Origin of the sequence: Staphylococcus shinii, assembly GCF_017583065.1 — a bacterium.
Taxonomy (GTDB): domain Bacteria; phylum Bacillota; class Bacilli; order Staphylococcales; family Staphylococcaceae; genus Staphylococcus; species Staphylococcus shinii.
In genome coordinates, this window is sequence record NZ_JAGEVL010000007.1 from 401,492 (window position 1) to 516,834 (window position 115,343).

Consider the following 115,343-nt stretch of genomic DNA (forward strand, 5'->3'; position numbering starts at 1 on the left):
AAATAATGGCTATTATTGAAATGACTGAAGCTGCTGCATACGAAGTTAAAGATATGTTACAGCAAAATGATATGGCAGATGGTTATTTAAAAGTTAAGGTAAACGGCGGTGGTTGTACTGGTTTAACTTATGGTATGTCTGCTGAAGCTGAACCTGCTGAAAATGATGAAATCTTTGAGTTTCATGGTTTAAAAGTTTTAATAGATAAATACGATAAACCAGTTTTAGATGGCACAACGATTGATTTTAAACAATCATTAATGGGCGGTGGCTTCCAAATAGACAACCCTAATGCAATTGCTTCATGCGGTTGTGGTAGTTCATTTAGAACTGCAAAAGTTGCTGGATCACCAGAAGATTGCTAAATTATAATATTTAAATGTAAAGGCTATAGTTCACTTAAAATAAGTGTAAACTATAGTCTTTTAATCGTTTATGTGAAATAATAAACAATATGGTCGTTGGTGCTTGAAAATCAGCAGTAAAAACTATAAAATTAGTATTGGATGAAAAATGTCTTTTTTGTGAATTACTATATTGTGAATGGGGTATAGAAAAAGACTATAGCAACAAAAAAATTAAGAAAGCTTAGGTGAATGAAATGGCTCAAGATCGTAAGAAAGTATTAGTTCTAGGCGCTGGTTATGCCGGTTTACAAACTATTACAAAATTACAAAAGCAAATTTCAGCAGATGAAGCTGAAATTACATTAATTAATAAAAATGATTACCACTACGAAGCAACGTGGTTACACGAGGCTTCAGCGGGTACTCTTAGCTATGAAGATTTACTATATCCAGTTGAAAGTGTTGTAGACAAAAACAAAGTTAACTTTGTTAAGGCAGAAGTTACTAAAATTGATCGCAACGCGAAAAAAGTTGAAACAGATGCTGGAATCTTTGACTTTGATATCTTAGTTGTAGGTTTAGGTTTTGAAAGTGAAACATTTGGTATCAAAGGTATGAAAGATCATGCTTTCCAAATTGAAAACATATTAACTGCTCGTCAATTATCTCGTCATATCGAAGATAAATTTGCTAACTATGCGTCTTCAAAACAAAAAAATGATAAAGATTTAGCAATCATTGTTGGTGGCGCTGGATTTACAGGTGTTGAATTCTTAGGTGAATTAACTGATAGAATTCCAGAATTATGTAATAAATATGGTGTTGAGCAAAGCAAAGTGAAAATCACTTGCGTTGAAGCTGCACCTAAAATGTTACCAATGTTCTCTGACGAATTAGTTAACTACGCGGTAAGTTACTTAGAAGATAAAGGTGTAGAATTCAAAATTGGTACACCAATTGTTGCAGCTAACGAAAAAGGTTTTGTGGTAAAAGTTAACGATAAAGAAGAACAATTAGAAGCTAATACAGTTGTATGGGCGGCTGGTGTTCGTGGTAGTAAATTGATGGAAGAATCATTCGAAGGCGTAAAACGTGGACGTATTGTAACTAAACAAGATTTAACTATCGAAGGTTATGACGATATCTTTGTTATTGGTGACTGTTCTGCATTTATCCCTTCTGGAGAAGAACGTCCATTACCAACAACAGCACAAATCGCTATGCAACAAGGTGAACACACTGCTAAAAACATTAAAAATGTTTTAGAAGGTCAACCAACTCAAGAATTTGATTACGTTGATCGTGGTACTGTATGTTCATTAGGTGCACATGATGGCGTTGGTGTTGTTTATGGTAAAGATATCCAAGGTAAAAAAGCAGCATTCATGAAGAAAGTTATTGATACACGTGCAGTATTTAAACTTGGCGGTATCGGTTTAGCATTCAAAAAAGGTAAATTTTAATATATAATTTAATTATGTAATTCATACACTTAACAGTGATGAAAAATTTTAAAGGAGCGGGATAGAAAAACATATTCTATAATGATTTCACTGTCCCGCCAATACTTAGATGATAAGGGGACAAGGAGTAAGATATTTTATTCCGGTCACTATTGTCTAAACATACCTGAGGCCGAGACATGGTTTATGTCCGGCCTTTTTTGTTAAACTTTTCGAGGGTATCATATTAAAATGTATTAAAAGCACTTAAAACTAATAAAGGAGAGATGTTCTATGTTAGTTAAGCATAAAAATAGCAATGAAATAGCAACAAACACGTTAATTATTGGTTTGCCTGAACATTTAAATCAACTAGGGGACATCATTATTAACGGAGACAATATCAATGAGCAATTAAAGCTATTAAAACAAAATCAAATTGTCAGTACAAATGTTGGTACAGTTTCTAGTACAATGCTTACAATTCGTGACGAATACACAAAACTAATCACTGTCGGTATAGGTAATGTTAAAATAGCGACATATAGTGATTATTTGAAAGCGTTTGGCAACCTGTTTCAATATTTACAACAATATCGTATTACACAAGCCTCATTCATATTAGAAACATTTAACACACAAGCTTTATCTAGGAAGATGGTTGCAGAGATATTAGGGCAACAAAGTAATCGTGCGATTTATCAATTTGATAATTATAAAACAGATAAACTTGCGCCTTATGAACTAATATTAGATATACATACAAACGATGATGACATACTGAAATCTATTGATGAAGGTCAAATCATTGGTAGTTCAATAAACTTAGCACGTGATTATAGTAATATTCCACCAAACATTTTAACGCCTGAGTATTATGCACACTCTATTTACGATCATTTTAAAGAGACAGAAGTAGATGTCGATATTAAAGATCATGAGACGTTACAAAATGAAGGATTTGGTCTAATCCATGCAGTAGGTAAAGGTTCTAAACATGGGTCAAGAGTCATTACATTAACATATAATGGTGGGGAAACAGATGAAGCACCTATTGCCTTAGTAGGTAAAGGTATTACTTATGATTCAGGTGGTTATTCTATAAAAGGAAAAGTAGGCATGCAAACGATGAAATTCGATATGTGTGGCTCTGCTAACGTCGTAGGAATGATAGAAGTTGCTCGCAAACTTAAATTGAAAATAAATATTGTCGGTGTTATTGCTGCAGCAGAAAATATGATAAATGAAGCTGCAATGAAACCTGATGATGTATATACCGCTTTAAGTGGTGAATCGGTTGAAGTATTAAATACAGATGCAGAAGGCCGCTTAGTACTAGGTGATGCAGTATTCTACGCAAATCAATTCCAACCACAAGTGATTTTAGATTTTGCAACATTAACAGGTGCAGCCATTGTAGCTTTAGGAGATGACAAGGCTGCTGTATTTAGTCAAAATGCAACAAAGCACTTACAAACAATACTTAAGTATGCACAGACTAAAGATGAATTTGTATTTGAATTACCTATGACAACGACTGAACGTAACTTAATTAAAAATAGTGATGTTGCAGACTTAGTTAATCATACTAATGGCCAAGGGAAAGCTTTATTTGCAGCAACTTTTATTAATCATTTTGCAGGAGAAACACCTCATATGCATTTTGACATAGCTGGCCCCGCAACTACCAATAAAAATACGTATAAAGGTCCAAAAGGTCCAACAGGATACTTAATTCCAACTATAGTAGAATGGTTACGTAATTTAAAATAATTATGAAAATGTTAACACAAATATTTTTTTAGAGTGGAAGTAAGAAATCAATATTACAAAGTTGATTTCTTACTTCCGCTTTTTTGAATTTTCAAGTCACAAATAGTGATAAAATGAAAGTGCTATAAATCGTGCGTTTATTAGTGTTTAGAGTTATAAAAATTAAATATCTACCATTTTAAAAAGAAAAATATGAGATGCATGGACAAATTATTTGTGGTGTTTGACAAGTGCTCATGTTATTGATATTATAGTTCTCATAATGCTTTAGTTCGATAACGTGGTAAAGGAGTTGTGCTTTGTGATAAATGCAGTAGTAATAGCAGTGATACTGATGATTATTTTATGTTTATGTAGATTAAATGTAGTGATCAGTTTGTTTATCAGTGCCTTAGTAGGTGGATTAATTGCAGGTATGAGTGTTTCAGATATCGTGTCTGTTTTTGGTAAGAATATTGTAGATGGTGCAGAAGTAGCACTAAGTTATGCATTGCTTGGTGGTTTTGCAGCGCTTATTTCTTATAGTGGAATTACCGATTATTTAGTGAATAAAATTATAAATGGTATCCATGCTGAAAATAGCAAGATGTCACGTATTAAAGTGAAAGTGATAATCATATTAGCTTTATTAGTGATGAGTATTATGAGTCAGAACTTAATACCAGTCCATATTGCGTTTATTCCTATTGTAATACCACCGTTAATTAGTTTGTTTAATGAACTAAATATAGACAGAAGACAGATAGCAATTATTATAGGATTTGGTTTATGTTGGCCTTATGTCTTATTACCTTTTGGTTTTGGTCAAATATTTCACCAAATTATTCAGAATGGTTTTACCAAAGCAAATCACCCAATTGAAATGGACATGATTTGGAAAGCGATGATTATACCTTCATTAGGTTATGTATTTGGATTGATTGCTGGTATTTTTTATTATAGAAAGCCAAGAAAATACATACAGCATGAAGAAGCGAAAGATAATAGTCAAATAGAAATTAAACCATACGTTCTTGTAGTTACTATTATTTCAATTATAGCTACATTCTTAGTGCAATTACTAACGGATTCTATGATTTTTGGTGCGTTAGCAGGTGTGCTTGTATTCTTTATTTCAAGAGCTTATAAATGGACAGAATTAGATAAACAATTTGTTGAAGGTATAAAAATTATGTCTTTTATTGGTGTAGTTATTTTATCTGCTAACGGCTTTGCGGGAGTAATGAATGAAACAGGTGACATTAATAGACTTGTAGAGGGGTTAAGTGGAGTTATAGGTAATAATAAACTAGTAAGCATTATAGTGATGTACATTATTGGTTTAGTAGTTACATTAGGTATTGGTTCATCGTTTGCTACAATTCCAATCATCGCCACGTTATTTGTGCCATTAGGAGAATCGTTAGGATTAAGCACAATGGCATTAATTGCTTTAATAGGTACAGCCAGTGCATTAGGGGATTCAGGTTCGCCAGCAAGTGATTCTACTCTTGGTCCTACTGCAGGCTTGGATGTTGATGGACAACATGACCACATTAGAGATACTTGTATACCTAACTTCCTATTTTACAATATTCCATTAATTATTTTTGGAACAATTGCTGCTATGGTACTATAAAAGGTATATAAAGAAAATGAGGTGACACAATGGCTAATATGTTAGACGCGTTAGATATTAAAGTTGTGAAACAAGAACGTGGTTTAATGGTGATGTCAATGCCTGTGACTGATAAAGTAAAACAGCCATTTGGCTATCTGCATGGAGGTGCGAGTCTAGCACTTGGTGAAACGGCATGTTCGATGGGAGCTGCTTATTTAATTGATACTGAACAGTATGTACCACTTGGTTTAGAAATGAATGGTAACCATATAGGTTCAACTACAGAAGGAACTATATATGCAACTGCTACAATTATTCATGAAGGAAAAACAACACAGGTATGGTCTATTGATATTAAAGATGATAAAGATAGATTAATTTGTGTAATGCGAGGAACTATTGCTATAAAACCATTAAAACGTTAATCCATAACAATAAAGGCAAGAATCATCTGTTGAGACGATTCTTGCCTTTATTTTTGTCTTATTAGCAGTGACATCTTTAATTATAATGAAATGCTTTATCTAGAATAGAAAGATAAAAAATTCGTTATTGTGTTTATACTTTATTGTCCTATGCTTTGTTTGATATTTAAGGATTCACAATTATAATAGTACTGCTGTGATTTGTTGTACTGTTTGTGTTCAAAAGCTTCACCAATTCTTAATGAGGCTTCACGTCCTCCCATAATATTGCGTGCAAATGGTCCAAGCTCCAAATCAGCCAATCCACCGCTTACATAAAGATTAGGGAGCCATTCTAAAGATGGAGTGATAGAAGGCAGTCCACAAGCGCTTACTGACGCTTGGTTTTCCATTATTAATTGCTGGATTAAAGGTTGTTGCATAATCGTTTCTTTAAAACCTGTAGCTAATAATATACGGTCGTAATGTATACAACACGTGTCAGTGCAAATATGGTGATTAACTATATCTGTTATTTCGTTAATATGTACTTTAAGACGACCATCTTTAATATACTTTTTAAGTCTTAATTCTAGTTCTTTTGGCATAGATCCTTTATGTCTCTCATTTTTAATTGTGTTTAAACGATCAATAGAAGATTGCATAGCACTAAATTTTTTCATATTTTTAGGTCCTAGCCATCCAGTATCTGCATCAAAGTCATGGACATCTATAGTTTTATTCATCCATAAATGAATCTGGTTATTACTGTTTTCCTTTAAAAGCCTTAAAGTGAGATGGGCTGCAGAAATACCGCTACCAACGACATGCGATGTACTTGTATAACTATTTTGTTCATTTTCAAAAATGTGAGAAATGTCAGGTTGATTTTGAAATAGTTTAGGAACATATATTTCATGATTACAACCAAATGCAACTACTACATGGTCTGAACTAATCCAGCTTTGATTGTTCAATTGCAAGTGCCATTGTTGTTTACTTTTCTTAATGCCATTGACATATCCTTGAATATGACATGAATTTAAATGATATAAGTGAATTAAATCATGTGTATGGTTCATAAACATATTTCGGTTAGGTCGTTTGTATTGTCCATATGCAGCGTTAGTATAATGCATTTTTTTAGCATATTGATTTAAATGAAAAGGGTTAGGGTGCACATGGTGTACACATGGTGAACGTAAATAGGGCATATCAATACGTTGTGAAAAATTATCAAATTGAGCACATAAATTAGGGTTTGGGTCAATAATTGATAATTGTGATGCCTTTAAACCTAAAGATCTTAATTTAATAGCGATAGTTACTGCATGTAATCCACCACCAATAATAGTCCATGTTGTCATAAAAACACTCCTGTTTATATTAAATCGTAATTATTACGATTTAATATATCATGTAATGTTCTTTATAACAACTGATTTTGCAAATAAATTATGAGTGGGAAAGAAACATGAAATACTTAATAAGCAAAAAATGTGGGAGAGACATGGTTCATGTCTCTCCCACAAGTGTTTTATACACATTATTAGGAAAATAGGAAATATGTTTAATCAAATCCCAATTTACTACTTTTATAATTTTGTATCTTTTAAATCTTCTTTAATTTCATCATGCTTCGTTCTTTCAGAAGCAGGTGTTTGTAAATTATAAGCTGATTTGATAATTAGATGGCTTGCTAACGGTCCAGTTATTAAAATAAACAAAATACCCACAAGTAATTGCATATTTACATAACCTTCACGACCAATAAAGTATAAAAAGACGCCACTAATTAATAGCATTGAACCTAGTGTTGCTGCTTTTCCTGCTGCGTGCGCTCTGGCGTATACATCGTCTAAACGTAATAGGCCAATCGCGGCTAGGGCACTAATAAGTGAGCCCAATATGACTAAGATAAGTGCAATACTAATGACGATCGTCGTTATCATTTTCAATCACCTTACCTTTATCCATATATTTTGCAAACACTGCTGTACCAAGAAAAGCTAAAATACCTATTAATAAAATGGCTACAATCATATATTTTGTACCTAAGAAAATACTAAATAAAGCAACAATAGCCATAAGTTGAATGCCCATGGCGTCAAGTGCAACGACCCTATCAGCGAGAGAAGGGCCGATAATTACACGAACAAGCATACCTAACATTGATAAAGCAACAATAACCAACGCAATAATCAATATAATGTTATAGTCCATTAATTTTCGCCTACCTCTCTGACCACTTTTTCAAGGGATGTTTTTATACTTTCTATTTCTTCTTCTTTAGTAGTGAAATCGATACTGTGTATATATATTTTAGTACGGTCGTCACTAATACCTAGCACAATTGTACCTGGTGTTAGTGTGATTAAATTAGATAATAATGCGATTTGCCAGTCATTTTTTAAATCTGTATGGTACGTAAAGAATGCTGGTTCGTTATCAATTTTTGGCTTAATAACAATACGAATAACATCTATATTTGCTTTTACTAATTCAATTAAAAATACTAAGAACAGTTTTATAATTTTATAGACAGTGATGATATAGAATCTACCTGGTAATACACCACGCATTAAGTAAACTAATAAAAGTGCGAATAAGTAACCTAAAATAAAGTTATTAAATGTATAACTGCCAGTGACAAATAACCAAAATACAGAAAGCATCAAATTCACTAATATTTGAACTGCCATATTACTTACCTCCCAATACTGCGTCCCTATAGACACTAGGATTGTAGAATGTCTCAGCAGCATCTTTAATAATTGGTTGTAACCAATCTGCAGAAAGTCCGAAAGCAACTGAGATAACGACTGAAATGATTGCTATTGTTAGTATCCCTTTATACTGCAGCTTAGGATTTACTTGGTAACCTTCAGATTTTCCGAAAAAGCCTAATAAGAAAATACGAATAACAGAATAAAGTACTACTAAACTTGAAAGTAAGACAACGATACCACTTAGGTAAAATCCTTTTTCAAATGTAGCTTGTACAATATAAAACTTACCATAAAAACCACTAAGTGGCGGGATGCCTGCTAAACTTAATGCAGCAATAAAGAACGTCCATCCTAAAACTGGGTAATCTTTAATCAGTCCACCATATTTACGCAAATCATGTGTTTTAGTAATTTTATACATAACACCAATTAGGAAAAATAGGGCAGCTTTTACTAACATATCATGTAGCGTGTAATAAATCGCACCCATCATACCTGCTTGATTCATCATCGCTATACCAACTAGGATAACGCCTACAGCAATTACGATGTTATAAAGTATGATTTTTTTAGTATCGAAATAGCTGACTGCACCGACACACCCGAAAATAATCGTAAGTAACGCCAAGAATAATATTGTATAAAACGAGAAATCAGATGAATCATTAAAGAATAGGCTAGCTGTTCTTGCAATGGCATACACGCCTACTTTTGTTAATAAAGCACCAAAGAATGCAATAATTGCAATCGGTGGGGCATAGTATGCACCTGGCAACCAAATGTACATTGGGAATGCACCAGCTTTAGTTGCGAAAACAAAGATAAACATAATAAATATGATTGTTATTATGCCACTATCTTCAGCAGGTAATTGACTGATCTTTTCGCTAATATCAGCTAAATTCAAAGTGCCAACTACAGAGTAGAGCATAGCTACGGCTATAACAAAGAACGCTGATGAAGTTACGTTGATAAGTACATATTTAATGGTTTCGCTTAATTGTATTTTAGTCCCACCTATAACTAACAAAATATAAGAAGATAATAGGAAGACTTCAAAGAATACAAATAAGTTGAAAATATCTCCAGTAATAAATGACCCGATTATACCTGTAACCATAAACATTACTGCGAAATAATAGTAGTATGTTTCGCGCTCGATGCCTACGGATTGATAGGAATAAAGGATGATTAACATCGTTATAATTAAGCTGGTGATGACGAGTAAAGCGCTAAATATATCGAGAACAAAGACAATACTATAAGGCGCGTCCCATGAACCTAATTCTAATGTGATTGGACCATCTTTAAGTACATTTTGGAAATTAATAATTGCAAAGATTAATGTGATAGCTGTACCAGATAAGGCAACGTAGCGCTTTATCCTAGGGCGCTTACCAATGAATATGAGTGCGATAATAGTAATCATTGGTATGACGAGTAATGAAATAATGAGATTACTCTCTATCATTGTCTAGCACTCCTTTCATACTTTCTACGTTGTCTGTGCCTAATTCTTTATAACTTCTAAAAGCTAACACTAAGAAAAATGCTGTTACAGAAAACGAAATTACTATAGCTGTAAGTATTAGTGCCTGTGGAATTGGATCTACATATGAAGTGATTCCTTTTTCATAAATAGGCACTTCACCTTTTTTAAGACCACCCATAGTAATTAAAAATAAATTGGCTGTATGAGTTTGTAAAGTAGTCCCAATAATAATGCGTATCAAACTTTTAGAAAGAATGAGATAGACGCTCATTGCAGTGAGAATACCACAAACAAAAATCATAACTATTTCCATTACTCATTCTCTCCAATCGCTAATATTATAGTCATTATTGTACCTACAACAGCGCATAATACGCCTAAATCAAAAAATGTAGCAGTATGCATTTCCACTGGTTTTAAAATTACTAATGGAATTTCAAATGGTGTATGCGTGAAAAAGTTTTTATGATAAAACCAACTCGCAATCGGCGTAGCTAGACAAAAGAAAAAGCCAATACCGATTAATTTTTTAAAGTCCCAAGGGAAAATTTTGCGCATCGTTTTTATATCAAAAGCTACTGTAATAATCACGAGTGCACTAGAAAGTAATAAACCTCCTACGAAACCGCCACCTGGCGTATAATGTCCAGCTAAGAATAAATATAAACCAAACATCACGATGAGAAAGAAGATAACAACAGCTGAATATTGAAAGATTAAATTATTTTTCTGTCTGTTCAACGTTTTTACCTCCTTCATCATTTTTATTGTTATTTGTACGTAATTTAATCATTGTATAAACACCTAAACCAGCAATACCAAGTACCGCAGATTCAAATAACGTATCGGTACCACGGAAGTCAACAAGAATAACGTTAACCATGTTGGTACCATGAGCTAAGTCATAAACATTGGATTTGTAAAATTCAGCGATAGAGCCGAAATGTCTATTACCATAAGCAATTAAACCAAGCACCGTAACGACAATACCTGCACCGACTGCAATAACAATATTTACTAATTTAAAAGAACGTGATTCTTTATGTCTGTTTAAATTAGGTAAATGATAGAAACATAATAAGAATAATGCTGTTGAGATAGATTCAACTACAAATTGTGTAAGGGCTAAATCTGGTGCACTAAAGAAAATGAAGAATATAGCAACAGAATAACCTACAGCACTTGCCATGATAATACTAAATAATCTAGATTTAGCAAATATAATCATAGAAGCAGCAGTGATAATTAATACTACAATGATTAATTCAAATGGACGTACTTCACTTACATCTTTAAAGTCGATATTAAACGGAGTAACTAAAAGTGTTACTAACGTAATTACTATTAATGAAGCAAATATAATGATTAAGTTATTCCGCGTAAAACCAGTCACATAAGCGTCAGTAAATTTACCTGAATAACCTGGCGTAACTTCGCCAAATTTATCATACCAGTAATTTAATGTGAGCTTGGTAGGTTGTAAATGCAATAAACGAATCCAATATCCAAAAGTTAAAATGAGCAAAATACCTACAACATAAATACCTATTGTAGAGAAAAAGGCTGGTGTAAAGCCATGGAACATATGGAATTCTGCTGTTGTACCTGTAGTTTGGCTAATTGCACTTACTGCTGGTTCAATAATTGAGCCAGTTAATATTGATGGGAAGAAACCAAATACAATAACTAAAATAGCTAAAATCGCTGGTGAAATAAGCATAAGTATAGACACTTCATGAGCTTTTTTAGGTAATTCATGAGCTTTGTGACTACCTAAAAAGATTTGACCAATAAATCTGACAGAATAAACAAATGTAAATACACTACCGATAATTGCGATTATCGGTATTAATATGCCAAGCGTATTTAAACTAAACATATTAACGTTTGTAATTTCAATCATGCTTTCTAAAAATGACTCTTTAGATAAAAAACCATTAAATGGCGGTATACCAGCCATACTTAATGAAGTAATGATTGTAATCGTAAACGAGATAGGCATGATAGTTAATAAACCGCCTAATTTATTTACATCACGTGTACCTGTAGAGTGGTCGATTGCACCAGTCACCATAAATAATGCACCTTTAAAAGTTGCATGGTTAATTAAATGGAAAACAGCAGCAGTAAATGCAGCAATATAAAGTTGGCTTTCAGAACCTTCAAAATGGTAGCTAACTGCTCCGATACCTAGCATAGACATAATCATACCTAATTGTGAAACTGTAGAAAATGCTAAGATACCTTTTAAATCTTGCTGTTTTGTAGCATTAAACGATGCCCATAATAACGTAATTAGACCGATCAAAGTTACCGACCAAATCCATCCTTGTGAAACAGCAAAAATTGGCGTTACTCGTGCAACTAAATAAAGACCAGCTTTAACCATTGTTGCTGAGTGTAAGTAAGCACTTACTGGTGTTGGTGCTTCCATAGCATCTGGTAACCATATGTAAAATGGAAATTGCGCCGATTTGGTAATAGCCCCAATTAAAACTAAAATCATTGAAAGAATAAAGAATGGGCTAGTTTGAATTTCAGAAACATTTTGAATCAATTCTTGAATACTTGTTGTCCCGCCAGCTATGGAAAGCAAGATAATGCCACCTAAAAGAGACAATCCTCCAAACACTGTAACGAGCATGGATTTTTGAGCTCCATATATAGATGCTTGCTTATCACGCCAAAATGAGATGAGCAGGAAACTAGAAAATGAAGTTAATTCCCAAAATAAATATAAGATAATTAAATTATCTGATAATACGACACCTAACATAGCACCCATAAAGAGCAATAGATAACAGTAAAAATTTCCCAGTTGCTCTTGTCGACTTAAATAACTTATAGAATAAAGTACAATTAAACTGCCTATACCAGTTATTAATAAACTGAATAATAAGCCTAAACCATCAACGTATAAATTGAAATTCATACCGAAGTGAGGCATCCAATTAGCTTTTTGCATTATGTTATTTCCTGACATGGTTGCCGAAATATATGATAGGAAATATATAAATAAGACGACGGGGATAGGTAACACAAACCATCCTAAATGTACGCGTTTATAAAAACGATATACAATTGGAATAATGAGTGCGAATATTAACGGCAAAAGCACCGATATATGTAACAAACTCATTATTTTATCCTCCTTTAAAAATGTATTATAAAACCATTATACATGAAGTGGACTATTCTGAAAAACGTCAGGAAGCCTTGAAACACTTGTGTTAGATGTTTTATTAAATAAGAAGAAACACGGTATTTTTATTCAAAATTTTGTTTATATTGAATGGAATAATCATGTTTTAAACGCTGTAAACTGTTGAGCGACATAGTTGCATGCAATGTATCTTGAGCTTTTAATTTAGTTTCTAATTTAGATATTGCATTCTGTAAAGATTCTATGTAAGACATAGGTTCTACATTGAATTCTCTAAGATGTGATTTTGTCGTATAGCGCTTCTCGTAATGACTAAGTGCTTTACGTTCATGGAAAAATACATTTTCAGTTTCTGTAGGATTGTGTAAATCACCTTGTTTAGGGTGATTAATCACTTGTTCAACTTGAACAAGTACTTTATTTTCATCCTCTTCTTTAATTGTTACGCCATAACTGCCAGTTTTATGTGAAAAACGGTATAACATAATTCAATACATCCCTTCTTTTGTGTTAGAATACATATATCATCTTAACATGAAATGGAGAATAAAAATGACGAACTATCCTCAGTTAAACAAAGAAATAAATGACAATGAAATTAAAATGGTAATGCATACAAACAAGGGCGATATGACGTTTAAATTGTTACCAGAAGTTGCACCAAAAACAGTAGAAAACTTTGTTACGCATGCTAAAAATGGCTATTACAACGGCGTTACTTTCCACCGTGTAATTAACGACTTTATGGTACAAGGTGGAGATCCAACTGCTACAGGCATGGGTGGCGAAAGTATTTACGGTGGACCTTTTGAAGATGAATTTTCAAAAGAAGCGTTTAATATCTACGGTGCACTTTCAATGGCAAATGCAGGACCAAATACAAATGGTTCTCAATTCTTCATTGTTCAAATGAATGAAGTGCCGGAATCAATGCTTAGTCAATTAGCAGACGGAGGTTGGCCAGAACCAATTGTAAAAGCTTATGGTGAAACTGGTGGAACACCTTGGTTAGACCAAAAGCATACTGTATTTGGTCAGTTAATTGAAGGTAAAGATACATTAGAAGATATCGCTAATACAAAAGTAGGTCCACAAGACAAACCATTATATGACATTACAATTGATTCAATCGAAATCGTTGAATAATTAATGGTTTACATGAATTAGTAGATAAATGACCATTTTTAATTTAAACAAGCTGATTTAATACTTAATTGACACTGTAGGAGAAGAGATTAGAAATCAATTTTGATGTTGGTTTCTACTCTTCTCCTTTTTTATAAGTGTCTTAAAATGGCGAGGGAGGAATCGGCAAGTAAAAATGATGAGAGATTTTAATCGAAACAAACTTTTAATAATAAATAGTAAAAAAATTAAAAAGAATTAAAATGTTTAATTTACAAAATAAATTAATGAGAAAATACCCAGTATTAGTAAAACAAGGAATAACGATTTAATCGAAATTTTTATAAAATACAAATAAAAATGCAATATCTCAACATCTAAGTACCTTCTTAAATAATTGTTTTAACAATATAAAATTGTAAAATGTGAAATTTTTCTATGTTTATGTTAGTGCCTTCCTATAATGTATGCTATTATAATAGTGTTAAGTAAAACGAATTAAGGGGTTATCACGTTGAATAATCACTATAAAGTAGGTCAACATATTAAAGTTCGTGTGACTGGTATTCAACCGTATGGCGCTTTTGTAGAAACCCCTGACAATGCTGAAGGATTAATCCATATTTCTGAGATTATGGATGATTACGTCCATAATTTGAAAAAGTTTTTATCAGAAGGACAAATTGTAAGAGCGAAAGTAATTTCAATTGATGATGAAGGGAAATTAAATCTTTCATTAAAAGATAATGACTATTTTAAAAATTATGAGCGTAAGAAAGAAAAGCAATCAGTATTAGATGAAATTAAAGAAACCGAAAGATATGGGTTTCAAACAATTAAAGAACGCTTACCGGTTTGGATTAAACAGTCCAAAAATGCGATCAAAGATGAATGAAGTCATCTTTACTTAAGGCTGAGACATAAATTAATGTCTCAGCTTTAATTGTTTTATAGCGTGGTTTGAAATGATTATGTTTGGACTGGCTGCGGTTAATTGGACAACTTCTATAATCTGAATTATTGTTAGACTAAGAAGTTAGGTGCTCTTTTATATATAAATTTAGAACAATTAGTAAGGAATTTAAACAACAAATGATATGTTTGTATCAAGTTGGAAATCTAGGGCAGATATTTTTTTAAATGTGGTGGAACAGAAGGGCGTTAAATAGTTGATTAATCAATCTTTAAGCAATTAATAAAAATGTTTATAAGTAGCCTTGTATTGTTCTAACTATGTCATGCATAGGAGTTAACGGTGGTGTTTTGATACTGTTAGATTATTAATAAACGTAAATTGAGTGCCAAAGTCGGTTTTACTAGTGTTCGAACTTCTAAATATATTCTGTACAACTGTTGAAGATTATGAAGTTAAGATAAGGAATATTCAATTTTGTAATAAAGGTAGGCGAGATAATGAAAAATCTAAAAGAATCATTGAATGGTTTAGGGTGGTTAGATCTAATTTTCCTAATCCCTCTTTTTTTCTTATATACATATCTACCCGCTTATAATCTTATAAGCGTTTTACTAAATGTAATAATTATTATTTTAGTATCTATAGGATTGTCCTTTATATCTTTATCAATAAGAAACTTTATAAAAAATAAAGATTGAAAGCAATGATTCTATACAAATGTATCTAAAATAAAAAACTTCCTCACTGATTATCAATTGCATTTTTTTATAGAGATAGCTTCATTTAATGAACACTTATAGCAAAATTTCAATTCTGCTATGATAATTTTAAGTGCAATTAGTCAAATGTTTATGTGTATTTTAATAGGAGTGTCATTAGCAATTATGATTTTTTCTTATATACTTAATGTTGAATTGTACTTTATAAATCGGTGAAATTTAATAAGGAAATGAAAATAATTTAACTTTTTATAATAAGAATATTTATAAAGAACAATAAATAAAATGTGACATTAAGCCATGCTAAAAATCTTTTTACTATTCACAATAGCAGGGGCGGTATCAACGTGAATATTTGTTTTCGTTATATATATTATAAAGTTATGATAGTTGGAAATATAAAATGCATTAATTTAAGACATAGGCAGTTTAGAGTTAATTAAAATCGTGACTATAAAAATTACAAAAATATATGCGTGAGCATATTTATTTATCTATCAGATTATTATAGTTAGAATAAGAAAAGCACTACAAACTATAAGTGTTTTAAAGGGTTTCTAATGTTTTAACGCATAGGAGGAAAAGTAAAATGAATAAAAAATTTCAACCATTATTTGAAAAAATAACATTGCCTAATAAAGTTGTTTTAGAAAATAGATTTGTTTTAGCACCACTTACGCATGTTACATCAAATGATGACGGATCTACTTCAAATGATGAAGTTGTTTATATGGAACAACGTTCGAAAGATGTTGGTTTAGCTATTTCAGCAGCTAGTAATGTTACAGATTTAGGGAAGGCATTTCCTGGACAACCATCTGTGGCCCATGATTCAAATATTGAAGGATTAAAACGTTTAGCTCAAGCTATGAAAAAAAACGGTGCAAAAGCTGTTGTTCAGATTCATCATGGTGGTGCACAATCATTACCTAATTTAACACCAGATGGAGACGTAGCTGCACCAACGCCAATTTCACTAAAAAGTTTTGGTGAACAAGAAGAACATCATGCACGTGAAATTACTGAAGATGAAATTAAACAAACAATTAAAGCTTTTGGTGAAGCGACTCGTAGAGTTATAGAAGCTGGGTTTGATGGTGTTGAAATCCATGGTGCGAATCATTATTTAATTCATCAATTTGTATCGCCTTATTATAACCGTCGTGAAGATGAATGGGGCCAAGACCGTTTGAAATTCGCATTAAGCGTTGTTGATGAAGTAACAGAAACAGTCAAACAACATGGTAATAAAGATTTTATTGTTGGTTATAGATTTTCACCTGAAGAAGCAGAAACACCTGGCATAAGTATGGAAATTACCGAATCATTAGTAAAACAATTAATCGATAAACCTTTAGATTATTTACATGTTTCTCTAATGGATATACATTCAGAAACACGTGAGGGTAAATATAAAGGACAAGAACGTATTAAATTATTATTAGAATGGATAGATGGTCGCATGCCTTTAGTAGGTATCGGTTCTATCTTTACTGCGGATCAAGCAATTGAAGCGATTGAGTCTACAAATGTTGAACTTGTTGCTTTGGGTAGAGAAATATTATTAGATCATAATTTTATAAGTAAAATTAAAGATGGCAAGGAAGATGAAATCATTTCTCATTTTGATCCTAATAGAAAAGATAGACATCATTTACCACCTAAGCTTTGGGAACAATTCAATCAAGGTTTTTATCCACTACCAAGAACAGATAATAAATAGAATGCTTAGCATATCAATCGAGGCCGAAACATTAACTAGATGTTTCGGCCTCGATTGTTATATATTTATGCAGGTTATACATAATTGAAAAAATGAATAATACCGTGATTAAATATGCAATTTCGTGCAACAATAACAAAAAATAATTTAATTTAAAAATTAAGGAAATCTTCTTGTATTAATATAAGGAAGTATGTCATTATATATGTAAGGGTTTACAATATTGTTTTGATGTTTATTAATTATATTATTAGCGCTAATTTAACTGATTTAGAGGCATTCGTTACATAAAGTCCAAGCAGTTTCAGAAAATAGTTTCAGTTAATCGTTAAATACGTTATGCTATGAATGAGTATTACTTAAGAGTCTTTTTACTCTTAAATTTTTACAAAGGGGAGATATCATGTCAAGATCAGAAGAAATCATTGAAGTAACAAATCATTATGGAGCACAAAACTATGTACCGCTTCCAATCGTTATTTCGGAAGCTGAAGGCGTTTGGGTTAGAGATCCAGAAGGTAACAAATACATGGATATGTTGTCGGCATATTCAGCTGTAAACCAAGGTCATAGACATCCAAAGATTATTCAAGCATTGAAAGATCAAGCAGACAAAGTTACTTTAGTTTCACGTGCATTTCATAGTGAAAATCTAGGTGAATGGTATGAAAAAATTTGTAAGCTTTCAGGAAAAGCTAAGGCTTTACCAATGAACACGGGTGCTGAAGCAGTTGAAACAGCTTTAAAAGCAGCGCGCCGCTGGGCTTACGATGTGAAAAAAATAGATTCAGATAAAGCAGAGATTATTGCTTTCAATGGTAACTTCCACGGTCGTACAATGGCACCTGTATCTTTATCATCAGAAGCAGAATATCAACGAGGATATGGTCCATTATTAGACGGTTTCCGCAAAGTAGACTTTGGTGATATTGAAGCTGTAAAAAACGCTATTAATGAAAATACAGCAGCAATTTTAATTGAACCAATACAAGGTGAAGCTGGTATTAATGTTCCACCTGAAGGTTATTTAAAAGAAATAAGAGCGCTATGTGATGAACATAACGTATTGTTTATTGCTGACGAAATACAAGCTGGCTTAGGACGTTCAGGTAAACTGTTTGCTACAGACTGGGATGACGTTAAACCAGATGTATACATTTTAGGTAAAGCATTAGGCGGCGGCGTGTTACCAATATCTGTAGTATTAGCTGACGAAGAAGTGCTTGGCGTGTTCTCACCAGGCTCTCATGGTTCTACGTTTGGTGGTAACCCACTAGCTTGTGCGGTTTCAAATGCAGCGCTAGATGTAATCGTTGACGAAGATTTACCAGGTCGTTCATTAGAATTAGGTAATTATTTCAAAGAAGAATTAAAAAAAATAAAGCATCCATCAATTAAAGAAGTACGCGGCCGTGGCTTGTTTATTGGGGTTGAATTAAATGAAGAAGCGAGACCTTATTGTGAAGCATTAAAAGAAAAAGGCTTATTATGTAAAGAAACGCATGATACGGTCATTAGATTTGCACCGCCACTCATTATTTCTAAAGAAGAATTAGACTTTGCATTAGACAAAATTAGAAGCGTTTTTGAATAAATTCACAGTTCTGTAACATATGTTTTGAAAACCCTTTAAAAAGGAAAATCTTATGTTACAATTATCATGAAAGCGAAATCATTAGTAACGAAAAAGAGGCGAAATGATCATGACTGAGAATAATAATTTAGTTACTTCTACGCAACAAATTATTAAAGAAGCATTGCACAAACTGGGATTTGATGATGGGATGTATGATTTAGTAAAGGAACCTTTAAGATTCCTTCAAGTTAGAATTCCTGTGCGCATGGACGATGGTACTGTTCAAACTTTTACTGGTTATCGTGCGCAGCATAATGATGCTGTTGGACCTACTAAAGGTGGCGTACGTTTCCATCCAGATGTGGACGAAGAAGAAGTTAAAGCATTATCAATGTGGATGACATTGAAATGTGGCATTGTTGATTTACCATATGGTGGGGGTAAAGGTGGTATCATTTGTGATCCACGTCAAATGAGTATTCATGAAGTAGAACGTTTATCTCGTGGATATGTGCGTTCAATTTCTCAATTCGTTGGACCAACGAAAGATATTCCAGCACCAGACGTATTTACAAACTCTCAAATTATGGCATGGATGATGGATGAGTATAGTTCATTAGACAAATTCAATTCACCAGGATTTATCACTGGTAAACCAATCGTGCTAGGTGGTTCACAAGGACGTGACCGTGCGACTGCTTTAGGTGTTGTTATTGCTATTGAACAAGCAGCACAAAGAAAAGGCTTAGATCTTAAAGGTTCTCGTATTGTTATACAAGGTTTTGGTAACGCTGGAAGTTTCTTAGCGAAATTCTTGTATGATATGGGCGCAACAATTGTTGGTATCTCAGATGCTTATGGTGCTTTACATGACCCAGAAGGCTTAGACATTGATTATCTATTAGATAGAAGAGATAGTTTTGGAACAGTGACTAACCTATTTGATGAAACAATTTCTAATAAGGAATTGTTTGAAATTGACTGTGATATTCTTGTACCAGCAGCAATTGCAAATCAAATCACAGAAGATAATGCACATGACATTAAAGCTGATATTGTGGTTGAAGCGGCAAATGGACCAACGACGCCAGCAGGTACACGTATTTTAACAGAACGTGGTAAATTACTAGTTCCAGATGTATTAGCTAGTGCTGGTGGTGTAACTGTTTCGTATTTCGAATGGGTTCAAAATAACCAAGGTTATTATTGGACTGAAGAAGAAGTAAATACGAAACTACGTGAAAAACTTACAACAGCTTTTGATACAATTTACGAATTATCTCAAAATAGAAAGATTGATATGCGTTTAGCAGCCTATATAGTTGGAATCAAACGTACTGCAGAGGCAGCTCGTTACCGTGGATGGGCGTAAATAAATATTCATATATAGTAGTAAATTAAGAAGTCCGAGACATAAATAGATGTCTCGGACTTCTTTGAGTTTTTATGGATTAATTATCTAATTTAAAGTATTAGCTATTGTTCGTTTACGACTTGTTTATATAAATCAGGATAATTAGTAAATAATCCATCTACTCCATATTCATTTAGTCTTTCCATGTCGGCAACTTCGTTTACAGTGAATGGGTGAACAAGAAATCCTGTATTTTTAAGGTTGGTGACATTTTCCTTAGTTAAATCGGTGTATTCAGGGCCGACGCCAATAGCATATTGTTTAATATAATTAAAATCTTGTTGCGTCATATTTGGTAATTCGCCTTTGTCTAATAATCTTATTAGTGGCACATTTGAATTTAAATTTTTCATTTTAAGTAAACTTTCTTGTGAAAATGATTGCACTATTACATGGCCTTTTTTGAGAGACTGTTCATTTAGTAATTGATGTTTATTAAGTGTATCTAATAATTTTTCTTCCATACCAGGATATACGTCTGGAGATTTTGTTTCTATATAATAATTGGCATCAGTACCGTAACGCTCTAATATCTCGTCTAGCGTAGGTATTTGTGCACCTTTATAATTTGAATTAGCATATTGTGGATTTTGTTCGTTAAATTTACTTCCGGCATCAAGCTGTTTTAATTCTTCAAGTGTATACTGATCGACGCGACCAGTACCATTTGTTGTTCTATCTACAGTTTCATCATGCATAGCTACTAGGTGACCGTCTTTAGTCATTTGTAGGTCGATCTCAATATATGACGCGCCTATAGCATTATGGCTTTTGTCATATGAGTAAAATGTATGTTCTGGAGCGTAGCCACTAGCACCTCTATGTGCAATTGTTGTGAATTTCTCGCCAGTTAAATTATGTATCCAATTTTGTTGCTCTTGTTTACTATTATCGTCAGCTGCTTGAACTGAAGTCTTTTCGCTTTGACTGTTTGTACCTTGAGAATTGCTAGCTGCTTCTGTAACTGTTGAGCTTCCTATACCAGATAATGATAATATTGCTATACTTGAAATCAAAAATTTATTTGAATGTTTCACAAGCGGTCACTCCTTTAATATTAACTTTCTTTTACAGTACATAAAAAAACTTAAATTGAAAATAGTATTTACAAAATTCTAATTTAAACTATAAAAAATTAATTTAAACATTACATATAATCAACGAAGTGAATCACAATATTTTAATTGCTGGGCGATAAAAAAGCACAGATACACCTATTAAATAGGGTATCTGTGCAAAAATTCTAATTTAAGTTTTGTTTTATAATTTCTAATTGTTTTTTAACAGCTTCTTGTCCAGTAGAACCGTGACTTATTCTACGGCTGATACAATTTTCAGGTTTTAAATAATTGTAGATATCAGGTTCAATACTTTCGTGTGCGCTTTGATACTGTTCTAAAGGTACATCTAATAAGTATACGTTATGCTGAATAGCCCAAAGTACAATTTTACCAACTATTTCATGAGCATTTCTAAAGGGAACATTTTTATTAACTAAATAATCAGCAAGTTCTGTTGCATTGGAAAAGTCATTATACACAGTTTCTTGTAAATGATCTACATTTACAGTCATTGTATTTATCATTCCTTCAAAAATACGTAAAGAACCTTTCAATGTATGAACTGCATCAAATAGACCTTCTTTATCTTCTTGCATATCTTTATTGTAAGCTAAAGGTAATCCTTTAAGTGTCATTAACATACTCATTAAATTACCAGTTGTACGTCCAACTTTACCTCTGATCAATTCAGCCATATCAGGATTTTTTTTCTGAGGCATAATTGATGAGCCAGTTGAAAATGCATCTGATAATGTAATAAAGTTGGCTTCTGCAGATGACCAAAAAATAATTTCTTCAGCAAAACGAGACAGGTGAACCATTGTTAATGAAATATTATGCAGTGTTTCAACAATATAATCTCTATCACTAACAGCATCCATACTATTTTCATAAATAGCGGAGAAGTCTAATAATGACTGTGTTTCGTGACGATCTATCGGATAAGTCGTACCACTTAACGCAGCAGCGCCAAGTGGAGAGATATCAATACGTTTCAAACTATCTTGAAAACGTGATTTGTCTCTTTCTAGCATCCAATAGTATGTCAAGATATGATGCGCAAATGAAATTGGTTGAGCTCTTTGCAGATGTGTGTAACCAGGCATAATCGTATCTATATGAGACTCAGCAATTTTTACAATCGTCTGTTGGAAGGAAATAATTAAATCTATTAATTGAGAGACTTCTGCTTTTGTATATAAATGCATATCTGTTGCTACTTGGTCGTTTCTACTACGTCCTGTATGCAATCTACCGCCTGCATCACCAATACGTTTTATTAATTCATGTTCGATATTTAAATGAATATCTTCTAATGAAACATCAAGTGCTAACTTACCTTGTTCATAATCAGCTAAAATTGCATTTAAACCTTCAATAATTTGATCGCAGTCTGTATCAGAAATAATACCTTGTTTGGCCAACATGGTTGCATGAGCAATACTACCTTGGACATCATATTGAATTAATGTTTTATCAAAGTGTATCGAAGCATTAAATTCATCAACCCACGCTTCTGGTTGCTCACTAAATCTACCACCCCAAGCTTTACTGCTCATCTTTATATCCACCATGTAACATTGAGTTTACTTTAGTAGGTAAGCCAAAGATATCAATAAAGCCAACTGCTGATTCTTGATTAAATGCATCTTCTTTTGTATAAGTAGCTAATTTTTCATTATAAAGCGTATGTGGTGACTTTCTTCCGTTAACAATAGCGTTACCTTTATAAAGTTTAAGACGTACATCACCAGTTACATAGTCCTGAGTACTATCAACAAATACTTTTAGACTGTCAGTTAAAGGTGAGAACCATAAACCATTATAAATTTGTTCTGAAAATTGTTTTTCAATCACTGGTTTAAAGTGTGCAACATCTTTAGTAAGTGTAATTGTTTCAAGTGCTTTATGTGCATTGACAATTACTTCTGCTGCAGGTGTTTCATAAACTTCTCTAGATTTAATGCCAACAAGTCTGTTTTCAACATGGTCAATTCTGCCAATACCATGTTTACCAGCAAGTTTGTTAAGTTCTAAAATAAGTTCACTAAGTTTATAAGATGTACCATCTAAAGCAGTTGGTATACCTTTTTCAAATGAAAGTACAATTTCATCAGCTACATCTGGCGCATCTTCTAATTCGTTTGTTAAATCAAAAGCGTCCTTTGGTGGTGCAGCGTAAGGGTCTTCAAGTATGCCACATTCATTACTTCTTCCCCATAAATTCTGGTCGATAGAATAAGGAGAATCATGTTGGATTGGAACTGGAATATTATGTTTGATTGCATAATCAATCTCTTCTTCACGGCTCCAAGCCCATTCTCTTACTGGGGCAAAAACTTTTAAGTCCGGGTCTAAGGCTTTAATTGCAACCTCGAAACGCACTTGGTCATTACCTTTACCAGTACAACCGTGTGCAATACCGACTGCATTTGTTTTGCTCGCAATCTCAACTAATTTTTTTGAAATTAAAGGTCTTGATAATGCAGAAACTAATGGATATGTACCTTCATACATTAGGTTCCCTTTAATTGCATATGAAACGAAGTCTTCACTAAATTCTTCCGTAGCATCAATGATATGACATTCTATTGCGCCCATATCTAAAGCTTTTTGATATACTAAGTCTAAATCTTTGCCTTCGCCGACATCTAAACAACAAGCTACGATGTCATAACCTTTATCTAATAACCATTTTACTGCGACACTTGTATCTAAACCACCAGAATATGCTAATACTATTTTCTCTTTCATAGTTCCACCTCAATTGAATTTTTATAATTTATTAATATGAATTTGATATTGATTAGTATAGCATAAAGGAAATGGAAATAAAACCATTTTTATACATAAATATACAAAAATATAAAAAATATGGCTTCCGTTATATTGTTAAATGTTGTTTTAAAGGAGTTTAATAGAGTTGGATATTATTTATTTATGTATAAAAAATTGAATAGACTATTGAAGATATTGAGTGAATGAATGTTTTAATAGCCAGATTTTAAACTTTATATAGGCTAGTTGTTTGAATACTCAAAATAAACTTAGTAAAATAATGTTGAAATTAAAAACACTGGAGGCAATTCAAAATGACTCATATTCAATTAGATTATGGTAAAACTTTAGAATTTTTCGGCGAACATGAATTACAGCAACAAAAAGATATAGTTAAATCAATTCACAAAACAATTCATGAAGGAACTGGTGCTGGTAGTGACTTCCTTGGGTGGATTGATCTTCCTGTAGATTATGATAAAGAAGAATTCTCGCGTATTTTAGAAGCTTCAAAACGTGTCAAAGAACATTCAGAGGTGTTTGTAGTAATTGGTATTGGTGGTTCATACTTAGGTGCACGCGCAGCTATCGAAATGCTAACATCATCATTTAGAAATAGTGACGAATTCCCAGAAATCGTCTTTGTAGGTAATCATTTATCTTCTTCTTATACACAAGAATTAATCGATTATTTAGATGGTAAAGATTTCTCAGTAAATGTTATTTCTAAATCAGGTACTACGACTGAACCAGCAGTTTCATTCAGATTATTTAAACAACTACTAGAAAATAAATATGGTAAAGAAGAAGCGAAAAATCGTATCTTTGCAACAACAGATAAAGAAAAAGGTGCGTTAAAGCAACTTGCAACTAATGAAGGTTATGAAACATTTGTTGTGCCGGATGATATTGGTGGACGTTATTCAGTATTAACTGCAGTTGGTTTATTACCGATTGCTGTTGCAGGTATTGATATTAAAACAATGATGGAAGGTGCAGCAAAAGCACGTAAAGAATTGTCTTCAGAAGATCTAGAAGAAAATATTGCATATCAATATGCAACAATTCGTAACGTTTTATATGCAAAAGGTTATGACACAGAAATGTTGATTAACTATGAACCATCAATGCAATATTTTAATGAATGGTGGAAACAATTATTTGGTGAGTCAGAAGGTAAGGACTATAAGGGTATTTATCCTTCTAGTGCTAACTACACAACAGATTTACATTCACTTGGACAATATGTTCAAGAAGGTCGTCGTTTCTTATTTGAAACAGTTGTGAAAGTTAATAACCCTAAACATGATATTACTATCGAAGAAGACACTGATAATTTAGACGGTTTAAATTATTTAGCTGGTAAATCTATAGACGAAGTAAATACGAAAGCATTTGAAGGTACATTGTTAGCACATACTGATGGTGGTGTACCTAATATTGTTGTAAATATCCCTCGTTTAGACGAAGAAACATTCGGCTATATCGTTTACTTCTTTGAATTAGCATGTGCTATGAGCGGTTATCAATTAGGCGTTAATCCATTTAACCAGCCTGGAGTTGAAGCATATAAACAAAATATGTTTGCTTTATTAGGTAAACCAGGTTTTGAAGATAAAAAAGAAGAATTAGAAAAACGTTTATAATTCATCAACACACTGTTATAGAGCATATAATTAACTGATGTTAATTTTATATTTGAGGAGGCTGGGACAAATTAATTGTTTCAGCCTTAATCATTGTATTGGCAGTAATTTAAAGTCCCGCTACTTAATTAGTTGAGTTAGTGGGACTTATGCATGAGCATTAGCTCTCGTAAATCTTTTATTCCTTTTAATTCTAGTCATTTTTGCCGAGATGGGATGAAGAAATCTTTTAAATAAATTAGATTTCTTCGTCTAACTCGCTTTTCTTCTTATACATACGAACATTTTGCAAACTTATTAATTAAAGTAAATATTAGTGTGGTTATTATTTTTTTCATTTTCTTCAAAATTAGTGCTAATCGAAAGTATAAATAATCATTCGATGACGCCTTTAAAGTTATGTCGTTCTTAAGACTGATTTATATTATATTGAACGCTTTATAGTTTTAAAAAAGCAACTTTACACTTATAATTATAAAGAATAGTGATGACGAGGATGGATTTGATGACAGAGGAACAAGTACAGTATTGGTTTGATATATTTGGGAATTTAGGATACATCGCAGGATTTCTATTACCATTTATTGAGGCATTTATTCCTATTCTACCAATCATTGTGTTTGTAATCGTGAACGTTAATGCATTTGGTTGGTTCGTAGGTACTTTATTAGCTTGGCTAGGTACTGTAGTTGGAAGTTACATTGTATTTTTAATTTTTAGAAGGTTAACACATACAAAATATATGCAAAAAATTCAACAGCGGACATCAGTTCAGCGTTTAATACATTTTATTGATAGAAAAGGTGTCATCCCTATTTTTATCTTAATGTGTTTTCCATTCACACCAAGTGCACTAGTTAATATTGTGGCAAGTTTATCTCATATTAAAGCGCACGCTTATCTAATTGTACTAATAGCATCTAAATTTATAATGATTGGTCTTATTGGATGGTTAGGTAATGACATTACAACACTTTTCACTAATCCGATAAGGCTGATAACTATAGTGTTAGTGATTGCTATAGTGTGGTTCGTTGGTAGAAAACTAGAGAAACATTTTATGCATTCGTCAGAGGAGTGACAACTTGCGAAAATTATTAAAACATTTGATTTCCATTATATTTGCGATTATTATTGTACTATTGATTCAGGCATTTGTACTTACAGGATCAGTGATAAAAGACGATAAAATGGCCCCAAATCTAAAACAAGGTGATCGTGTTATTGTTAATAAAATAAAAACGACATTTAATTTTTTAGATAATAATGATATTATTATGTATCGTAACGGAAAAGAAATCCAGTTTAGTAGAATTATCGGAAAACCTGGGCAATCTATTTCATTTAAAAATGGTTCATTATATAGAGATGATAGGAAAGTAAATGAGCCGTATACAAAGAATAGCATTAATAACTTGTCACTTAGAAACCTTAAAGATTCTGAAAGTGATATTATTCCACCGAATGCTTATTTTGTACTTAATGATAATCGTGAAAATAAAAACGATTCAAGAACATTAGGTTTCGTCCATCAGAAAGATATCATTGGCAACACAAGCTTAAGATATTATCCGTTTGAAAATTTTACAGTGACTTTTAATTAAATAAACGAGGTGAAGGAATTGAGAAAAGAAATAGTAGAATGGATTGTGTCCATCGTTGTTGCAGTGGCCTTAGTATTGCTAATTGTTAACTTCGTAGGGAAATCATATACAGTTAAAGGGGACTCTATGGATCCTACATTAAAAGATGGGGAACGCGTTATTGTTAATTTAATTGGTCAACGATTTGGAGATGTTGAAAAAGGTAACGTTATTGTCTTCCATGCAACTAAGGATAATGATTATGTTAAACGTGTTATCGGTACAGCAGGGGATAACATTGAATATAAAGAAGATCAGTTATTTGTTAATGGTAAAAAAGTAGATGAACCTTATTTAGATTATAATGAAAAACATAAAGATTATAATTATATAACTGGTAGTTTTACAACAAAAGAGATGAACGAACAAACTGAAGGTTTAGATAAAGTAAAAGATAAAAATAAAATCCCAGAAGGTAAATTACTTGTATTGGGTGACAACCGTGAAGTAAGTAAAGATAGTCGTTCGTTTGGTTTAATTGACGAAGACCAAGTTGTTGGTAAAGTGTCGTTTAGTTTTTGGCCATTAAATGAAATGAAATTTGGATTTAATCCAGATACAAAGTATGAATAATAAAATATTGAGAGTAGGGCAATGAAATTTTATTAACTAAATAAGATTTCATTGCCCTAACTTATTATAAAATAAAAGGTTTAATGTTATGAATATACTTATATTTTAAAAGTACAATCATAATGCAAAAAACTAACGTAAAGAATATGTAAGAGGAGGCTGGGACAAATATAATAATTGTCTTAGCCTCAATTATTGTATTGGCAGTATGTTACTGGATAAAGAATTAAAGCCTTGTTACTCAATTTATTGAGTAAGTGGGATTTATGCATAGCCTTCATCTGAGGTGGAAAGACGAGATCTTTTTAAAGAAATTAGATTTTTATTCGACCATTTTCTAATATTCCATAAACTATTATTAATTAATCAAAATTACAGTAAAGACATATACTAATATATTCGACGTCTAAGGTGTCAGAATAGTTATACACAACCATATATATGTTAAAATATGAGTCAAAGGAGTTGGCGTAAATCATGGAATTAAATGCTTATATTGGCAGAGCAGGCACAGGGAAGTCAAAAGCAATAATTGAAGAAATTAAAACAAAAATGCGAGAAGATCCATTAGGCGATCCTATTGTCTTAATTGCGCCTACACAAAATACTTTTCAACTTGAGCAATCATTCGTAAATGATGAATCACTAAATGGTAGTTTGAGAACCGAAGTTTTACACTTTGAACGATTAAGTTATCGTGTATTTCAAGAAGTTGGTGGCTTGGTAGAACAACAATTATCTAAAGCAGGAACTGAAATGATGATTTATGACATCATACAGCAACATCAATCAGAATTGAAATTATACCGTTCTCAAGTTAAATATTATGGATTTAGTGAAAAGCTCTATGAACAAATACAAGATTTTAAAAAATATGCGGTAACACCGCAACAATTAAATGATTATATTTCAGAAAATGATTTACAAACAAGAACAAAACATAAGTTACAAGATATTGCACTGGTTTATAAACATTTAGAAGATAGAATTGACGGGACATATGTATCTACTGAAGATAGTTTGCAAAGATTCATCACGATGATGGAACAATCTGAATGGTTGAAACGAGCAGAAATCTATATTGATGGGTTTCATAACTTCTCGACATTAGAGTATCAAATTATCCGTAGTTTAGTTAAATACGCTAAAAAAGTTACGGTTGTATTAACAACTGATGGCGATAAAGATATGTTTAGTTTATTTAGAAAACCTTCGGAATCATTGACACATATAGAAGAAATTGCAAATAATCTCAACGTAGGATTACATACTAAGCGTTTTGATGAAGTGTACCGTTTTGAGAATTCTGACCTAGTCAATTTAGAGCGTAATTTTAATGCATTACAATTTGAACCTAGAGTGTCAAATGGTGATATAGCGATTTTAGAAGCTAGTGGGATGAGAGAGGAAATAAATGAAGTTGCTCGTCGTATTTTAAGAGAAACACGTGAAAAAGGATATAGGTTTCAAGACATCGCTATTTTATATAGAGATGAAGCCTATGCTTATCTCATGGAGTCGATTTTGCCGCAATTTGACATACCATATAACATCGATGTAAAGCCGTCAATGACACATCATCCTATTATGGAAATGATAAGATCATTGATAGAAGTAATACAAACCAATTGGAATTTCGATCCACTTATGCGGCTTTTTAAAACGGATATTCTGTCGAAGAAATTTAAGGATAGTCATTACTTAATAGATACATTAGAGAATTTTGTTTTAGAACGTGGTATTTATGGCAAACGTTGGTTGGATGAAAAATATTTTGATATTGAACAATTTAGAAAAATGGGTCTAAAACGACAGCCATTAACAGATGAAGAACGTGAGACTTTTGAACGCGTTATTCAGATGAAAACAGATGTCATCAATAAAGTGATGATTTTTGAAGAGCGTATGAATCATGCAACAACAGCTATTGAATTTGCAACTGCTTTCTATGAATCATTGGAAGCTTTCGACTTACCAAGCCAATTAATGACCGAACGTGATACGTTAGATTTTAACGGCCAACATAAAGACGCTGAAGAAATTGACCAGATATGGCATGGATTTATTCAAACACTGGATGACTTAGTCACTGTGTTTGGCGAGCAAACGATGTCTAAATCACGTTTTCTAGAATTGCTTGATATTGGTTTAGAACAGTTAGAGTTTGTAATGATTCCACAGAAACTTGATCAAGTAAGTGTTGGTACTATGGACTTAGCAAAAGTAGATAACAAACAGCACGTATATTTAGTAGGGGCAAATGATGGCGTTATACCGCAAACCGTTTCATCTTCAAGTTTAATTACGGACGAAGAGAAGAAATATTTTCAAGAACAATCCTCTATAGAATTAAGTCCTACGGCAGACATATTGCAAATGGATGAAGCATTTGTATGTTATATTGCGATGACGCGTAGCTGTAAGCAGGTTACATTTTCATACTCACTCATGGGTTCTGGCGGCGATCAAAAAGAACCGAGCCCATTTTTAAGTCAAATTCAACAATTATTTACTAATTTAGAAGTTCAAAATATACATCATCAACATCAAGCGCAACCACTCACTTTAATGGAACATCCGCATCAAACTAAAATTGCTTTGTTCGAATCGTTAAAGGCTTGGTTAGATGATGAAATTGTTGCAGAAACTTGGTTAGATACATATCAAGTAATGCGAGATGATGAAAGTTTAAATGATGGTTTAGATTACTTATTATCTGCTTTAACTTATGATAATGAAACGGTTCAATTAAGTGAATCTTTATCTAAAGAATTGTACGGTTCTACAATTAACGCAAGTGTGTCTAGATTTGAAGGTTATCAAGCTTGTCCCTTTAAACACTTTGCGTCACATGGTTTACGTTTAAACGAACGTACAAAATACAAATTGGAAAACTTTGATCTGGGAGATATTTTCCACCAAGTATTAAAATTCATCTCAGAAAAAGTGAATGGTGATTTTAAGAATCTAAATCCAAAACAAATTCATAAGCTAACAGTTGAAGCATTAAGTGAAATATTGCCTGAAGTACAATTTAACTTATTAAATTCAACAGCCTATTACCGTTATTTATCTCAACGTATTGGTGCAATTGTAGAAACGACTTTAACGGCATTAAAATATCAAGGTAACTATACTAAATTTACGCCACAACGATTTGAAGCTGGTTTTAGAAGAAAACCAAAAGATAATAGCGAATTATTAGCCAAACCATTATATACAAAACAAGGTATACCTATAAATATACGTGGACAGATTGATCGGATAGATACGTATAAAAATGGCGAAGAGAGTTTTGTAAATATTATTGACTATAAGTCATCTAAATATAGTGGAACTTTGGATTTAACAAAAGTTTATTACGGTATGCAAATGCAAATGATGACCTATATGGATATCGTACTTCAAAATAAATCACGTCTAGGATTAACAGACCTCACTAAACCTGGCGGGCTATTGTATTTCCATGTACATGAACCTCGTATTAAACTAGCATGGAACCAATTGTCGGAAGAAAAAAGAGACTCTGAATTCATTCAATCCTTCAAGTTAAGTGGCTTGCTAAATAGTGATGAATCAGTATTAGATGCTTTTGATAGTAGATTGGAGCCAAGTTATAATTCTGATATTGTACCCTTAGGTTTGAAAAAAGATGGCGCTATTAAAAGTAATAGTAAGGTTGCAGACGAAGATACTATTTACAAATTAATTCATCATAATAAACAAAACTTTATTGAAACGGCATCAAATATTATGGATGGACATACAGAAGTAGCGCCGATGAAATATAATCAGACGTTACCATGTGACTTTTGTAGTTATAAATCAGTCTGCCATGTAGACGGTATGATAGATAGTAAACGTTATCGTACAGTTGACGAGTCTATTGATCCATTAGAAGAAGTGCAGAATGTGATTGTAGAAAGTGAGGACGATGGAAAATGAGTCAAATACCAGTGAAACCTGAAAATACGAGGTGGACAGATAACCAATGGAAGAGTATTTATGCAAAGGGACAAGATATACTTGTTGCAGCTGCTGCAGGTTCTGGTAAAACTGCCGTACTAGTAGAGCGCATTATACAACGTATTATTAAAGATAAAATTGATGTTGATAAACTCCTAGTTGTCACATTTACGAATGCAAGTGCGAGAGAAATGAAACACCGCGTAGACCAAAGAATTCAAGAAGCTTCAAATGAGGACCCAAATAACACACATTTAAAAAATCAGCGAGTAAAGATACATCAAGCGCAGATATCTACGTTACATAGTTTTTGTTTGAAATTAATTCAACACCACTATGATGTGCTTGATATCGATCCTAATTTTAGAACGAGCAGTGAAGCTGAAAATATATTGCTACTTGAACAGACAATAGATGAAGTATTAGAAAAACATTACGACCAGCTAGATTCTAACTTTATTGATTTAACGGAACAATTATCATCTGATCGTAATGATAATCAACTACGTAACACAGTTAAAGAAATGTTTTATTTTAGCGTGGCGAACCCAAACCCAATGGCTTGGTTGGAGCAGTTATCAGCACCATATGATGATGTTACAAAGCAAGATGACTTATTAAAGTTATTAAGTGATTTAGCTATGGTCTTTATGAATTCTGCATTGGAAGCGCTGAATAAAAGCTATGATTTATTCATGATGCTAGAAGAAGTGGATAAACAAGTTGAGGTCTTAGAAAAAGAGCGTCGTTTTATTGCCCAAGCGATGGAAGGCGGTATATTAAATACACAAGTTATCGCCGATCATCAGTTTGAAGCACGTTTTCCAGCTAAGAATAAAAAAATAAAAGAAGCCAATGAGATGATGCTAGATGCATACGATGATGGTAAAAAACATTACGATCAATACAAAGCATTGGTAACTAAAGTACAAGAAGATTATTTTTCGCGTAATGCTGAAGATTTAAAATTGGATATGCAGCGTTTAGCGCCTAGAGTAGCATATTTAGCACAAGTAACAGCAGATGTGATTGAGTTATTTAATCAAAAGAAACGTAGCAGAAATTTACTTGATTTTTCGGATTATGAACATTTTGCATTGCGGGTATTGATGAATGAAGATGGTGCCCCATCAGACATCGCTGATATGTATCGCAATCAATTCGAAGAAATACTTGTGGATGAATACCAAGACACCAACCGTGTACAAGAGCAAATTATTGCATGTATTAAACGAGGTAGTGAGGCAGATGGGAATTTATTTATGGTAGGCGATGTAAAGCAGTCTATTTATAAATTTAGACAAGCGGACCCCAGTTTATTCATAGGAAAGTATAACCGTTTTACATTAGATGGTTCAGAGAATGGTATGCGCATAGATTTATCACAAAATTTCCGTTCTAGAAAAGAAGTCTTGACTACAACGAACTATTTATTTAAGCATATGATGGATGAAGCGGTTGGAGAAATTGTATATGATGATGCTGCACAACTTTATTACGGCGCACCTTTCGATAATGAGCCGCATGACGTTCAGATGAATATGTTAGTTGAAGATGCTTCTTCGGACTTAAATGGTTCGGAACAAGAAGCAGAATATATTGTTCAACAAGTAGAAAAAATTATGTCAGAGCATGAAATTTATGATATGAAAACTGAGCAGTATCGAAAACCTAGTTATAAAGATATCGTTATTTTGGAACGTTCTTATGGACAGGCACGTAAGATACAACAAGCGTTTAAGGATCATAACATTCCTTTTCATGTTAATAGTAAAGAGGGATACTTTGAACAGACTGAAGTACAACTTATATTGTCTTTTTTAAGAACAGTAGATAACCCACTACAAGATATTTATTTAGTTGGACTCATGCGTTCTGTGATTTACCAGTTTACTGAGGATGAATTATCAAATATCAGGGTGTTTAGTCCCAATGATGATTATTTTTATCAATCGATACAGCATTATATAGCAAATGATGTGGCTAATAAAAAATTAGTCGCTAAACTAGAAGCTTTCTTGAAAGATATTGAAATATATCAACGTTATAGCCAAAGTCATCCTGTCTATCAACTAATCGATAAGTTTTATAATGACCATTATGTTATTCAATATTTTAGTGGCATTGTCGGTGGTAAAGGAAGACGTGCAAATTTGTACGGGTTATTTAATAAAGCGGTAGAATTTGAAAATTCTAGTTTCCGTGGGTTGTATCAATTTATCCGTTTTATAGATGAATTAATAGAACGAGGTAAAGACTTTGGTGAAGAAAATATTGTTGGTCCAAATGATGACGTTGTACGAATGATGACGATTCATAGTAGTAAAGGATTAGAATTCCCATTCGTAATTTATTCAGGACTATCGAGACGTTTTAGAAGAGATGATTTGCACAGACCAGTAATTTTAAATCAAAGTTATGGTTTAGGTATGACGTACTATGACATTGATAGTCACTTATCTTATCCATCATTATCATCTGTTACGTATAAGGCGATAGCAGAAAAAGAAATGGTTTCAGAAGAAATGAGGTTAATATATGTTGCGTTGACACGCGCTAAAGAACAATTATTTTTAATAGGTCGCGTAAAAGATGAAAAAGAACTAACTCAGTTTGAACAGGTATCAATTTCAGAGACGCATTTACCAGTTAGCTACCGTTTAACAGCGCAACGACCGATTGATATGATTTATCCTATATTGGCTAAATATCAATCTACTTCACTGCCAAAAGAATTGCGTTTTGAAGCAACAATCAATGACATTGATGATTCGATGACGCCTTTTGTCCAGCTAAAAACAGACTTTTATGAAGATATTGCGTCAGAAATTGTTATAGCCGAAAGTGAGCAACGTACACTTACAGATATACAAACGACTCAGACTGGTAATGATGAGCTCAAGTCACAGATTCATGAACAATTAAGTTTCAATTACCCACATCAATTAGCTATTGAAAAACCATCAAAACAATCCGTCTCAGAATTGAAACGACAACTCGAGACTGAGCAAGCTGACACAAATTACGATAGAGTTAGACAATATCGAATTGGCTCAGCTTCCTACGAAAGACCAGGGTTTTTAAGTCATAATACGAAACGGAAAGCGAATGAAATTGGAACTCTTATGCATACGGTAATGCAACATTTGCCGTTCAGAAAGGAAGGGCTATCTCATAGTGACGTGGATACATTTATCAATCAGTTGATAGATAAACATATTATTGATCAAGATGCTAAAAAAGATATCCGATTTGAAGATGTTTACCAGTTTATTGAAAGTGAACTTTATACAACGATTGCTATGAGTGACCGTATATATCGTGAATTACCATTTGTAGTCAATCAAGCTAAAGTAGACCGTATTGAAAATATGGAAGCAGATGCTTCTATAATTCAAGGAATGATTGACCTTATCTTTGAAAAAGATGGACAATATTACTTTGTGGATTATAAAACAGATGCATTTAATAGACGCCGTGATATGTCGGATGAAGCAATAGGTGCACAACTAAGAGAACGCTATAAAATACAAATGGAATACTATCGAAATACATTAGAAACTATCTTAAAAACAAATGTTAAAGGTTATTTATATTTCTTTAAATTTGGGCAACTTTCTATTGATGAATAAACAAAACTATAAGGGGTGCTTGTTGTGTCATCGCAGCAGAGGTTACATGAAATAGATGCATTACGTGGATTAAGTTTGTTAGGTATTATTTTAATGAATATATTAGTTTTTAGTTTTCCTTATGAGGAAAGTATGTTGGGTGATGTTGTGCATGGATTTGATGCTGTATTATTGCACGTAATTACCTTATTAATAATTGGTTCTTTTTATCCTATTTTTACATTCCTATTTGGCTATGGATTGAGTATTATGTATGACAATAGTCAGTTAAAAGGAATTAACTATTACCCAATAATATTTAGAAGATTGTTCTTTCTTATGTTTATGGGTTTGTTACATGGGTTCTTTGTATTTTCAGGAGATATCTTATTTGGCTATGCGTTTACAGGAGCAATAGCAGTGTTATTTATTAAAGTCAAAGCCAAGCGTTTAATAAAAGCAGCAATCATCTTATTTATCTTAAAAATGTTACTGCTAGTTATACCGTTTGTAGTATATTCCTTAATAAATAATCCATATAGTCAACATAATTTTAGTGGTGTGTCTTTATCTAAATTAATAGAAATTAAACAACAAGGGCATTTTACTGAATTTCTTAAAATAAATGCGCTAGAAAATTTATACAATGTATTAGATGTGGTGATGGGGTCTGCTTATCTTGAATTTTTACCATACATTCTTTTAGGCATAGCTGCACAAAAATTAAATTTAGTTAAAAAAATTCAACTTCAAAAACAAAGCGCCATTAAATGGGGCATTTTATGCCTAATTATTGGATATGTTGTTAAAATGCCATATGCGCTAGATTTTTCAAATAGCGCATACCAAAATATCAATATTGTTGGTGGACCAATTGTTGCTGCAGGTTATATATTGATTTTTATTGCTATGTACCAAAGTTTGCGTATTGCAAACTTGCTCCAAGTATTTACTTATCCAGGTAAACTGAGTTTATCTGTTTATTTAACGCAGAGCGTTGTTTTGTCGATAATATTTTTAGGTATAGGGTTAGGCTTATATAACCAATTGCCACTATATCAATCTTATATCATTGCTTTACTTGTTTATGGCATACAACTAGTTGGTTGTTATTTTTATTTAAAACACTTTAAAATGGGACCTTTTGAATGGGTATGGCGAAAAATCACATACCTAAAATAAATTACCCCCTTACACTGGTTGTATTTATTTACTATAAAATTATGTTTAAATGGTAAAATGTATATACTGCTTTGAATTTGTAATCCAACAAGGCTTGCAACATGAAAAATACGTTCTCACTAAGTATATATTAATTTTTGAAAGCGCTAGTTATTTATTTGTTATTTCGGGGTAAATATAGTTATAATATGTAATAAGATATAGATGAGGAGCTGATATTGAATGAAATTCCTATCATTCAGACATGAAGGACAGACATCTTATGGTGTGAAAGTTAAACGTGAAGAGGCTGCATGGGACTTAAAAAAAGTTTTTGCAGATTTTGCTGAAGGCGAATTTCACCCGAAAACATTATTAAACGGACTTCAACAAAATCAAGTTGTCGATTTTCAAGAACAAGTTCGTAAAGCTGTAGTTGCAGCAGAAGATAGTGGTAAAGGTGACGACTATAAAGTGCTATTTAGTGAAATAGAGTTCTTACCACCTGTGACGCCAACAAATAATGTAATTGCATTTGGACGCAATTATCAAGATCATGCTAGTGAATTAAATCATGAAGTACAACGTTTATATGTATTTACAAAAGCTGCTTCATCATTAACTGGTGATAATAGCACGATTCCAAACCATAAAGATATTACTGATCAGTTAGATTATGAAGGTGAACTTGGTATTGTAATTGGTAAATCTGGTGAAAAAATTCCTAAAGGTTTAGCGTTAGATTACGTATATGGTTATACAATTATTAATGATATTACCGACCGTAAAGCGCAAAATGAACAAGACCAAGCATTCTTATCTAAAAGTTTAACTGGTGGTTGCCCAATAGGTCCTTATATTGTGACAAAAGATGAATTACCTACACCAGAAGATGTGAACATCGTTACGAAAGTAAATAATGAAATCCGTCAAGATGGTAACACAGGTCAAATGATTCTTAAAATAGATGAATTGATAGAAGAAATTTCTAAATTTGTGGCATTACACCCAGGTGATATAATCGCAACTGGTACACCAGCAGGCGTTGGTGCAGGCATGAATCCACCTAAATTTTTACAACCAGGTGATGAGGTTAAAGTTACAATCGATAATATCGGAACATTAACTAATTTTATTGCTGACAAATAAAAATATTAAGATATTAAAAAGTGCGGGTATACGTATCAAATTTAAAATTTTGATTTGTATCCCGCTTTTTTTTCCTAATCATTAGTAGATTAATATAGAATTCTTTTTGAAAAATGAAGTGATTTTAAGTATGATAAGGTAAGTAATCTTTTGATTTTATAATTAAAAGACTACAATATACTTCTGTTTTATATACTTTTGAAGTGAAAAACGTGTGTGGGGGTTATATTTTATGTTACATATGCATATAGCAAGTTGGGCATTATTAATTATTTTATTCTTTGCGGCTTACTTTAACTTTTCTGAAAAACAAGGCGCTTCACCTTATTTTAAACCGATTCATATGGTTTTAAGATTATTTATGTTGCTTGTGTTAATTTCAGGTTTTTGGGTTTGGATTCAATCATTCTCATCTGATAATGCAGGTGGACATATGTTACTGACATTGAAAATGATTTGCGGTGTAGCAGTCGTTGCATTGATGGAAGTGACAATTACTAAACGTAAAAAAGGTCAACCAAGTCATAGTTTATTATGGACTACTATTGTAGTTATCATCTTGACTATCATTATTGGTATTATTTTACCGATGGGACCAATTACACAAATGTTTGGTTTGTAAGTTATATAAAAGAGGCTACGACTTCATTGTCATAGCCTCTTTTGTTGTTTTGCCGGTAGATAAGTTTGTTTAAACTAAAAGGTATTATAGTGTAAGATAACAAGCGTTAACATAAAGTATTAAAATTGCGCTGAAACTTTCTCATTTAATCTATAGAAATGTATCAATATGTGGCTCTAACAGATGCCATAGTTCATCACTTAACTCATCAATAGAGCAGGGTCTAGAGTGCTCTATCCACCATATAATAACACCTACAATTGCCGAACCTAAAAATTGTAACGCTATTTCATTATCTTTTTGTTTTATGTTTTGCATAAATTTTTCAGAAAGCGTTTGTCTTAATATATTTAAATCAGATTTTTGTATTAATTGTTTCAAGATCACATATTGTTTATCTATAGCTATGAGTATTTCGCGCATATTTGTTTTACCATCTTGTTGAAGGTTCATTGTACGTTCGCATTTTTCAATTGCTTCAGCTAATATAAAATCTAATGATTGATTAAGTATGTCGTATTTATCTAAAAAGTTTAAATAAATCGTTCCTCTATTGATATTAGAAGCTTCGGCAATATCTTTCATAGATATTTTAGCAATGTCCTTTTTTTGCATTAGTTTTATAAAATTTTCGATAATAAGTTGACGTGATTTTTCCTTTCTTTTATCCATAACTATTCCTCATTTATCAACGATTTTTGAAATCTGTACAATAAGCATCAATATACTTGTTTTGTTTATTGAGTTTAACTTTTTATAATAATAAGTTCAAGTTAATGAACAAATGTTCATTAAAAGGAGGACGCATATGGATATTCTTATTTATGGCGCTGGTGTACAAGGGCAATATTTAGCATATGTATTAAATCAACCTGAAAATAACATAACATTATTAGCTAGAGGTCAAAATTATAATCACTTAAATAACAGAGGGGTTGTGTTGAATCATTATTTACAAAATAAAAGAACTACAGATCACTTTAACTATGTAAGTAATTTAGGGAAGAATGATAACTATGATGTTATCTTTGTAACAATGAAGTATTCAGATTTTTACTCAGTTGTACCTTCATTAGCTCAAAATATAAGCACCAATATTATTTTTATAGGTAATAACACTAATCCTCATAAACTTCGTCAAACAGTAATCCAGCAATCAATTACATCTAAAAATATATCTTTTGGGTTTTTAATGACTGGAGGTAACAGAACGGATAGTGAAACCACTGTTATTCGATTTAATGCAGGGGAATTAAAAGTAAGCAACCTTAATGGAGTAATACCATTTCATAATAAACTTGATGAAATTTTTAAAAATTCATCTATAAAATTAACTTACGAAACAAAATTTGAAGATTGGTTAATGTCACATGCAGCAATGATAATACCTCTAAATACTGGGTTATCACTGAAAAATAAATACAAAGGAAATCAAAAGCAACTTATCAGTAATATCATTAGGTCATATAATGAATTACATTTATTAATTGAACATAGTAACTATAACATTACACCAAAATTACAGTCGATTCTGTTTAAAAAATTTAAATATATTGCCTATCCACTGTTAAAATTAATTATTAACATCAAAATGATGAACCAAATTCAAGGTTCAAATTCAGAAGTTAACACTTTATACGAAGATATAAAGTTATTAAATAAGCAAACGGCATTAACAACTAACCATTTAGATGATTTGATTAAAGAATCGATATAATTAAGTTGAATTGTATTATAATTATTAATTTTTTAGGTATGATTACTAAGTTAATATCATTATTGTAATTGTTAAAATATATAGTAAAGAAAACTTGAAATCTTTTTATAAGAAAGAAGAGGATTTTATAAAAAGATTCAGTTTTATAGAAGTCTAAATCTTAAACCATTAATAAAATAAGTGATAAGGCTTTAATATAAATAATAAAATCGATGATTTCTACTTAATTTTAGTGTAGAAATCATCGATATTTTTATGTTTTCCAAACACAGATTATTTTTATTTATTCCTAGCTTTATAGCCAATCATATTAATAATATCTTTTGGTCTGCTATATGGAGGGGCATAAGCGACTTCAAATTCTGTCAGTTCATCAATTGTTAATTTTTGCATCATTGCCATTGATAAGATGTCAATGCGTTTATCTACACCTTTTTCTCCAACTGCGGCTGCACGAATAATGCGTCTGTTAGATTTATCAAAGTAAACACGTAAGTGTAATTTTTTATTTCCAGGGTAATATCCTGCATGTTCGCCTTGGTTAGCTTCAACTATTCCGTAATCAAAATGTTCTAATTCTTGCGGTGATACGCCTACACTAGCAAAAGTATAATCAAAGAATTTAACAATATTTGAACCTAAAAAGCCTTTGAATTTCACTTTAGGGTTACCTGCTAGTTGTTCAGCAATAATACTTGCACCACGATGTGCACCCCAAGCAAGCGGAACGTGTGCGGTTAAATCAACGTGTCTATAATGTGAAGTTATGATATCACCAAGTGCATATATATTTGGCACATTAGTCTGAAATTGGTCATTAACAGGAATATAACCTTTGTTATCTAAAGTGATACTAGATGATTTAATAAAGCCTGAATTTGGTTTTACGCCTACACCTTCAATAATTAAATCAAAAGCTTCTACATTACCAGAAGAGAAATATACTTCGTTACCATCTACTTTTGTTATTTCTTCATTAAAGCGATAAGTGATATGACGTTTATCCATTTCATCAATAATAGATTGGTTCATGTCTTGATCCATTAATTTATTGATATGCGTTGAGCGATGGATTAGAGTAGGTACGATACCACGTTCATATAGATTATCTAAAATTTCTAAACCTATATAACCCGTGCCCACAACTAGTGCTTTTTTAACTTGATGTTGTTCAATAAAAGCTTCAATTGCATCTGTATCTTCCATATTTCTTAAAGTAAATGCTATTGGACTATTTAAGTTCAACGAATTTGCACTACATCCAGGGCTTAATATTAAAGTATCATAATGTTCTTCAAACGAAGTATTATTCACGTAATCGTAAACGGTAATTGTCTGTGAATCATCGTTTATAGATGTCACTTCATGATACGTTTTTACAATTATATTTTTAGAATCATAAAAAGCTTCTGGCGTTGCTTCAAGCACTTTGTCGCGTGAATCAACGACATTGCCTAAATAGTAAGGTAACGCACAGTTAGCGAAACTCATATCACGGTCTTTTTCGAAAACAACAATTTCGCTTTCTTGATCCAATCTTCTGATTTGACTAGCCACAGTTGCGCCTCCAGCAACTGCACCAACAACTACAATTTTATTCATACTGAAAGGCCTCCTCAAATTAAAATCTCGAATTAAATTTGAGATTTTATAGTTTCTTCATAAGGCATATTTAATTGGAAATAATCATTTAAATATCGTCCAATACCATCTTCATTATTAGAATATGTAACTTGGTTTGCAACGTGTTTAAGTTCATCCAATCCATTATCCATGGCAATACCGTATTTAGCATATTTAATCATTTCTAAATCATTATCTTCATCGCCGAATGCAATAATATGATTTCTATCGATTTCTAAATGAGATTTTACGTAATCTATACCGCGTGCCTTGCTAATCCCTTGTTTAACAATTTCAATGACTGGAAATGGTGAACCCCATCTACGGTGTTCAATATTTTCTGCATAAAAGCGTGTTAACATTTGTTTGACTCTAGGGATCATGAACTCTTCCGCCTCAACTAAAATTGAGGTAGGGGATTCAGTTAATGAAGTAAGTAAATCTCCAGTCTCTACTTTTGGATTACCCATTGAAAACCCATCAAATAACCTTTGATCATAGTTATTAATAAATACGTAGTCTTTAACTTCGGCAATAATATTAGATACACCATAATCATTTAAACTTTTTATAATGCTTTTCGATAAATCTAAATCTAATACATCGTGTTTAATTTCGAATTGATCATCCTTAGGATGATGTACAAATGCGCCATTAAAGTTCACGACTGGTGTATCCATATTCAGTTCATGATAATAAATTTGGCTAGCTCTATATGGTCTACCAGTGGCAATCATTAATTTGTGCCCTTGTTTTTGTAATTTAGTTAATACTTCTTTTGTATAAGGTGTGATTTCTTTTTCATCATTTAAAAGAGTTCCGTCTAAATCTAGACAAATTAAATAAGGTTCCATTGAATTCTCCTTAATGTTTAATAATTGACGTATGAATATCATAGCATTTTATTGGAGTTTTGTAAGATATTTGATATATTGTTAGTATGATTAATTACGAAGAGGTGAAATGTATGGATGAAGGATTAAAAGATAGCATATTGAATGCTTTAGAAATGGTTATTGACCCTGAGTTAGGTATCGATATCGTTAACTTAGGTTTAATATATAATGTAGATGTAAATGACGAAGGTTTATGTACTGTAGAAATGACATTAACATCTATGGGTTGTCCAATGGGACCTCAAATTGTAAACCAAGTTAAAATGGTATTAGCAGAAATTCCAGAGATTTCAGATACAGAAGTAAACATCGTTTGGAGTCCGCCATGGGGTAAAGAAATGATGTCTCGTTACGCTAAAATTGCTTTAGGTATCGGTTAAAACAAAATAAATAGTAACTAAAGAATAGTCTAATGTACTTATCGTACATTGGGCTATTTTTTTGTTAAAATTATTAAAATACTAACCATTTAAAAATATAATTTTTCTATAGTGCAATTCATTAAAATAATTGCAGTAATATTACAGAAGTATTACAATGATTGAGTGAATGATAACGATAATAGCGAAATATTTTAATTGGGGATGAAAGAATGAATAGAAATGAGCAATAATTTAAATAAGCAGTTAAAGTATAGTACGCGTTATATGCCAGGTTTAGATGGATTACGAGCAATTGCGGTCATAGGCATCATCATCTATCACTTAAACAAACAATGGTTGACTGGCGGTTTTTTAGGTGTGGATACATTTTTTGTGATTTCTGGTTATTTGATAACTAGCTTATTACTTTTTGAATATGAATCTACAGGTATTATTAATTTAAAACAGTTTTGGTTAAGGCGAGTTAAACGATTAATTCCAGCTATGTCAGTACTTGTGATGGTTGTTACGGTAGCTACATTAATACTTAAACCTGATGAAATAGTAAATATTAAACAAGATGCTTTCGCAGCTGTTTTTTATGTGTCAAATTGGTGGTACATTGCATCGGATGTTAATTATTTCGAACAGTTTGCTTTTATGCCATTAAAACATTTATGGTCACTTGCAATTGAAGAGCAATTCTATATTATTTTTCCCACTGTCTTAATTTTTTTACTACTTACAATAAAGAAATACCGAAATGTGACTTTGATATTGTGGATAGTTTCACTAATTTCTTTATTAACAATGGTTATTATTGCCCAATCACAAACAGGGCATTCACGTGTCTATTTTGGGACTGATACCCGGTTACAGACAATGTTATTAGGTGTAATATTTGCATTTGTTTGGCCTCCGTTTAAATTAAAAAAAAATCCCAATCATTTATTGAGAACTATCATCGATAGTATAGGTGTGGTTGGAATTGCACTTTTATTAATCCTTTTCTTAAAAGTGAATGATAATAGTAATTGGATATATAATGGTGGTTTTTATTTAATTTCAGGATTGACGTTACTAGTAATTATTAGTGCGGTACATCCTTCTGGTTATTTTGCCAAAATACTAGGTAATCCATTATTTGTATACATAGGGAAACGATCTTATAGTTTATATTTATGGCATTTCCCTGTAATCAGCTTTGTACATTCATATTATGTAGATGGCCAATTACCTTTTTATATTTACGCAGTAGATATCATTTTAACCATTGTCTTGGCAGAGTTGTCATATCGTTATATAGAGACACCGTTTAGAAAACGAGGAATAAAAGTATTTAATATCTCACGTTTAAATAAACAGGCAGTGATTAGAACTATCGTCTTAATTTTATTTTTAATTCCTACTATGTTTGTCTTTGCAGGAAGCTTTGATAAACTAGGTGAAAATGACATAAACCATAAAGCAACTTCATATAATACAGATGAAATAGATAAATATTTAGTTAGACCAATTCCAGTTAATGACGTTAACTTTTTAGGAGATTCCAATTTTAAAAAGGAGAAAGATAATGAAGTATATGCAGATTTGAAACCATTATTAATTGGAGATTCTATAATGGTGGATATTGGAGAAACCTTTAAGATGCGAGTACCTCATGCTAATATTGATGGAAAAGTTGGTAGAAATTTATACGAAGCGAGTCCATTAGTTGATCAAAAATATCAAAATTATAACCAAAAGTCAGATCAAGTTATCTTAGAGTTAGGAACAAACGGCGATTTTTCTAAAGAACAATTAAATGAATTAATTAAAAAGTTCGGTGATGCGCAAGTGTATTTAGTAAATACAAGAGTGCCTAGAAGTTATGAATCTCATGTTAATAAATTGATGGCTGATGCTGCCAAAAAATATGATAATGTTACTCTAATTGACTGGTATAAACATTCAGAAAGCCATACAGAATATTTTGCACCAGATGGTATCCATTTAGAAGCAAAAGGTGTAAAAGCACTAACGGATGAAATATTAAAGCATATTACCAAAAAATCTAAATAGATTAAACAACATAATAATGTTTGAGTTCTTGTTTCAATTAAAATCTAAAATTGTAGAAAAAAGATCGCATGTAAATGTCAATGATATTATAAATCAAATTAAAGTTTAGAACTTAAAAATGTATGCTAAGAAAGCACTTGTTTTCTTAGCATACATTTTTTTATAATTTAACTATTTTAAGAGGGGCGCACAGTGACTTCGTTAACATTAACATGCTTTGGTTGAGAAATAGCATAGGATACAGCGTTAGCAATATCTTTAGGTTCTAATTTTTTTCTGTTTTCTTCAAAGGGGCTTTTCGAACTGAGTTCCGTTTCCACCATACCTGGCGATACATTTGTTACACGTACACCTGTATTAGCTAGTTCTTTTTCTAAACCAATAGAAATAGCGCGCACAGAGAATTTTGTAGCACAATAAACAGATAAACGTTCAATAACTTCAAATCCTGAATCGGAACAAATATTGACGATATGACCTTTTTGATTATTGACCATATTTCCAACTACCGAATTAACACCATAAAGCAAACCTTTAATATTTATATCAATCATATCTTCCCAATCAGATACCGAACCATCTAAGACCCTACTAGAACCCATTTTCCCGGCATTATTAACAAGAACATCAACGGTTTCAAAACGCGTTTCGGCTTGTTTAACTACAAATTCTATTTCTTTTTTATTAGAAACATCTGCTTGTACCGTAAGTAATGTAGAGTCGTTATTTAATTCGGAAGCTAAACTATTTAATTTATCCTGGTTTCTAGCTACAGCTACTACATTCATATTCATTTGTAGTAATTTCTTTGTGATGGCTTTACCTATACCACTCGTCGCACCTGTCACTAATGCAGTCTTATACATTGAATTTTGATCCATATTATAATCTCCTTTGGTTAACAGTATAAAGGGTCTCTATTTTCCTCTATAAATATAAAAAATAGAATTAATCATAGTGAGATTCATTAATCTATATTTAATCTTAATATTTTCTGTCTTCTTTGTTAATCGGATAATCATTTGCACTCATATCTCTTCTAGTCATGAGGCCATTTTTATTAAATTCCCAATGTTCATTGCCATGTGTTCGCATCCATTGATTTGATTCTGCGTCACGCCACTCATATTCAAATCGGACAGAAATAAGATTATCTGTGTAACACCATAATTCTTTCATTAATTTATAATCAAGTTCTTTATTCCATTTTCTATATAAAAAAGATTTGATTGCTTCACGTCCTTCAAAAAATTCAGTACGATTTCTCCATTTTGAGTCTTCCGTATAAGCAAGACAAACTTTTTCTGGATTTCGTGTATTCCATGCATCTTGAGCTATCTTTACTTTTTCTAACGCTGTCTGCTTATTAAAAGGTGGTATTGGTTTTTTAATTTCTGGTTCCATGTAAGCACACTCCCTTATAATGACTATTTACAATAATCGTAACATAATTCTAAGAACTATTATTGTGTTTATTTAGTTAATCAATACGAAAATGCTAGTTGAGTTTTATTATTTATTAATAATAAATGTATGTTTTATTCTATGTTAAGCAGGCAAAATATAAGGTGTAGTAAGCTTTCAAGTCTCATGAAAAGAATATAAAAAAGCGTCCTTTATTGTTGATTAATTTAATAGGAAGTATTATAATATATTTAAGGTCAAAGAAAGTCAAAGTCAAACTTAAAGACGCTTGATCAAATACTAAATGGTGAGGTGAATCATTTTGGATATTAATCAAATGACCTATGCAGTTCAAGGAGCTTTACAAAAAGCAGTTGAATTAGCAAAAGCACATGAAAACCAAAATATAGAAATTGAAGCTGTCTTAAAAGCAGCGCTTGAAGAAAACGAAAGTTTATTTAAAAGTGTTCTAGAAAGAGCTAATATTGATACTGAATATTTAAATAGCGCATATACTAATAAATTAAAAAACTATCCAACTGTACAAGGAGATAATATTCAATACGGACAATATATCAGTCCCAAAGCAAATGAATTATTCAATAGTGCAGAATCATATATGAAATCATATGAAGATGAATACATTTCTATGGAACATATCATATTAGCTGCAATGGACATTGATGATACAACAAAACAATACGTAGATAATAAAAAAGAGATTATCGTAGAGATTATTAAAAAAATAAGAGGAGGAAACCATGTGACAACACAAAATCCAGAAGCAAATTATGAAGCTTTAGAAAAATATGGTAGAGATTTAGTTGAAGAAGTACGCCAAGGTAATATGGATCCAGTAATTGGACGGGATGAAGAAATAAGAAATACTGTGAGAATTTTAAGTAGAAAAACAAAAAATAATCCTGTGCTTATTGGAGAACCAGGTGTAGGTAAAACAGCTATCGTTGAAGGTTTGGCACAGAGAATTGTTAGAAAAGACGTACCAGAGTCGCTATTAGATAAAACAATATTTGAATTAGACTTAAGTGCACTTGTTGCAGGTGCAAAATATCGTGGTGAATTTGAAGAGCGACTAAAAGCAGTATTGAAAGAAGTAAAAGATTCAGATGGTAGAATCATACTATTTATAGATGAAATTCATATGCTTGTAGGCGCTGGTAAAACAGAGGGTGCAATGGATGCCGGAAATATGTTGAAACCAATGCTTGCAAGAGGTGAATTACACTGTATTGGGGCTACTACCCTAAATGAATATAGAGAATATATTGAAAAAGATTCAGCTTTAGAACGTCGTTTCCAAAAAGTGAATGTATCGGAACCAGATGTAGAAGACACAATTTCTATTTTGCGTGGTTTAAAAGAGCGTTATGAAGTGTATCATGGTGTACGTATACAAGATAAAGCATTAGTAGCTGCTGCAGAGCTTTCAGACCGTTATATCACAGATCGCTTTTTACCAGATAAAGCAATCGATTTAGTGGACCAAGCATGTGCGACAATTAGAACAGAAATGGGTTCTAATCCAACAGAATTAGATCAAGTTAATCGTCGTGTAATGCAATTAGAAATCGAAGAAAGTGCTTTAAAAAATGAATCAGATAATGCAAGTAAACAGCGTTTACAAGAATTACAACAAGAATTATCTAATGAAAAAGAAAAACAAAACGCAATTCAATCTCGTGTTGAAGAAGAAAAAGAAAAAATTGCGAAATTACAAGAAAAACGCACGGAATTGGATGAAAATAGAAAAGCACTAGAAGATGCTGAAAATAATTATAACTTAGAAAGAGCAGCTGAATTGCAACATGGTACAATTCCAGAATTAGAAAAAGAGTTACGCGAATTAGAAGACGCATTTCAAAATGAACAAAATGGCGATAATGAACGTATCATTCGTGAAATTGTTTCTGATGAAGAAATTGGAGATATCGTTAGTTCATGGACAGGTATTCCAGTTTCAAAACTTGTTGAAACTGAAAGAGAGAAACTATTAAGCCTTTCAGATATACTACATGAACGTGTTGTGGGGCAAGATAAAGCAGTAGATTTAGTTTCTGACGCTGTTGTAAGAGCACGCGCAGGAATTAAAGACCCTAACAGACCTATTGGTAGTTTCTTATTCTTAGGTCCTACAGGTGTAGGTAAAACAGAATTAGCTAAATCATTAGCGTCTACGTTATTTGACTCTGAAAAACATATGATTCGTATTGATATGAGTGAGTATATGGAAAAACATTCTGTCTCTCGTCTTATTGGTGCGCCTCCAGGTTATGTCGGACATGACGAAGGGGGACAATTAACTGAAGCGGTTCGCCGTAATCCATATTCTGTAATTTTATTAGATGAAATTGAAAAAGCTCACGGCGACGTGTTTAACGTGTTATTACAAATACTTGAAGAAGGTCGCTTAACGGATTCTAAAGGACGAGAAGTAGACTTTAAAAATACAATTATTATTATGACTAGTAATATAGGTTCACAAATTTTATTAGAAAATGTAAAAGATACTGGTGTGATTACTGAAACAACAGAAAAAGCTGTTATGAACAGTTTAAATCAATACTTTAAACCTGAAATTATCAACCGTATGGACGATATTGTTTTATTCAAACCACTATCTATTAATGACATGAGTTTAATCGTTGATAAAATACTAACAGAACTAAATATTAGATTAATGGGTCAACGTATTTCAATCAACGTCACAGATGACGCGAAGGCTTGGTTAGGTGAAGAAGCTTATGAACCGCAGTTTGGTGCAAGACCATTAAAACGTTTCATCCAAAGACAAATTGAAACGCCACTTGCACGTAAAATGATAAGAGAAAACTTACCTGAAGGCACAACTATTGATATAGGATTAACTGATGATGGCTTAACATTTTCTGAAAACAAACCAGAAATAGTTTAACAACCATGATTAATAGCAAGTAATTTTAATTAATAAAATAATTTTATTTGGGAACGCGTATTAGAAAACAAAGTAGACAATTGTTTTCTGACGTGTTCCCATTTTTTATATTAAAAAACAAGTCCAAGACATTTATATGCCTCGGACTTATTTAATGATATAGTTATCTTTGACGGGGTTAGACAATGGAATTATCCGATTGCTGTCTTACCCTGTATTTAGTGTTGTTCTTTGGTATCATGCTTTTTAGGTTTAATAACCATATCAAATAAAACAATAATAATGGTAAAAGCAATCGCTCCAAAAATCGGTGTTACATAGTTAAGTGTACCGCCACCATTCAAGCTATTAAGTACGAAATTAATCATTTGTAATAAAACAATAGACCAAAATAAAACTGCGAGGTATTTCATTATGTAATGCCTCCAATATAATATATATAACTTCATTATAAATAATTAAGTGTAGTTTGTATAGAGAGAAGTAATATTTAAAATTTCGATGTGTTGTTCTTGTATTTGAAATGTGTATTATGTTAAATTAATACCTGGTATTAAAAGTGTAATTTAAATGAACATTAAAATTAAGATTAAGAAGGTGTACAACCATGGATGTGGGTATTAAAGGTTTTGGTGCATACGCACCTGAAAAAGTTGTAGAAAATACCTATTTTGAATCATTTTTAGAAACTTCAGATGAGTGGATTTCTCAAATGACTGGTATTAAAGAGCGTAGATGGGCAGATGAAAATGAAGAAACTTCTGACATGGCTTATCAAGCGAGCTTAAAAGCAATCGAAGATGCAGGGATTGAAGCTTCAGAAATTGACATGATTATTGTGGCGACATCAACAGGCGATTTTCCTTTTCCAACCGTCGCTAACATTTTACAAGAAAAATTAGGTGTTGGTAAAGTTGCTTCCATGGATCAACTTGCAGCATGTAGTGGCTTTATGTATGCAATGATTAATGCAAAACAATTTGTACAATCTGGTGATTATAAAAATATATTAGTTGTCGGTGTAGATAAGTTGTCTAAAATTACTGACTTTACTGATCGTTCAACAGCCATTTTATTTGGAGATGGCGCTGGTGCAGTAGTTATTAGTGAAGTATCAGAAGGCCGTGGTATTTTAAGTTATGAACTAGGTTCAGATGGTTCAGGAGCAAAACATTTATTTTTAAATCCAGAAAATGGCAAAATATTTATGAATGGTCGTGAAGTATTTAAGTTTGCTGTAAGAATCATGGGGGAAGCGTCAACAAATGCTGTGGCTAAAGCAAATTTAAGCCCAGACGACGTTGATATGTTCGTACCACACCAAGCAAACATTAGAATTATGGAATCTGCTAGGGAACGTTTAGGTATACCAAAAGAAAAAATGAGTGTTTCTGTAGATCGATTCGGTAACACATCAGCAGCATCTATTCCATTAAGTATCGCCCAAGAATTAGAAAATGGCAAAATTAAAGATGACGATGTCCTTGTATTAGTTGGTTTTGGTGGCGGCTTAACATGGGGTGCTGTCACACTAAGATGGGGAAAATAGGAGGATAAATTATGAGCAAAGAACAGCGTGTTGTAATAACAGGAATTGGCGCATTATCACCTCTAGGCAACGATGCTAAATCATCGTGGGATAACGCATTGAAAGGTGTTAATGGTATTGATAATATTACAAGAATAGACACAACAGATTACAGTGTTCATTTAGCTGGAGAACTAAAAGATTTTAATATAGAAGATCATATTCCGAAAAAAGAAGCACGCAGAATGGATCGTTTCACTCAATATGCAGTAGTAGCTGCTAGAGAAGCGGTTCAAGATGCTAAACTTGAAATTAACGACAACACTGCTAATAGAATAGGAGTATGGATTGGTTCAGGTATTGGTGGTATGGAAACATTTGAAATTTCTCACAGTCAATTAATCAATCGTGGTCCAAGAAAAGTGAGTCCATTTTTTGTACCAATGCTTATACCTGATATGGCTACTGGTCAAGTATCTATTGATATTGGGGCCAAAGGTCCAAATGGTTCAACGGTAACAGCTTGTGCAACTGGTACAAACTCAATCGGAGAAGCATTTAAGATTATTCAACGTGGCGATGCAGATGCAATGGTTACTGGTGGTGCTGAAGCTCCGATCACACATATGGCAATCGCAGGATTTAGTGCTAGTCGTGCGTTATCTACAAACGATGATAAAGAAACAGCATGTCGTCCTTTCCAAGAAGGTCGTGATGGATTCATCATGGGTGAAGGTGCTGGTATTGTAGTATTAGAATCTTTAGATTCAGCAAAAGCACGTGGAGCTCAAATTTATGCAGAAGTTGTAGGATATGGCTCAACTGGAGATGCATATCATATTACAGCTCCGGCGCCACAAGGTGAAGGCGGTTCTCGTGCTATGCAAGCAGCTATGGATGATGCTGGTATTGAAGCCAAAGACATTCAATATCTTAATGCGCATGGTACAAGTACGCCAGTGGGTGACTTAACTGAAATTCAAGCCATTAAAAATACATTTGGTGAAGCTGCTTCTACATTAAAAGTAAGCTCAACTAAATCAATGACAGGCCACTTACTTGGTGCAACAGGTGGTATTGAGGCAATCTTTTCTGCGCTTTCTATTAGAGATAGTCGTATTGCACCTACAATTAATGCGAATACACCAGATCCAGAATGTGATTTAGATATTGTTCCTAACCAAGCAGAAGATTTAAATATTACTTATGCAATGAGTAACAGCTTAGGTTTCGGTGGGCATAATGCAGTAATTGTATTGAAAAAATTTAGTGACTAAAATTGTATAATAGTCAAATACTGTTATGTTATAAATATTAAAATAAACCAAACACTATGTTTTTAGTGTTTGGTTTATTTTGTGTTCAATGATATTTTGAAAGTTTTCCTTAAAATTTTAACTTCTATTTTATTATTTTTTAAAATATGAAGATTAATCTTCATGGTACTCCTTATTATTATGAATTAAACTTCTTTAAATGAATATAAAATTTTGGATTATTTAAAGTATTGAAAATTATGCTTATTGGCAAGATTATCATTTAAAAGTATAATTTATTTAATAATCATCTATTAACAATATACGTTTAATGTATAATAGTAAACATTCATGAAATGAACAAGGGGGTATATAAGATGAAAAGATTTTTGACCCTATCCACGACATTAAAAACACGGCTTATAGCAGATTTTATCTTGATTATTGCAAGCCAAGCGATTTTACCTTTTTTGGCATTATATTTAACTAGTAAAGTAAATGCGGTATTTGCCGGTGTTTTCTTAATTGCAAATCTAATAGTAAGTTTTATTGTATCCTTCATAGGTGGATATATTGGAGATAATTATAATAGGAAGAAAGTGGTGAATTACATTCATTTTCTGTATGCAATCTGTCTTATTATTTTAAGTATAACCGTTACTATGGATGGGATAGGATTAGTTGTATTTTGTGCGACAGTCTTTATATTTGAAATTATGTTTGCAGCGAGCGAACCTATCTTTGAGGCAGCGATTATGGATGCAATTTATGAAGAAGTTCGCGAATACGTTTATCAACTAAATTATTGGATGTTTAATATAAGTACAGCAATTGGTATGGTGCTAGGCGCTCTACTCTATTTAGGTCATAAACGATTATTATTTGTGATTTTTTTCGTAGCAATGCTCATAAGTTGGTACCTTTTTGAGAAATACTATGATGTTGAGCAAGTATATAATAAAAAAGAAGAGTTAACTTCTAAATTTAAACATTTTATAAATAGTTACCATACTGTTATTAAAGATAAATATTTTATGATGCTAAATTTAGGCTATATGTTAGTTATTATGGCTGAGTTAAGTTTAAATTCTTACGTTGTAGTGAGATTGAAGTCTGATTTTGACACTTTAAACTTTTTTGGTTTTTACATAGATGGAGTGAGAATGTTTACTGTTATTATGATAATCAACACACTTGTTGTAGCTACATTAACTTTTACAGTAAATAGAGTTGTGGAATCAACATCCAAAAGAATTGCATTTATTTTAGGTATTATATTATATACTGTTGGTTATAGTGTGCTAACATCTGCGAGTTCATTTTGGATTTTATGCTTATTCTCAATGATTGCTACATTAGGGGAATTGATATACTCACCTATACAAAATGCACAAAGATTTTTAATGATACCAGATGATAAACGAAGTACATACAATACATTTGGTATGGTTTCGTTTTATGGTGGTAACTTATTAGCACGTTCTGGATTAATTATAGGGGCTTTTGTTTTACCATGGATGATGTCGATATACGTTGCAATCGTTGTTTTAATAGGGTTTGTATTGTTATATTATGCTTTGTTTTGTAACCCGAATATTGAAACGAAATAATAAAAAAGAGAGCAAGAAATCATTGTTGGCTATAATGATTTAGTAGAATTAATCTGTTTTTAGTAAAGATATAATCATTTTCTGTTCATATAATGCATTAGTCCGAGACAACTAGTTATGTCTCGGACTAATTTTTTGTTTTGAATGTTTGTTAGCATTACAAAAAATATATAACGTATCACTATTTTAATTAAATTAACCAATTAGGTTGGGCTTTAAATTGAAAATGATATGACGATTGTGAGTATTAAATAAAATAAATTAAAACTAAATGCAATTTTCACCCATGGAGAGACAAAATAGTCATCTTTTTTGACTTGCTTAGGTTTGAAAAATTCATCATTTTCCATGGTATCTTTGTGCTTTTTACTTGAAAGCTGATATTTTAGTCTTCTAAAACCATAACTTGTAGGGTCGAAAATACCTTCTTGTACGATGATAATAATAAAAAAGAATACGGTTAACGAAATAGATATATAGAAGAAAATATTAATGAAATAGATTAAGGTATGTGAAACGAAAAACCAAAATAGCAAAGAAAGAATTGGTGTTAAAAGTGCCCAACCAAGTATTGAAGTTAAATTTTTCATTATTTTGTCTCCTTTAATTAATAAATTTATTGTAACTTAAAATTACTTAGAAATGAATAATAATTGATGGAATTTCTTTTACAACAATACTTATAAGATTAATAAATTTATTTAAAAAAAGATTCCTTTAATAATGTAAAGTAAAACAATGTTGATTAAAATATGAACTAAAAGTATAATGTTATTAAATATTTCTGAATATTTTGAAGGGAATGTTTATTCTGAAATTAAAGGGGGATAAAATATGCTTAAGTATATTATGAAGCGTTTAGGGTATATGATTTTGTCATTATTCATAATCATAACGATCACGTTTTTCTTAATGAAGTTAATGCCAGGCTCGCCATTTAATGATGAAAAATTAAATGAAGAGCAGAAACAAATTTTAAATGAAAAATATGGTCTGAATGATCCGGTACCTGTACAGTATGCCAGTTATTTAAAGAATGTTGTTACGGGGGACTTTGGTAACTCATTCCAATATGACAATCAACCTGTTTGGGATTTAATAAAACCTAGGTTATTACCATCGTTTGAGATGGGGATGACGGCGATGGTTATCGGAGTAATACTAGGTTTGATTTTGGGGGTTATAGCAGCAGTACGGCAAAACACCTGGGTGGATTATTCTGCAACGGTAATTTCGGTTATTGCGGTTTCAGTACCTTCATTTGTGTTAGCAGTATTATTACAGTATGTCTTTTCAGTAAGATTACAATGGTTTCCTGTTGCTGGTTGGGAAGGGATATCAACAGCAGTGCTACCTTCACTAGCTTTATCTGCAGCAGTACTGGCAACCGTGGCTAGATACATAAGAGCGGAAATGATTGAAGTATTAAGTTCAGATTATATCTTGTTAGCACGCGCCAAAGGTAATTCAACAATGAGAGTTTTATTCGGTCATGCATTAAGAAATGCATTAATTCCAGTTATAACAATTATAGTACCGATGTTAGCGAGTATACTAACGGGTACATTGACAATTGAAAATATCTTTGGCGTGCCTGGTTTAGGGGATCAATTCGTTAGATCAATAACGACAAATGATTTCCCAGTTATCATGGCTACGACAATTTTATTCAGTACACTATTTATCGTTTCTATTTTCCTTGTAGACATATTATATGGTGTTATTGATCCACGTATTCGTGTACAAGGGGGTAAAAAATAATGACTGATAAAAGAGATAAAAAATTAAATGATGATCATTCAAATGCAGTGATGACTACTACCTCTGAAGCTATTCCAGCATCTGATTTTATTAGAAGTAACAACGATATAGAAAAAGAACCAGAAATGCAAAGAGAGAGCAAAAACTTTTGGCAAGATGCATGGACGCAATTGAAACGGAATAAACTCGCAGTAGTAGGTATGATTGGTTTAATTATTATTGTGTTATTAGCGTTGATAGGGCCGCTGTTAAGTTCACATGATTATGCTGAACAAGATGTTGAACGTCGTAACTTACCAGCTAAAATACCAGTGTTAGATCAAATTTCATTCTTACCTTTTGATGGTGAAGGCGCACAAGGCGTTGATGCTTATAAAGAAGCTGGCGTTAAAGAGAATTTCTGGTTTGGTACAGACCAATTAGGTAGAGATTTATGGTCAAGAACATGGCAAGGTGCACAAGTGTCATTATTTATTGGTGTTGTCGCTGCCTTACTAGATATATTTATAGGTGTCATTTATGGAGCGATATCAGGATTCTTTGGTGGTCGGTTAGATAATGTCATGCAACGTATTATAGAAATAGTTGCTTCTATTCCAACACTTATTGTTGTGATTTTATTTGTATTGATCTTTGAACCATCTATATGGACGATTATTTTAGCGATGGCTATAACAGGCTGGATTGGTATGAGTCGTGTCGTTCGTGGAGAATTTTTAAAATTAAAAAATCAAGAATTTGTTTTGGCATCGAAGACATTAGGAGCATCAAAATTTAAATTAATTTTCAAACATATCTTGCCTAACACGTTAGGGGTTATCGTAGTTACTTCAATGTTTACAGTACCTAACGCAATATTCTTTGAAGCATTCTTAAGCTTTATTGGTATTGGGGTACCTGCACCAAGAACATCATTAGGTTCATTGGTAAATGAAGGAAGAGCAATGTTGCTCATCCATCCGCATGAATTATTTATACCAGCATTAGTATTGAGTTTATTGATTTTATTCTTCTATCTATTTAGTGATGGATTACGTGATGCATTTGATCCGAAAATGCGTAGATAATAAAAGGAGGCAACAGATATGTCAGAAAGAATATTAGAAGTTAGTGATTTGCATGTTTCCTTTGACATCGACGCAGGGGAAGTGCAAGCGGTAAGAGGCGTTGACTTTGTTATCGATAAAGGGGAGACATTAGCAATTGTTGGTGAATCTGGTTCAGGTAAATCGGTAACAACGAAAGCTATTACTAAATTATTTCAAGGTGACGCCGGGAGAATTAAAAAAGGACAAATTAATTTCTTAGGTGAAGATTTAGCTAAAAAGTCAGAACAAGAATTAATTAAATTACGTGGTAAAGATATTTCTATGATTTTCCAAGACCCAATGACATCATTAAATCCAACAATGAAAATTGGGAAACAGGTAATGGAACCACTAATTAAACATAAAAATTATAATAAAGCGGACGCTAAAAAAAGAGCGTTAGAAATTTTGAATCTAGTGGGCTTACCGAATGCTGAAAAACGATTTAATGCATATCCACATCAATTTTCAGGTGGACAAAGGCAAAGAATCGTAATAGCAACAGCACTCGCATGTGAACCTAAAGTGCTTATCGCAGATGAACCTACTACAGCACTCGATGTGACTATGCAAGCACAAATATTAGAACTTATGAAAGAGCTTCAACATAAAATTAGCACCTCTATTATATTTATTACACATGATCTAGGTGTTGTAGCAAACATAGCGGATAGAGTTGCTGTTATGTATGGCGGCCAAATGGTAGAAACAGGTGATGTAGATGAAATATTCTATGATCCTAAACATCCATATACTTGGGGATTGCTTTCCTCAATGCCAGATTTATCAACAGGTACAGATACAGAGTTACTAGCAATACCGGGTACACCGCCTGATTTGCTACACCCACCAAAAGGCGACGCATTTGCGGACCGTAGTCAATTCGCTTTAGACATTGATTTTAAGACACCACCACCGTGGTTTCAAGTATCGCCAACACATTTTGTAAAATCATGGTTATTGGACGAGCGTGCGCCTCATATAGAACCACCTGAAATGGTCAAAAAACGTTTGCGTAATATGCCGAATAACTTTGGTAAACCACAACAGGTAGAAAGGGTGTCGTTCAATGGAGAATAGTAATGAGCTATTATTGCAAGTGAAAAATTTAAAACAATATTTTAACGAAGGTAAGCGAAATGAAGTTAGAGCTATTGAAAATATTTCTTTTGATGTATATAAGGGCGAAACTTTTGGACTTGTTGGTGAATCTGGTTGTGGAAAGTCAACAACAGGCAAAGCAATTATTAAATTAAATGACATAACAGATGGCGAGATTTTATATGAAGGTGTAGATATCCAAAAAATTAAAAACCGTAAAGATTCTTTGAAATTCAATAAAAAAATTCAGATGATTTTCCAAGATCCTTATGCTTCATTAAATCCAAGGCTTAAAGTAATGGATATCGTAGCTGAAGGTATTGATATACACAAACTTTCAACAGGGGTAAAAGACCGTAAAAGACGTGTTTATGATTTGCTAGAAACTGTTGGTTTAAGTAAAGAGCATGCCAATCGTTATCCCCATGAATTCTCAGGTGGACAACGTCAACGTATAGGAATTGCAAGAGCATTAGCAGTGGAACCGGAGTTTATTATTGCCGATGAGCCTATTTCGGCATTAGATGTATCAATTCAAGCTCAAGTGGTAAATTTATTATTGAAATTACAAAGAGAGCGTGGCATTACATTCTTGTTTATTGCCCATGATCTATCGATGGTTAAATATATCTCAGACAGAATTGCAGTTATGCATTTTGGTAAAATTGTAGAAATAGGTAGTGCAGATGAAATTTACAATCATCCAATGCATCCATACACAAAATCATTACTTTCTGCTGTACCTCAGCCTGACCCTGAAAGTGAAAGAGTTAGAAAAAGAACTCACTTTAAAGAAGATGACACTAAAAATAGTCAACGATCGTTACATGAAATTAGAGCAAGTCATTATGTATTTACCACAGATGAAGAAGCTGAAGAATTAAAATCTCAATCACAAGCAGCTTCTGTTTAACAGGGAAAGGGGGGAATATGATGAAAAAATTCAAGTTCTTAATTATTTTAGTAGCACTATCAGTTGTGTTAGCAGGTTGTGGTAACGCTGAAGGGGTGTACTCAGATAAAGGTCAGGTATTTAGAAAAGTGATACCACAAGATATTTCTTCATTAGATACGGCATTAGCTACTGATACAGTTTCATTTGATATATATAATCAAGTATATGAAGGGCTATATACTTTAGACGAAAATGATAAAGCTAAACCAGGTGTCGCAAAAGCTATGCCCAAAGAAAGCAACGGCGGTAAAACTTTGACAATTGATTTACGTAAAGATGCAAAATGGTCAAATGGAGATCCAGTTACGGCGCATGATTTTGAATTTGCGTGGAAACGCGTCGTTAATCCAGACACGGCATCTGAATATGCTTATATTATGTATGATTTGAAAAATGCTGAAGAAATAAATATGGGCAAAAAAGAAGTAGATGAGCTAGGCGTTAAAGCAGTAGATGACCACACGTTGAAAGTAGAATTAACAAAACCTATACCATATATGAACGAGATGCTGGCCTTTGCAACGTTTATGCCACAAAATGAAAAAGCTGTGAAGAAAGCCGGGCAACAATATGGCACTACAGCTGATAAAACAGTATTCAATGGACCATTTAAAGTCAAAGATTGGAAAGTTGAAGATAAAATACAACTTGTTAAAAATGATGATTATTGGGATAAAAAAGCAGTGAATTTAGACCGTGTAAATTATAAAGTGTTGAAAGACCAGCAAGCAGGGGCCTCATTGTATGATACAGGTTCTATAGATGACACAACGATTACAGCTGATCAAGTAGATAAATATGCAGATAACCCTGGATTAAAGAAACGTTTATTAGCAAGTACATTTTATATTAAATTAAATCGAGACAATGTACCGGAATTTAAAAACAAAGACTTAAGATTAGCAATTTCACAAGCTATCAATAAAGAAGGCTATGTAAATTCAGTTAAAAATAATGGTTCTGAGGCTACAGATGGTTTTACTTCTAAATTAACAGCTAAAACACCAGACGGTAAGGATTTTACCGAATCAATCGATTCGCCATTAACATATAATCCAAAAGCAGCAAAACAACATTTAGAGAAAGCCAAAAAAGATTTAGGGATCAAAGAATTAACATTTACAATGAATACAGAAGATACTCCAGATGCAAAAATATCAGCAGAGTATATTAAAGCGCAAGTTGAAAGTAATTTGCCAGGAGTTACATTGAAAATTAAACAATTACCATTTAAACAAAGAGTGAACCAAGAACATTCTGAAACATTTGAAGCATCATTATCTGGTTGGGGCCCAGATTACCCAGATCCATTAACATTCTTGAATATTATGACTACAGGTAATCCATCTAATAATACGGGATGGGGTAATAAAGAATTCGATAAATTAGTTAAAGATGCCAATGGCAAATTATTGAAGAAACCGGAAGAACGTAATGCAGCTATGAAGGAAGCAGAGGAGTTACTATTAGCAGAAGCACCAGTTGCACCAATATACCAAAAAGGGGAAGCGCACTTAACTAACCCACAAGTTAAAGGTTTGGTATATCATCAAATTGGTGGAGATACAACACTAAAACATGTGAAAATTGATAAGAGTATCGATCCTAAAACTGGTAAAAAGAAATAAAAAATAAGCATTAAAAAAGGAGAATCCAATGTACTGGATTCTCCTTTTTATATTGTGGGCATTTTAAGGTCAATAACTTATCTTTTACGACCTAAGCCCATAGCTTTTTCCATTTTTTTCAATGTTTTAAATGAGACTTTTTGTGCTTTATCTCTACCATTATCTAAAATTGTATCAAGCTCATCAGAATTGAAATAGTATTCATACTTTTCTTGGAAATTAGTTAAAAATGATTTTACGATTTCTGCTAAATCTGCTTTAAACACACCATAGTTTGAGTCTTTATACTTTTCTTGAAGTGAATCAAGCGATTCATCAGTTAAGCTTGAATAAATAGATAATAAATTAGAAATGCCAGGTTTATTTTCACGATCAAATTTAATGATACCGTCAGAATCGGTTACAGCACTTTTAATCTTTTTAGCGGCAACATTTGGTTGATCAAGCAATGAGATAAAGTTCTTTTGGTTGTCATCACTTTTACTCATTTTTTTAGTTGGATCTTGAAGACTCATCACACGGCCGCCAACTTTTGGCATACGGATTTCTGGTTTGATTAATACATCATTATAACGAGAGTTAAATCTGTCTACTAGATTACGTGTTAACTCCATATGTTGTTTTTGATCATCACCAACTGGCACGATATTAGTGTTATAAATAACAATATCAGCAGCCATCAAAGGTGGATAAGTTAACAATCCGGCTGGTACGCCTTCAGTTTGTTTTACTGCTTTATCTTTAAATTGCGTCATACGTTCTAGTTCGCCAATTGAAGAAATCGTAGTGAGCATCCAACTAGCTTGAACATGCGCAGGCACTTCAGATTGTATAAATAGTGTTGATTTTTCTGGGTCTATGCCAGAAGCTAAATAGATTGCAGCAAGTTGTCTAATTTGTTTACGAAGCTTTAATCGATCTTGGGGTACCGTTATTGCATGCTGGTCAACGATACAAAAGAAACAATCGTAATCATCTTGTACTTCACCAAATTGTTTCAATGCGCCAATGTAATTACCGATTGTTGGAATCCCACTAGGCTGGATACCTGAAAATAATGTTTCCATTTTATGAGGCCTACTTTCTGAAATTTAATTTAATACACAATACGTTTATTATAACAGTATTTCAATCATTTGTAAGTTATGTTAAACTACATGTACATCAATATTTCTAGTTGAATTTATTGAGAAATACTTTTATTTTAAATTTTTTGAAAAAAATTAGAGAATTCTCATTTAATTTTAATGTTGAAAGGGTATACTTTCATTGTAAGGTTAAGGAAGGCGAAGAAAACTATAAAGTTTCCTAATCATATAAATATTGAAATCAAATGAATTTACATTCATGAAAAATAGGAGAGTGAGATGTATGGTAACATTATTTACTTCACCAAGTTGCACATCTTGCCGTAAAGCGAAAGCATGGTTACAAGAACATGACATTCCGTATACGGAGCGTAACATTTTTTCAGAACACTTAACAATTGACGAAATCAAACAAATTTTAAAAATGACTGAAGACGGTACTGATGAAATTATATCTACACGTTCTAAAACATACCAAAAATTAAATGTAGATATTGATGCATTACCACTTCAAGATTTATATTCAATTATTCAAGATAACCCTGGTTTATTACGTCGTCCAATTATTTTAGACGAAAAACGTCTACAAGTTGGTTATAACGAAGATGAAATCAGACGTTTCTTACCTAGAAAAGTTCGTACGTTTCAATTGCAAGAAGCGCAACGTATGGTTGACTAAGACAAATTATAAGTGAAATAAATAAACCTTAAACCATAAAGTAATGAATTAAAAGTTACTTTATGGTTTTGTTATATTTAACATAACAAATATTCAGGGGCTTAGGTCAAACGCAAAGGTTGCCTAAGTGAAAAAATAGATTTAATATAGAGATAAGTTAATTTTGACGCAGCACGCTTGAATAGTTAGTGCTGTTTTTTTGGCTAATATAAGGGTATATGTTAATATAAGATACTAATTGGAATTTAGTGAAATTTAATCAAACAAATCAATTGTAATTATTGCTATGTTCTAATACAATATGATTACTATTCATCGACTGTAAGGAGTGAGATGATATGAGAATAGAGCGCGTTGACGATACTACCGTTAAATTATTTATAACATATAGTGATATTGAAGCAAGAGGGTTTAAACGTGAAGATTTATGGACTAATCGCAAACGTGGAGAAGAATTCTTTTGGAATATGATGGAAGAAATTAATGAAGAAGAAGACTTTGTTGTTGAAGGCCCGTTATGGATTCAAGTACATGCTTTTGAAAAAGGTGTTGAGGTGACGATATCTAAATCTAAAAATGAAGATTTGATTAATATGTCAGAGGACGATAGTGAACAGCTTGATTACCAAGTAAATGATTTATTATCACAGACGTTTGATCAAGACGATAGTTTAGAAGATTTATTTGAGCAACGTCAACAACAGAAAGAAAATAGCCATAGCCAAGAACGCAACGACCATAAGCAACAAAATACACGTACCGTTATTGTTAAATTTAGTGATTTAGAAGAAGTAATCGATTATGCACATCACAACGATCAAGTGACAGATGCATTTGAAGATTTATTATATAGTCTTAACAATATTTATTATTACGCTGTGCACTTTGACGAAAATGTAGATCAAGAAACAATTAATGATAGTTATAGTCAATTACTTGAGTTCGCATATCCTACTGATAAATCAGAAGTATATTTAAATGACTACGCAAAAATAATTATGAGCCATAATGTCGCTTCGCAAGTGAGACGTTATTTTCCAAACACTGCAGAATAATTAATATGAATAAAATTATAAAGAACAACATAACCATTTCTACAATTAATTTGTAATATATAGAGTTATGTTTTGTTTAAAAAGATTTAAAACCAACAAAGCTTATGTTTTGTTGGTTTTTTTATATCATTATATCAAGTGAGTATATAGTACAGTTTATTAAAGTAATTTGTGTGAAATCACCGTGTATACTAAATGAGGTGATTTAAATATGTTATATGCCAAGGATAGCAACGACACATTAATGATTGCACGTAATGCTAATAAAAACGGTGATTATCACTGTCCATATTGTAAAAACAAAGTTGTTTTAAAAAATGGGTCAATAAAAGCATCACATTTTGCTCATTTACATAAAAATTCAAACCTTTGTAACAAGAGTGAGACATACGAACACTATATGTTTAAATACGAATTAGCACAAAAATTGAATGAGTTAAATTTTTATGTAGTGATTGAACCATATATATCACAGTGCTATCAATATCCAGATTTAATTATTAATAATAAAATTGCGGTTGAAATTCAATTTTCAAATATAACAATTGATAATATTAAAAAACGAAGCAATGCTTTAGCTAAAATTGGTTTTGATGTTGTTTGGATTATCGGTAAATTGAAATATAATAAAAGGACGAATATATTGACTTTAAATAAGTGCGAACGGGCGTATATTGATTTGAAAAAAAGGCAACTATTTTCATGGCATAGTGATACGTTTGTATTATATAGATATAAAATAGTCCAATTTATTGGAGGGAATCGTTTTATAGCACATAGGGAACAACTTTCCTATAAACAATTTACATATTATTTTTATACAAGTGATTCTGTAATGTTACCATGTAATTTTAAATTAACGCACTCTGCGATTAAACAATACATTAAGAATTGCAGACGTCAATGCTCTGTTAAAGAGCCTAGTTTAAGCGTTATTTATAATTTGCAATTAGGGGAAACATGGATTTGTGAAAATTTAGGCATAGTGTATCCAGAGCAGATATTTATACAATCCCATCCTATTTATTGGCAATTACAATTGATGAATAGAATTGATAAAAATAAAATTAATGTAAGGGAATTTTCGAATACTATTAAATATAATGAATTTTATAATTATGAAGTTAATAGACTGTTAATAGCTCAAAGAATTGTTCACAAATTTCAAAAATCATATCAAAATATTGGGTATAATAACGTGCAAAATTGAGCCTTACATGAGAAAATTATAGTATTGAATTTAATAGGAGGTTTACTAAAATTATGACACAACAATTAACAAGAGAAGAACAAGAACGTAAATATCCTGAATATACATGGGATTTAACTACCATATTCGAATCGGATGAAGCTTTTGAAGAAGCTTTTAAAGAAGCAGAGCAAAATTTAGGAAAAGAACAACAATTTAAAGGTCATTTAGCTGATAGTGCTGAAACTTTATATCAAGCATTAGCTTTAGAAGATGAATTAGGTTCTAAATTAGAAAAAGTTTATGTATATGCACATTTAAAGCAAGATCAAGACACAGCAAATGATAAATATACAGGCTATGAAGCGCGTGCGCATCAGTTAATAATTAAGTTTAGTTCAGGTTGGAGTTTCTTAGTACCTGAAATTTTACAAATTGATGAAGATAAGATCCAATTATTTATTGAAGAAAATGACGATTTGAAACAATACGCATTTGATTTGAAATTAATAAATGAAAAGCGTCCACATGTCTTGAGTGCAGACAAAGAAAAATTACTTACTGAGGCACAAGATGCTTTATCAACTGCTGACAATGTATATGGTATGTTCAGTAATGCAGACTTAGAATTTGATGATGCTATTGATAAGGATGGTAATCGTCATTCTCTTACACAAGGTACATTTATAAAATGTTTAGAATCAGATGACCGTATATTGAGAAAATCTGCATTTGAAAATTTATATAAAGCTTATGGTGCATACAATAACACTTTAAGTGCTACATTAGCAGGAGAAGTTAAAAAGAATGTATTTAATGCGCGTACACATAATTATGAATCTGCAAGAGCAGCAGCTTTAAGTAATAATCATATTCCAGAAGCTGTTTATGATAATTTAGTAAAAACAGTACACAAATATTTACCATTATTGCATCGTTATACAAAATTACGTAAGGAATTATTAGGTCTAGAAGACATGAAAATGTACGACTTGTATACTCCTTTAGTTAAAGATGTGAAGTTTGAAATGCCATACGAGGAAGCGAAAGATTGGATGGTTAAAGCTTTACAACCTATGGGCGAAGAATACATGGAAGTAGTAAATGAAGGATTAAATAATCGTTGGGTAGACGTATTTGAAAATAAAGGTAAACGTTCAGGTGGCTATTCTTCAGGTGCACATCTAACAAATCCATTTATTTTATTAAATTGGTCAAATACTGTGTCTGATTTATATACGTTAGTACATGAATTTGGTCATTCTGCTCATAGTTATTTTAGTCGTAAAAATCAACCATCTAATTCAAGTGATTATACAATATTTGTCGCGGAAGTAGCATCTACATGTAATGAAGCTTTACTAAGTGATTATATGGATAAACATTTAGATGATGAACGTAGGTTATTATTGTTAAATCAAGAACTAGAGCGTTTCCGTGCCACTTTATTTAGACAAACGATGTTTGCTGAATTTGAACACAAAATACATCAAATAGAAGAAGGGGGAGAACCGCTGACAGCAAATCGTATGAACGAAGAATATGCTGAATTAAACCGTGTTTATTTTGGTGATTCAGTTGAAACGGATGAAGATATCAGCAAAGAATGGTCAAGAATCCCTCACTTTTATATGAACTATTATGTGTATCAATATGCAACAGGATATAGTGCTGCACAAAGTTTAAGTCATCAGATATTAACTGAAGGTCAACCAGCAGTAGATAGATATATTAATGAATTCCTGAAAAAGGGTAGTTCAAATTACCCAATTGAAATCTTGAAAAATGCTGGGGTAGATATGACAACACCTGAACCAATTGAACAAGCTTGCCAAGTATTTGAACAAAAATTAGATGCTTTTGAAAAGCTAATGAAAGCTTAGTATGAATGTATTCGGTTACAATATGACAAGTTTGTGACAAACTGAACTTATTTAATTTAAAAGGTTGAAAGGTGTATTTTACCGTGTTATATTATAAACATGAAATTAATCACATAACAAACATACCCCTTTGTTTGAAGTGAAAAATTTCTCCCATCCCCTTTGTTTAGCGCCGTGTAATCAGACACGGCGTTTTTTTTTATGCCCTTTTAAATTATCCTTCTAAAAATGAGTATAATTGAATAACTATTCAATAAACTTTAAGTGAAAAAAGATATAGAAAAACAAAAAACGATGATTTTTACTGTGTTTCGTAAAAATCATCGCTTTTAATTTGATCATTTTATTTATGTTAAAATTTAATTCATAAAGGGGATTTAGTTAAATCTTAATCACATTAATTTTTAGCTTTCCAAAATTTACCATCTGGTGATTTAAGTTTTTCAATTTTTTGTTGTATTGCTAACTTTTTCAGCTCTTTATTCATTAATTTTTCTGGCCACTCATATATTGTTAGTAACTCTTCTTTAGTAACTAATTGTTGTTGTTGGATGTATTCTTCAAGACTTGGTGGTAATTCTTTTTCTATTGTTGAACCAATGAGTTCGTTAATAATATAAGTGTAAATATGATAAGGGTATAGTCCTTCTACTTTTAACCCTTCTTCGTGAACGTCTTCGCTAAAGAATACAAGGGAAGGGGCTTCTTCAATTTCCATTTCTCGTGCGATATGCAAATCTACTTGTAAACTTTCTTTCAAACAGTTACTTTGCAAATCTTCTTTAAAAACTTCGTAGTCTAGTCCTGCGTTACTGATACAATTATTAACCATCGATTCTGTAATAATATCTCGCTTTGGTATAATCTCATTTTGTACAAGATGTATAAAACGCTCCGCACGTATTCGTCCTTGAAGCTCAGCAGCTTTATATGCAAGTGCGATATTATCTAAATCAGATGTACTTTGCGCTTGGCATTTAGTCAAAACGCGTAATGATGGGTTCAATATATGTCTAATACTTATATATTGTTTATACTCAATGCGCAATTTAGAAAGGATTGCAGATAATTTAAAACATTCCTTACTGAAAGGATCAAAAAAGGAATAAATTTCTATCTTACTAACAGGTGAAAGATTTACATCTTCACGACTATTGGGTTGTATTAATCTTAATTCTTCAGTCATGTCTATTCCACCTACAATTAATTTTCGGAATTAACCATGTGATTCGCTGTTAAGCGTAATCTCTCGTATAAATAATCACCGACACCTTCGGGAAAATTAGCATGCTGTATGGCTTTATACATATTTTCGAGCCAAGCATCGCGTTCATGATTTGTTATAATAAAATCTAAATGACGTCTTTTCAACATTGGATGACCATGTTCTTGTGTATAAAGATTTGGCCCACCTAGGAATTGAGTCAAAAATTGTTTTTGTTTTCTACTTGTTTCAGAAAAGTCTCCAGGAAACAAATGATTAATTCTACTATCTTGTTCAACTAAGTAATAAAAGTAATCAATCATCTCATATAAGGCTTTTTGGCCAATGATTTCGTATGGTGTTTGCGTCATAATATCACCGTATTCTGTTAATATAATACTAATATAACATGAATTTTTACATTTGGAAGTAATTCGACTTTTTGCAATTGCATGTAATTAGTTATGATATAAATTTGATTTACGATTAAAAAATCTTTGTACTTTGTTAGATGGAATTTCATGTTTCATATTAAATTTTTCAAGGATTGATTTAAATTGAATTAAACCTTCATCATAATCTTCTACTTCATATTCTAATTCATAGTCTTCGCAATCTAGGTAAGTACTTTTATCAAGCACAAGTAAGTTTCCATTTATTTCTTTCTCTAAACGTTCAGTTTTAAGTGAACCTAGAATAATTAATTGACTTAAATCAATATCCATTTTTATAAGTTGATCTGCAATTTCAGAAGGCAACGATTGTTCTGGAATAAGTTTGTCTAATTTAGGAACGATATGTGTTTCAAAATTGTATTCAGTAAGACCGACTTCAGCTGGTATTTTTAATGTCATCTCTAGGTATTCATCTTTTACTCGAATTCTTAAAGCTGATTTATGATTTTTTAAATCAAAATCCGGCGTATCAATATAGTAATTTGTTTGTTTAAAAGACTCAATTTCTCTGAAATAGATTTTATGAATAGCATTGTATTGTGCTTCTGTTAACAATTGTTTGAATTCAATCTCGTTGTTTGTTGCCACTATAATCTCTCCTTCTGATGCGTATGTTCCTTTATTTTAAAACACTTTTTATTTAATTTAAATTGAACTGCATTTGTGATTACATAAATAGTTGAAATTGATAGCTTAATGTTGTTATAACATTATCTTGGAACATGTTATGTAGCATGAAATTATGTTAAAATAATGAAGAATAAGGAGGAACAAGCATGCGTATTTATGTGAATGAAATAAAAATTACAGAAGATAGTATTAATTGCTATACAGAACAATCCACAGAAGGATTACAAGAAGCAGGACAAATGCTTGTTGATAGTGATAATTATAGCTTTGCATATATATTAGACGATGGACAAAACTATTCTTATTTGATATTTGTTCAAGAAACATGGTCTATGTTACATGAAAACAAAGGCAAGAAAATTATCGTTAATGACGACTTAGAATTAAAACAATTCGAAAATGAGTTTAATTACATATTGGATAACATTCAGGGTAATTCAAATTATGGTAAGGAGTTTGTTTCCGTTGTAGAGGACATTTTCGAATTAGATTGAAGCGGAGTGAGGCACAATGAATCAATGGGATCAGTTTTTATCTCCATATAAACAAGCGGTAGACGAATTGAAAATTAAATTAAAAGGGCTTAGAAAACAATACGAAGTAGAAGATAATGCATCTCCTATAGAATTTGTAACAGGCCGAGTCAAACCTATGACAAGTATTATTGATAAAGCTAATAAACGCCAGATCTCTTTTGATCGTTTACATGAAGAAATGTATGATATTGCAGGTTTGCGTTTAATGTGTCAATTTGTTGATGATATTGATATTGTGGTTAATTTATTAAGACAGCGTCAAGATTTTAAAGTTGTAGAAGAGCGGGATTACATTAGTAATACCAAACAAAGTGGTTATCGTTCATTTCATGTTATTATTGAATATCCTATTGAAACATTAAATGGAGAAAAGAAAATATTAGCAGAAATTCAAATTAGAACGTTGGCTATGAATTTTTGGGCAACGATAGAACATACTTTGAGATATAAATATGATGGAGATTATCCACCAGAGATTCAACATCGATTAGAAAGGGCTGCAGAAGCGGCATTTTTGCTAGATGAAGAGATGTCAGAAATAAAAGAAGAAATTCAAGAAGCTCAGAAATATTATTCTAAAAAGCGTGCGAAAAAGCATAATAATGACTAGGGGATGTTACGATGCGTTACACGATTTTATCTAAAGGTGATTCAAAATCTAATGCTTTAAAACATAAAATGATTAACCATATGAAAGATTTTCAGATGGTTGAAGATCCGGATAATCCAGAAATCGTAATTTCTGTTGGTGGGGACGGAACACTGTTACAAGCTTTTCATCAGTATAGTCATATGCTATCTCGTTGTGCGTTTGTAGGTGTTCATACAGGGCATTTAGGTTTTTATGCTGATTGGGTGCCACATGAAGTTGAGAAACTTATAATTGAGATTAATAACTCTGAATTCCAAGTTATTGAATATCCCTTGTTAGAAATGATAGTACGTTATAATGATAATGGATATGAGACACGTCATTTAGCATTAAATGAAGCTACTATGAAAACTGAAAATGGTTCGACCTTAGTTGTCGATGTGAATATTAGAGGTAATCAATTTGAACGCTTTAGAGGTGATGGTTTGTGTATTTCAACGCCATCAGGTTCTACAGCATATAATAAGGCACTAGGAGGCGCATTAATACACCCATCATTAGAAGCTATGCAAATTGCTGAAATTGCATCAATTAATAATCGTGTATTTAGAACAGTAGGCTCTCCTTTAGTCTTACCAAAACATCATACATGTTTAATAACACCAGTTAATCATGATACTATTTTAACGACGATTGACCACGTTAGTATAAAACATAAAAATGTTAACGCGATACAATATCGCGTTGCAAATGAAAAAATTCGATTTGCTAGATTTAGACCATTTCCTTTTTGGAAAAGGGTACACGACTCGTTCATCTCGAGTGGAGATGATGAGTAAATGAAATTTACTTATATGATACAGCGACCAGAAATGGTTCGCACATTTTTACAGCAACAAGAGTTTTCTAAACGGACGATAAGCGCCATTAAGCATAATGGCGCTTTATTAGTTAATGGACAACCAGTTACCGTCAGAAAGCAATTAGCTATAAATGATATTTTAGAAGTATTTTTAAGTGAAGAAACACCTAGCCCTAACTTAAATCCATTTTACGACACATTAAATATTTTATATGAAGACTCATATTTAATTATTGTGTCGAAATCTGCCCAACAAAATTGTGCACCTTCTAGAGATCATTTACATTTTAGTTTAGTAGAGCAAGTGTTGGGTTATTTTAATGATAGAAAGATATCATTGACCCCACATATTGTTACGCGTTTAGACCGTAATACTTCAGGGATTGTTGTGTTGGCCAAGCATGGATTTATTCATCATTTAATGAACCAAATTAAAATTGATAAAAAATATTTATGTATTTGTCAGGGGTTATTAGACGGTGAAGGTTTAATTGATGCTCCTATTGCAAGACATCCTGAAAGTATTATTCAGCGCCAAGTCAGTCGTTTAGGAAAGGCCTCACAGACTAGATATGAAGTGCTCGAACATATAGGCAACCGCACCTTATGTGAAGTGAAATTGCTGACAGGAAGAACGCATCAAATACGTGTGCATTTTCAACATATCGGTCATCCATTAGTGGGTGATGACTTGTATGGTGGTAAAGATGAAACTTACCATCATCAATTATTACGTTGTATCCAGATATCATTTATACATCCAATTAAAAATCAAAAGATTGTAATAAACGATAGATATGACGCGATTGAAACTATATTTAATATGATATAATTTAAAAGAACTATGGAGGTGGGGCTAATGGCTAATGAAAAAGAGTCAATCACATTAGAAGATGAACAAGTATATAATAAAGTATTGCTAGATGATTTGTTGATTAATAATCATATTGACGAATTTAGAGATGAATTCTTATCTATGCATACATATGAACAAAGTGAATACTTTGAAGATAGCGATGAAGATATACGACAACGTATTTTTGAAGTGCTATCGCCAGAAGAAGTTGCCGATTTCTTTGAACAATTAGAAATCGATGAAGATGAATATGAAGCATTATTTGATACGATGGATGCTAATTATGCTAGTAAAATTTTAGAAGATATGTCTTACGATAATGCCGTAGATATTATGAATCAGTTGTCTAAACAAAAGACAGTTAGTCTCCTCACATTAATGAAGCGTGAAGACGCTAAAGAAATTAAAGCGTTATTACATTATGAGGAAGATACTGCCGGTGGTATCATGACCACTGAATATATCTCGTTGAAAGCAACAATGCCTGTAAAAGAGGCGCTTATCCATGTAAAAGAACAAGCACCTAATGCAGAAACTATTTATGTTATTTTTGCAGTGAATGATGATAAACAATTAGCTGGCGTACTCTCACTTAGAGACTTGATTGTAGCTGAAAACGATGCGTATATTGAAGATATCATGAGTGAGCGTGTCATTAGTGCAAATGCAGCTGATGACCAAGAAGACGTCGCTCAAAAAATGAGAGACTATGATTTTATAGCTATGCCAGTTGTTGACTATCAAGACCATTTACTTGGTATTATCACAATCGATGATATTTTAGACGTTATGGACGAAGAAGCAAGCGAAGATTATTCTCGTTTAGCCGGTGTCTCAGACGTCGACGCTACAAATGATTCTGTAATTAAAACAGCAAGAAAAAGATTACCTTGGTTGATTATCCTTACATTCTTAGGTATGATTACGGCGACTATTTTAGGATCATTTGAAGATACATTATCAAAAGTTGCATTATTAGCTGCATTTATTCCAATTATTAGTGGGATGTCTGGAAACTCGGGTACACAATCACTTGCCGTTTCTGTTCGTAACATTTCAACGGGTGAAATTGATGAACAAAGTAAATTTAAGGTAGCATTAAGAGAAACAGGAAGTGGATTTTTAAGTGGATTGGTTTGTGCAATCTTGTTATTTATCATTATTATGGTCTTATACGGCCAACCAATCTTAGCAACCATTGTAGGTAGTAGTTTAACAATTGCGATGACAGTGGGGACATTAGTAGGTTCAATGATCCCGTTGGTGATGAACAAATTAAAAATTGACCCTGCAGTTGCAAGTGGTCCTTTTATCACTACTATTAATGATATTGTCAGTATGTTGATTTATTTTGGATTAGCAACATCATTTATGTCTTACTTAACATAAGGGGGTTATATGGAATTTGTGTCGCTTGTTGTCGTAGTTTTAACGGCATTTTTCACGCCAATTATAGTCAATAGACTAAGAATCAATTTTTTACCTATAGTAGTGGCTGAAATATTAATGGGTATTATTATAGGACATTCTTTTTTAAATTTAGTCGAACGTGATTCAATACTCAATATATTATCAACTTTAGGTTTTATATTTTTAATGTTTTTAAGTGGTTTGGAAATTGATTTTAAAGCTTTTAAAAGAGATAAAAGTTCAACTAAGCAAGAAGAAAAAGTTAAAAAACAAGAGCCAGGTCATTTACAACTAGCGATAGTTGTATTTATGTTTATTATGATTATTTCTATTGTTTTTGCATATATGTTCAAATGGTTGGGCTTAATTGATGATGTCTTGCTTATGGTTATTATTATATCAACGATTTCATTAGGTGTCGTTGTACCAACATTAAAAGAAATGAATATTATGCGTACGACAATTGGACAATTTATCTTGTTAGTTGCTGTACTAGCAGATTTAGTAACAATGATTTTATTAACAGCATATGGTACGTTACATGCTTCGGGGAATACATCCTTGTGGTTAATCGGCAGTTTAGTCGTATTTACAATTGTGTTTTACTTTTTAGGTGGTTTCTTCAAGAAGGCACAATTCTTACAAAAATTAATGGATGGTACTACTCAAATTGGGATACGTGCTGTATTTGCGCTTATCCTATTATTAGTAGCTTTAGCTGAAGGTGTTGGTGCAGAAAATATTTTAGGAGCATTTTTAGCTGGGGTTGTAGTTTCTCTTCTTAATCCGGATGAGGATATGGTAGAAAAGTTAGATTCATTTGGATATGGGTTCTTTATTCCGATATTCTTTATTATGGTTGGTGTAGATTTAAATATCCCAGAGTTGGTTAAAGAACCGGCATTATTGTTGATTATTCCATTTTTAATATTAGCTTTTCTAATATCTAAATTGATACCAGTATTTTATATACGTAGATGGTTTGATATGAAAACTACAATTTCTTCCGCATTTCTATTAACATCTACATTATCATTAGTTATTGCTTCTGCTAAAATTGCGGAACAACTTGGTACAATTTCACCTGAGATATCGGGAATTTTAATTTTAAGTGCAGTCATTACTTGTGTGTTTGTGCCAATTATCTTTAAGAAAATGTTTCCAATGCCGGATGAAGCCACAAGACAAATTGAAGTGAGTTTGATAGGAAAGAACCAATTAACTATACCTATTGCTCAAAATTTATCTTCGCAACTTTATCAGGTTTCACTTTATTATCGAAATGATTTAAGTGATAAACGTAAATTATCTGATGCAATTTCAATGGTCGAAATTGCAGATTATGAAGAAGAATTGCTTGAACGTCTTGGTTTATTTAAACGTAATATCGTTGTGTGTTCAACAAATGATGACGTTATTAATCGCAAAGTAGCATTAATGGCAAAAGCTCACGGTGTAAAACGTGTTATTTGTAGATTGGAATCTAGTTCTAATGATGAGGCTCTTCAAAGAGAAGGTATTGAAGTGTTTAGTAGTTACATGAGTAACAAGATTTTATTAAAAGGTTTGATAGAAACACCTAATATGCTTAACTTGTTAAGTAATGTTGAAACATCACTGTATGAAATTGCCATGTTAAATCATCAATATGATCAGATTCAACTACGTAATTTCCCATTCGGTGGAGATATTATTTTCGTTCGTATTATTAGAAATAATGAATCTATTGTGCCACATGGTGATACTCAGCTTCGTTACAGAGACCGTGTTATTGTTACAGGTTCTAAAGAATATGTTGATGAATTGAAACGTGAATTAGAATTTTATTATTAAACAGTTTATGATTATAAGTGATATTTTATCTTGTATTACCTTACTAATGATAAATTCAATATTTGAATATGAAGGCTGATGCATATTGTTATATATAAATGTCTCAGCCTTTAACATATAGGAGCGGAATTCAAAAAATAGTATTTTGTGATTACTAGCTTTCAATTTGTTACAAAATCATGTTAGAACCTTTTTATAGCAACTGTTTTAGGGTGATTAATTCCCTTTTGCTATGTAAACGCATAAAAAATTCAATTGATATTAAAATAAATTGTTTATTTATTATAACCAATGTTAAAATAAGGAATGTTGATATTGGTATCGATGAAAAGTGGATATATCTGTGTCATCTGAATTCGAACCAGTTAAAAATGAAAATTTAAATAAAGGAGTTATTTTCATGTTAAATTTAGAAAACAAAACTTTCGTCATTATGGGCATTGCAAACAAACGTAGTATCGGTTTTGGCGTTGCTAAAGTATTGGATCAACTTGGTGCAAAATTAGTATTTACATACCGTAAAGATCGTAGTAAAAAAGAATTGGAAAAATTAGTTGAACAATTAAATCAAGAAACACATCATATGTACCAAATTGATGTTCAAAGTGATGAAGATGTAGTAAATGGTTTTGCTAAAATTGGAGAAGAAGTTGGCAACATAGATGGCGTTTACCATTCAATTGCTTTTGCAAATATGGAAGATTTACGTGGTCGTTTTATTGATACATCACGTGATGGTTTCTTATTAGCACAAGATATTAGTTCTTATTCATTAACGCTTGTATCACGTGAAGCGAAAAAACTTATGCCTGAAGGTGGTAGCATTGTAGCTACAACTTATTTAGGCGGCGAATTTGCAGTTCAAAATTATAATGTTATGGGTGTTGCGAAGGCAAGTTTAGAAGCAAATGTTCGTTACCTAGCTTTAGATTTAGGACAAGAAAACATCCGTGTTAACGCGATTTCAGCTGGACCTATTCGTACATTGAGTGCAAAAGGTGTAGGCGGTTTTAACACGATCTTAAACGAAATAACAGAACGTGCCCCGTTAAAACGTAATATTGATCAAGAGGAAGTTGGTAAAACTGCGGCTTATCTATTAAGCGATTTTTCAAGTGGTGTGACCGGAGAAAATATTCATGTAGATAGTGGTTATCATATCGTTAAATAAAATTATGAAAGAGGTTGGGACATAAATCCCAGAAAAACAGCACTCAGATGATTTAATTCATCTGAGTGCTTCCTTTGTATTCAATACTTCGTATTGTTGGCTCGCTTTCTTAGGGGACAGCTTCAGCCTGTAGTCTTCATCTTGTCCTGTTCCCTCAAGAGTCTCGCCAAAATACGTCTCATTCATATGTAATTTTACATTAAAACACTTTAAAAAAATAAGGCCCTTTCGTATAATTTAATAAACACAACTAAACTAAATTAACGAGAGGTGCCTTATGTATAAAGATTATAACATGACTCAACTTACACTACCAATGGAAACTTCAGTTCTTATCCCCACAAATGATATGTCACGACATGTTAATGAAATTGTTGAAACAATCCCGGAAAGTGAATTCGATGAATTCAAACATCATCGCGGGGCAACATCATATCATCCCAAAATGATGTTGAAAATTATTCTATATGCTTACACACAATCCGTATTTTCTGGTCGTAAAATAGAAAACTGCTTAATGATAGTATCCGAATGATGTGGCTATCACAAAATCAAACACCTTCTTCTAAAACAATTAATCGTTTTAGAGTAAATCCTAAAGTAGATGCGCTATTAGAATCTTTATTTATTCAATTTCACAGCCAATGTCTGAAACAAAATCTTATAGATGATAAAACTATTTTTATTGATGGTACAAAACTGGAAGCTAATGCCAATAGATATACATTTGTTTGGAAAAAGAGTATTCAAAACTATGAATCAAAAATGAATGAAGATTCTAAAGCGCTATATTACGAATTAGTGAAAGAGAAAATCATACCTAAGATTAAAGAAGATAATGATCATGAATTAACACAAGAAGAAATAGATTTAATTGGTACTCATTTGGATAAAGAAATCGAAGATTTAAATTATTACATTGAACATGAAAAATGTACTCGGTTAAGAAAGCAAATACGTCAAAAGCGAACTGAAATCAAAAGATATAAAAAGAAATTCGCTGATTATTCAGAACGAAAGTATAAATATAAAAAACAAAAAAGCTATACTCCAAGATAGAAATAGTTATTCTAAGACAGACCATGATGCAACTTTCATGAGGATGAAAGAAGATTATATGAAAAATGGACAACTTAAGCCAGGATATAATTTACAAATAGCGACAAATTCTCAATTTGTTTTATCATATAATGTGTATCAAAATCCGACAGACACAAGAACAATGGTGCCTTTTTTAACTTTAATTAAAGAGACCTACGGTCATTTATCTGAATATATCGTAGCTGATGCTGGTTATGGTAGTGAACCTAATTATATGGCAATTATAGATGAATTTAATAGAACACCGCTCATAACTTATGGCATGTTTATTAAAGATAAAACCAACAAATATAAAAGTGACATTTTTAATACTCAAAATTGGAAATATGATGAAATCAATGATGAATTTATATGCCCGAATCATAAAAGACTTGGTTTTAAAAGGTATGCCTATCGCTATGATAAATATGGATTTAGGAGAGATTTTAAATTATATGAATGCGATAATTGTTCAGAATGTCCACTGAAGAACAATTGTATGAAATCAAATTCAAAATCTAATAAAAAAATAATGAGAAATGATAACTGGGAATATTTCAAAGCCCAAATCAATCAAAAGCTTTCAGAACCAGAAACAAAAGAAATCTACAATCAAAGAAAAATTGATGTAGAACCTGTTTTTGGATTTATGAAGGCTATTTTGGGTTTCACTCGAATGTCGGTTAGATGCATAAATAAAGTCAAAAGAGAACTTGGATTTGTATTAATGGCACTTAATATAAGAAAAGTAGTAGCTCAACGAGCTAACTATAATCAAAACAATAATGAAAAAGGCAATTTCTATATTATTTCAATAGAAATTGCCTTTTTTCACTTGTCTAAGAATTTTATGTCCCAGACTGTTTTTTTAATTAAAAAAATTGAGGTCGTGATGCGCACTTATCACGACCTCAATATACATACTTAAATCAGCTAGATAATTTGTCTAGCTGATTTAAGTGACGTAACTAAACATAAAACGATGACATATTATCAAGAATGCTATTTTAAGCTATTCTTTAACATCACTGTTTGCTTTTTCAATAATTTGTTGTCTGTATTTGAAAACATTACGAACAATCGTTTTAATCACTGCATAAAGTGGGACAGCTACAAGTATTAGGCCAAAGCCACCGAGATTACCAGCAGCTAAAATAACAACAATAATTGTTAAGGGATGAATATTTAAAGATTTACCCATAACGTTTGGTGTAATGACATTACCTTCTAGTTGTTGAGCAACTAATGTGATAATACATACCCATATAAATATAGTTGGACTTTGAATAATTCCGATAATGGCTGCTGGAGCAAACGCCATCCATGGACCAAGGAACGGAATCATATTGGCTACACAGGCAAACATAACTAATAATAGTGTGTAATTCAAACCAATAATTGAATAACCGATATATAAGATAATACCTAAAATGATACTAACTGTTACTTGACCTTGAATATAAGATTGCACTGTATGGTTTAAGTCTTTTAATAAATCAACAATAAAAACTTTTCTATCGCCTTTAAATAGCTTAGCAATAAAAGGTATAAAACGTTCATGGTCTTTTAACATATAGATTAAGAAAAATGGCACCATGATAAGTAAAAATAGCGTTGAGATAAATGAAGTTAAATAACTAAATGAATTAGATAATATATCTGCAGTGTTATCACTCATAGATTGAACCATTTTATTTATTCTATCTGTTACATCAGCAGGTAATCTTTCCATTTGATCTAAAGCAAAGTTAATAATATATTGGATTTCATGTTGCAATGCTGGTATTTGATTAATTAAGTTTTCAATTTGTTCTGCAATAGGTGGTGCAATAAACCTAATAATAATACCGATAATGATAAATAAAGCGATAAAGATAATTGTAATACTAGCCCAACGGGGTACTTTGTTTTTTTCCAATATTTTTTGAAAAGGTAAGCAAATATAGAATAAGAAGCCACTTAATAACAATGGTAACAATACCGATTGAATAATAATTACAAACGGTAAAAATACACTATGGACTTCCATGACTAATTTGATTAGTAAAAACAGGATTAATAAGGCAATTCCTGTTCTAAACCAAACCTTATTTAGCATAGGACAGTTCCTCCTAAATTTCTTTTTTAAGTACTATTTAGTATATCTCAAATAAACAAAGAACAAAAGATGAAAATAGAATTCAGTAATTTCTGTGCCACTATTATAAAAAAATAGAAAGTTAATCATACGAATTAGAATAATTTGTGTTAAATGGTGTAAAACTATTTAACGATTGAAATATAGTACTCTGAAATATTTAATATAAATTAGAGAATAAAATATATAATTCGTGAAAAAGATAACTTAATGAATACGTTGCGCGGAATATTATATATGTGTATAATAATGAAAAATATATCATTTTACATGATAGTACAACAAGGGGGATACGTTATGTTAGAGGGATTACTTACGTGGTTGTATGATATTGTTTGGAGCAAACCATTAGTTTATGGATTGTTAGTTACAGGGGTATTATTTTCTTTTATGTTGCGGTTTTTTCAACTTAGACATTTTAAAGAAATGATACGTTTAATGTTTCAAGGGGAAAAATCACCTACAGGGATATCTAGTTTCCAAGCAATAGCTTTATCTTTAGCAGGTAGAGTTGGGACTGGTAATATTGTAGGTGTTTCGACAGCTATATTTATTGGGGGACCTGGTGCTATATTTTGGATGTGGGCGTCAGCATTTTTAGGTGCTGGTAGTGCGTTTATAGAATCCACGCTCGGACAAATATATAAACGTGAAGAGAAAGGTCAATATCGAGGCGGTCCAGCATTCTATATTGAATACGGTATTAAGGGGAAATTAGGGAAGATATACGGTTTAATATTTGCAATCGTTACTGTTATATCAGTGGGGCTATTATTACCAGGCGTGCAGTCTAATGCAATTTCAAGTTCGATGAAAAATGCGTTTAGTATAGAACCTTGGATAGTAGCACTATTCTTAGCGGCATTAATTGGCTTAATCATATTTGGAGGTATTAAGTGGATTGCAAATGCAGCAACTGCAGTCGTTCCGTTTATGGCAATTGCGTACATATTAATGGCAGTTATAATTATATTTATAAATATTGAACAAGTTCCTGCTCTATTTGCTTTGATATTTAAATCAGCATTTGGTTTTGAAGCGGCTTTTGGTGGTATTGTAGGCGCTATGATTGAAATTGGGGTTAAAAGAGGACTATATTCGAATGAAGCAGGACAAGGTACAGGTCCACACGCTGCATCTGCAGCAGAAGTATCTCATCCAGCTAAACAAGGATTAGTACAATCATTCTCAGTTTATATAGACACACTATTTGTTTGTACAGCAACTGCTTTAATTATTTTGCTCTCAGGTACATATAATGTTACTGATGGCGGATCGATGTCAGATGGTAAAGCAAGTATGATTAAGGATAATGGAATATTTGTAGAAATGTCGAATGGAGATAAAGATTATTCAGGTACAGCGATGTATGCGCAAGCGGGTATTGATAAAGCTTTCCATGGCAGTGGATATCATTTTGATCCTGCATTCTCAGGATTTGGATCATACTTTATCGCAATTGCATTATTCTTCTTTGCCTTTACAACAATATTGGCATACTATTATATTGCTGAAACCAATATTACGTACTTAACTAGAAGAAGTTCGAAGAAAACCACTTTTATATATATTAATATTATAAGAATCGTTCTGATTTTAGCGACAGTATATGGTGCAGTTAAAACTGCAGATTTAGCATGGATGATGGGTGATTTGGGCGTAGGTATGATGGCATGGTTAAATATTATTGCTATTTGGATACTACACAAGCCAGCAATCAATGCGTTGAAAGATTATGAAAAGCAAAAGAAAAAACTTGGATCAGGTAAACGCGCTATTTATAAACCAGATCCTAGTAAAGTGCCTAATGCTGTTTTCTGGCTAAAAGATTATCCTCAGCGCCTCAAAGAAGAAAAAATTGATGATTAAGTAATCACTCAATTTGTAAAAGTTAAGTTGAAATATTTTAAAATCATGCGTCTCTTGGTACAATGTCTATAAGACTACTAGGGGGCGCATGATTTATGTATGACTTTCAACCAGGAAATATCAATAAGATTAATTTTCCTAGCGAGATTTTAGATAGAGATGTTACGTTATCTATCTATTTACCTAAGGATTTTACAGAATTATTTAAATATAAAGTTGTTTTTTGCTTTGATGGGGCAGACTTTTTTGCTTTTGGTAGAATCCATCGTACTTATGAAAAGTTAAGAGAAGCCAATGAAATTGAGCGAGCGATTTTTGTAGGTTTTCACTATGAAGACGTTGATAAAAGAAGAGCAGAATTTCACCCTCAAGGTGCGCGTACACCGTTGACTGTGAAAGCTATGGCTAATGAAATATTACCATTTATAGATAAGACATTCCCAACGTTTAAAGTAGGTAATGCGCGTGTTCTTTTAGGAGATAGTTTAGCTGGTAGCGCAGCCTTAATTACTGCATTGTCGTATCCGCGTATATTTAGTCAAGTGGGATTATTAAGTCCGCAACATGATGAGGCTATCCAGACATTGATTGAACGCTGTCAATTTAAAGAGCAACTTTCAATTTGGCATGCGGTTGGATTAGAAGAGGAAAATTTCAAGTTACCGACTACTGGTAAAACCGCAGATTTTTTAACACCAAATCGTGAATTAAATTCAATTATTAAAACAAATGGTTTTACGTACCATTATTTAGAATTTGAAGGCGGTCATAGATGGAAATCATGGCAATATTTACTTGATGAAATGTTAAAATATTTTTTATCTGATAATATTTCATTTTAATATTCTGAAATAAATTGACTTTAGAGTAACGAATTTTTCTGAAATTTGCTATAATGTAATTATGTTAAACAAAGGAGGAATTTAAATGATTTTAGGATTGGCATTAATTCCGTCAAAAGCATTTCAAGATGAAGTGAATGCATATCGTAAGCGTTATGATGCTCATTATGCATCTATTATGCCGCATATAACGATAAAGGGGCAATTTAAAATAAACGATGACGATTTAGAGTCTGTAAAAGAGACAATCAAATCGAGAATCGAAGGCATTCCAACGGTCGATGTTCATGCAACAAAAGCATCTAATTTTGCGCCGATTACAAATGTTATTTATTTTAAAGTTGAAAAAACAGAAACTTTAGAAAACTTATTTAATCAATTTAACAAAGGCGATTTTTATGGGGTTGCAGATCATTCATTTGTACCACATTTTACTATTGCCCAAGGGTTGACGAGTCAAGAATTTGAAGATATTTATGGACAATTGAAGCTAGCGGGAATTGACTACAAAGAAACAATTGAGCAACTTTCTTTAGTTTATTACGATGAAAAAGAAGATAAATGGAAAGTTTTAGAAAACTTTAATTTAGCGTAAACATGTTTCATTTTAATTATTGTCTGAACAGTTCTTGTTTAGACATAAAAAGATAGAGAGCTAATCAATTTAGGTTAGCTCTCTTTTATATTTAAAATATTATAATTTTGGTAGGTATACAATCTAGGCGTAAGCAAGGTGAAAAATTGTATGAAAATAAAAAAAGCGTCAATTTCTATATGTTTTTAATAGAAATTGACGTTTTTTTAACTAGATACATTTTAAGTTTCATGTTCTAATTTTTTTGAGTTGTTATAACTCATGCGTACATGTATATTTAAGGTTGGCTAATGATAATTTTCAATTGATAACTTGATTAAGCTTAACATTTTTTCCTATTTATTTTAAAATTTAAGAATCCTCTAAATGTGTTTTTTATGTTTGATAAAATAGATACCATAAAAAACTGCTAAGAATAAGAATACAAAAGCTGAAAAATAAAATGTGTTATTTACTGAATTTGAAAACTCAGTTATTAAACCACCGACAAGTGGACCAATCATAGAGCCAAAACCTTGAACGCTATTAAATACGCCCCAAGTTTCTTCTTGTTCATCTAAATGTATATGGCTTGCCATAAATGTGTTCCAGGCTGGTAGTAAGATACCATACATAAGACCAATAAATACTGCTAATATCCAAACTAATGTAATTTCAGTAATTAATGATAAAGCAAATATCATAAGTGTATAGAGTACAAAACCACTAAATATTACACTGTACATAAATAATGTGCCATGATTATCAATTATCTTAGATAAGAACAACATTGAAAACGCACAGCCAATGCCACCAAATACGATTGCCATCGTATATTCAACTGTTGAAACACCGACAACTTTTGTTGCATATGTAGGTAATATAGGAACAAGAGCAGTAATTGAAGCACCTTGTAGTAAAATCCCCGGAAAAAGAAGTAAATGTCGTTTTGTGACATTTACTATCTGACCTAATTGCTGTTTAACGGGGCGAGTATTATAATTTGTGAGTCTAATTTTTACGAAATAATATAATATCCAAGCAATTAATACAACAAGTGACATTAAAAACGCAAATTGCGTCGGATGAAATTTAAATATAATATTCATGCCAACCATACCTACTAGTAGACCTAGTAACCAAGAGAAGTACACATAACCCATTTGTTTACCACGGTTCTTTTCATCAACACTTGCTAACATGATTACCCATATAGGACTTACCGCAATACCTAATAAGACGGCACTGATGATTAATACTATAGGTGAAGTAGGGAACCAGATAACTAAAAATAGACTGGCAAAAGCAAGTAAAAACCCTAAAGTTAGTACTAATTTTGTACCTAAGCGTTTAAGTAAGAAACCAATCACAAAGTTTGTAGCTGCATCTGAAATAAAATGTATAGAAATAGCAATAGATGTTATACCAACAGCAATTGAGGTTGCTGTTGGAAGCAATGATAAATAACTTAAAATATACATTCCTCGAGCAAATTCCATTAAGAATAAGATGATTAGCATGATTATAAAATTTTTATTTGTGCCATAATTATTTAACGAAGAGCTTTGCATATAAAGGAACCTTTCCGTAAACTTCCTCATATCGAGATGAATGATTAAGTAAGTCTAATAAATCTTTACATAATTTGTATGTTGAATATGGAATTCTAGAAGCATCCATTGCTTGTGACATTGCAGCTAATCTATCTGGCTCATTTGTTAATGTAGCAACTTGATCTATTGCTGCTTCAGGTGTGCTTGCAATACTACCAAAACCTTTTTCTTCGAAGTAGACTGCATTTTCAAGTTCTTGTCCTGGTGCGGGGTCTAAGAAAATCATTGGTATTTGACGCGTTAATGCTTCTGATATGGTGATACCGCCAGGTTTCGTAATCATCAAGTGACTGGAAGCCATCCACTCATTCATATTTGTTGTATAACCTAAAATAAGAACGTTATTATTAGCTTTGAATTGACTAGATAACGAACGTTTTAAGTCTTTGTTTTTACCACATATCATAACTACTTGCGCATGAGGACTTCGATTTAAGATTTCTTGAATCATTTGGCCAAAGCCTTTTGAAACACCAAATGCACCTGCAGACATTAATATAGTTGGTTTGTTGGGATCTAATTTGTTTTGGCGTAACCAATCTCCTTGGTTGATATCCGCTTCGAATTTATCAGAAATTGGAATGCCTGTTACCTTCAATTTATTCCTTGGTATACCGATACTTGCAAATTCGTCTTTTAATTCTTCTGTAGCAAGATAATATTTATGTGAATGTGGTGTAATCCAGTTTTTTTGCATGCGGTAGTCTGTCATTACTGTTGCAATAGGTATGTTCATATCAAATTGTTCAGTTAATACAGACATAACCGGCGTTGGAAAAGTTAGTAAAATAAGATCTGGCTTTTCTTTTAAAAGTAAATTCATTAATTTATTAAGTCCATAGTATTTGTAGAAACACTTATCTAATTGGTCTGGTTGACTATAGTAAAAAGCTTTATACATATTTCTGAAATATTTAAAACTATTAATGTACCATTTTTTACAGATAGAAGTCAGAATCGGGTGAGCTTCTAAAAATAAATCATGTTCAATAACTGTTAAATTGTCTAGATTCATTTCGTTAAATTGGTTTACTACGCTTTGCGTAACTTGTAAATGCCCGTTACCAAAAGATCCAGTAATTATCAGTATTTTTTTATTTTGAGTAACCATTAAAAGCCACCCTCCAATAGTTTATATTTAGCTCAAGGTAATTTTAACGTATTTACTTGAGGTGTGAAAGAAAAAACACACAATTAATTTAAATTATATCATTTTACAAACGCTTGTGAAATGATTCATACTAAATTGGGAAATTAAAATCTAATAAAATAAAGTTGTTATATATGTATATATTACCACTTTTGTTAAAACAATAAGCTTATATTCTGTAAATAACAAAATATATAGAAAGTTTTAACATTTTGATAACATGTAGTTAATATTCTTACAATATAAAGATTACAATACTTAAATAGATGGTACTTGAGTATATTTAAGCGTTCAAGCAGCTTAATATAATAGGAAGAAATTATAAATATCAAATAGTTAGATTCTATAAAAACATCGGGAAATGTGTATAATAGAAGTATTGGAAATAAAGGAGCGATATATGTTGGAAGCAAATGTGTTGTTTGAAAAAATTAAAGTGAAACAAGTTTTCGGCACGTTAGATAGAAATATAACAGATATAACAACTGACTCTCGTACTGCTCAACACGGCAGTATATTCGTAGCATCAAAAGGTTATACAGTAGACAGCCATAAATTTTGCCAAGAAGTGGTAGATCAGGGCTGTGAGGTTATTATTGTTAACCAAAAACAACAAATTATAGGAGATGTAACGCAAGTCATTGTCCCAGATACTTTACGTGTAGCAAGTTTGCTAGCTAATATGTTATTTAATTATCCTAGTAAGCAACTCGTAACATATGGGGTGACAGGAACGAATGGCAAAACTTCAATCGCCACGATGATACATCATATTCATAGAAAATTAAATAAAGGTAGTGCTTACTTAGGCACAAATGGGTTTCAAATAAATGAAGTTAAATCAAAAGGAGCAAATACAACGCCAGAAACTGTATCATTAACAAAGAAAGTGAATGAAGCAGTTGAAGCAGGTGCTGAAGCAATGACATTAGAAGTATCTAGTCATGGTTTATCTTTAGGTCGTCTTCGTGGCGTGGATTTCGATGTAGCCATTTTTTCAAATTTAACACAAGATCATTTAGATTTTCACGGTACAATGGAGTCTTATGGTCACGCTAAATCACTATTGTTTAGCCAATTAGGTGAAGATTTATCACAAGATAAATATGTTGTGTTAAATAATGATGATCCTTTTTCAGAATATCTTAGCTCAGTAACACCATATGAAGTGTTCACTTACGGGGTCAATAATGATGCGCAGTTTACAGCGGAACAGATTGAAGAATCCTTGCAAGGAGTTAAATTTAATTTTAATACACCTGAAGGGAAATTCTATGTAAAATCACCTTATGTTGGTCTGTTTAATGTTTCTAACATTATGGCTGCAATGATTGCAGTGTGGAGTAAAGGTATTGAGTTTAATGAAATTATAAAAGCTGTTGAAAATTTAGAACCTGTAGAAGGAAGATTAGAAGTATTAGATCCTTCACTACCAATCGATCTAATTATAGACTATGCACATACAGCAGATGGAATGGATAAATTAATTGATGCCGTTAAGCCATTCGCCAAACAAAAATTAATTTTCTTATGTGGTATGGCAGGTGAACGTGATTTAACTAAAACGCCTGAAATGGGACGTGTAGCATGCCGAGCAGACTATGTTATCTTTACACCTGACAACCCTGCGGATGATGATCCTAAAAAATTAACACAAGAATTAGCTAAAGGTGCAACACATGATAACTATATTGAATTTTATGATCGTGCAGATGGCATAAGACATGCTATAGATATTGCTGAGCCAGGGGATACTGTGGTATTAGCTTCAAAAGGTCGAGAACCATATCAAATTATGCCTGGTCATATCAAAGTACCGCATCGTGACGATCTTATTGGATTAGAAGCGGCTTATAAAAAATTTGACGGAGGTTTTCATGAAAGTTAAAAAAATCAACTTCAATGACATCCAGCCTAATGTGTATATATATGAAAATGTAGTAAATCAATTATTTCTTATAGCAATTCCTGAAATAAATTGGTCGTTAGAAGTAGAATCAACTTTAAATGAAGATGATATGAAAGAGGAACTTGTGATACACTTATTTACATTACTTGATGAGTCAACAGCGACACGTTTTGCTGATGATATCGTTAAATGGATATTGGAGAATTAAAGGAGATTATAAATGAATATAAAGGAAGAAGTAGAATCAAGAAAAACCTTTGCAATTATTTCTCACCCAGATGCTGGTAAAACAACACTAACAGAAAAATTATTACTGTTTGGTGGTGCAATTAGAGAAGCAGGTACAGTTAAAGGTAAAAAAAGCGGGAAATTCGCTACAAGTGACTGGATGAAAGTTGAACAAGAGCGTGGTATTTCTGTTACCAGTTCAGTAATGCAATTTGACTACGACCATTATAAAATTAATATTTTAGATACGCCAGGCCACGAAGATTTTTCTGAAGACACATACAGAACCTTGATGGCTGTAGATAGTGCAGTTATGGTTATTGACTGCGCAAAGGGTATTGAACCTCAAACGTTAAAACTATTCAAAGTTTGTAAAATGAGAGGTATTCCTATTTTTACGTTTATCAATAAATTAGACAGAGTAGGGAAAGAACCATTTGAATTATTAGATGAAATAGAATCTACATTAGATATAGAAACATATCCTATGAATTGGCCAATTGGAATGGGGCAAAACTTTTTCGGTATTATTGACAGAGAGTCGCATACAATTGAACCATTTAGAGATGAAGAAAATATCTTACACTTAGACGATGACTATGAGCTTAAAGAAGACCACGAAATGAAAAATGATAGCGCATTTGCACAAGCAATTGATGAACTTATGTTAGTTGAAGAAGCGGGTGAAAACTTTGATAATGAAGCACTATTGAATGGTGAGTTAACGCCTGTATTCTTTGGCTCGGCATTAGCAAACTTCGGTGTACAAAATTTCTTAAATGCATACGTGGACCATGCGCCAATGCCAAATGCACGTCAAACAAAAGAAGACATAGAAGTAAGTCCTTTTGATTTAGATTTTTCAGGATTCATATTTAAAATCCAAGCAAATATGGACCCGAAACATAGAGATAGAATCGCTTTTATGCGTGTTGTTAGTGGTGCATTTGAACGTGGTATGGATGTTAACTTGCAACGAACAAACAAAAAACAAAAAATCACTCGTTCAACTTCGTTTATGGCAGATGATAAAGAAACTGTAAATCATGCGGTTGCTGGTGATATTATTGGTCTATATGATACAGGTAATTATCAAATTGGTGATACACTAGTTGGTGGTAATCAAAAATTTAGTTTCCAAGAACTACCACAATTTACACCAGAATTATTTATGAAAGTATCAGCCAAAAATGTGATGAAGCAAAAACATTTCCATAAAGGTATCGAACAATTAGTTCAAGAAGGTGCAATCCAATATTATAAGGCATTACACACAAACCAGATTATTATTGGTGCTGTAGGTCAGTTACAATTCGAAGTATTCGAACATCGTTTGAAGAATGAATATAATGTAGACGTTGTTATGGAGCCAGTTGGTCAAAAAATTGCACGTTGGATAGAAAATGAAGAAGACATCAAAGATAAGATGAGCTCTACACGTTCTATTTTAGTTAAAGATGTATATGATAACTACGTATTTTTATTTGAAAATGAGTTTGCTACAAGATGGTTTGAAGAAAAATTCCCAGAAATTAAATTATATGGATTGTTATAAATTTTGTTTTTGTGTATAATAACCATATTAATAGAATACCTATGACTATGTAGTCAGAGGGGAGTAACTTAACTAAAGTTAAATTGATATATGAAGCATGCAAGTAATACCTAGATATAGGTAAATGTATATTGATATATTCTTTTTAACTTAGTCATTTTTATCGTCATTACGAAGTATAATACTTCCGGTAAGATGGGCAGAATAAAACTGTCGAGTGAGACCTTTGCTAACAGTGTATATTGTCTGTGAATTGTATTTAATTTACTATACGTTTATTAAAATACGATAAAAGGATAACATATGCACTGACTTAGCTTAGGTCTCTATTTTTATGTAAAAAACTAAAGGAGATGTCCTATATGGATCCGAGTTTGATTTTACCTTACCTATGGGTGTTAGTAGTACTCGTATTTTTAGAAGGTTTATTAGCTGCAGATAATGCAGTTGTAATGGCAGTAATGGTTAAACATTTACCGCCTGAACAACGTAAAAAAGCGCTGTTCTATGGGTTGCTTGGTGCTTTTGTATTCCGTTTCTTATCTTTATTCTTAATTAGTGTTATTGCACATTTCTGGTGGATACAAGCACTAGGTGCTTTATACTTGCTATATATGTCTATCCGGAATTTGATATCCTTCTTTAAGGAAAAAGACCATGATAAGAACGATGGTAGTGATGATCATCATTTTGATGAATCTGGAGAAGAGATACATGCTAGTGCTAAATCATTCTGGGGCACAGTGTTAAAAGTAGAATTTGCCGATATCGCTTTTGCGATTGATTCAATGCTTGCGGCACTTGCTATAGCGGTTACCTTACCAACAGTAGGTATCCATTTTGGTGGAATGGATTTAGGCCAATTTGTTGTTATGTTCTTAGGCGGCATGCTAGGTGTTGTTATAATGCGTTTTGCTGCAACTTGGTTTGTAAACCTATTAAATAAATATCCAGGTTTAGAAGGTGCAGCTTTTGCAATTGTTGGTTGGGTTGGTATCAAATTAGTTGTTATGGTGCTTGCTCACCCAGATATCGGAGTTTTAGATGAACATTTCCCACACAGCGTTGTTTGGCAGTCAATCTTCTGGTCTGTTATGATTTTGTTAGTCATCATTGGTTGGTTAGGTTCTGTTCGTAAAAATAAAAAAGAGAAAAAATAAATATATAAATTTTAAATTTTCGAAGTTAGTTCATAAATACTAAGGCTTGTTCCTATACATTTAAGGGAACAGGCCTTTTAATTTTGCTCTTATTTATCCAGTTTTAAATATTAATATAAAGTTATAACTATAATTTAACGTTGTTAGCTTTATATTAATAATTTGGAAAATTATAATTTTAAATTTTATATCTAACCAATTAAAATAGTTTCTGTTTTAAAATTATATATATGGCAATAATAGAAAGGAATAGGGGGGATAAAATGAAAGAGGCACCAAAAGATAAAAATTTTGATCATACTCTAAAGTTATTAAAAGAAGGGTACTATTTTATAATTAATAGGCGTGAAGCATTGAATACTAATATATTCCAAACAAAATTGATAGGCAAAAAAATGTATTGTTTGAGTGGGCGTAAGCAAGCAGAACTTTTTTATGATAATGAATTATTTAAAAGACAAGGTGCAGCCCCGTCTCGAGTTAATAAAACACTTTTTGGAGAGGGGGGTGTACAAGGATTAGATGAAGGTGCTCATTACAAAAGAAAAGGTATGTTTATGGAATTAATGGGTAATCAGGAAATGGTCGAAATTAGCAAATTAATCTATAAATATTGGTTAGCTTATTTCGACCATATATCTAATAGGAAAAACGTTAATATGTATGAAGCTTCAAAGAAAGTTTTTTTACAAACTGCGTGTGAATGGACAGGAGTCCCTTTAAAAGAAAATGAAAGTGATAAACGCGCTTCACAATTATCAAATTTATTTGAAAATGCCGCATCAGTTGGATTAAAACATTGGAAAAGTAGAAGAGAACGAATAAAAGCTGAAAAATGGATAGAAGAATTAGTTCATGATATAAGAAATGGAAATTTCAATTTAGACAAAGATAAAGCTTTATATAAGTTTTCTTGGTTCCATGATATCGATGGAAAACTGTTAGGAGAAAAAGTAGTTGCCGTTGAAATATTAAACTTATTAAGACCGATGACAGCGGTATCTGTATGGGTGGCTAACATTGGGCTTGCAATGTACCAATTCCCAGAAGAAGCAAAAAAGCTACAAAATGGCGAGGAGAAAAAAATTATGATGTTTTTACAAGAAACAAGAAGATATTATCCTTTTTTTCCTTTTACAGTAGCTAAAGTAAAGAAAGATTTTGAATATAATGGTTTTAAATTTAAGAAAGGCACAATCACACTTCTAGATTTGTATGGAACTAATAAACATCCAGAAGACTGGTCCAACCCTCAACAATTCATACCCGAAAGATTTGAACATTGGGAACAAACGCCTTTTAATTTTATACCTCAAGGTGGTGGCAGTTATGATTTTGGTCATCGCTGTGCTGGAGAATTTGTAACAATGGCCATGTTGAAAGCTACGATGGACTTTTTAATTAAACATATTACTTATGATATACCAGAACAAAGCTTTGATTTTAATTTTAATGATATACCAGCTGTACCCAACGATGGTTTCATAATTAATAATGTTAGGTTTATATAAATTTATTTTTCAAAAATATTTACAGAAACGTTAAATTTTCTAATTAGTTGTAGGAGTAGATAGTTACTAGAAAACCTTATAATTCCATAATGACGCTACGTAATTATTATTTATATTAAAGACACTTCTAAAAAGTTTATTAAGCTTTTAAAATTGATGTAGATATGAAAGATAGTAATATAACATGTAAATTAGATCTTACAAATAGCGCTTAAAATCACGATTGTATGTTTAACTTATTAACAAAAAGGAATGCTCAGTAATAAGGCATACGAGAATATAAACATTAGAAAAAATACTGAGCATTTAAGGTCAACACCCAAGAAATTGCGAAATAAATTTTAAAAAGGATGTGTTGAAAGATGAGAATGCAAGTTAAACAGTATATAGATGGCGAATGGATTGAAAGTACAAGTGGAGAAACTATCAATGTCATTAACCCAGCAACTGAAGAAAAAATCGGTGAAATAGCTAAAGGTAACAAACAAGATGTAGATAAAGCAGTGGAATCTGCACATAATGTTTATCTTAGTTTTCGCCATACTTCAGTCAAAGAACGCCAAGATTTGTTAACGAAAATCGTCGAAGAGTATGAAAATCGTAAAGAAGACTTAATCCAAGCAATGACAGAAGAATTAGGCGCTCCCTTAAAAGTGTCGGAAAAAGTACATTATCAGATGGGACTCAATCATTTTGCGGCAGCGAGAGATGCGCTAGATGATTTTGAATTCGAAGAACGTCGTGATAACAACCTAGTTATAAAAGAAGGTATTGGGGTTGCTGGATTGATCACACCTTGGAATTTCCCCACTAATCAAACGTCACTTAAGCTCGCTGCGGCATTTGCAGCTGGTTGTCCAGTTGTGTTAAAACCTTCTGAAGAAACGCCATACGCCGCGATAATTCTAGCAGAGATATTTGAAAAGGTTGGCGTCCCTAAAGGTGTTTTTAATTTAGTAAATGGAGATGGAGAAAACGTTGGTAATCCTTTAACTGAGCATCCTAAAGTACGTATGATGTCATTTACTGGTTCTGGAGGCGTTGGTGCTAAAATTATGGAAAAAGCCAGTGAAGATTTCAAAAAAGTATCTCTTGAACTTGGTGGAAAATCACCATACATTATTTTAGAAGATGCTGATATAGAAAGTGCAGCAGAAGGAGCTGTAAGAAAAATTGTAAATAATACAGGTCAAGAATGCACAGCAGGAAGTCGTACAATTATTCCAGAGTCTATGAAAGAACAATTCTTAGCAGCGGCAAAAGAGAAAATGTCAAACTTGAAAGTTGGCGATCCACAGTCTGAAGAAACAGACTTAGGTCCGCTCATTAATAAAAAGCAATATGAAGGTGTACAAAGTTATATAGAAAAAGGCATCGAAGAAGGTGCTACTTTGATCTATGGAGGTACAGGAAAGCCAGAACAACTTGAAAAAGGCTACTTTGTTAAACCTACGATTTTTAGTGATGTTAATAATAAAATGACTATCGCTCAAGAAGAAATATTTGGTCCTGTGATGTCTGTTATAACTTATCAAGATATAGAAAAAGCTATTGAAATTGGAAATGATACAAAATATGGATTAGCAGGGTACGTATATGGAAAAGACAAAGAGACCCTCCATAAAGTTGCCCGTTCTATTGAAGCTGGTATTATAGAGATTAATGAATTTGGACAGGCATACAATTTACCATTTGGCGGCTATAAACAATCAGGCATAGGAAGAGAATGGGGCGATTATGGTATTGAAGAATTTTTAGAAGTTAAATCAATTGCAGGTTATTATGAATAAAAATTAATACCGTCAGCAAAAAGCACGGAACCCAAAAATTGAGGGTTCCGTGCTTTTACTTCTTTAGTCATTTATAACTAATTTTTATTTATTTTGAATATAATAATTTTTGTTCATCGAATAATTATAAAGTTACAGCTAGTGGCGTCACGCTGTCTTTATTTTGTTACACTAATAAATTATAACAATTTAATATGGCTATAAATAAAATTAATACACTGCCTAAGTGATATATTAATTAAATTGGTTTAATTTTTCACAATATCTTTACTTGTTTTAATAATAAATAAAATTAATAAAGTGAGGCACACAGAACCGACAAACGTTGGAATTATAAAGAATAACCCTGTTGAATTTGACAATGTCTTACCTGAAGAATTTAACATTGTTACGCCAATAAATGCGCCAATTAATGATGAAAGCGTGCTAATAATAAGGCTAGTAATTTTATTGTTAGTTAACCAGAATGAAAATGTCACTCCAACGATTAAACCTATTAATATTATGATAATAAAATCCATTTAATCCCTCCAGTAATAAAGCACTTTCAAATTTTGTTGATAATTTTTTAAATATAGGTTATTAGGAAAATAGAATAATCGAAAATATATTATACCTAGATAGCCTACTTTGGCAAAATATTATTCTTCGAATAGTTATGTTTTAAGCGATATCTTTACAAGCTTTTGCGCACTTGAAACAAGATTCTGCACATTTTTGGCAATGATCGTGCTCATGTTTTTGGCATTCATTTCCACATGCTTCACAAATCTTGGAACATATTTCTGCCAAATCGTGTGCAAATGATGAATCTATTGTTAATTCGCGTTCTAGAAAAGCACACATATCAGCACATTCACGGTCTAATCGGATACATTCAACCATCATTTTTACATTTTCTTCTTTCAAACAGGCTTGGAAACAGTAGTTACATGCTTCAACACATTCACGTAATGTTTGGATTAACAATCTATTTTTTTCATAAGACATAATAAAACCTCCAATTAATTAAATTATTCTATATAATAATTTCCCTATAATTTTCATACTCAAACTGTTTTTGATAAATACTACAAGAACTGTTTAAAATTAACCAAATTTAAGGTAATAAAATATAGATATTAATATATTAGGAAGTTAAATATTAGAGACTAAAATTCTTAAATATTACTGAGCCTCTCTTTCTAGTAGGTAATATAATAAAATACAAGACGCACTTCTTTAATACATAAATGTCTTTGAGAATATTATATTTATATTATCAACATATACATACTATTTTTCGTATATCGTCTTATATTCACAGAAATTTAATTAAAACTATTTACTTTATAATTTAAGTAGTAAATTTACAATTATAGGGTAAATGATATTACTAGAAGGAGTGTATGTGATGAAATTAAATGCAATTATTTTAAATGGTTCTTTGAAACATGGAGATGAGGGGTCTAATACTGAAGCTTTAGTTAACGAAGTTATTGAAATTTATAAAAAAGAAAACGTAAACGCTGAAATTCTTAGATTGAGTGATTATAATATTTCATACGGAATTGCTGATGATATGGGCAAAGGGGATGAATGGCCACAAATATTAGATAAAATTATCAATGCCGATATTTTAATTATAGGCACGCCTCTATGGTTAGGAGAAAAAAGTAGCATTGCTACGCTTGCTATAGAAAGATTGTACGGTAGTAGTAGTATAACGAATGACCAGGGGCAATCAATTTTTTATAATAAAGTTGGGGGCGCTGTAGTGACAGGTAATGAGGATGGTGCAAAACATGCTGCAACTTCAATATTGTATTCATTATCTCATATTGGTTTTACTATACCTCCTAATGTCGATGCATATTGGGTGGGCGAAGCTGGCCCTGGGCCTTCGTATATGGATATTAATTATGAAAATGAATTTACGAAAAAACATGTAGAGTTGTTAGCGTACAATACTATACATTTAGCAAGAATGTTTAATAAAAACCCAATACCAAATGAAGGGAATCAATTAAATAATTAGAAAAATAAATTTATAAAATGCTTTATAATGCAATAGTGATGAGGTACTAGATAAACAAACGAAGATGAAAAATATAGCTAAAATAATGTTAATTATGTTTATAATTCTCTTATAACAAAAGTATAGAAATGTGGACGTTAGTTAGGATGAATAATTTATAGAATGATCAAAAATAATCACTAGTTTGAACAATTTTTTATCCGTAGTTAGTGGGGCGAAATCATGAAATCATTTTTAGAAAAATATGATTTCTATTTCGTCTTTTTTTATGCAGTAAAATTCCTTATATAAACTATTGCATTTTAATAATACTAAGAGACTTATTTTCCCAAACTAATTTAATAGCGAGTCTGAACAATAGAGAGAAGATTGAAATTTTCTTTGTAGATACGCTAAAAAGCAACGCTCTTACTAGCTTTTATAGCTTTAAAAATGGAAAAAATAATGTTAGAGATAGAAATATATGCTGAAAGTGCTTATAATCATTTATATATATAGCAATAAAATAAAAATAAAGCAGAAATATTTTATGTGATATGTCATAATAGAAATTAAAGAAACATGTAGTTTTAGGGGGAATTATGGTGAAAGATAATAAAAAACATGTAATCCCAAAAGAAAAATACGGCCGTAAAAGACGTGAGTATTTTCATAATGAAGAGCGGGAACAACGTGTACAACTTGAGCGTAAAGCAAGAAAACAACGCGCTGAAAAAGCCGAAGAATTAGCCAAAAATAATGAAGAACGTGTGAAAGAAAATTTGAGAAAAGCACGTATTGAGAAATTGACTCAAGAAGAGATTCAACAGCAACAACAAGTTATGAAAGAACGTAACAATGGTAAGATGAGTGACCAAAATCAAATTAATGAAACACCTAAAGATAGCCAGCAGAAAGAAACAAAGGCTGCAGTTGAATCAGAAAAAACGCCCGAAACAAATTTAAATGAACCTCTTGCATCAACTACAGATTATCAGAACGATAAAGGACAACATAATAAAGAAGCAAAACATAGTCACTCAGAAAGAAAAGATGAACCGAAAAATATACATGACGATCATTTTTATTCTGAAGAAGCGCAACAATCGCGTGTAAATGACTATATAGAAGATGAAAATGAAAGTAAAACACTAAATAGTATTGGAACAAGTAATGAATCAAAACACCAAAGAAAAATGGCTTCACAACAAAATGATGGTCGACCGCAGTCATTTATGGACAGAGTTAAGTACTTTTTCATAGAACAATGGGCACAGGTTTTAATCGTCATTGCAGTTATATTATTGCTTATCCTAATTCAAGCAATATTTAGTAATGTAGATAATAATGGAAATACAAGGGATCATGTATTTCAAAACAATAGTGATAAAGACAAAACTTACACTGCTACAATGAAAAGTGCAAATAGTGCAGTTCATTCAGTTGTAACAGTAGAAAATGATACAAGTAACGATTCATCATCTGCAGAGAAAGAGACACAAGAAGCAGGTAAAGAAAATGAATTAGGTTCAGGTGTCGTCTACAAAAAAGTAGGCGACTCTATTTTTATTATGACGAACGCACATGTTGTTGGTGATAAAAAAGAACAAAAGATTACATACGGTAACAATGACAGTTCAATAGGTAAAGTAATTGGCGCAGATAAATTTTCAGATATTGCGGTCATCAAAGCGAAAGTGAAATCTAATAGTGATGTAAAAGCAATTAAAATGGGAGATTCAAGTACTTTAGTACTAGGTGAACCTATCATTGTTGTAGGTAATCCTTTAGGTGTTGATTTTAAAGGCAGTGTCTCAGAAGGTATTGTTTCAGGATTAAACCGCCATGTACCAGTAGATATTGATAAAGATGATAAGTTTGATGTGTTGATGAGCGCATTTCAGATGGATGCGCCTGTAAACCCGGGTAATTCTGGTGGCGGCGTTATCGATAAGAACGGTAAATTAGTAGGAATTGCATCATTGAAAATCGACATGGATAATGTTGAAGGAATCGCCTTTGCAATCCCAGTCAATGATGCAGAATCTATTGCAAAACAACTTGAAGCTAAAGGTGAAGTAATATATCCTAATACAGGCGTAGAGCTTGCTAATATTGCAGACATTGATAATGCGACCAGACAATCTATCAAATTGCCTGATGATGTAAACAATGGTGTATTAGTTGGAGAAGTCAAATCAGATTCAATTGGAGAAAAATCTGGGTTGCAAAAAAATGATGTAATAGTAGAATTAGATGATAAAGAAGTAGAAGATAACCTCAGATATAGACAAATCATATTTAGTCATAAAGATGATTTAAAGACACTAACTGCTAAAGTATATAGAGATGGAAAAGTACAGGATATTAATATTAAATTGAAGTAGCGTTGGGGTGAATAAACGTTGTCCATTTTCAATCAATTATTTAAAAAATCAAGCCCTCAACAAGGTATTGTGATGTATTATATTATAGCAATTATTGTAGCGTTTTTATTGCTGAATCTACCCTTTGTTCATAAATCAGGTATAAATGTAGATCCAATAGATTCACTATTTGTTGCTGTTTCGGGTGTAAGTGTTACAGGTCTTTCTCCAATAAATATAGTTGAAACTTATACAACATTTGGACAAATCATTATCATGATTATACTTAATATTGGTGGTATTGGCGTAATGGCAATAGGCACCATGTTATGGGTTGTATTAGGTAAACATATTGGTATGCGCGAACGCCAATTGATTATGTTGGATAATAACAAAGATACTATGAGTGGTACTGTTAAACTCATTTTAGATATTGTTCGTACAATTTTAATTATTGAAGTTGTGGGAGCAGCTCTTTTAGCTTTTTATTTCTATAGAGATACGCCAGATTTACAATATGCGATTATGCAAGGATTCTTCGTTGCAGTATCTGCCACGACAAATGGTGGTTTGGATATAACGGGTCAATCATTAATACCGTATGCAAATGATTACTTTGTACAAACGATTGTAATGTTTTTAATTATTTTAGGTTCAATTGGTTTTCCAGTTTTGATTGAAGTGAAGGCTTATATTAAAAATAGAATCCCTAATTTTAGATTTTCATTATTTGCGAAAATTACAACCGTGACATATTTAGTTTTATTTGTGTTCGGTGTGATTATAATTTTATTGTTAGAATATAATCATGCATTTCAAAATATGAGTTGGCATAAGTCGTTGTTTTATGCACTATTCCAATCTGCAACGACCAGAAGTGCTGGATTGCAGACCATTGACGTAAGCCATTTTGGTGAAGGCACTAATGTAATTATGAGCATTTTGATGTTCATAGGATCATCTCCAAGTTCAGTGGGCGGAGGGATTAGAACAACTACGTTCGCTATTTTAATCCTATTCCTATTTAACTTTAGTAATAATACCGAAAAATTATCTATTAAAGCATTTAATCGTGAAATACATACTACAGATGTTCAACGTTCATTTGCTGTATTTACGATGGCTGGTATTATAACCTTTGCAAGTATGATATTTATACTTGTTGTAGAGAATGGAAAAATAACATTTCTACAAGCATTTTTCGAAGTAATGTCAGCATTTGGTACTTGTGGCTTATCTTTAGGCGTAACAGGTGATGTTAATGATATGTCAAAAATGGCACTTATGATATTGATGTTTATTGGTCGAGTTGGATTAATTAGTTTCATCATAATGATTGGTGGACGACGCGAACCAGATAAATATCATTATCCAAAAGAGCGCGTACAGATTGGTTAATGGTAGTGTGATAAATAGCGTAATATAATAGTCATTAGTATGAGAGTCCGGGGCATAGATATATGCTTCGGGCTTTTTTTTAAAGAGTCACTCTCAATTTATTGAGTTAGTGACTCTTACACATGAGCAAAATCTCAGGTGAACGAAACATCACTCTCAATTTATTGAGTTAGTGACTCTTACACATGAGCAAAATCTCAAGTGAACAAAACTATCACTCTCAATTTATTAAGTTAGTCTTTCATACTTTAATTAAGATTTTGAATATTTAATACTGAAATGAGATTAGTATTTGATATGGAAATAAGGTCTTTTAAAAAATAAAATCCCACAGTTGAAAATAAACTATTTGAAGTTATAAAAATGGTATTTTAGTATCATGGTCTTTTCAAAACATGTTAAACTGTGGTTAATGAGGAGAGAGGCATATGAAAAAAAGTGAAAAGATTGCAATAGACGTTATCACAACTTCAGATATGCATAGTTATTTTCTTAATGGAGATTACAGCTCAAATATTTATAGAGCTGGTACTTATGTTAAAAAGGTGAGAGAAGAAAACGACCATGTCATTCTATTAGATAGTGGCGGTAGTTTAGCAGGTTCTTTAGCAGCATTCTATTATGCTATAGTTGCACCATATAAACGTCATCCAATGATAAAATTGATGAATGCGATGCAATATGATGCAAGTGGTATTAGTCCCAATGAATTTAAATTTGGTTTGTCATTCTTTTCAAGAGCAGTGTCGCTATCTAGATTTCCATGGTTATCGGCAAATATTGAATATAAGCGTACACGTGAGCCTTATTTTTCTACACCATATACAATTAAAGAAATTGAAGGTGTGAAAATTGCTATAGTAGGTTTGACCTCTGATGGATTAATGGAAAGAGAACACTTTGAAATGGAAAAAGATGTTCAAATTGAAAAGACTTTATTATCTTCTAAACGTTGGATTCGTTTTATACATGAAACAGAAAAACCAGAATTTCTTATAGTAATTTATCACGGTGGTCTCAATCAGTTAAATAAGTCAGCAAATGAACATGAACAAAACGTAAATGAAGCGGAAAAATTAATGCAGACATTGGGTGTTATAGATTTATTGATTACTGGACATCAACACCAAACATTTATAGGACGAAATGATAAAACAGTTTATGTTCAAGCAGGGCAAAATGCCGAACAGTTAATTCATGTGAAAATTGATTTTAAAAAACGCACCACTTCATATGAATTAGAAGATATTCAATCCCAAATTATTGATTTGAACGAGTATCAAGAAGATGAAGATTTATTAGATTTAACTTTTTATGATAGGAAAACAGTTGAACATTGGAGTAAAGAAGTTTTAACTACCACAGATATTGATGCTAAAGTTGGAGGATTGACGGATGTTATCACTAAACCTCATAAGTTTACACAGCTATTACATGACAGTATACGATTAGCATACGACTACGATATTTCGTGTATTCATTTACCTATAAGTGGTGAAAAGGGATTGTCAGGCACCATTACGAATGAGGAACTATATAACGCACATCCCCATCCTGACATACCAATTGATTTAACAATTAAAGGTCAACAAATTAAAGATATTTTAGAATATTGTTATGGTCATATTGAATTTAGCCAAGGGGAGCTTAGTCTAACTATTGTAGATGAAACATTATGTACGTTCTGGCAAGGTATAGATTACATTATAGATATGAATAAAAAGCCATTTAACCGCGTTACACTAAATAATATTAGACTAGATCATATGTATCGTGTAAGTATGACAGATTACTGTTATAGAAATTATAGACAATATTTAGAAGATGCTGTCATCCATGAAACCGGTGAAATCACTATGGTAGAATTAATTTCGCGTAATTTGAAAAATCAAGAATATCAAATTCAGCAAAAACAAACATTTGAAGTCATAATATAAAAAAACTGGGAGATTCATTTTAGAATGAGTCTCCCAGCTTTTTAAAGTTTATGCGTTAAATATTAATAGAATTACAACAGCTACAATTTGTGCAATAACCGTTGTGGCAATTCGACGTGTATAAAAATAACTTAATGAAAGTACGATTTGTACAACAAATACAAAGAACACAATCCACAAATTATCTAGGTAATAAAATAAAGAAGCTGAACAAAAGGCTGTAATTATAATACCTAACCAACTAGGTAATTTTAATTTAAGCAATTCCTTTTGTAATACCGTACGCATATATAACTCGTGACAAGGTATTACAAAAACTAATGTAACTAACATTTGCCATTTATAATACACACCTGTACGTGTCAGTTCTTTAATTAATTCAGCATACTTAATATCAGTAGCTATAGCAGCGATAATAAGCTGAATAATGATTAATACTATACCTGTAATGATTCCTATACCTAAAGATGTCAATAGCCGTTTGGATTCGATATCTCTTTGATAAAAAACATAACTAACGCCTGCGATTAACATAATACCGGTATAGAGGTACCAGTATTCTTGTTTTTCACCCCACATAACATATAAGATAGCGTGAAATGCAAGAAAGCTAACGATAAACCATATTAATGCCTTAGAAAGTCTATTCATTTTAACTATCCTTCTTGTTCAACGATTGTATACCGTTTATGATTAATGACAGTCTTTTCAGGCAAGTCTAGTTCTTCGAAGTTCTCCATAATTGTTAAATCAACAATTACTGAGTTGTCATTAATTTTTTCTACTCGACCTTTTAAGCCGTCATAAAATTCTACGATATTTCCAACTTCTGCAACAGTCATTTTTAGTCCTCCCTAGAAATGCTAACTAGATAGTATTATACAAAAAATCAGCATACAAATAAACAAATAACCATTAAATTGCTTGATATAAGACAATTTATAAATTTTACTTTATTCTCAAAGTGAATGATTGGCAATTTTTGTGAAAATATAGCATAAATAAGGTAAGGGTATATAATATGAAAAAGGAGTGCAGTAAATGAAGTTTATTAGTAATAATAATATTACAGATCCAACGCTTAATTTAGCAATGGAGGAGTATGTATTAAAAAACATGCCAAAAGATGATAGTTATTTTTTATTTTATATAAATAGACCATCCATCATAATTGGGAAAAACCAAAATACTATTGAAGAAGTGAACCAATCATATATTGATGAACAAGGTATTGATGTTGTAAGACGTATATCTGGCGGGGGCGCAGTCTACCATGATACAGGTAATTTAAACTTTAGTTTTATTACAGATGATGATGGTAATAGTTTCCATAATTTCCAAAAATTTACTGAACCAATTGTTGAAGCATTGAAATCGCTTGGGGTTGATGCAAAATTAAGCGGAAGAAATGATATTCAAGTTGGTGAAGCTAAAATATCAGGAAATGCTATGGTAAAAGTAAAAGATCGCATGTTTAGCCATGGTACTTTAATGTTGAATAGTGAACTTGATGAAGTTCAGAATGCTTTAAGAGTGAATCCAGCAAAAATTAAATCTAAAGGTATTAAATCTGTAAGAAGTAGAGTTGCGAATATTTCTGAATTCTTAGATGAGCCTATAGATATAGATAAATTTAAAGAAATAATTCTAAAAACTATTTTTGGAGAAACTCAAGTAGAAGAATATAAACTTACGGATAAAGATTGGGAAAAAATAGAAAAGTTAAGCAATGAAAAATATCGTACTTGGGAATGGAATTATGGTAGAAATCCTAAATATAATTTTGAAAGAGAAGAAAAATTTGAAAAAGGTTTTGTGCAGATTAAATTAGATGTGAAAAAAGGACGCATTGAACATGCAAAAATTTTCGGTGATTTCTTCGGTGAAGGGGATATTACGGAATTAGAAAATGCGTTGGAAGGCACACTACATGAATTTGATAGTATTGAAGAAGCACTTTCAAATTATGATATTTATCATTATTTTGGAGACATCGATAGACATGAATTGATAAGGCTTATGTCATAAAATTTTAAATAAATGTTATTTTGGAAATGTAAAAAGGTCTATTCACTAACTTAATTGATAAGTAGGGAATAGACCTTATTTTAAATAACAAGAAGTTAAATTAGCCAACGAGAAATTCCTCCAAGTTTCTGTATTCTTCTGTATAACGTTTGAAATCATTCTCGTTTTTATTTTTAAGTGCATTATCGATAAGCTGTTCCAACTGTTGCTTGCGGACATTACGTAAAGATTCATCGATGATTAGTTCAATACCTAAGTCATTAATTGTTGATACAAATGATTCTAATGTATTGTATTTTACATGTGTATTGTGTTTCATAAACGTCACAACCTCTCTATCTTTATTTACATATAGTATACAAGGTTTTAATTTTTAAATCAATGAATATTCTGACTTTTCCGAAAAAATAGTGTTAATTGCAAGTTTACTAAAAATAAGAAATCGAAAAAGACTTTACACTGAAAATTAATTGCAGGAAATCTATAAAAGTATTTATAATATATATTGATTTTAAGATGTTAATGATATATTATTTGATTATCACCAAAACTTATAAAGGAGGTAACAACAATGATTCAACCATATATTATTAAAAAAGGTGATATGGTTTTGCAGCCATGTAATTTAGCAACTGGACAATATGAAGGTAGCTACTTATTAAGGTATAAGGCCGATAGTCAAATCATTAAAGAACGCGTAGCTAAGATTATCGACCGTTCCTGTAGATTTTATGGTAGCAGTTATGTGTTTAAAAAGGAAGATACCATGCGTATCACTGGTATAAGTAGTAAGCCGCCAATTTTATTCACTCCACTATTTCCCACATATTTCTTCCCCACACACTCTGATCGTAAAGCAGATAATACTTGGATCAACATCCATTATGTCCATAATATTAGACCACTTAAAGAAAGGAAATGTAAGGTTACTTTTGTAGACAATCAAAGCATCGTAGCTAATATTTCAGCTCATAGTATGCATCACCAATATTTAAATGGTATATACTATTATTATATGATGGATAGGGCAGCTAGAGTCGCTACATTTGACCCTGATTCACCAATTGATTATACTAAACCGCAATTAAATATATATGAAGCATTAGCAAAATATTCATTATTTGAACCAAAATAGTGAAAATCAGCAAATAAAAAATGTAAAAAAGGCATATGTGGAATATTATATTAATTTAGTGTAAATATTCCGCATATTTTTTTTACATACCTCTTGAAAAATAAAAGATAGTTGATATAATAGTATTTGTGCTTGATTAAAGGCATTAATTATTCCACAGTAGCTCAGTGGTAGAGCTATCGGCTGTTAACCGATCGGTCGTAGGTTCGAGTCCTACCTGTGGAGCCATTGGAAACGTACTCAAGTTGGCTGAAGAGGCGCCCCTGCTAAGGGTGTAGGTCGCGAGAGCGGCGCGAGGGTTCGAATCCCTCCGTTTCCGTAAATTAGATAATCCCCGTTAAGTTGACGTGAGCAAAACGTTGATTTAACGGGTTTTTATTATATCTGGATAAGTTTGGTTAGTGTCGTAAATGAATTTTTAAGCCAACGAAACGCCAATATTAATATAATTTTTACAAGATTACGCCAACGCATTGGCATTAGTTTCTATGCTTTCTAACGCTTGTATAGCCTTATCATTTTCGGCTTTGGCTGTTTCATCTAATAAATAAGAATAAACATCCACAGTTTCCGTAAATTAGTTTTTATAAAGTGTTCTTACATACCGAAACTCTTGAAATAATAGGGTTTCGGTATTTTTGTTTTAAAATACTTTTAATTTTTTGGTCGTTTCATAGTTAAGAAGATTACAAAATATAATTCTGCGATAATTTTAAACCTAAGAAGGTTACATGCGCAAAATAGAAAAGTACTCATAAACAATATACGTAGATAATCAAACTGGATTGAATAAAGTTAATTTGAAAGAAACTGTAAAGATATAATAAATTGAAAAACGCTATAAATACATAAATACATAAATACTAGTCCAAAAGCAGTAAGACAAAACTTAAATTTTTTGAGTTTGCAACGCTAAGGTCAACTTGCTTTTTTATTTATTATCATAAATTTCTTTTGAAAATTCTTCTTCAATACGTTCGATATAATCTTTATTACTGCCATGCCATACTCCACAAAACCTTGATTTAACGCTCTCATTGTTAAACCAATTTCCATCATAATAAGCAATAGGAAATAACAAGCCTTTTTGGATATATTTTAATATTATGTTAAAAAATTTTTCGTTGTCACAGGGAGAAATATAATTATAAAATTTATGATAGCCATCATGTAAAAATGGATCTAAAAGCAACATACTTGTTGAACCATTTTGTCGAAAATTTAAATCAATTGCAAATATATTATTTTTCTTATCAACCAATAAATCAAATCCAGCAATACCGAAATAACCATTTTTCACTCCAATTTCCATTATTTCTTTACCTGCTTGTATAACTGAGAGAGGAACTTTTTGGACATTATGATTACCTTTATAATGCCCATATTGATCTGTCAATTGTTCAGTGGCACCCAAATACCTTATTCCTTCTTTTTCTGAATATACATATTGTACAGAATAATTATTTACAGCTTCTATTTTTTGTTCAATAATGAGTGAATTAGTCATATGACTTGCTTTTGAAATTTTTTGTTTAGCGTTTTTTAAATCTTCGTTGTTATAACAAATCATCACGCCATAACCGCCAGCTGTGGGTAAATCACCCGCTGGTTTTATTACAAAAGGAAATGACCAATTAGAAACAGAATTTTCAAATTCGGCAACCGTGACAACCTCTCTTTTAGGCAAATATTTATAACCAGTCCATTCAGCAAGACGTGATTTATTGTTTAAGGCAATAAGAGTTTCTTTATCTAATGCATAATGTTTATTTTTTAAAACTTCCGGTTCATGGGCATATTGAAAATGAATTTTTTTACCATATTCATGAGCTAATTTTTTTATTAATTTTTCATAAGTGGTTTGATTTTCAAATTTCCAGATATTACTAGGTATTTTTATTCCAACAGTTTTAAAAAGTAATGATAATTTATTTGTTACGCATGCTGCATGTACTAATATAGGTGTTTGCCCAGATATGATTAATTCTCTACCTGTTGAAAAATTGCATTGATGTTCTTCAAGTTCCAACCATGGGTTAGAACCATAAGAAGGTCTAGAAGTATAAATAACATTTGATGCATAAAGGTCATTAAGCGTTAAAATAGGTTGTTTGTTTTGTAGGTTTTCCATTATAAACCTCCTTATATTTATAATTTGATATATGTTAATCTTTATTGAAGAAATTCAAAGTGAATGAGTATATCCGGGATGTTTTATATGAAATTGGATATGCGTATGATATAAAATATGAAAAGGTTTGGAAATGTTGAAGAAAGAGAAAAATTTAATTTACTGGTTTAAAAAATTTACGTTTTAAGATGTTTATATACTAAGAAGGATATACCACTTTACCTTAATAATAGAGATATGAAACATTGTTAGTTTAAATTCTTTTTAGATAAAATAATTGGTTATAAATTTAACTTAAGAGGATAAGAATAATTAGATTATTTGATTCTTATTTAAAGAGAAAAACTTTCTATAATTATTATGTTTTTATAATAAGACAAAAATTCTAAGTTATTCTTGGACATTTATACAGAAAAACAAATCAATATGTACTAGATAAATATAGATATTAAGATAGTAACGATAATTTATATAAAATAAATATAAATTTTGTGTTTAAAAATAATTTGAAGTGGAATACTATAATTGCACTCCCGAATCTTATTCTCAATCACATTTCCCAAGCTCCTCTATTATTTTAGGTTCTTCGACCTTTGATGATAGAGGGGTTTTTTAGAAGTAATTCAAATTTAAAAATTTAGTCAACAAGTAGTTAATAAACGTTAAACTATACTGTTATATATAGGTCGTAAAGAATACCTCTATTTGCGACAGAAAATAATTCTCGTTAAATTAAGAATTAATTTAGTGGTGCTTTAGTTTTGGTGAATCTAATTCAGTGTTTGTTAAAAAGTTAAGGGAATGTACTAATATTAGAACTATCATATTAATGCTATGGTATATATAGTGGTCCCCCTTAACCACCTCAAAGTATCTTTTCACAGCCATCCTTCGGGATGGTTTTTGATTCTTCGAATGTATTATTAATTCTTTTAAATATATTGAGTGACTTGCTTAATTTAATTATTAAAAATAGCCTATATTAAGATGAGACCTTAGAGTTAAAGTATTAGACTTAAGAGGTTAGACAAAATTATAGAGTAATCTATTTGTTTAAAAATAAGGAGATTCCCTAATGTAGTAATTAAAATTAATATGATAACCTGTACCAAGTGGACTTCAGACATCTACATATATCCGTTAAGTGATGAACAAAATTACAAAAACATTACTTAATATTACAGAAATAAAACAAACCAAGAGCTAATAAAATAGTTTTTCGGTTTGTTTTTTTATAAATTTAGGTGATTATCTTTCAATCAAAGTTGTTATTATAATAAATTTAAGAAGGAAAATAGTTTGGTCTCTGATTCGGTCTCGCTGAAACTAAGAAAGCTGATTAGGCTTGATGCATAAGTGTAGCATCGACGATGGCTTTGGTGATAAAAATAATGGCATTTACGCCCTTGTAATCATAACAATCTTATCTATTCTCTTTATTGGTGAGTTGTACTAAAGTTTTATGAAATTAATATTAACGAATTCTTAAATTTTAGAATATTTAAATAAAGACGGTTCAAACATTTAGTTAAAAGACTTATATTTTCTATATTAAAATATTGCGGAAAACTTTATAAAAATAGTTGTAATATTTGTAACATTAATGTAATATAAAAACGTAAGTTAGAGATTCAAAATAAAAACCTAGGAGGTAACTTTGAAATGAAGAAATTATCAAAAATTGTTTTGGCAAGTAGTATTGTTTTTGGGACTGTTTTAGGAGTTAATGTAGTAAATGGAGAAGGCGCAGAGAATCAAGCAGAAGCGGCACAAACGCCATGGTATAATTATAATGGTTATACAGCTGCTAGTAGTAATTTTGTGTTAGATAAGAACTTTAAAACTGCATTAAAATACGATAATGTGAAGATTAACGGTTATAAACTTACTAGCAATAAGTCAGCGCCAGCTAAAGAGCTTGTTGTAAAAGATCAAATTTTTTATAAAGTGAGTAATCATAAAGCGGATCAAGTTGCATTTAATTTAGACGGACGTACTATAACGCCACAAAAATTAATAAACGTTTATGGACAACCAGTAGAGAAACCAGTTGAATCTGCCGTAGGTAAAGTTTATAAATATAAAATAGGCAATAAAACTGTTCAATTTTTTGTAGATAAAGTACACGTGTATAGAGCGCAAATTAATAGTTAAAAACTATTCTATTGGTACTTTACTTAATAGATTAAGCTTCTTCAATAAATAAAACGAGACGCTAATAGAGAATCATTTTAACTAAGTGAAAACATGTTTTAGTATATGTCATATAAGATTTATATAAATATTAGTCTCCTCTAAAGGTAGTTACTTCAAATTAAAAAGTAAACTGCAGATAGGGGAGCTTTTTATGTAAAAAGTAAGGTCTTAAACGTTTACATTGGGGATTTACAATTAACTGATAAGAACGATATATAAATTAAAGAAGGGAGCGAGATATTATTCAAAATCTCGCTCCCTCTTTAAATGCGTGTAACGTTCTTTAGTCGACTTTCAACTCAAATAAAGTTTATTTTAGATGGGGATTAGATTAATACAACAAAAGCTATTTAGAATCATACATAGTGATTTCGCTTTTGATGATATTTTGTCCCATCTTTTTTTATTTAGTGACATTATGATTTTATTTTTTACTAATTAGATTTCTTATTGCTCTAACTATATAACCTACAGCTAATGCTCTAAACACACGTTTGATTATATTTTTCATTTCAAACCTCCTAAGTTACAATTCAAAAATTTTAAATTGGATTATACTTTCTTTACCCTTTTTCGAATGAAATATAGATGGTTTTAGAAATTTATAAGTAATTTTCGATAACGCGTTTTATTTTTCAAAAGTAATTAAGCCATCTTCATCTGCTTTATGAAAGAAAATAGTAATAATTCCACTAATTATTGCTATAATATATGGAATTCCCGTCCAGAAGAAAATGAGATGGATAATTCCTTGTAAAAGTTGATTAGAGTAAAATTTATGGATACCGCACCAACCCAATATAAATGCGAGTACAACATAGATTACTTTGTTTACTTTCATATGTTCATATCCTTTCATGTTTAAGTTCTTATTTTAATTATCGCTTAAATGAAGATATACAACAATAGAAAACTACTGTTGCTATAAAAATTAGATGAAGTTTGGTGATTACTTCGAAATTTCCAGTTGATTAATATATAATAGAATTAAAGAAATTATGAATAAGGGGAGCGTTATTAATGATTAGAAAAGCAAACCCAAGTGACACGTCGAAAATTGCTGAACTATGTTATATCATATGGAGTGGGCTCGATATACAAATGGTTGCAGATATAGATGAATCACGGCTGCTTAAAATTATGGAACAGAGTATGGTTGATGTACCTTATAGAGGTCATTACAGTAACACGTGGGTCTATGAAATAGAAGGCGAGATAGCTGGTTGCTTAATCGCATATCCAGGAGATAAAGAAATAGAATTGGAACAAGCATGGTTGAATATGGATTTAGACGATGATATCCGGTCATATGGTACACCAATGCCAATGAAAGAAGCGAATGACGATGAATGGTATATTGAAACTGTTGCAACCTTCCCTGAATACCGTGGCAGAGGTGTAGCGACACAATTAGTACAACATGTCATAGAGACTTATAGTGAGGAAAAATGGAGTTTAAATTGTGATGTTCATAATGATGGAGCGCTTTACGTTTATAAAAAATTAGGTTTTCAAATTGCTAGTGAATTTGATTTATATGGACATATGCATTATCATATGATTCTTCCAATTAGCGATAAAAATAAATAAAAAATCGACCTTCATTTAATGAAGATCGATAATAAATATAACTTTGGTAGCCATTATTAATGTAAAGCGTACCTTATTAAATTCCACCCAATATTGCACTGATATAAATACCTAGCGCATATAATAAACCAAAGAAAGTGTTAGTTTTACCAGTTGCTGCCATAGCAGGCATCATTGTTTGCGGCGTGTCATTTTTCTTGAACCTGCGTACTGCTTTTATTGGCATAGGGAATGATAACAAGGCCAGTAAATAAAAGATTGAGCCACCAGGTTGGAAGAAAGTGATATATATAACTAACACATAAGCGACAATATACATTAACGCTAAGAAACGAACAGAATTGTTTTTACCAAGTAAGATAGGTAGCGTTTTACGACCACTTTCTTTATCTTTAACGCGGTCACGGATATTGTTTGCCATATTAATTAAACCGATAGTAATAACGATTGGGATACTTATCCATACAACTAAACTTTGTAAATTTCCTGTTTGAATAAAGAATGAAATTAAAATGATTATCATACCCATAAATACGCCTGAAAACAATTCACCAAAAGGAGTCCATGAAATTGGGAATGGACCGCCAGTATAAAGATATCCAACAGCCATACATACAAGACCAACAGGTATTAACCAAAATGAACTTTGGAGGGCTATAAATATACCTAGTAGTGCAGCTATGATATAAAATGCAATAGCTAAGTTCAGGACTAATTTAGGACTCATACCATTTCTAACAATTGCACCACCAATACCCACGGAAGTGTGATCATCAAGTCCTTTCTTAAAATCGTAATATTCGTTAAACATATTTGTCGCAGCTTGAATTAATAAACATGCGATTAACATTGCTAGAAAAACACCGAGATTGAGTTGGTTTTCACTACCAAGGATAAAAAGTTTTGAAGTAGCAGTACCGACAAGTACAGGCACCACTGCAGCAGTTAAAGTATGTGGTCGCATTAACTGCCAGTATTTTTTGACAGTAGAATATTGTTGATATTGAGATGCCATAATGATTTACCTCGTATTCTTTTAATTTATAATATTTTTTATCAAATATATTTTAATGGAAGAAGTTAGAAAGGTCAAATAACGTAAAAATGTATGAATGAAATAAGCTAGAAACCATACATACATTGTGAAAAGTGGTACAATATCATAATGAGTACAAACTGATAAATGAAAGAAGTGAAATAGATGACTTTTGACGTCAAGGAAAGTGAAATTGTCGAAGCGGTATACGAAAGTAATCATACTTGGGTCTCTGTAGAAGCAAAATTGAATTATGAATTAGACCCTACAATATTATTTCATATAACGGAAGATTGTGCGGGAGACCGTTTTTATTTTAAGAAAAATGACAACGAAACTTCATTCTTTGGCTATCATGCTATTACAAGATTTAAAAATGATTTTGAAAACAAACAATCTATTTTCCGTGAATGGGAAAAATATAAAAATAACATTGAATTAATTCATCCAAATTCTGACAAACATCATTTGAAAATTTGTGGAGGTTTCCAATTCTCTACACATAAATCCGGTGATGAATGGCGTGAATTTGGTATTAATCATTTTATCTTGCCAGAAGTATTAGTGACAATGGAGCAAGGATATACTTATATAACTTATACAGTGAAATCAGACCAATTTGAAATAAATACATTTTTAGCGATTATAGATAAATTAACTCAAACAAATGTGCAACCTGACTTTGAAATAGGGGATATTAAGCGCATCGAAGATATATATAAAGACGAGTGGCGTGATTTAGTTAAAGATACAATTGATATATTAGATGAAAATAAAAAAATTGTGTTAGCAAGAAAACGTTTAATAATCTTTGATAAACAGATTAAAATACCTTATATTTTGAATAAAGCTTCCCAAGGAGAACATAATAGTTATTTATTTATTTTAGAATCACAAGATAGTATTTTCTTTTCACAAACACCAGAACAATTAATGGAAGTAAACAATGAAATATTATCAACGAAAGCAGTAGCAGGTACGATAAAGCGAACACATCAAGGTGAAATAGATAAAGAAAATATCCAGTCTTTTTTAAATGATGAGAAAAACTTAAATGAACATCGCTTTGTTGTTGAAAGTATATTAAATGATATAGCGCCTTATGTAGAAGACGTTGCTTATAATGAAGAACCTCAAATTTTAACAAATGACCATTTATATCATTTGTATACTAAAATAAAAGGTCAGTTGAAATATGAGTCATATATAGGCTTGTTAGATAACTTACACCCGACACCAGCATTAGGCGGTTATCCAAAATTTGAAGCATTAGAATACATTGAACAAAATGAATTTGGTACACGTGGACTATATGGCGCACCTGTAGGTTATATTGATATGTATGATAACTGTGAATTTATCGTGGCAATTCGTTCGATGTTGATTAAAAAAAATCAAGCCACTTTATATGCAGGTTGTGGTATTGTGAGTGATTCTGATGCAGATAGTGAAGTAGAAGAAACTGCAGTTAAATTTAACCCTATGATGAAAGCTTTAGGAGTCGAGGAATATGAATAATCATACAGATGCGTTAACGAAACAAGTGTTTACCTTTGTTTCAGAATTATATGCTTATGGCATAAGAGAAGTAGTAATAAGTCCAGGGTCACGTTCAACACCATTAGCAATTGCGGTTGAAGCCCATCCTAGATTAAAATCTTGGATTCATCCAGATGAAAGAAGTGCTGCATTTTTTGCAATGGGATTAATGAAAGGAAGCGAACGACCAGTAGCTATTCTATGTACTTCAGGTAGCGCCGCTGCAAACTATACTCCTGCTGTTTCAGAGAGTAGTTTGAGCCATTTACCATTAGTAGTGCTTACTAGTGACCGTCCACATGAACTAAGAAATATTGGTGCGCCACAAGCAATCAATCAAGCGAGCATGTTCCAAAATTATGTACAATATCAATTTGACTTCCCAGTAGTTGATACAAATGTAACGGAAAATTTTATGACGAACACTGTGAAATTTCAGCTACAAAAAGCGAGTCAATTTCTATATGGTCCTCATCGTGGCCCAATACATTTAAACTTACCATTTAGAGAGCCATTAACACCGAATATTGAAAAAGTAGAATGGTTAACCTCAGATATGAAAACATTACCACATTATCAAAAAACAACTAGTTTAAATGAAATCAGTTCGATTATTAAAAAGAGTAAAGGTTTGATTATCGTTGGTGATATGCAGCATCAAGATATTGACCAAGTCCTAACTTATTCAACGATACACGATATGCCAATATTAGCTGATCCATTGAGTCAACTAAGACGAGAACATCATCCTAATGTTGTGACAAGCTATGATTTACTATATAGAGCAGGTTTGGAATTAGATGTTGATTTTATTATTAGAGTTGGCAAACCAGTTGTTTCCAAAAAATTAAATCAATGGTTAAAAGAGACAGAAGCTTTTCAAATTTTAATTCAAAATAATGATCAACCTGATGCATTTCCTATTACGCCACATGTTTCCTACGAAATGTCAGCCAATGATTTCTTTAGACAGTTGTCAGAAACACCGATTGTTGAACGTAAGCGTTGGTTAGAAAAATGGCAGACATTAGAGAAACACGCAATTGTTGAGATTAAAGATTATGTAAGAACAGCAACAGACGAAGCGGCATATGTTGCGAATGTTTTAGATAAATTAACAACATCAGATACTTTATTTGTTAGTAATAGTATGCCGATTCGTGATGTTGATAATTTGTTCATTGATTGCGATGCGGAAGTGTTTGCTAATCGTGGCGCAAATGGCATCGATGGCGTGGTGTCTACAGCTTTAGGTATGGCAGTGCATAAAAAAGTAACACTATTAATAGGTGATTTAGCTTTTTATCATGATATGAATGGTTTATTAATGTCCAAATTAAATGATATCAATTTAAATATTATTTTACTCAATAATGATGGTGGAGGCATCTTTTCATATTTACCTCAAAAGGAAACGGCAGAAGATTATTTTGAACGTTTATTTGGCACTCCAACAGGGCTTGATTTTGAACATACAGCTTTGCTATATGATTTTGCCTTTGACAGATATGAATCAATTGAAGCATTTAAATATGCAGATTTATCTAAATTTGGTGCCCATATTTACGAAATAATTACGCAGCGTGAAGAAAATAAGCAACAGCATCTAAAACTCTATAAAAAGTTGAGTGATATTGTTAATGTTGAATTATAAATTTTACCAAGCAAAAAGTAATACGGATAAATTATTGGTTATGCTACATGGATTTATCAGTGATCAACAGGCTTTTAATGAACATGTTCGTGTCTTACAAGAAACATTGAATATTTTAACTGTAGATTTGCCTGGTCATGGTCAAGACGACTCTGATACAAATCAAACTTGGGATTTTTCATTTATTTCAAATGAGTTAGATGAAGTATTAAAATTATTTAAGGATTATCATTTGTTTTTACATGGTTATTCAATGGGTGGTAGAATTGCTTTATATTATGCAATTGAAGGTAAAATGAAATTAACAGGATTGATTATAGAAAGCACATCTCCAGGAATCGAAGCATTAGAAGACCGTAATGAAAGGCAACAGGTTGATCAGGCTAGAGCAAAAGTGTTAGAAATTGCAGGTTTAGAAATATTTGTTAATGACTGGGAAAAGTTGCCTCTTTTCTATACGCAATATGAATTAGATAAATCCATTAAAAAGGCAATACGTGATATGAGATTACGTCAAAACCCATTACGTTTAGCAAAGGCTTTGCGTGATTATGGTACTGGACAAATGCCTAATTTATGGCCGAAGTTAAATCAAATTAAAGTACCCACATGTATTATAGTAGGTATTTTAGATGGTAAATTTTGTAAAATTGCTAAACGCATGGAAACTATGATTCAAAATACAGAGTTAAACGAAGTAGAACAAAGTGGTCATACGGTACATGTGGAAGAATTTACAGAATTTGATAGAATAGTATTAGGTTTTATTCATAAGGAGGAACAAAATGACTAGACAGTGGGAAACAATTAAAGAATATAAAGAAATTAAGTACGAAATATATGATGGTATTGCAAAAGTAACGATTAACCGTCCTGAGGTACGTAACGCGTTTACACCAAACACAGTACAAGAAATGATCG

98 protein-coding genes, 2 tRNA genes and 1 pseudogene (1 of these 101 cut by a window edge) are annotated in these 115,343 nt (G+C 31.9%); 67 read left to right on the forward strand and 34 right to left on the reverse strand.

Going from position 1 to position 115,343, the window contains the following annotated elements:
- The first annotated feature begins 5 nt into the window (after positions 1–5).
- From J5E45_RS11745 to J5E45_RS11765, 5 genes are all read left to right on the forward strand, one after another.
- Positions 6–365, forward strand: a complete 360-nt coding sequence (locus J5E45_RS11745; protein ID WP_039067835.1) for a HesB/IscA family protein — start codon at positions 6–8, stop codon at positions 363–365.
- A 236-nt stretch (positions 366–601) separates the two neighbouring features.
- A complete protein-coding gene (locus J5E45_RS11750; protein ID WP_039067834.1) occupies positions 602–1,810 on the forward strand; it encodes an NAD(P)/FAD-dependent oxidoreductase in 1,209 nt (402 codons plus the stop codon).
- A gap of 273 nt (positions 1,811–2,083) precedes the next feature.
- Positions 2,084–3,562, forward strand: a complete 1,479-nt coding sequence (locus J5E45_RS11755; RefSeq protein WP_208182261.1) for a M17 family metallopeptidase — start codon at positions 2,084–2,086, stop codon at positions 3,560–3,562.
- A 301-nt stretch (positions 3,563–3,863) separates the two neighbouring features.
- Positions 3,864–5,180, forward strand: coding sequence for a Na+/H+ antiporter family protein (locus tag J5E45_RS11760; protein ID WP_107548985.1), 1,317 nt, complete (start codon positions 3,864–3,866; stop codon positions 5,178–5,180).
- A 29-nt stretch (positions 5,181–5,209) separates the two neighbouring features.
- A complete protein-coding gene (locus tag J5E45_RS11765; protein ID WP_039067831.1) occupies positions 5,210–5,587 on the forward strand; it encodes a hotdog fold thioesterase in 378 nt (125 codons plus the stop codon).
- A gap of 140 nt (positions 5,588–5,727) precedes the next feature.
- On the opposite strand, the gene J5E45_RS11770 is transcribed toward J5E45_RS11765, so the two are convergent.
- The 9 genes from J5E45_RS11770 to kapB all read right to left on the reverse strand — a co-directional run bounded on the left by J5E45_RS11770 (position 5,728) and on the right by kapB (position 13,438).
- Entirely contained in the window at positions 5,728–6,933 is a 1,206-nt protein-coding gene (locus J5E45_RS11770; RefSeq protein ID WP_208182263.1) for a SidA/IucD/PvdA family monooxygenase, read from the reverse strand.
- 228 nt (positions 6,934–7,161) lie between these two features.
- The gene (locus tag J5E45_RS11775) at positions 7,162–7,518 is read right to left on the reverse strand and encodes a Na+/H+ antiporter subunit G1 (protein WP_039067827.1); all 357 of its coding nucleotides are present in this window, start codon (positions 7,516–7,518) and stop codon (positions 7,162–7,164) included.
- Complete coding sequence (locus J5E45_RS11780) at positions 7,496–7,789, reverse strand: Na(+)/H(+) antiporter subunit F1 (RefSeq protein WP_039067825.1); 294 nt, start codon at positions 7,787–7,789, stop codon at positions 7,496–7,498. The genes J5E45_RS11775 and J5E45_RS11780 overlap by 23 nt, the downstream gene beginning before the upstream one ends.
- Positions 7,789–8,268 (reverse strand): Na+/H+ antiporter subunit E, encoded by a 480-nt coding sequence (locus tag J5E45_RS11785; protein WP_039067824.1) that lies wholly within the window; start codon positions 8,266–8,268, stop codon positions 7,789–7,791. Before J5E45_RS11785 ends, J5E45_RS11780 begins: the two co-directional genes overlap by 1 nt.
- A gap of 1 nt (position 8,269) precedes the next feature.
- Positions 8,270–9,766 (reverse strand): Na+/H+ antiporter Mnh1 subunit D, encoded by a 1,497-nt coding sequence (mnhD1, locus tag J5E45_RS11790; RefSeq protein WP_069792464.1) that lies wholly within the window; start codon positions 9,764–9,766, stop codon positions 8,270–8,272.
- Entirely contained in the window at positions 9,753–10,100 is a 348-nt protein-coding gene (mnhC1, locus tag J5E45_RS11795) for a Na+/H+ antiporter Mnh1 subunit C (RefSeq protein ID WP_017722347.1), read from the reverse strand. Before mnhC1 ends, mnhD1 begins: the two co-directional genes overlap by 14 nt.
- Positions 10,100–10,528: a Na(+)/H(+) antiporter subunit B gene (locus J5E45_RS11800; protein WP_107548982.1), complete on the reverse strand. Its 429-nt coding sequence runs from the start codon at positions 10,526–10,528 to the stop codon at positions 10,100–10,102. Before J5E45_RS11800 ends, mnhC1 begins: the two co-directional genes overlap by 1 nt.
- Positions 10,509–12,926 carry a Na+/H+ antiporter subunit A gene (locus J5E45_RS11805; RefSeq protein ID WP_069792463.1) on the reverse strand — a complete coding sequence of 806 codons (2,418 nt, stop codon included), beginning with the start codon at positions 12,924–12,926 and terminating at the stop codon, positions 10,509–10,511. Before J5E45_RS11805 ends, J5E45_RS11800 begins: the two co-directional genes overlap by 20 nt.
- A 128-nt stretch (positions 12,927–13,054) precedes the next feature.
- Positions 13,055–13,438, reverse strand: coding sequence for a sporulation phosphorelay system protein KapB (gene kapB, locus J5E45_RS11810; RefSeq protein ID WP_232785955.1), 384 nt, complete (start codon positions 13,436–13,438; stop codon positions 13,055–13,057).
- A 64-nt stretch (positions 13,439–13,502) separates the two neighbouring features.
- Between kapB and J5E45_RS11815 the strand changes: the two genes are divergently transcribed.
- The 6 genes from J5E45_RS11815 to J5E45_RS11835 all read left to right on the forward strand — a co-directional run bounded on the left by J5E45_RS11815 (position 13,503) and on the right by J5E45_RS11835 (position 20,381).
- Entirely contained in the window at positions 13,503–14,096 is a 594-nt protein-coding gene (locus J5E45_RS11815) for a peptidylprolyl isomerase (RefSeq protein ID WP_039067813.1), read from the forward strand.
- Positions 14,097–14,589: 493 nt separating this feature from the next.
- Positions 14,590–14,970: a S1 domain-containing post-transcriptional regulator Ygs gene (ygs, locus tag J5E45_RS11820; RefSeq protein WP_017722342.1), complete on the forward strand. Its 381-nt coding sequence runs from the start codon at positions 14,590–14,592 to the stop codon at positions 14,968–14,970.
- 518 nt (positions 14,971–15,488) lie between these two features.
- A complete protein-coding gene (locus tag J5E45_RS14405; RefSeq protein WP_081324991.1) occupies positions 15,489–15,689 on the forward strand; it encodes a DUF6007 family protein in 201 nt (66 codons plus the stop codon).
- A 610-nt stretch (positions 15,690–16,299) separates the two neighbouring features.
- The gene (locus J5E45_RS11825; RefSeq protein ID WP_039067811.1) at positions 16,300–17,433 is read left to right on the forward strand and encodes an NADH-dependent flavin oxidoreductase; all 1,134 of its coding nucleotides are present in this window, start codon (positions 16,300–16,302) and stop codon (positions 17,431–17,433) included.
- Positions 17,434–17,836: 403 nt separating this feature from the next.
- On the forward strand, positions 17,837–19,027 hold the full coding sequence (locus J5E45_RS11830; RefSeq protein WP_069792460.1) for an ornithine--oxo-acid transaminase: 1,191 nt from the start codon (positions 17,837–17,839) through the stop codon (positions 19,025–19,027).
- A 109-nt stretch (positions 19,028–19,136) separates the two neighbouring features.
- Positions 19,137–20,381 (forward strand): Glu/Leu/Phe/Val family dehydrogenase, encoded by a 1,245-nt coding sequence (locus J5E45_RS11835; RefSeq protein ID WP_039067810.1) that lies wholly within the window; start codon positions 19,137–19,139, stop codon positions 20,379–20,381.
- Between the two features lie 104 nt (positions 20,382–20,485).
- Here the strand turns inward: J5E45_RS11835 and J5E45_RS11840 are convergent, their stop codons facing one another.
- From J5E45_RS11840 to J5E45_RS11850, 3 genes are all read right to left on the reverse strand, one after another.
- On the reverse strand, positions 20,486–21,460 hold the full coding sequence (locus J5E45_RS11840; protein ID WP_208182265.1) for a glycerophosphodiester phosphodiesterase family protein: 975 nt from the start codon (positions 21,458–21,460) through the stop codon (positions 20,486–20,488).
- 206 nt (positions 21,461–21,666) lie between these two features.
- Entirely contained in the window at positions 21,667–23,043 is a 1,377-nt protein-coding gene (gene argH / locus J5E45_RS11845; RefSeq protein WP_208182266.1) for an argininosuccinate lyase, read from the reverse strand.
- Positions 23,033–24,238, reverse strand: a complete 1,206-nt coding sequence (locus tag J5E45_RS11850; RefSeq protein ID WP_039067807.1) for an argininosuccinate synthase — start codon at positions 24,236–24,238, stop codon at positions 23,033–23,035. The genes argH and J5E45_RS11850 overlap by 11 nt, the downstream gene beginning before the upstream one ends.
- 338 nt (positions 24,239–24,576) lie before the next feature.
- On the opposite strand from J5E45_RS11850, the gene J5E45_RS11855 reads away from it, so the two are divergent.
- The 9 genes from J5E45_RS11855 (at position 24,577) to J5E45_RS11895 (ending at position 38,633) form a co-directional block, all read left to right on the forward strand.
- A complete protein-coding gene (locus J5E45_RS11855; protein WP_039067805.1) occupies positions 24,577–25,908 on the forward strand; it encodes a glucose-6-phosphate isomerase in 1,332 nt (443 codons plus the stop codon).
- Positions 25,909–26,413: 505 nt separating this feature from the next.
- Positions 26,414–26,989 carry a TVP38/TMEM64 family protein gene (locus J5E45_RS11860; protein ID WP_039067804.1) on the forward strand — a complete coding sequence of 192 codons (576 nt, stop codon included), beginning with the start codon at positions 26,414–26,416 and terminating at the stop codon, positions 26,987–26,989.
- 4 nt (positions 26,990–26,993) lie between these two features.
- On the forward strand, positions 26,994–27,512 hold the full coding sequence (lepB, locus tag J5E45_RS11865) for a signal peptidase I (protein WP_039067803.1): 519 nt from the start codon (positions 26,994–26,996) through the stop codon (positions 27,510–27,512).
- 18 nt (positions 27,513–27,530) lie between these two features.
- Positions 27,531–28,124: a signal peptidase I gene (gene lepB / locus J5E45_RS11870; protein WP_039067801.1), complete on the forward strand. Its 594-nt coding sequence runs from the start codon at positions 27,531–27,533 to the stop codon at positions 28,122–28,124.
- A 477-nt stretch (positions 28,125–28,601) separates the two neighbouring features.
- A complete protein-coding gene (gene addB / locus J5E45_RS11875) occupies positions 28,602–32,069 on the forward strand; it encodes a helicase-exonuclease AddAB subunit AddB (RefSeq protein ID WP_208182268.1) in 3,468 nt (1,155 codons plus the stop codon).
- Positions 32,066–35,722, forward strand: coding sequence for a helicase-exonuclease AddAB subunit AddA (addA, locus tag J5E45_RS11880; RefSeq protein ID WP_069792457.1), 3,657 nt, complete (start codon positions 32,066–32,068; stop codon positions 35,720–35,722). The genes addB and addA overlap by 4 nt, the downstream gene beginning before the upstream one ends.
- A gap of 24 nt (positions 35,723–35,746) precedes the next feature.
- On the forward strand, positions 35,747–36,883 hold the full coding sequence (locus J5E45_RS11885) for a DUF418 domain-containing protein (protein WP_039067795.1): 1,137 nt from the start codon (positions 35,747–35,749) through the stop codon (positions 36,881–36,883).
- Positions 36,884–37,105: 222 nt separating this feature from the next.
- On the forward strand, positions 37,106–38,011 hold the full coding sequence (locus J5E45_RS11890; RefSeq protein WP_039067793.1) for a fumarylacetoacetate hydrolase family protein: 906 nt from the start codon (positions 37,106–37,108) through the stop codon (positions 38,009–38,011).
- 232 nt (positions 38,012–38,243) lie between these two features.
- Positions 38,244–38,633, forward strand: a complete 390-nt coding sequence (locus tag J5E45_RS11895) for a YisL family protein (protein ID WP_039067792.1) — start codon at positions 38,244–38,246, stop codon at positions 38,631–38,633.
- Positions 38,634–38,783: 150 nt separating this feature from the next.
- Here the strand turns inward: J5E45_RS11895 and J5E45_RS11900 are convergent, their stop codons facing one another.
- Entirely contained in the window at positions 38,784–39,305 is a 522-nt protein-coding gene (locus J5E45_RS11900; protein WP_069792456.1) for a TetR/AcrR family transcriptional regulator, read from the reverse strand.
- 136 nt (positions 39,306–39,441) lie between these two features.
- Here J5E45_RS11900 and J5E45_RS11905 point away from each other — a divergent pair, with 136 nt between their 5' ends.
- Positions 39,442–40,350, forward strand: coding sequence for a ketopantoate reductase family protein (locus J5E45_RS11905; RefSeq protein ID WP_069792455.1), 909 nt, complete (start codon positions 39,442–39,444; stop codon positions 40,348–40,350).
- Positions 40,351–40,629: 279 nt separating this feature from the next.
- Here the strand turns inward: J5E45_RS11905 and J5E45_RS11910 are convergent, their stop codons facing one another.
- Positions 40,630–41,952, reverse strand: coding sequence for a CoA-disulfide reductase (locus tag J5E45_RS11910; RefSeq protein ID WP_039067789.1), 1,323 nt, complete (start codon positions 41,950–41,952; stop codon positions 40,630–40,632).
- Between the two features lie 32 nt (positions 41,953–41,984).
- Positions 41,985–42,827: a Cof-type HAD-IIB family hydrolase gene (locus tag J5E45_RS11915; protein ID WP_069792453.1), complete on the reverse strand. Its 843-nt coding sequence runs from the start codon at positions 42,825–42,827 to the stop codon at positions 41,985–41,987.
- 113 nt (positions 42,828–42,940) lie between these two features.
- On the opposite strand from J5E45_RS11915, the gene J5E45_RS11920 reads away from it, so the two are divergent.
- On the forward strand, positions 42,941–43,249 hold the full coding sequence (locus J5E45_RS11920; RefSeq protein WP_039067787.1) for a metal-sulfur cluster assembly factor: 309 nt from the start codon (positions 42,941–42,943) through the stop codon (positions 43,247–43,249).
- A 222-nt stretch (positions 43,250–43,471) separates the two neighbouring features.
- Positions 43,472–45,292 (forward strand): acyltransferase family protein, encoded by a 1,821-nt coding sequence (locus tag J5E45_RS11925; RefSeq protein WP_208182269.1) that lies wholly within the window; start codon positions 43,472–43,474, stop codon positions 45,290–45,292.
- A gap of 176 nt (positions 45,293–45,468) precedes the next feature.
- On the opposite strand, the gene J5E45_RS11930 is transcribed toward J5E45_RS11925, so the two are convergent.
- Both J5E45_RS11930 and J5E45_RS11935 read right to left on the reverse strand, forming a co-directional pair.
- Positions 45,469–46,173, reverse strand: coding sequence for an SDR family oxidoreductase (locus tag J5E45_RS11930; protein WP_039067784.1), 705 nt, complete (start codon positions 46,171–46,173; stop codon positions 45,469–45,471).
- A 103-nt stretch (positions 46,174–46,276) separates the two neighbouring features.
- Complete coding sequence (locus tag J5E45_RS11935) at positions 46,277–46,696, reverse strand: nuclear transport factor 2 family protein (RefSeq protein WP_208182271.1); 420 nt, start codon at positions 46,694–46,696, stop codon at positions 46,277–46,279.
- Positions 46,697–47,018: 322 nt separating this feature from the next.
- Between J5E45_RS11935 and clpB the strand changes: the two genes are divergently transcribed.
- Positions 47,019–49,628: an ATP-dependent chaperone ClpB gene (gene clpB, locus J5E45_RS11940; protein ID WP_039067781.1), complete on the forward strand. Its 2,610-nt coding sequence runs from the start codon at positions 47,019–47,021 to the stop codon at positions 49,626–49,628.
- A 218-nt stretch (positions 49,629–49,846) separates the two neighbouring features.
- Here clpB and J5E45_RS11945 read toward each other — a convergent pair whose 3' ends face one another.
- On the reverse strand, positions 49,847–50,041 hold the full coding sequence (locus tag J5E45_RS11945; RefSeq protein WP_039067779.1) for a YjzD family protein: 195 nt from the start codon (positions 50,039–50,041) through the stop codon (positions 49,847–49,849).
- Between the two features lie 194 nt (positions 50,042–50,235).
- On the opposite strand from J5E45_RS11945, the gene J5E45_RS11950 reads away from it, so the two are divergent.
- From J5E45_RS11950 to J5E45_RS11960, 3 genes are all read left to right on the forward strand, one after another.
- Positions 50,236–51,177 (forward strand): beta-ketoacyl-ACP synthase III, encoded by a 942-nt coding sequence (locus J5E45_RS11950; RefSeq protein WP_039067777.1) that lies wholly within the window; start codon positions 50,236–50,238, stop codon positions 51,175–51,177.
- A gap of 11 nt (positions 51,178–51,188) precedes the next feature.
- Complete coding sequence (fabF, locus tag J5E45_RS11955) at positions 51,189–52,433, forward strand: beta-ketoacyl-ACP synthase II (RefSeq protein WP_039067776.1); 1,245 nt, start codon at positions 51,189–51,191, stop codon at positions 52,431–52,433.
- Between the two features lie 356 nt (positions 52,434–52,789).
- Positions 52,790–54,022 (forward strand): MFS transporter, encoded by a 1,233-nt coding sequence (locus J5E45_RS11960; protein WP_039067775.1) that lies wholly within the window; start codon positions 52,790–52,792, stop codon positions 54,020–54,022.
- Positions 54,023–54,237: 215 nt separating this feature from the next.
- Here the strand turns inward: J5E45_RS11960 and J5E45_RS11965 are convergent, their stop codons facing one another.
- On the reverse strand, positions 54,238–54,612 hold the full coding sequence (locus J5E45_RS11965) for a DUF3899 domain-containing protein (RefSeq protein ID WP_069792449.1): 375 nt from the start codon (positions 54,610–54,612) through the stop codon (positions 54,238–54,240).
- Positions 54,613–54,856: 244 nt separating this feature from the next.
- Between J5E45_RS11965 and opp3b the strand changes: the two genes are divergently transcribed.
- From opp3b to J5E45_RS11990, 5 genes are read left to right on the forward strand one after another with little or no spacing between them, the layout of a single operon-like run.
- Entirely contained in the window at positions 54,857–55,783 is a 927-nt protein-coding gene (gene opp3b / locus J5E45_RS11970) for an oligopeptide ABC transporter permease (RefSeq protein ID WP_039067772.1), read from the forward strand.
- Positions 55,783–56,850: an oligopeptide ABC transporter permease gene (opp3C, locus tag J5E45_RS11975; protein WP_039067771.1), complete on the forward strand. Its 1,068-nt coding sequence runs from the start codon at positions 55,783–55,785 to the stop codon at positions 56,848–56,850. Before opp3b ends, opp3C begins: the two co-directional genes overlap by 1 nt.
- An 18-nt stretch (positions 56,851–56,868) precedes the next feature.
- On the forward strand, positions 56,869–57,951 hold the full coding sequence (locus J5E45_RS11980) for an ABC transporter ATP-binding protein (RefSeq protein WP_039067770.1): 1,083 nt from the start codon (positions 56,869–56,871) through the stop codon (positions 57,949–57,951).
- Positions 57,941–58,885 (forward strand): ABC transporter ATP-binding protein, encoded by a 945-nt coding sequence (locus tag J5E45_RS11985; RefSeq protein ID WP_039067768.1) that lies wholly within the window; start codon positions 57,941–57,943, stop codon positions 58,883–58,885. The genes J5E45_RS11980 and J5E45_RS11985 overlap by 11 nt, the downstream gene beginning before the upstream one ends.
- A gap of 20 nt (positions 58,886–58,905) precedes the next feature.
- On the forward strand, positions 58,906–60,555 hold the full coding sequence (locus tag J5E45_RS11990; protein ID WP_039067767.1) for a peptide ABC transporter substrate-binding protein: 1,650 nt from the start codon (positions 58,906–58,908) through the stop codon (positions 60,553–60,555).
- Between the two features lie 77 nt (positions 60,556–60,632).
- On the opposite strand, the gene trpS is transcribed toward J5E45_RS11990, so the two are convergent.
- Positions 60,633–61,622 (reverse strand): tryptophan--tRNA ligase, encoded by a 990-nt coding sequence (trpS, locus tag J5E45_RS11995; RefSeq protein WP_039067766.1) that lies wholly within the window; start codon positions 61,620–61,622, stop codon positions 60,633–60,635.
- A 304-nt stretch (positions 61,623–61,926) separates the two neighbouring features.
- Here trpS and spxA point away from each other — a divergent pair, with 304 nt between their 5' ends.
- The 4 genes from spxA (at position 61,927) to pepF (ending at position 66,449) form a co-directional block, all read left to right on the forward strand.
- Positions 61,927–62,322, forward strand: a complete 396-nt coding sequence (gene spxA / locus J5E45_RS12000; RefSeq protein WP_002483765.1) for a transcriptional regulator SpxA — start codon at positions 61,927–61,929, stop codon at positions 62,320–62,322.
- A 338-nt stretch (positions 62,323–62,660) separates the two neighbouring features.
- Positions 62,661–63,377, forward strand: a complete 717-nt coding sequence (gene mecA / locus J5E45_RS12005) for an adaptor protein MecA (RefSeq protein WP_039067765.1) — start codon at positions 62,661–62,663, stop codon at positions 63,375–63,377.
- A gap of 211 nt (positions 63,378–63,588) precedes the next feature.
- Positions 63,589–64,587, forward strand: coding sequence for a competence protein CoiA (locus J5E45_RS12010; protein ID WP_039067763.1), 999 nt, complete (start codon positions 63,589–63,591; stop codon positions 64,585–64,587).
- A 53-nt stretch (positions 64,588–64,640) separates the two neighbouring features.
- Positions 64,641–66,449 carry an oligoendopeptidase F gene (pepF, locus tag J5E45_RS12015; protein WP_039067762.1) on the forward strand — a complete coding sequence of 603 codons (1,809 nt, stop codon included), beginning with the start codon at positions 64,641–64,643 and terminating at the stop codon, positions 66,447–66,449.
- A gap of 397 nt (positions 66,450–66,846) precedes the next feature.
- On the opposite strand, the gene yjbH is transcribed toward pepF, so the two are convergent.
- The 3 genes from yjbH to J5E45_RS12030 form a co-directional block, all read right to left on the reverse strand.
- A complete protein-coding gene (gene yjbH, locus J5E45_RS12020; protein ID WP_039067761.1) occupies positions 66,847–67,635 on the reverse strand; it encodes a protease adaptor protein YjbH in 789 nt (262 codons plus the stop codon).
- A gap of 17 nt (positions 67,636–67,652) precedes the next feature.
- Positions 67,653–68,024, reverse strand: a complete 372-nt coding sequence (locus tag J5E45_RS12025) for a truncated hemoglobin YjbI (RefSeq protein ID WP_039067759.1) — start codon at positions 68,022–68,024, stop codon at positions 67,653–67,655.
- 87 nt (positions 68,025–68,111) lie between these two features.
- On the reverse strand, positions 68,112–68,696 hold the full coding sequence (locus tag J5E45_RS12030; protein ID WP_039067758.1) for a CYTH domain-containing protein: 585 nt from the start codon (positions 68,694–68,696) through the stop codon (positions 68,112–68,114).
- A 188-nt stretch (positions 68,697–68,884) separates the two neighbouring features.
- Between J5E45_RS12030 and J5E45_RS12035 the strand changes: the two genes are divergently transcribed.
- The 8 genes and pseudogenes from J5E45_RS12035 (at position 68,885) to J5E45_RS12070 (ending at position 78,006) form a co-directional block, all read left to right on the forward strand.
- Positions 68,885–69,232, forward strand: a complete 348-nt coding sequence (locus J5E45_RS12035) for a UPF0738 family protein (protein ID WP_017722300.1) — start codon at positions 68,885–68,887, stop codon at positions 69,230–69,232.
- A gap of 16 nt (positions 69,233–69,248) precedes the next feature.
- Positions 69,249–69,884: a GTP diphosphokinase gene (gene yjbM / locus J5E45_RS12040; RefSeq protein WP_017722299.1), complete on the forward strand. Its 636-nt coding sequence runs from the start codon at positions 69,249–69,251 to the stop codon at positions 69,882–69,884.
- A gap of 11 nt (positions 69,885–69,895) precedes the next feature.
- Entirely contained in the window at positions 69,896–70,705 is an 810-nt protein-coding gene (locus J5E45_RS12045; protein ID WP_039067757.1) for an NAD kinase, read from the forward strand.
- Positions 70,706–71,560, forward strand: coding sequence for an RluA family pseudouridine synthase (locus J5E45_RS12050; RefSeq protein ID WP_039067756.1), 855 nt, complete (start codon positions 70,706–70,708; stop codon positions 71,558–71,560).
- Between the two features lie 27 nt (positions 71,561–71,587).
- Complete coding sequence (mgtE, locus tag J5E45_RS12055) at positions 71,588–72,973, forward strand: magnesium transporter (protein ID WP_039067754.1); 1,386 nt, start codon at positions 71,588–71,590, stop codon at positions 72,971–72,973.
- 9 nt (positions 72,974–72,982) lie between these two features.
- Positions 72,983–74,827, forward strand: a complete 1,845-nt coding sequence (locus J5E45_RS12060) for a monovalent cation:proton antiporter family protein (protein ID WP_039067753.1) — start codon at positions 72,983–72,985, stop codon at positions 74,825–74,827.
- A gap of 400 nt (positions 74,828–75,227) precedes the next feature.
- Positions 75,228–75,998: an enoyl-ACP reductase FabI gene (gene fabI / locus J5E45_RS12065; RefSeq protein WP_039067868.1), complete on the forward strand. Its 771-nt coding sequence runs from the start codon at positions 75,228–75,230 to the stop codon at positions 75,996–75,998.
- A 277-nt stretch (positions 75,999–76,275) separates the two neighbouring features.
- Positions 76,276–78,006 (forward strand): annotated as a pseudogene (locus J5E45_RS12070) (IS1182 family transposase).
- A gap of 84 nt (positions 78,007–78,090) precedes the next feature.
- Here the strand turns inward: J5E45_RS12070 and cozEa are convergent.
- Positions 78,091–79,176, reverse strand: coding sequence for a lipoteichoic acid biosynthesis protein CozEa (gene cozEa / locus J5E45_RS12075; RefSeq protein WP_039067750.1), 1,086 nt, complete (start codon positions 79,174–79,176; stop codon positions 78,091–78,093).
- Between the two features lie 336 nt (positions 79,177–79,512).
- Here cozEa and J5E45_RS12080 point away from each other — a divergent pair, with 336 nt between their 5' ends.
- The 3 genes from J5E45_RS12080 (at position 79,513) to J5E45_RS12090 (ending at position 82,521) form a co-directional block, all read left to right on the forward strand.
- A complete protein-coding gene (locus J5E45_RS12080) occupies positions 79,513–81,084 on the forward strand; it encodes an alanine/glycine:cation symporter family protein (protein ID WP_039067749.1) in 1,572 nt (523 codons plus the stop codon).
- Between the two features lie 95 nt (positions 81,085–81,179).
- A complete protein-coding gene (locus J5E45_RS12085; protein WP_069792988.1) occupies positions 81,180–81,926 on the forward strand; it encodes an esterase family protein in 747 nt (248 codons plus the stop codon).
- Positions 81,927–82,011: 85 nt separating this feature from the next.
- Positions 82,012–82,521 carry a YjcG family protein gene (locus tag J5E45_RS12090; RefSeq protein ID WP_039067746.1) on the forward strand — a complete coding sequence of 170 codons (510 nt, stop codon included), beginning with the start codon at positions 82,012–82,014 and terminating at the stop codon, positions 82,519–82,521.
- Between the two features lie 362 nt (positions 82,522–82,883).
- On the opposite strand, the gene ltaA is transcribed toward J5E45_RS12090, so the two are convergent.
- Together ltaA and J5E45_RS12100 are read right to left on the reverse strand one after the other, a co-directional pair.
- Positions 82,884–84,071, reverse strand: a complete 1,188-nt coding sequence (ltaA, locus tag J5E45_RS12095; RefSeq protein ID WP_069792987.1) for a lipoteichoic acid biosynthesis MFS flippase LtaA — start codon at positions 84,069–84,071, stop codon at positions 82,884–82,886.
- Positions 84,049–85,224, reverse strand: coding sequence for a diglucosyl diacylglycerol synthase (locus tag J5E45_RS12100; RefSeq protein ID WP_039067743.1), 1,176 nt, complete (start codon positions 85,222–85,224; stop codon positions 84,049–84,051). Before J5E45_RS12100 ends, ltaA begins: the two co-directional genes overlap by 23 nt.
- Positions 85,225–85,666: 442 nt before the next feature.
- Here J5E45_RS12100 and J5E45_RS12105 point away from each other — a divergent pair, with 442 nt between their 5' ends.
- From J5E45_RS12105 to J5E45_RS12130, 6 genes are all read left to right on the forward strand, one after another.
- The gene (locus J5E45_RS12105; protein ID WP_039067866.1) at positions 85,667–87,151 is read left to right on the forward strand and encodes a UDP-N-acetylmuramoyl-L-alanyl-D-glutamate--L-lysine ligase; all 1,485 of its coding nucleotides are present in this window, start codon (positions 85,667–85,669) and stop codon (positions 87,149–87,151) included.
- Positions 87,141–87,380, forward strand: coding sequence for a YueH family protein (locus tag J5E45_RS12110; protein ID WP_039067742.1), 240 nt, complete (start codon positions 87,141–87,143; stop codon positions 87,378–87,380). The genes J5E45_RS12105 and J5E45_RS12110 overlap by 11 nt, the downstream gene beginning before the upstream one ends.
- Before the next feature lie 12 nt (positions 87,381–87,392).
- Positions 87,393–88,955 (forward strand): peptide chain release factor 3, encoded by a 1,563-nt coding sequence (locus tag J5E45_RS12115; RefSeq protein WP_069792986.1) that lies wholly within the window; start codon positions 87,393–87,395, stop codon positions 88,953–88,955.
- A gap of 362 nt (positions 88,956–89,317) precedes the next feature.
- Positions 89,318–90,115 (forward strand): TerC family protein, encoded by a 798-nt coding sequence (locus tag J5E45_RS12120; protein ID WP_039067728.1) that lies wholly within the window; start codon positions 89,318–89,320, stop codon positions 90,113–90,115.
- A gap of 263 nt (positions 90,116–90,378) precedes the next feature.
- Positions 90,379–91,626 (forward strand): cytochrome P450, encoded by a 1,248-nt coding sequence (locus J5E45_RS12125; RefSeq protein ID WP_039067726.1) that lies wholly within the window; start codon positions 90,379–90,381, stop codon positions 91,624–91,626.
- Between the two features lie 362 nt (positions 91,627–91,988).
- A complete protein-coding gene (locus J5E45_RS12130) occupies positions 91,989–93,416 on the forward strand; it encodes an aldehyde dehydrogenase family protein (protein ID WP_039067725.1) in 1,428 nt (475 codons plus the stop codon).
- Between the two features lie 248 nt (positions 93,417–93,664).
- Here the strand turns inward: J5E45_RS12130 and J5E45_RS12135 are convergent, their stop codons facing one another.
- Together J5E45_RS12135 and J5E45_RS12140 are read right to left on the reverse strand one after the other, a co-directional pair.
- On the reverse strand, positions 93,665–93,937 hold the full coding sequence (locus tag J5E45_RS12135; RefSeq protein WP_039067724.1) for a hypothetical protein: 273 nt from the start codon (positions 93,935–93,937) through the stop codon (positions 93,665–93,667).
- Between the two features lie 142 nt (positions 93,938–94,079).
- Positions 94,080–94,406 carry a four-helix bundle copper-binding protein gene (locus J5E45_RS12140; RefSeq protein ID WP_039067722.1) on the reverse strand — a complete coding sequence of 109 codons (327 nt, stop codon included), beginning with the start codon at positions 94,404–94,406 and terminating at the stop codon, positions 94,080–94,082.
- A 403-nt stretch (positions 94,407–94,809) separates the two neighbouring features.
- Here J5E45_RS12140 and J5E45_RS12145 point away from each other — a divergent pair, with 403 nt between their 5' ends.
- The 4 genes from J5E45_RS12145 to J5E45_RS12160 all read left to right on the forward strand — a co-directional run bounded on the left by J5E45_RS12145 (position 94,810) and on the right by J5E45_RS12160 (position 101,113).
- Positions 94,810–95,433, forward strand: a complete 624-nt coding sequence (locus J5E45_RS12145; protein WP_039067721.1) for a flavodoxin family protein — start codon at positions 94,810–94,812, stop codon at positions 95,431–95,433.
- 584 nt (positions 95,434–96,017) lie between these two features.
- A complete protein-coding gene (locus J5E45_RS12150) occupies positions 96,018–97,799 on the forward strand; it encodes a S1C family serine protease (RefSeq protein ID WP_039067736.1) in 1,782 nt (593 codons plus the stop codon).
- An 18-nt stretch (positions 97,800–97,817) separates the two neighbouring features.
- The gene (locus tag J5E45_RS12155) at positions 97,818–99,176 is read left to right on the forward strand and encodes a TrkH family potassium uptake protein (protein ID WP_039067720.1); all 1,359 of its coding nucleotides are present in this window, start codon (positions 97,818–97,820) and stop codon (positions 99,174–99,176) included.
- Positions 99,177–99,604: 428 nt separating this feature from the next.
- Complete coding sequence (locus J5E45_RS12160; protein WP_039067719.1) at positions 99,605–101,113, forward strand: bifunctional metallophosphatase/5'-nucleotidase; 1,509 nt, start codon at positions 99,605–99,607, stop codon at positions 101,111–101,113.
- A gap of 48 nt (positions 101,114–101,161) precedes the next feature.
- Here the strand turns inward: J5E45_RS12160 and J5E45_RS12165 are convergent, their stop codons facing one another.
- Positions 101,162–101,764, reverse strand: a complete 603-nt coding sequence (locus J5E45_RS12165) for a CPBP family glutamic-type intramembrane protease (RefSeq protein ID WP_039067718.1) — start codon at positions 101,762–101,764, stop codon at positions 101,162–101,164.
- A gap of 5 nt (positions 101,765–101,769) precedes the next feature.
- Positions 101,770–101,955, reverse strand: a complete 186-nt coding sequence (locus J5E45_RS12170) for a YkvS family protein (protein ID WP_002483735.1) — start codon at positions 101,953–101,955, stop codon at positions 101,770–101,772.
- 199 nt (positions 101,956–102,154) lie between these two features.
- On the opposite strand from J5E45_RS12170, the gene J5E45_RS12175 reads away from it, so the two are divergent.
- Positions 102,155–103,141, forward strand: a complete 987-nt coding sequence (locus J5E45_RS12175) for a lipoate--protein ligase (protein WP_069792982.1) — start codon at positions 102,155–102,157, stop codon at positions 103,139–103,141.
- A gap of 100 nt (positions 103,142–103,241) precedes the next feature.
- Here J5E45_RS12175 and J5E45_RS12180 read toward each other — a convergent pair whose 3' ends face one another.
- Positions 103,242–103,460 carry an IDEAL domain-containing protein gene (locus J5E45_RS12180; RefSeq protein ID WP_017722274.1) on the reverse strand — a complete coding sequence of 73 codons (219 nt, stop codon included), beginning with the start codon at positions 103,458–103,460 and terminating at the stop codon, positions 103,242–103,244.
- 252 nt (positions 103,461–103,712) lie between these two features.
- Here J5E45_RS12180 and J5E45_RS12185 point away from each other — a divergent pair, with 252 nt between their 5' ends.
- The 3 genes from J5E45_RS12185 (at position 103,713) to J5E45_RS12195 (ending at position 104,595) form a co-directional block, all read left to right on the forward strand.
- On the forward strand, positions 103,713–104,276 hold the full coding sequence (locus J5E45_RS12185) for a competence protein ComK (protein WP_039067715.1): 564 nt from the start codon (positions 103,713–103,715) through the stop codon (positions 104,274–104,276).
- A 153-nt stretch (positions 104,277–104,429) separates the two neighbouring features.
- Positions 104,430–104,504, forward strand: a tRNA-Asn gene (locus J5E45_RS12190).
- 2 nt (positions 104,505–104,506) lie between these two features.
- Positions 104,507–104,595 (forward strand) — tRNA-Ser (locus tag J5E45_RS12195).
- A gap of 612 nt (positions 104,596–105,207) precedes the next feature.
- Here J5E45_RS12195 and ldmS read toward each other — a convergent pair.
- Complete coding sequence (gene ldmS / locus J5E45_RS12200; RefSeq protein ID WP_069792981.1) at positions 105,208–106,407, reverse strand: L-aspartate--L-methionine ligase LdmS; 1,200 nt, start codon at positions 106,405–106,407, stop codon at positions 105,208–105,210.
- 1,662 nt (positions 106,408–108,069) lie between these two features.
- On the opposite strand from ldmS, the gene isaB reads away from it, so the two are divergent.
- Positions 108,070–108,561, forward strand: a complete 492-nt coding sequence (gene isaB, locus J5E45_RS12205) for an immunodominant staphylococcal antigen IsaB family protein (RefSeq protein ID WP_208182272.1) — start codon at positions 108,070–108,072, stop codon at positions 108,559–108,561.
- Between the two features lie 670 nt (positions 108,562–109,231).
- On the opposite strand, the gene J5E45_RS12210 is transcribed toward isaB, so the two are convergent.
- Positions 109,232–109,444: a TM2 domain-containing protein gene (locus J5E45_RS12210; RefSeq protein WP_029379120.1), complete on the reverse strand. Its 213-nt coding sequence runs from the start codon at positions 109,442–109,444 to the stop codon at positions 109,232–109,234.
- 179 nt (positions 109,445–109,623) lie between these two features.
- Here J5E45_RS12210 and J5E45_RS12215 point away from each other — a divergent pair, with 179 nt between their 5' ends.
- Positions 109,624–110,193: a GNAT family N-acetyltransferase gene (locus J5E45_RS12215; protein ID WP_069792980.1), complete on the forward strand. Its 570-nt coding sequence runs from the start codon at positions 109,624–109,626 to the stop codon at positions 110,191–110,193.
- A gap of 76 nt (positions 110,194–110,269) precedes the next feature.
- Here J5E45_RS12215 and J5E45_RS12220 read toward each other — a convergent pair whose 3' ends face one another.
- Complete coding sequence (locus tag J5E45_RS12220) at positions 110,270–111,208, reverse strand: 1,4-dihydroxy-2-naphthoate polyprenyltransferase (protein WP_069792979.1); 939 nt, start codon at positions 111,206–111,208, stop codon at positions 110,270–110,272.
- 186 nt (positions 111,209–111,394) lie between these two features.
- Here J5E45_RS12220 and J5E45_RS12225 point away from each other — a divergent pair, with 186 nt between their 5' ends.
- The 4 genes in view from J5E45_RS12225 to menB are tightly spaced (each overlapping or abutting the next) and all read left to right on the forward strand, a layout consistent with a single transcriptional unit that may run on beyond the window.
- A complete protein-coding gene (locus J5E45_RS12225) occupies positions 111,395–112,747 on the forward strand; it encodes an isochorismate synthase (RefSeq protein ID WP_069792978.1) in 1,353 nt (450 codons plus the stop codon).
- Positions 112,740–114,422, forward strand: a complete 1,683-nt coding sequence (gene menD, locus J5E45_RS12230) for a 2-succinyl-5-enolpyruvyl-6-hydroxy-3-cyclohexene-1-carboxylic-acid synthase (protein WP_208182274.1) — start codon at positions 112,740–112,742, stop codon at positions 114,420–114,422. The genes J5E45_RS12225 and menD overlap by 8 nt, the downstream gene beginning before the upstream one ends.
- On the forward strand, positions 114,409–115,215 hold the full coding sequence (gene menH / locus J5E45_RS12235) for a 2-succinyl-6-hydroxy-2,4-cyclohexadiene-1-carboxylate synthase (protein ID WP_039067626.1): 807 nt from the start codon (positions 114,409–114,411) through the stop codon (positions 115,213–115,215). The genes menD and menH overlap by 14 nt, the downstream gene beginning before the upstream one ends.
- Positions 115,208–115,343: the start of a 1,4-dihydroxy-2-naphthoyl-CoA synthase gene (menB, locus tag J5E45_RS12240; RefSeq protein WP_029379114.1), read on the forward strand. Its footprint extends 683 nt past the window's final position; the window shows 136 of its 819 coding nt (coding positions 1–136); the start codon lies at positions 115,208–115,210; the stop codon falls past the right edge of the window. Before menH ends, menB begins: the two co-directional genes overlap by 8 nt.

Coding starts and splice junctions, on each gene's coding strand:
- J5E45_RS11765 (WP_039067831.1), top strand. CDS start 5,210: ATGGCTAATATGTTAGACGCGTTAGATATTAAAGTTGTGAAACAAGAA.
- J5E45_RS11950 (WP_039067777.1), top strand. CDS start 50,236: ATGGATGTGGGTATTAAAGGTTTTGGTGCATACGCACCTGAAAAAGTT.
- J5E45_RS11945 (WP_039067779.1), bottom strand. CDS start 50,041: ATGAAATACCTCGCAGTTTTATTTTGGTCTATTGTTTTATTACAAATG.
- J5E45_RS11925 (WP_208182269.1), top strand. CDS start 43,472: ATGAGCAATAATTTAAATAAGCAGTTAAAGTATAGTACGCGTTATATG.
- J5E45_RS14405 (WP_081324991.1), top strand. CDS start 15,489: ATGAAAAATCTAAAAGAATCATTGAATGGTTTAGGGTGGTTAGATCTA.
- mecA (WP_039067765.1), top strand. CDS start 62,661: ATGAGAATAGAGCGCGTTGACGATACTACCGTTAAATTATTTATAACA.
- J5E45_RS11850 (WP_039067807.1), bottom strand. CDS start 24,238: ATGAAAGAGAAAATAGTATTAGCATATTCTGGTGGTTTAGATACAAGT.
- J5E45_RS11825 (WP_039067811.1), top strand. CDS start 16,300: ATGAATAAAAAATTTCAACCATTATTTGAAAAAATAACATTGCCTAAT.
- mgtE (WP_039067754.1), top strand. CDS start 71,588: ATGGCTAATGAAAAAGAGTCAATCACATTAGAAGATGAACAAGTATAT.
- fabI (WP_039067868.1), top strand. CDS start 75,228: ATGTTAAATTTAGAAAACAAAACTTTCGTCATTATGGGCATTGCAAAC.
- mnhC1 (WP_017722347.1), bottom strand. CDS start 10,100: ATGGAAATAGTTATGATTTTTGTTTGTGGTATTCTCACTGCAATGAGC.
- J5E45_RS12170 (WP_002483735.1), bottom strand. CDS start 101,955: ATGACTGTTGCAGAAGTTGGAAATATCGTAGAATTTTATGACGGCTTA.
- J5E45_RS12210 (WP_029379120.1), bottom strand. CDS start 109,444: ATGAAAGTAAACAAAGTAATCTATGTTGTACTCGCATTTATATTGGGT.
- J5E45_RS11785 (WP_039067824.1), bottom strand. CDS start 8,268: ATGGCAGTTCAAATATTAGTGAATTTGATGCTTTCTGTATTTTGGTTA.
- opp3C (WP_039067771.1), top strand. CDS start 55,783: ATGACTGATAAAAGAGATAAAAAATTAAATGATGATCATTCAAATGCA.
- J5E45_RS12120 (WP_039067728.1), top strand. CDS start 89,318: ATGGATCCGAGTTTGATTTTACCTTACCTATGGGTGTTAGTAGTACTC.
- J5E45_RS11905 (WP_069792455.1), top strand. CDS start 39,442: ATGGATATTCTTATTTATGGCGCTGGTGTACAAGGGCAATATTTAGCA.
- J5E45_RS12050 (WP_039067756.1), top strand. CDS start 70,706: ATGAAATTTACTTATATGATACAGCGACCAGAAATGGTTCGCACATTT.
- J5E45_RS11860 (WP_039067804.1), top strand. CDS start 26,414: ATGACAGAGGAACAAGTACAGTATTGGTTTGATATATTTGGGAATTTA.
- J5E45_RS11920 (WP_039067787.1), top strand. CDS start 42,941: ATGGATGAAGGATTAAAAGATAGCATATTGAATGCTTTAGAAATGGTT.
- J5E45_RS11980 (WP_039067770.1), top strand. CDS start 56,869: ATGTCAGAAAGAATATTAGAAGTTAGTGATTTGCATGTTTCCTTTGAC.
- J5E45_RS12175 (WP_069792982.1), top strand. CDS start 102,155: ATGAAGTTTATTAGTAATAATAATATTACAGATCCAACGCTTAATTTA.
- J5E45_RS12185 (WP_039067715.1), top strand. CDS start 103,713: ATGATTCAACCATATATTATTAAAAAAGGTGATATGGTTTTGCAGCCA.
- J5E45_RS12090 (WP_039067746.1), top strand. CDS start 82,012: ATGATTTTAGGATTGGCATTAATTCCGTCAAAAGCATTTCAAGATGAA.
- J5E45_RS11745 (WP_039067835.1), top strand. CDS start 6: ATGGCTATTATTGAAATGACTGAAGCTGCTGCATACGAAGTTAAAGAT.
- J5E45_RS11985 (WP_039067768.1), top strand. CDS start 57,941: ATGGAGAATAGTAATGAGCTATTATTGCAAGTGAAAAATTTAAAACAA.
- mnhD1 (WP_069792464.1), bottom strand. CDS start 9,766: ATGATAGAGAGTAATCTCATTATTTCATTACTCGTCATACCAATGATT.
- J5E45_RS12225 (WP_069792978.1), top strand. CDS start 111,395: ATGACTTTTGACGTCAAGGAAAGTGAAATTGTCGAAGCGGTATACGAA.
- J5E45_RS11930 (WP_039067784.1), bottom strand. CDS start 46,173: ATGGATCAAAATTCAATGTATAAGACTGCATTAGTGACAGGTGCGACG.
- J5E45_RS12110 (WP_039067742.1), top strand. CDS start 87,141: ATGAAAGTTAAAAAAATCAACTTCAATGACATCCAGCCTAATGTGTAT.
- J5E45_RS12220 (WP_069792979.1), bottom strand. CDS start 111,208: ATGGCATCTCAATATCAACAATATTCTACTGTCAAAAAATACTGGCAG.
- menD (WP_208182274.1), top strand. CDS start 112,740: ATGAATAATCATACAGATGCGTTAACGAAACAAGTGTTTACCTTTGTT.
- addA (WP_069792457.1), top strand. CDS start 32,066: ATGAGTCAAATACCAGTGAAACCTGAAAATACGAGGTGGACAGATAAC.
- J5E45_RS11775 (WP_039067827.1), bottom strand. CDS start 7,518: ATGATAACGACGATCGTCATTAGTATTGCACTTATCTTAGTCATATTG.
- J5E45_RS12145 (WP_039067721.1), top strand. CDS start 94,810: ATGAAATTAAATGCAATTATTTTAAATGGTTCTTTGAAACATGGAGAT.
- J5E45_RS12080 (WP_039067749.1), top strand. CDS start 79,513: ATGTTAGAGGGATTACTTACGTGGTTGTATGATATTGTTTGGAGCAAA.
- J5E45_RS12140 (WP_039067722.1), bottom strand. CDS start 94,406: ATGTCTTATGAAAAAAATAGATTGTTAATCCAAACATTACGTGAATGT.
- J5E45_RS12115 (WP_069792986.1), top strand. CDS start 87,393: ATGAATATAAAGGAAGAAGTAGAATCAAGAAAAACCTTTGCAATTATT.
- J5E45_RS11900 (WP_069792456.1), bottom strand. CDS start 39,305: ATGGATAAAAGAAAGGAAAAATCACGTCAACTTATTATCGAAAATTTT.
- J5E45_RS12215 (WP_069792980.1), top strand. CDS start 109,624: ATGATTAGAAAAGCAAACCCAAGTGACACGTCGAAAATTGCTGAACTA.
- yjbH (WP_039067761.1), bottom strand. CDS start 67,635: ATGACTGAAGAATTAAGATTAATACAACCCAATAGTCGTGAAGATGTA.
- J5E45_RS12010 (WP_039067763.1), top strand. CDS start 63,589: ATGTTATATGCCAAGGATAGCAACGACACATTAATGATTGCACGTAAT.
- spxA (WP_002483765.1), top strand. CDS start 61,927: ATGGTAACATTATTTACTTCACCAAGTTGCACATCTTGCCGTAAAGCG.
- J5E45_RS11770 (WP_208182263.1), bottom strand. CDS start 6,933: ATGACAACATGGACTATTATTGGTGGTGGATTACATGCAGTAACTATC.
- J5E45_RS11935 (WP_208182271.1), bottom strand. CDS start 46,696: ATGGAACCAGAAATTAAAAAACCAATACCACCTTTTAATAAGCAGACA.
- J5E45_RS11830 (WP_069792460.1), top strand. CDS start 17,837: ATGTCAAGATCAGAAGAAATCATTGAAGTAACAAATCATTATGGAGCA.
- J5E45_RS12100 (WP_039067743.1), bottom strand. CDS start 85,224: ATGGTTACTCAAAATAAAAAAATACTGATAATTACTGGATCTTTTGGT.
- J5E45_RS11755 (WP_208182261.1), top strand. CDS start 2,084: ATGTTAGTTAAGCATAAAAATAGCAATGAAATAGCAACAAACACGTTA.
- ltaA (WP_069792987.1), bottom strand. CDS start 84,071: ATGCAAAGCTCTTCGTTAAATAATTATGGCACAAATAAAAATTTTATA.
- pepF (WP_039067762.1), top strand. CDS start 64,641: ATGACACAACAATTAACAAGAGAAGAACAAGAACGTAAATATCCTGAA.
- J5E45_RS11835 (WP_039067810.1), top strand. CDS start 19,137: ATGACTGAGAATAATAATTTAGTTACTTCTACGCAACAAATTATTAAA.
- J5E45_RS11890 (WP_039067793.1), top strand. CDS start 37,106: ATGAAATTCCTATCATTCAGACATGAAGGACAGACATCTTATGGTGTG.
- J5E45_RS11750 (WP_039067834.1), top strand. CDS start 602: ATGGCTCAAGATCGTAAGAAAGTATTAGTTCTAGGCGCTGGTTATGCC.
- isaB (WP_208182272.1), top strand. CDS start 108,070: ATGAAGAAATTATCAAAAATTGTTTTGGCAAGTAGTATTGTTTTTGGG.
- J5E45_RS12085 (WP_069792988.1), top strand. CDS start 81,180: ATGTATGACTTTCAACCAGGAAATATCAATAAGATTAATTTTCCTAGC.
- J5E45_RS11960 (WP_039067775.1), top strand. CDS start 52,790: ATGAAAAGATTTTTGACCCTATCCACGACATTAAAAACACGGCTTATA.
- J5E45_RS11990 (WP_039067767.1), top strand. CDS start 58,906: ATGAAAAAATTCAAGTTCTTAATTATTTTAGTAGCACTATCAGTTGTG.
- J5E45_RS12025 (WP_039067759.1), bottom strand. CDS start 68,024: ATGACGCAAACACCATACGAAATCATTGGCCAAAAAGCCTTATATGAG.
- J5E45_RS12165 (WP_039067718.1), bottom strand. CDS start 101,764: ATGAATAGACTTTCTAAGGCATTAATATGGTTTATCGTTAGCTTTCTT.
- J5E45_RS11915 (WP_069792453.1), bottom strand. CDS start 42,827: ATGGAACCTTATTTAATTTGTCTAGATTTAGACGGAACTCTTTTAAAT.
- J5E45_RS11965 (WP_069792449.1), bottom strand. CDS start 54,612: ATGAAAAATTTAACTTCAATACTTGGTTGGGCACTTTTAACACCAATT.
- J5E45_RS11910 (WP_039067789.1), bottom strand. CDS start 41,952: ATGAATAAAATTGTAGTTGTTGGTGCAGTTGCTGGAGGCGCAACTGTG.
- menH (WP_039067626.1), top strand. CDS start 114,409: ATGTTGAATTATAAATTTTACCAAGCAAAAAGTAATACGGATAAATTA.
- J5E45_RS12160 (WP_039067719.1), top strand. CDS start 99,605: ATGAAAAAAAGTGAAAAGATTGCAATAGACGTTATCACAACTTCAGAT.
- J5E45_RS11805 (WP_069792463.1), bottom strand. CDS start 12,926: ATGAGTTTGTTACATATATCGGTGCTTTTGCCGTTAATATTCGCACTC.
- opp3b (WP_039067772.1), top strand. CDS start 54,857: ATGCTTAAGTATATTATGAAGCGTTTAGGGTATATGATTTTGTCATTA.
- yjbM (WP_017722299.1), top strand. CDS start 69,249: ATGAATCAATGGGATCAGTTTTTATCTCCATATAAACAAGCGGTAGAC.
- J5E45_RS12045 (WP_039067757.1), top strand. CDS start 69,896: ATGCGTTACACGATTTTATCTAAAGGTGATTCAAAATCTAATGCTTTA.
- trpS (WP_039067766.1), bottom strand. CDS start 61,622: ATGGAAACATTATTTTCAGGTATCCAGCCTAGTGGGATTCCAACAATC.
- J5E45_RS11780 (WP_039067825.1), bottom strand. CDS start 7,789: ATGGACTATAACATTATATTGATTATTGCGTTGGTTATTGTTGCTTTA.
- cozEa (WP_039067750.1), bottom strand. CDS start 79,176: ATGCTAAATAAGGTTTGGTTTAGAACAGGAATTGCCTTATTAATCCTG.
- J5E45_RS11855 (WP_039067805.1), top strand. CDS start 24,577: ATGACTCATATTCAATTAGATTATGGTAAAACTTTAGAATTTTTCGGC.
- J5E45_RS11815 (WP_039067813.1), top strand. CDS start 13,503: ATGACGAACTATCCTCAGTTAAACAAAGAAATAAATGACAATGAAATT.
- ldmS (WP_069792981.1), bottom strand. CDS start 106,407: ATGGAAAACCTACAAAACAAACAACCTATTTTAACGCTTAATGACCTT.
- J5E45_RS12125 (WP_039067726.1), top strand. CDS start 90,379: ATGAAAGAGGCACCAAAAGATAAAAATTTTGATCATACTCTAAAGTTA.
- argH (WP_208182266.1), bottom strand. CDS start 23,043: ATGAGCAGTAAAGCTTGGGGTGGTAGATTTAGTGAGCAACCAGAAGCG.
- J5E45_RS12130 (WP_039067725.1), top strand. CDS start 91,989: ATGAGAATGCAAGTTAAACAGTATATAGATGGCGAATGGATTGAAAGT.
- J5E45_RS12060 (WP_039067753.1), top strand. CDS start 72,983: ATGGAATTTGTGTCGCTTGTTGTCGTAGTTTTAACGGCATTTTTCACG.
- addB (WP_208182268.1), top strand. CDS start 28,602: ATGGAATTAAATGCTTATATTGGCAGAGCAGGCACAGGGAAGTCAAAA.
- J5E45_RS12180 (WP_017722274.1), bottom strand. CDS start 103,460: ATGAAACACAATACACATGTAAAATACAATACATTAGAATCATTTGTA.
- J5E45_RS12135 (WP_039067724.1), bottom strand. CDS start 93,937: ATGGATTTTATTATCATAATATTAATAGGTTTAATCGTTGGAGTGACA.
- J5E45_RS12035 (WP_017722300.1), top strand. CDS start 68,885: ATGCGTATTTATGTGAATGAAATAAAAATTACAGAAGATAGTATTAAT.
- fabF (WP_039067776.1), top strand. CDS start 51,189: ATGAGCAAAGAACAGCGTGTTGTAATAACAGGAATTGGCGCATTATCA.
- J5E45_RS11895 (WP_039067792.1), top strand. CDS start 38,244: ATGTTACATATGCATATAGCAAGTTGGGCATTATTAATTATTTTATTC.